General features: G+C 45.8%; 108 protein-coding genes, 2 pseudogenes and 2 riboswitches (1 of these 112 only partly in view). Of the genes and pseudogenes, 57 read left to right on the top strand and 53 right to left on the bottom strand.

Translation table 11 applies throughout. The features are described 5' to 3' along the window. Both ACN6NF_RS24885 and ACN6NF_RS24880 read left to right on the top strand, forming a co-directional pair. Positions 1-344, top strand: the end of a protein-coding gene (locus tag ACN6NF_RS24885) for an SDR family oxidoreductase (RefSeq protein ID WP_474320187.1). The gene continues 523 nt to the left of window position 1, outside the view; only the last 344 of its 867 coding nucleotides appear in the window; its start codon lies off the left edge, out of view; its stop codon occupies positions 342-344. A 154-nt stretch (positions 345-498) separates the two neighbouring features. Continuing rightward, positions 499-840 (top strand): zinc ribbon domain-containing protein YjdM, encoded by a 342-nt coding sequence (locus ACN6NF_RS24880; RefSeq protein ID WP_474320185.1) that lies wholly within the window; start codon positions 499-501, stop codon positions 838-840. Positions 841-960: 120 nt separating this feature from the next. Here ACN6NF_RS24880 and ACN6NF_RS24875 read toward each other — a convergent pair whose 3' ends face one another. Next, the gene (locus tag ACN6NF_RS24875; protein WP_016822536.1) at positions 961-1,716 is read right to left on the bottom strand and encodes an AIM24 family protein; all 756 of its coding nucleotides are present in this window, start codon (positions 1,714-1,716) and stop codon (positions 961-963) included. Between the two features lie 252 nt (positions 1,717-1,968). Between ACN6NF_RS24875 and ACN6NF_RS24870 the strand changes: the two genes are divergently transcribed. After that, on the top strand, positions 1,969-3,021 hold the full coding sequence (locus ACN6NF_RS24870) for an LLM class flavin-dependent oxidoreductase (RefSeq protein WP_474320183.1): 1,053 nt from the start codon (positions 1,969-1,971) through the stop codon (positions 3,019-3,021). 108 nt (positions 3,022-3,129) lie between these two features. Here the strand turns inward: ACN6NF_RS24870 and ACN6NF_RS24865 are convergent, their stop codons facing one another. From ACN6NF_RS24865 to ACN6NF_RS24850, 4 genes are all read right to left on the bottom strand, one after another. Continuing rightward, positions 3,130-3,639 carry a DUF1036 domain-containing protein gene (locus ACN6NF_RS24865; protein WP_474320181.1) on the bottom strand — a complete coding sequence of 170 codons (510 nt, stop codon included), beginning with the start codon at positions 3,637-3,639 and terminating at the stop codon, positions 3,130-3,132. Positions 3,640-3,720: 81 nt separating this feature from the next. Further along, complete coding sequence (locus ACN6NF_RS24860) at positions 3,721-5,229, bottom strand: aminotransferase class V-fold PLP-dependent enzyme (RefSeq protein ID WP_474320180.1); 1,509 nt, start codon at positions 5,227-5,229, stop codon at positions 3,721-3,723. A gap of 133 nt (positions 5,230-5,362) precedes the next feature. After that, complete coding sequence (locus tag ACN6NF_RS24855; RefSeq protein WP_474320178.1) at positions 5,363-5,839, bottom strand: DsrE/DsrF/DrsH-like family protein; 477 nt, start codon at positions 5,837-5,839, stop codon at positions 5,363-5,365. Positions 5,840-5,954: 115 nt separating this feature from the next. Beyond that, positions 5,955-6,818 (bottom strand): hypothetical protein, encoded by an 864-nt coding sequence (locus ACN6NF_RS24850; protein ID WP_474320176.1) that lies wholly within the window; start codon positions 6,816-6,818, stop codon positions 5,955-5,957. Between the two features lie 242 nt (positions 6,819-7,060). Here ACN6NF_RS24850 and ACN6NF_RS24845 point away from each other — a divergent pair, with 242 nt between their 5' ends. Both ACN6NF_RS24845 and ACN6NF_RS24840 read left to right on the top strand, forming a co-directional pair. Further along, positions 7,061-8,023 (top strand): radical SAM protein, encoded by a 963-nt coding sequence (locus tag ACN6NF_RS24845; protein WP_474320175.1) that lies wholly within the window; start codon positions 7,061-7,063, stop codon positions 8,021-8,023. Positions 8,024-8,187: 164 nt separating this feature from the next. After that, on the top strand, positions 8,188-9,162 hold the full coding sequence (locus tag ACN6NF_RS24840) for an aldo/keto reductase family protein (protein ID WP_474320174.1): 975 nt from the start codon (positions 8,188-8,190) through the stop codon (positions 9,160-9,162). Positions 9,163-9,246: 84 nt separating this feature from the next. On the opposite strand, the gene ACN6NF_RS24835 is transcribed toward ACN6NF_RS24840, so the two are convergent. From ACN6NF_RS24835 to ACN6NF_RS24815, 5 genes are all read right to left on the bottom strand, one after another. Then, on the bottom strand, positions 9,247-9,630 hold the full coding sequence (locus ACN6NF_RS24835) for a hypothetical protein (RefSeq protein ID WP_474320173.1): 384 nt from the start codon (positions 9,628-9,630) through the stop codon (positions 9,247-9,249). Between the two features lie 202 nt (positions 9,631-9,832). Further along, on the bottom strand, positions 9,833-11,773 hold the full coding sequence (locus ACN6NF_RS24830) for an ABC transporter permease (RefSeq protein ID WP_474320171.1): 1,941 nt from the start codon (positions 11,771-11,773) through the stop codon (positions 9,833-9,835). Continuing rightward, positions 11,763-12,524 (bottom strand): ABC transporter ATP-binding protein, encoded by a 762-nt coding sequence (locus tag ACN6NF_RS24825; RefSeq protein WP_474320170.1) that lies wholly within the window; start codon positions 12,522-12,524, stop codon positions 11,763-11,765. The genes ACN6NF_RS24830 and ACN6NF_RS24825 overlap by 11 nt, the downstream gene beginning before the upstream one ends. Before the next feature lie 102 nt (positions 12,525-12,626). Next, complete coding sequence (locus ACN6NF_RS24820) at positions 12,627-13,631, bottom strand: sensor histidine kinase (protein ID WP_474320168.1); 1,005 nt, start codon at positions 13,629-13,631, stop codon at positions 12,627-12,629. Continuing rightward, the gene (locus ACN6NF_RS24815) at positions 13,624-14,319 is read right to left on the bottom strand and encodes a response regulator (protein ID WP_474320166.1); all 696 of its coding nucleotides are present in this window, start codon (positions 14,317-14,319) and stop codon (positions 13,624-13,626) included. The genes ACN6NF_RS24820 and ACN6NF_RS24815 overlap by 8 nt, the downstream gene beginning before the upstream one ends. A gap of 164 nt (positions 14,320-14,483) precedes the next feature. Here ACN6NF_RS24815 and ACN6NF_RS24810 point away from each other — a divergent pair, with 164 nt between their 5' ends. Then, complete coding sequence (locus tag ACN6NF_RS24810) at positions 14,484-15,113, top strand: YfbR-like 5'-deoxynucleotidase (RefSeq protein WP_019689016.1); 630 nt, start codon at positions 14,484-14,486, stop codon at positions 15,111-15,113. 207 nt (positions 15,114-15,320) lie between these two features. On the opposite strand, the gene ACN6NF_RS24805 is transcribed toward ACN6NF_RS24810, so the two are convergent. Next, the gene (locus ACN6NF_RS24805) at positions 15,321-16,505 is read right to left on the bottom strand and encodes an RCC1 domain-containing protein (RefSeq protein WP_474320165.1); all 1,185 of its coding nucleotides are present in this window, start codon (positions 16,503-16,505) and stop codon (positions 15,321-15,323) included. Positions 16,506-16,622: 117 nt separating this feature from the next. Here ACN6NF_RS24805 and ACN6NF_RS24800 point away from each other — a divergent pair, with 117 nt between their 5' ends. Next, positions 16,623-17,114, top strand: coding sequence for a hypothetical protein (locus ACN6NF_RS24800; RefSeq protein ID WP_474320163.1), 492 nt, complete (start codon positions 16,623-16,625; stop codon positions 17,112-17,114). Positions 17,115-17,162: 48 nt separating this feature from the next. Here the strand turns inward: ACN6NF_RS24800 and ACN6NF_RS24795 are convergent, their stop codons facing one another. Continuing rightward, positions 17,163-17,870, bottom strand: a complete 708-nt coding sequence (locus tag ACN6NF_RS24795) for a phosphodiester glycosidase family protein (RefSeq protein ID WP_474320162.1) — start codon at positions 17,868-17,870, stop codon at positions 17,163-17,165. 237 nt (positions 17,871-18,107) lie between these two features. On the opposite strand from ACN6NF_RS24795, the gene ACN6NF_RS24790 reads away from it, so the two are divergent. Next, positions 18,108-19,094, top strand: coding sequence for an aldo/keto reductase (locus ACN6NF_RS24790; RefSeq protein WP_474320161.1), 987 nt, complete (start codon positions 18,108-18,110; stop codon positions 19,092-19,094). Between the two features lie 115 nt (positions 19,095-19,209). Here the strand turns inward: ACN6NF_RS24790 and ACN6NF_RS24785 are convergent, their stop codons facing one another. The 6 genes from ACN6NF_RS24785 to ACN6NF_RS24760 form a co-directional block, all read right to left on the bottom strand. Continuing rightward, positions 19,210-19,509, bottom strand: a complete 300-nt coding sequence (locus tag ACN6NF_RS24785) for a spore coat protein (RefSeq protein WP_277375994.1) — start codon at positions 19,507-19,509, stop codon at positions 19,210-19,212. Further along, positions 19,506-19,718 (bottom strand): hypothetical protein, encoded by a 213-nt coding sequence (locus tag ACN6NF_RS24780; RefSeq protein WP_016822559.1) that lies wholly within the window; start codon positions 19,716-19,718, stop codon positions 19,506-19,508. The genes ACN6NF_RS24785 and ACN6NF_RS24780 overlap by 4 nt, the downstream gene beginning before the upstream one ends. A 28-nt stretch (positions 19,719-19,746) precedes the next feature. Next, entirely contained in the window at positions 19,747-20,883 is a 1,137-nt protein-coding gene (locus tag ACN6NF_RS24775; RefSeq protein ID WP_474320159.1) for a zinc-dependent alcohol dehydrogenase, read from the bottom strand. Next, on the bottom strand, positions 20,880-21,290 hold the full coding sequence (locus tag ACN6NF_RS24770) for a spore coat protein (protein WP_474320157.1): 411 nt from the start codon (positions 21,288-21,290) through the stop codon (positions 20,880-20,882). Before ACN6NF_RS24770 ends, ACN6NF_RS24775 begins: the two co-directional genes overlap by 4 nt. 10 nt (positions 21,291-21,300) lie before the next feature. Continuing rightward, the gene (locus ACN6NF_RS24765) at positions 21,301-21,552 is read right to left on the bottom strand and encodes a spore gernimation protein GerQ (RefSeq protein WP_474320155.1); all 252 of its coding nucleotides are present in this window, start codon (positions 21,550-21,552) and stop codon (positions 21,301-21,303) included. Between the two features lie 73 nt (positions 21,553-21,625). Then, positions 21,626-23,164 carry an FAD-dependent oxidoreductase gene (locus tag ACN6NF_RS24760; protein ID WP_474320154.1) on the bottom strand — a complete coding sequence of 513 codons (1,539 nt, stop codon included), beginning with the start codon at positions 23,162-23,164 and terminating at the stop codon, positions 21,626-21,628. Positions 23,165-23,322: 158 nt separating this feature from the next. Between ACN6NF_RS24760 and ACN6NF_RS24755 the strand changes: the two genes are divergently transcribed. Next, complete coding sequence (locus ACN6NF_RS24755) at positions 23,323-23,991, top strand: hypothetical protein (protein WP_474320152.1); 669 nt, start codon at positions 23,323-23,325, stop codon at positions 23,989-23,991. 210 nt (positions 23,992-24,201) lie between these two features. Here the strand turns inward: ACN6NF_RS24755 and ACN6NF_RS24750 are convergent, their stop codons facing one another. The 3 genes and pseudogenes from ACN6NF_RS24750 to ACN6NF_RS24740 form a co-directional block, all read right to left on the bottom strand. After that, positions 24,202-24,495, bottom strand: coding sequence for a DUF1330 domain-containing protein (locus ACN6NF_RS24750; RefSeq protein ID WP_016822569.1), 294 nt, complete (start codon positions 24,493-24,495; stop codon positions 24,202-24,204). A gap of 145 nt (positions 24,496-24,640) precedes the next feature. Next, positions 24,641-25,014 (bottom strand): annotated as a pseudogene (locus tag ACN6NF_RS24745) (winged helix-turn-helix transcriptional regulator). Between the two features lie 199 nt (positions 25,015-25,213). Further along, positions 25,214-25,837, bottom strand: a complete 624-nt coding sequence (locus ACN6NF_RS24740; protein ID WP_474320150.1) for an acetate uptake transporter — start codon at positions 25,835-25,837, stop codon at positions 25,214-25,216. Between the two features lie 216 nt (positions 25,838-26,053). On the opposite strand from ACN6NF_RS24740, the gene ACN6NF_RS24735 reads away from it, so the two are divergent. The 3 genes from ACN6NF_RS24735 (at position 26,054) to ACN6NF_RS24725 (ending at position 28,050) form a co-directional block, all read left to right on the top strand. Beyond that, the gene (locus tag ACN6NF_RS24735; RefSeq protein ID WP_474320149.1) at positions 26,054-26,410 is read left to right on the top strand and encodes a nucleotide excision repair endonuclease; all 357 of its coding nucleotides are present in this window, start codon (positions 26,054-26,056) and stop codon (positions 26,408-26,410) included. Positions 26,411-26,519: 109 nt separating this feature from the next. Beyond that, positions 26,520-27,464: a helix-turn-helix transcriptional regulator gene (locus ACN6NF_RS24730; protein WP_474320147.1), complete on the top strand. Its 945-nt coding sequence runs from the start codon at positions 26,520-26,522 to the stop codon at positions 27,462-27,464. 64 nt (positions 27,465-27,528) lie between these two features. Continuing rightward, the gene (locus ACN6NF_RS24725) at positions 27,529-28,050 is read left to right on the top strand and encodes a DinB family protein (protein WP_474320145.1); all 522 of its coding nucleotides are present in this window, start codon (positions 27,529-27,531) and stop codon (positions 28,048-28,050) included. Here ACN6NF_RS24725 and ACN6NF_RS24720 read toward each other — a convergent pair. Genes ACN6NF_RS24720 through ACN6NF_RS24710 form a run of 3 tightly spaced genes read right to left on the bottom strand, consistent with a single transcriptional unit; the run spans position 27,983 to position 29,904 of the window. Further along, positions 27,983-28,519 (bottom strand): Crp/Fnr family transcriptional regulator, encoded by a 537-nt coding sequence (locus tag ACN6NF_RS24720; protein ID WP_474320143.1) that lies wholly within the window; start codon positions 28,517-28,519, stop codon positions 27,983-27,985. The genes ACN6NF_RS24725 and ACN6NF_RS24720 overlap by 68 nt on opposite strands. Positions 28,520-28,555: 36 nt before the next feature. Further along, the gene (locus ACN6NF_RS24715; RefSeq protein ID WP_474320142.1) at positions 28,556-29,296 is read right to left on the bottom strand and encodes an SDR family oxidoreductase; all 741 of its coding nucleotides are present in this window, start codon (positions 29,294-29,296) and stop codon (positions 28,556-28,558) included. Between the two features lie 29 nt (positions 29,297-29,325). After that, positions 29,326-29,904 (bottom strand): TetR/AcrR family transcriptional regulator, encoded by a 579-nt coding sequence (locus tag ACN6NF_RS24710; protein ID WP_474320141.1) that lies wholly within the window; start codon positions 29,902-29,904, stop codon positions 29,326-29,328. Between the two features lie 297 nt (positions 29,905-30,201). On the opposite strand from ACN6NF_RS24710, the gene ACN6NF_RS24705 reads away from it, so the two are divergent. Together ACN6NF_RS24705 and ACN6NF_RS24700 are read left to right on the top strand one after the other, a co-directional pair. Continuing rightward, positions 30,202-30,933 (top strand): YheC/YheD family protein, encoded by a 732-nt coding sequence (locus tag ACN6NF_RS24705; protein ID WP_474320139.1) that lies wholly within the window; start codon positions 30,202-30,204, stop codon positions 30,931-30,933. Between the two features lie 43 nt (positions 30,934-30,976). After that, positions 30,977-31,249: a DUF2798 domain-containing protein gene (locus ACN6NF_RS24700; RefSeq protein WP_474320311.1), complete on the top strand. Its 273-nt coding sequence runs from the start codon at positions 30,977-30,979 to the stop codon at positions 31,247-31,249. A gap of 154 nt (positions 31,250-31,403) precedes the next feature. Here ACN6NF_RS24700 and ACN6NF_RS24695 read toward each other — a convergent pair whose 3' ends face one another. Beyond that, the gene (locus ACN6NF_RS24695; protein ID WP_474320138.1) at positions 31,404-32,144 is read right to left on the bottom strand and encodes an SDR family NAD(P)-dependent oxidoreductase; all 741 of its coding nucleotides are present in this window, start codon (positions 32,142-32,144) and stop codon (positions 31,404-31,406) included. Between the two features lie 158 nt (positions 32,145-32,302). On the opposite strand from ACN6NF_RS24695, the gene ACN6NF_RS24690 reads away from it, so the two are divergent. Further along, positions 32,303-33,190, top strand: coding sequence for a LysR family transcriptional regulator (locus tag ACN6NF_RS24690; RefSeq protein ID WP_474320137.1), 888 nt, complete (start codon positions 32,303-32,305; stop codon positions 33,188-33,190). 44 nt (positions 33,191-33,234) lie between these two features. On the opposite strand, the gene ACN6NF_RS24685 is transcribed toward ACN6NF_RS24690, so the two are convergent. After that, entirely contained in the window at positions 33,235-34,104 is an 870-nt protein-coding gene (locus ACN6NF_RS24685) for an AraC family transcriptional regulator (protein ID WP_474320309.1), read from the bottom strand. Positions 34,105-34,353: 249 nt separating this feature from the next. Between ACN6NF_RS24685 and rlmN the strand changes: the two genes are divergently transcribed. From rlmN to ACN6NF_RS24670, 3 genes are all read left to right on the top strand, one after another. Then, on the top strand, positions 34,354-35,451 hold the full coding sequence (rlmN, locus tag ACN6NF_RS24680) for a dual-specificity RNA methyltransferase RlmN (protein ID WP_474320136.1): 1,098 nt from the start codon (positions 34,354-34,356) through the stop codon (positions 35,449-35,451). A 140-nt stretch (positions 35,452-35,591) separates the two neighbouring features. Beyond that, positions 35,592-36,293 carry a dihydroorotate dehydrogenase electron transfer subunit gene (locus ACN6NF_RS24675; protein ID WP_474320134.1) on the top strand — a complete coding sequence of 234 codons (702 nt, stop codon included), beginning with the start codon at positions 35,592-35,594 and terminating at the stop codon, positions 36,291-36,293. Beyond that, on the top strand, positions 36,274-37,206 hold the full coding sequence (locus tag ACN6NF_RS24670) for a dihydroorotate dehydrogenase (protein WP_474320133.1): 933 nt from the start codon (positions 36,274-36,276) through the stop codon (positions 37,204-37,206). The genes ACN6NF_RS24675 and ACN6NF_RS24670 overlap by 20 nt, the downstream gene beginning before the upstream one ends. A 649-nt stretch (positions 37,207-37,855) precedes the next feature. Here ACN6NF_RS24670 and ACN6NF_RS24665 read toward each other — a convergent pair. The 3 genes from ACN6NF_RS24665 to ACN6NF_RS24655 all read right to left on the bottom strand — a co-directional run bounded on the left by ACN6NF_RS24665 (position 37,856) and on the right by ACN6NF_RS24655 (position 39,799). Continuing rightward, complete coding sequence (locus ACN6NF_RS24665; RefSeq protein ID WP_474320132.1) at positions 37,856-38,599, bottom strand: SDR family oxidoreductase; 744 nt, start codon at positions 38,597-38,599, stop codon at positions 37,856-37,858. Between the two features lie 282 nt (positions 38,600-38,881). Beyond that, positions 38,882-39,259: a MerR family transcriptional regulator gene (locus ACN6NF_RS24660; RefSeq protein WP_474320131.1), complete on the bottom strand. Its 378-nt coding sequence runs from the start codon at positions 39,257-39,259 to the stop codon at positions 38,882-38,884. Positions 39,260-39,616: 357 nt separating this feature from the next. Beyond that, positions 39,617-39,799 carry a hypothetical protein gene (locus ACN6NF_RS24655; protein ID WP_016822587.1) on the bottom strand — a complete coding sequence of 61 codons (183 nt, stop codon included), beginning with the start codon at positions 39,797-39,799 and terminating at the stop codon, positions 39,617-39,619. A 288-nt stretch (positions 39,800-40,087) separates the two neighbouring features. Here ACN6NF_RS24655 and ACN6NF_RS24650 point away from each other — a divergent pair, with 288 nt between their 5' ends. Next, complete coding sequence (locus ACN6NF_RS24650) at positions 40,088-41,674, top strand: ATP-binding protein (RefSeq protein ID WP_474320129.1); 1,587 nt, start codon at positions 40,088-40,090, stop codon at positions 41,672-41,674. Beyond that, entirely contained in the window at positions 41,671-42,408 is a 738-nt protein-coding gene (locus tag ACN6NF_RS24645) for a response regulator (protein ID WP_474320128.1), read from the top strand. The genes ACN6NF_RS24650 and ACN6NF_RS24645 overlap by 4 nt, the downstream gene beginning before the upstream one ends. Positions 42,409-42,459: 51 nt before the next feature. Here the strand turns inward: ACN6NF_RS24645 and ACN6NF_RS24640 are convergent, their stop codons facing one another. Further along, entirely contained in the window at positions 42,460-43,479 is a 1,020-nt protein-coding gene (locus ACN6NF_RS24640; RefSeq protein ID WP_474320127.1) for a 2-hydroxyacid dehydrogenase, read from the bottom strand. 17 nt (positions 43,480-43,496) lie between these two features. Next, positions 43,497-44,552 (bottom strand): AEC family transporter, encoded by a 1,056-nt coding sequence (locus tag ACN6NF_RS24635; protein ID WP_123797811.1) that lies wholly within the window; start codon positions 44,550-44,552, stop codon positions 43,497-43,499. 292 nt (positions 44,553-44,844) lie between these two features. Between ACN6NF_RS24635 and mmuM the strand changes: the two genes are divergently transcribed. Then, positions 44,845-45,789 (top strand): homocysteine S-methyltransferase, encoded by a 945-nt coding sequence (mmuM, locus tag ACN6NF_RS24630; protein ID WP_474320126.1) that lies wholly within the window; start codon positions 44,845-44,847, stop codon positions 45,787-45,789. Positions 45,790-45,972: 183 nt separating this feature from the next. On the opposite strand, the gene ACN6NF_RS24625 is transcribed toward mmuM, so the two are convergent. The 5 genes from ACN6NF_RS24625 to rhaB form a co-directional block, all read right to left on the bottom strand. Further along, positions 45,973-48,261, bottom strand: a complete 2,289-nt coding sequence (locus ACN6NF_RS24625) for a GDYXXLXY domain-containing protein (protein ID WP_474320125.1) — start codon at positions 48,259-48,261, stop codon at positions 45,973-45,975. A 142-nt stretch (positions 48,262-48,403) separates the two neighbouring features. Continuing rightward, positions 48,404-49,300: a helix-turn-helix domain-containing protein gene (locus ACN6NF_RS24620; RefSeq protein WP_474320123.1), complete on the bottom strand. Its 897-nt coding sequence runs from the start codon at positions 49,298-49,300 to the stop codon at positions 48,404-48,406. A gap of 181 nt (positions 49,301-49,481) precedes the next feature. Continuing rightward, entirely contained in the window at positions 49,482-50,327 is an 846-nt protein-coding gene (gene rhaD, locus ACN6NF_RS24615; protein WP_474320122.1) for a rhamnulose-1-phosphate aldolase, read from the bottom strand. Positions 50,328-50,378: 51 nt separating this feature from the next. Further along, positions 50,379-51,635, bottom strand: a complete 1,257-nt coding sequence (rhaA, locus tag ACN6NF_RS24610) for an L-rhamnose isomerase (protein WP_474320120.1) — start codon at positions 51,633-51,635, stop codon at positions 50,379-50,381. 4 nt (positions 51,636-51,639) lie between these two features. Beyond that, entirely contained in the window at positions 51,640-53,130 is a 1,491-nt protein-coding gene (gene rhaB / locus ACN6NF_RS24605; protein WP_474320118.1) for a rhamnulokinase, read from the bottom strand. A gap of 328 nt (positions 53,131-53,458) precedes the next feature. After that, positions 53,459-53,562, top strand: a riboswitch (purine riboswitch). A 156-nt stretch (positions 53,563-53,718) separates the two neighbouring features. Between rhaB and ACN6NF_RS24600 the strand changes: the two genes are divergently transcribed. The 16 genes from ACN6NF_RS24600 to ACN6NF_RS24525 all read left to right on the top strand — a co-directional run bounded on the left by ACN6NF_RS24600 (position 53,719) and on the right by ACN6NF_RS24525 (position 69,753). Further along, complete coding sequence (locus ACN6NF_RS24600; protein WP_474320116.1) at positions 53,719-54,336, top strand: xanthine phosphoribosyltransferase; 618 nt, start codon at positions 53,719-53,721, stop codon at positions 54,334-54,336. After that, positions 54,330-55,637, top strand: coding sequence for a nucleobase:cation symporter-2 family protein (locus tag ACN6NF_RS24595; RefSeq protein WP_474320114.1), 1,308 nt, complete (start codon positions 54,330-54,332; stop codon positions 55,635-55,637). Before ACN6NF_RS24600 ends, ACN6NF_RS24595 begins: the two co-directional genes overlap by 7 nt. Before the next feature lie 765 nt (positions 55,638-56,402). Continuing rightward, a riboswitch (cobalamin riboswitch) is annotated at positions 56,403-56,607 on the top strand. A gap of 216 nt (positions 56,608-56,823) precedes the next feature. Then, positions 56,824-58,407, top strand: a complete 1,584-nt coding sequence (locus ACN6NF_RS24590; protein WP_474320112.1) for an ABC transporter substrate-binding protein — start codon at positions 56,824-56,826, stop codon at positions 58,405-58,407. Between the two features lie 15 nt (positions 58,408-58,422). Continuing rightward, positions 58,423-59,352 carry a nickel ABC transporter permease gene (gene nikB / locus ACN6NF_RS24585; RefSeq protein ID WP_474320110.1) on the top strand — a complete coding sequence of 310 codons (930 nt, stop codon included), beginning with the start codon at positions 58,423-58,425 and terminating at the stop codon, positions 59,350-59,352. Between the two features lie 14 nt (positions 59,353-59,366). Further along, positions 59,367-60,182, top strand: a complete 816-nt coding sequence (locus ACN6NF_RS24580; RefSeq protein WP_474320109.1) for an ABC transporter permease — start codon at positions 59,367-59,369, stop codon at positions 60,180-60,182. Beyond that, the gene (locus tag ACN6NF_RS24575) at positions 60,182-61,078 is read left to right on the top strand and encodes an ATP-binding cassette domain-containing protein (protein WP_474320108.1); all 897 of its coding nucleotides are present in this window, start codon (positions 60,182-60,184) and stop codon (positions 61,076-61,078) included. Before ACN6NF_RS24580 ends, ACN6NF_RS24575 begins: the two co-directional genes overlap by 1 nt. Further along, positions 61,075-61,851 carry an ABC transporter ATP-binding protein gene (locus ACN6NF_RS24570; protein WP_474320107.1) on the top strand — a complete coding sequence of 259 codons (777 nt, stop codon included), beginning with the start codon at positions 61,075-61,077 and terminating at the stop codon, positions 61,849-61,851. Before ACN6NF_RS24575 ends, ACN6NF_RS24570 begins: the two co-directional genes overlap by 4 nt. A 142-nt stretch (positions 61,852-61,993) precedes the next feature. Next, a complete protein-coding gene (nikA, locus tag ACN6NF_RS24565; protein ID WP_474320105.1) occupies positions 61,994-63,619 on the top strand; it encodes a nickel ABC transporter substrate-binding protein in 1,626 nt (541 codons plus the stop codon). Between the two features lie 46 nt (positions 63,620-63,665). Then, positions 63,666-64,616 carry a nickel ABC transporter permease subunit NikB gene (nikB, locus tag ACN6NF_RS24560; protein WP_474320104.1) on the top strand — a complete coding sequence of 317 codons (951 nt, stop codon included), beginning with the start codon at positions 63,666-63,668 and terminating at the stop codon, positions 64,614-64,616. Positions 64,617-64,627: 11 nt separating this feature from the next. Beyond that, entirely contained in the window at positions 64,628-65,440 is an 813-nt protein-coding gene (gene nikC, locus ACN6NF_RS24555) for a nickel ABC transporter permease subunit NikC (RefSeq protein WP_474320103.1), read from the top strand. Positions 65,441-65,456: 16 nt separating this feature from the next. Then, positions 65,457-66,278, top strand: coding sequence for an ABC transporter ATP-binding protein (locus ACN6NF_RS24550; RefSeq protein ID WP_474320102.1), 822 nt, complete (start codon positions 65,457-65,459; stop codon positions 66,276-66,278). 41 nt (positions 66,279-66,319) lie between these two features. Beyond that, complete coding sequence (gene nikE / locus ACN6NF_RS24545; protein ID WP_474320308.1) at positions 66,320-67,129, top strand: nickel import ATP-binding protein NikE; 810 nt, start codon at positions 66,320-66,322, stop codon at positions 67,127-67,129. A 140-nt stretch (positions 67,130-67,269) separates the two neighbouring features. Next, a complete protein-coding gene (locus tag ACN6NF_RS24540) occupies positions 67,270-68,079 on the top strand; it encodes a transporter substrate-binding domain-containing protein (protein WP_013373735.1) in 810 nt (269 codons plus the stop codon). A gap of 30 nt (positions 68,080-68,109) precedes the next feature. Further along, the gene (locus ACN6NF_RS24535) at positions 68,110-68,826 is read left to right on the top strand and encodes an amino acid ABC transporter permease (protein WP_016822612.1); all 717 of its coding nucleotides are present in this window, start codon (positions 68,110-68,112) and stop codon (positions 68,824-68,826) included. 4 nt (positions 68,827-68,830) lie between these two features. Continuing rightward, a complete protein-coding gene (locus ACN6NF_RS24530) occupies positions 68,831-69,589 on the top strand; it encodes an amino acid ABC transporter ATP-binding protein (protein WP_016822613.1) in 759 nt (252 codons plus the stop codon). A gap of 8 nt (positions 69,590-69,597) precedes the next feature. Further along, complete coding sequence (locus ACN6NF_RS24525; RefSeq protein WP_474320101.1) at positions 69,598-69,753, top strand: hypothetical protein; 156 nt, start codon at positions 69,598-69,600, stop codon at positions 69,751-69,753. A gap of 28 nt (positions 69,754-69,781) precedes the next feature. Here ACN6NF_RS24525 and ACN6NF_RS24520 read toward each other — a convergent pair. The 4 genes and pseudogenes from ACN6NF_RS24520 to ACN6NF_RS24505 form a co-directional block, all read right to left on the bottom strand. Continuing rightward, positions 69,782-70,764, bottom strand: a pseudogene (locus ACN6NF_RS24520) (FecCD family ABC transporter permease). Then, positions 70,761-71,783 (bottom strand): FecCD family ABC transporter permease, encoded by a 1,023-nt coding sequence (locus ACN6NF_RS24515; protein WP_474320100.1) that lies wholly within the window; start codon positions 71,781-71,783, stop codon positions 70,761-70,763. The pseudogene ACN6NF_RS24520 and the gene ACN6NF_RS24515 overlap by 4 nt, the downstream one beginning before the upstream one ends. A 1-nt stretch (position 71,784) precedes the next feature. Continuing rightward, the gene (locus tag ACN6NF_RS24510; RefSeq protein ID WP_474320098.1) at positions 71,785-72,762 is read right to left on the bottom strand and encodes an ABC transporter substrate-binding protein; all 978 of its coding nucleotides are present in this window, start codon (positions 72,760-72,762) and stop codon (positions 71,785-71,787) included. 99 nt (positions 72,763-72,861) lie between these two features. After that, on the bottom strand, positions 72,862-73,659 hold the full coding sequence (locus ACN6NF_RS24505) for a helix-turn-helix domain-containing protein (protein WP_474320097.1): 798 nt from the start codon (positions 73,657-73,659) through the stop codon (positions 72,862-72,864). Positions 73,660-73,773: 114 nt separating this feature from the next. Here ACN6NF_RS24505 and ACN6NF_RS24500 point away from each other — a divergent pair, with 114 nt between their 5' ends. Then, positions 73,774-74,787 (top strand): asparaginase, encoded by a 1,014-nt coding sequence (locus ACN6NF_RS24500; RefSeq protein ID WP_474320095.1) that lies wholly within the window; start codon positions 73,774-73,776, stop codon positions 74,785-74,787. A 38-nt stretch (positions 74,788-74,825) separates the two neighbouring features. Here ACN6NF_RS24500 and ACN6NF_RS24495 read toward each other — a convergent pair whose 3' ends face one another. Continuing rightward, positions 74,826-75,773, bottom strand: coding sequence for a Gfo/Idh/MocA family protein (locus ACN6NF_RS24495; RefSeq protein WP_474320306.1), 948 nt, complete (start codon positions 75,771-75,773; stop codon positions 74,826-74,828). 112 nt (positions 75,774-75,885) lie between these two features. Here ACN6NF_RS24495 and ACN6NF_RS24490 point away from each other — a divergent pair, with 112 nt between their 5' ends. Further along, complete coding sequence (locus tag ACN6NF_RS24490) at positions 75,886-76,845, top strand: helix-turn-helix transcriptional regulator (protein WP_474320094.1); 960 nt, start codon at positions 75,886-75,888, stop codon at positions 76,843-76,845. A 42-nt stretch (positions 76,846-76,887) separates the two neighbouring features. Here ACN6NF_RS24490 and ACN6NF_RS24485 read toward each other — a convergent pair whose 3' ends face one another. After that, positions 76,888-77,133, bottom strand: a complete 246-nt coding sequence (locus tag ACN6NF_RS24485) for a DUF6953 family protein (RefSeq protein WP_474320092.1) — start codon at positions 77,131-77,133, stop codon at positions 76,888-76,890. Positions 77,134-77,343: 210 nt separating this feature from the next. Between ACN6NF_RS24485 and ACN6NF_RS24480 the strand changes: the two genes are divergently transcribed. Further along, positions 77,344-78,744, top strand: coding sequence for a helix-turn-helix domain-containing protein (locus ACN6NF_RS24480; protein WP_474320091.1), 1,401 nt, complete (start codon positions 77,344-77,346; stop codon positions 78,742-78,744). A gap of 214 nt (positions 78,745-78,958) precedes the next feature. Here the strand turns inward: ACN6NF_RS24480 and ACN6NF_RS24475 are convergent, their stop codons facing one another. Continuing rightward, the gene (locus ACN6NF_RS24475; RefSeq protein ID WP_474320090.1) at positions 78,959-80,701 is read right to left on the bottom strand and encodes an ABC transporter substrate-binding protein; all 1,743 of its coding nucleotides are present in this window, start codon (positions 80,699-80,701) and stop codon (positions 78,959-78,961) included. Positions 80,702-80,848: 147 nt separating this feature from the next. Between ACN6NF_RS24475 and ACN6NF_RS24470 the strand changes: the two genes are divergently transcribed. The 4 genes from ACN6NF_RS24470 (at position 80,849) to ACN6NF_RS24455 (ending at position 83,783) form a co-directional block, all read left to right on the top strand. Continuing rightward, positions 80,849-82,360 carry a DUF4153 domain-containing protein gene (locus tag ACN6NF_RS24470; RefSeq protein ID WP_474320088.1) on the top strand — a complete coding sequence of 504 codons (1,512 nt, stop codon included), beginning with the start codon at positions 80,849-80,851 and terminating at the stop codon, positions 82,358-82,360. A 13-nt stretch (positions 82,361-82,373) separates the two neighbouring features. After that, complete coding sequence (locus ACN6NF_RS24465) at positions 82,374-82,940, top strand: hypothetical protein (RefSeq protein WP_474320087.1); 567 nt, start codon at positions 82,374-82,376, stop codon at positions 82,938-82,940. A gap of 12 nt (positions 82,941-82,952) precedes the next feature. Then, complete coding sequence (locus ACN6NF_RS24460; RefSeq protein WP_474320085.1) at positions 82,953-83,108, top strand: hypothetical protein; 156 nt, start codon at positions 82,953-82,955, stop codon at positions 83,106-83,108. Between the two features lie 237 nt (positions 83,109-83,345). Then, positions 83,346-83,783 (top strand): hypothetical protein, encoded by a 438-nt coding sequence (locus tag ACN6NF_RS24455; protein WP_474320083.1) that lies wholly within the window; start codon positions 83,346-83,348, stop codon positions 83,781-83,783. A gap of 73 nt (positions 83,784-83,856) precedes the next feature. Here the strand turns inward: ACN6NF_RS24455 and ACN6NF_RS24450 are convergent, their stop codons facing one another. After that, on the bottom strand, positions 83,857-84,972 hold the full coding sequence (locus ACN6NF_RS24450; protein ID WP_474320081.1) for a WG repeat-containing protein: 1,116 nt from the start codon (positions 84,970-84,972) through the stop codon (positions 83,857-83,859). A gap of 427 nt (positions 84,973-85,399) precedes the next feature. Between ACN6NF_RS24450 and ACN6NF_RS24445 the strand changes: the two genes are divergently transcribed. The 5 genes from ACN6NF_RS24445 to ACN6NF_RS24425 all read left to right on the top strand — a co-directional run bounded on the left by ACN6NF_RS24445 (position 85,400) and on the right by ACN6NF_RS24425 (position 89,862). Next, the gene (locus ACN6NF_RS24445) at positions 85,400-85,717 is read left to right on the top strand and encodes a PTS sugar transporter subunit IIB (RefSeq protein WP_013312603.1); all 318 of its coding nucleotides are present in this window, start codon (positions 85,400-85,402) and stop codon (positions 85,715-85,717) included. Then, complete coding sequence (locus ACN6NF_RS24440; protein ID WP_430184328.1) at positions 85,710-86,042, top strand: PTS sugar transporter subunit IIA; 333 nt, start codon at positions 85,710-85,712, stop codon at positions 86,040-86,042. Before ACN6NF_RS24445 ends, ACN6NF_RS24440 begins: the two co-directional genes overlap by 8 nt. A gap of 84 nt (positions 86,043-86,126) precedes the next feature. Beyond that, complete coding sequence (gene celB / locus ACN6NF_RS24435; protein ID WP_474320078.1) at positions 86,127-87,455, top strand: PTS cellobiose transporter subunit IIC; 1,329 nt, start codon at positions 86,127-86,129, stop codon at positions 87,453-87,455. Between the two features lie 74 nt (positions 87,456-87,529). Then, entirely contained in the window at positions 87,530-88,939 is a 1,410-nt protein-coding gene (locus ACN6NF_RS24430) for a glycoside hydrolase family 1 protein (RefSeq protein WP_474320305.1), read from the top strand. Positions 88,940-89,151: 212 nt separating this feature from the next. Next, positions 89,152-89,862 carry a GntR family transcriptional regulator gene (locus tag ACN6NF_RS24425; protein WP_016822631.1) on the top strand — a complete coding sequence of 237 codons (711 nt, stop codon included), beginning with the start codon at positions 89,152-89,154 and terminating at the stop codon, positions 89,860-89,862. A gap of 98 nt (positions 89,863-89,960) precedes the next feature. Here ACN6NF_RS24425 and ACN6NF_RS24420 read toward each other — a convergent pair whose 3' ends face one another. Next, positions 89,961-91,499 carry a family 43 glycosylhydrolase gene (locus tag ACN6NF_RS24420; protein WP_474320076.1) on the bottom strand — a complete coding sequence of 513 codons (1,539 nt, stop codon included), beginning with the start codon at positions 91,497-91,499 and terminating at the stop codon, positions 89,961-89,963. Positions 91,500-91,834: 335 nt separating this feature from the next. On the opposite strand from ACN6NF_RS24420, the gene hmpA reads away from it, so the two are divergent. Then, a complete protein-coding gene (gene hmpA / locus ACN6NF_RS24415; protein ID WP_474320074.1) occupies positions 91,835-93,064 on the top strand; it encodes an NO-inducible flavohemoprotein in 1,230 nt (409 codons plus the stop codon). A gap of 119 nt (positions 93,065-93,183) precedes the next feature. Here hmpA and serS read toward each other — a convergent pair whose 3' ends face one another. Together serS and ACN6NF_RS24405 are read right to left on the bottom strand one after the other, a co-directional pair. Then, complete coding sequence (serS, locus tag ACN6NF_RS24410; protein WP_474320073.1) at positions 93,184-94,473, bottom strand: serine--tRNA ligase; 1,290 nt, start codon at positions 94,471-94,473, stop codon at positions 93,184-93,186. Positions 94,474-95,054: 581 nt separating this feature from the next. Next, positions 95,055-95,273, bottom strand: a complete 219-nt coding sequence (locus tag ACN6NF_RS24405) for a hypothetical protein (protein ID WP_474320071.1) — start codon at positions 95,271-95,273, stop codon at positions 95,055-95,057. Between the two features lie 528 nt (positions 95,274-95,801). Here ACN6NF_RS24405 and ACN6NF_RS24400 point away from each other — a divergent pair. From ACN6NF_RS24400 to ACN6NF_RS24385, 4 genes are all read left to right on the top strand, one after another. Next, positions 95,802-98,354, top strand: a complete 2,553-nt coding sequence (locus tag ACN6NF_RS24400) for a DUF2339 domain-containing protein (protein ID WP_474320070.1) — start codon at positions 95,802-95,804, stop codon at positions 98,352-98,354. A 162-nt stretch (positions 98,355-98,516) separates the two neighbouring features. Next, positions 98,517-99,866, top strand: a complete 1,350-nt coding sequence (locus tag ACN6NF_RS24395; RefSeq protein ID WP_016822637.1) for a sodium-dependent transporter — start codon at positions 98,517-98,519, stop codon at positions 99,864-99,866. 272 nt (positions 99,867-100,138) lie between these two features. After that, positions 100,139-102,079, top strand: a complete 1,941-nt coding sequence (locus ACN6NF_RS24390; protein WP_474320304.1) for an acyltransferase family protein — start codon at positions 100,139-100,141, stop codon at positions 102,077-102,079. 200 nt (positions 102,080-102,279) lie between these two features. After that, the gene (locus ACN6NF_RS24385; protein WP_474320068.1) at positions 102,280-103,236 is read left to right on the top strand and encodes a polysaccharide deacetylase family protein; all 957 of its coding nucleotides are present in this window, start codon (positions 102,280-102,282) and stop codon (positions 103,234-103,236) included. Between the two features lie 74 nt (positions 103,237-103,310). On the opposite strand, the gene ACN6NF_RS24380 is transcribed toward ACN6NF_RS24385, so the two are convergent. The 3 genes from ACN6NF_RS24380 to ACN6NF_RS24370 all read right to left on the bottom strand — a co-directional run bounded on the left by ACN6NF_RS24380 (position 103,311) and on the right by ACN6NF_RS24370 (position 107,479). Further along, entirely contained in the window at positions 103,311-104,438 is a 1,128-nt protein-coding gene (locus tag ACN6NF_RS24380) for a glycoside hydrolase family 88/105 protein (protein WP_474320067.1), read from the bottom strand. 47 nt (positions 104,439-104,485) lie between these two features. Then, entirely contained in the window at positions 104,486-106,018 is a 1,533-nt protein-coding gene (locus tag ACN6NF_RS24375; RefSeq protein ID WP_474320066.1) for an MFS transporter, read from the bottom strand. A 111-nt stretch (positions 106,019-106,129) separates the two neighbouring features. Next, positions 106,130-107,479, bottom strand: a complete 1,350-nt coding sequence (locus ACN6NF_RS24370) for a right-handed parallel beta-helix repeat-containing protein (RefSeq protein ID WP_474320065.1) — start codon at positions 107,477-107,479, stop codon at positions 106,130-106,132. A 333-nt stretch (positions 107,480-107,812) separates the two neighbouring features. On the opposite strand from ACN6NF_RS24370, the gene lepB reads away from it, so the two are divergent. After that, on the top strand, positions 107,813-108,433 hold the full coding sequence (gene lepB, locus ACN6NF_RS24365; RefSeq protein WP_474320064.1) for a signal peptidase I: 621 nt from the start codon (positions 107,813-107,815) through the stop codon (positions 108,431-108,433). A 57-nt stretch (positions 108,434-108,490) separates the two neighbouring features. Here lepB and ACN6NF_RS24360 read toward each other — a convergent pair whose 3' ends face one another. The 3 genes from ACN6NF_RS24360 to ACN6NF_RS24350 form a co-directional block, all read right to left on the bottom strand. Beyond that, positions 108,491-109,681, bottom strand: a complete 1,191-nt coding sequence (locus ACN6NF_RS24360) for a GTP-binding protein (protein WP_474320063.1) — start codon at positions 109,679-109,681, stop codon at positions 108,491-108,493. 252 nt (positions 109,682-109,933) lie between these two features. Then, positions 109,934-110,764 carry a carbohydrate ABC transporter permease gene (locus tag ACN6NF_RS24355; RefSeq protein WP_013373701.1) on the bottom strand — a complete coding sequence of 277 codons (831 nt, stop codon included), beginning with the start codon at positions 110,762-110,764 and terminating at the stop codon, positions 109,934-109,936. Further along, positions 110,764-111,660 (bottom strand): carbohydrate ABC transporter permease, encoded by an 897-nt coding sequence (locus ACN6NF_RS24350; RefSeq protein WP_474320062.1) that lies wholly within the window; start codon positions 111,658-111,660, stop codon positions 110,764-110,766. Before ACN6NF_RS24350 ends, ACN6NF_RS24355 begins: the two co-directional genes overlap by 1 nt. A gap of 122 nt (positions 111,661-111,782) precedes the next feature. On the opposite strand from ACN6NF_RS24350, the gene ACN6NF_RS24345 reads away from it, so the two are divergent. Continuing rightward, complete coding sequence (locus tag ACN6NF_RS24345) at positions 111,783-113,642, top strand: cache domain-containing sensor histidine kinase (RefSeq protein ID WP_474320302.1); 1,860 nt, start codon at positions 111,783-111,785, stop codon at positions 113,640-113,642. Further along, entirely contained in the window at positions 113,635-115,281 is a 1,647-nt protein-coding gene (locus ACN6NF_RS24340; RefSeq protein WP_474320060.1) for a response regulator transcription factor, read from the top strand. The genes ACN6NF_RS24345 and ACN6NF_RS24340 overlap by 8 nt, the downstream gene beginning before the upstream one ends. Positions 115,282-115,343: the final 62 nt, after the last annotated feature.

Below are 115,343 nucleotides of genomic sequence, written 5' to 3'. Positions count from 1 at the left end.
ATTACGCGCAAGCGGCTGCAGCCGTGTTGTCTGGCGAAGGGCATGAGAATACCATATACGAGCTTTCCGGTAAGCCGATTACCCAAGAAGAGTTGGCAGCCATACTTGCTGAGGTCCTGGGTAAAGACGTTCCTGTACAGCAAGTGGACGATGCTGCGTATGCCGAGATTATGCTCGGTGCGGGAGTACCGGAAGGTGCCATCCCTATTGTGGTAGGCATTCAACAGGCGATTCGTGAAGGAGCCTTGGATGTCGTAAGTAACGATTTCGAGAAGCTGTTGAAGCGTCCCCTGACGCCGCTTAGCCAAGGAATGAGTGAACTGGTCAAGCATATCCAAGCATAATAACCGTACTGTCAAAAACGGATGCTGCCTAGGAAGGTTAGCATCCGTTTAGTTACATTTATAAGTGGAACCGCGACTGATTATCCAATATACTTGTAGGGAACCCCAAGGTAGGCTTGGAATAGAAATAAAAATGAATGGAGTACATAATACCATGTCTAATTTGCCAAATTGTCCGGAGTGTAATTCAGAGTACACTTATGAGGACCGCAGTCTGTTCATTTGCCCGGAATGCGCTCATGAGTGGTCTGCCGAGTCAGAATCCGTAAGCAGTGAAGACGTTAGAGTCGTCAAAGATGCGAATGGTAACATTCTAAAGGACGGTGACTCTGTCACTGTCATCAAAGACCTTAAAGTGAAGGGAAGCTCTTCCGTCTTGAAAATCGGCACTAAAGTAAAAAACATCCGTTTGGTAGAAGGCGATCACGATATTGATTGCAAAATCGATGGTTTTGGAGCAATGAAGCTAAAATCGGAGTTTGTCAAAAAGAATTAGAGTATATAGTAGAAAAACTGTTCAGTTCCAATGAGGATAAAAAAAGGAGAAGCCGAGGCTTCTCCCTTTTTATTAGCATTTGGCATCATGGGGCCTCCATTGCTCATGCCCACATAGATGTCATAGTGGTGCTAGCCATACCGTTCCTGTTCCCCTGTATACATTAACCAGCCCTTCGCCGGAAGCGGCCGAGCCCATTTTGGTTTTCCCCGATTTTTCGACGGTGAACTGCAGGGTGTTGGACCACATAAGGGCAAAGTTGCCATCCACCTTAAGCACATCATTTTGCAATTCTATAACGACCGCTTCATCAGAAGGGATCGGCGCTTGAAGTGCTAGCACTCCTTTTCCACGGGCGCTTAAATTAAATAACCCTTCTCCGCCCAGTGCAGCAGAGGAAAGATTACTGCGTGCAACGACGGATATGTCCAGCGTGGTGTCACAAGCTAAAAACAAGCCGTCTTCGATGGCGATGTCATCATTATCGACATCAATAAGCCAAATATATTGATAGGTAGGCTCCAGCATAATAGTACCCGTGCCTTTATAGTGCGGTTTAATGGCACCTGTCCCCGTTACAGCACCGGACACCAAGTTTCGCATTAGGCCTCCGACGCCTTTTACACCGGTAGTCATTTCCATACTGCCTACAGTGTATTGCATGGCACCTGCCCTCATCATAATCTCACTATTGTTGATTTCGATCATGAGTTGCTTGCGGCGCATGTTACTTTTGCTCATATAGTAATTGTCTTTCGCAGCCGCAACCGAGGTGCAGCTCAAATCTGTTATGTATTCCAGTACTGTAAATCCACCTAATTGGTCAGTGATGGCAACATTGCTGTTATCCTTTAAATTATTAATAACAAAAGCCATAAATGTATGCGCCTCCTTGTTGTTTTCATGGTGTGGGGATAGCAATTTTATTTATTCCATACCATAATTCGACAAAGAGACTGCTTTTCCTGCGCGGATCTCGGCACTTCTCTCGCCTAATTTTCAGACTCAAAAAAGGAGAGCTTGAAAAAGGATTAAAAAAAGTTCAATATAAAGATATCGGTTTTTAAAATGATTTTCTTTCGAAAGCAGCCGAATGAGAACGAAACATGAGAATAGGGGGTAGGACAAGTGGAGATAGGTATAAGCACGTTTGTAGAAACAACACCGGATCCCCAAACCGGTGAGGTCATCAGTCATGCACAACGAATACGTGAAGTGGTCGAGGAAATTGTGCTGGCTGATCAGGTAGGGCTGGATGTGTACGGCGTGGGGGAGCATCATCGTAAAGATTATGCGGCATCTGCTCCAGCGGTTATACTGGCTGCTGCGGCGGCACAGACCCAGCGAATTCGCCTAACTAGTGCGGTTACGGTGCTTTCATCGGATGATCCGGTGCGTGTGTTTCAGGATTTTGCTACGCTGGACGGTATTTCGAATGGACGAGCTGAGATTATGGCAGGCCGAGGTTCTTTTATCGAATCGTTCCCGTTGTTTGGATATGACCTGGATAACTACGATGAGTTGTTTGATGAAAAGCTGGAGCTGTTATTGAAAATACGTGAATCTGAGAAAGTGACCTGGAAAGGCGGACATCGGCCCGCAATCAACCATTTGGGCGTGTACCCGCGTCCGGTGCAAAATCCTTTGCCTGTATGGATTGGGAGTGGAGGCAATCAGGAATCTGTGGTTCGCGCGGGCTTGCTTGGATTACCTTTAGTGCTTGCTATTATTGGAGGCAGCCCTATGCAGTTTGCACCCTTGGTGGAGTTGTACAAAAAGGCAGCTAAGCACGCAGGACATGATGCATCGCTGCTTCCAGTTGCATCACACTCGCATGGTTTTATCGCGGAGACCACCGAGCTTGCTGCGGAAAAGTTTTTCCCTTCCACTCAGCAGAGCATGAATGTGCTTGGGCGTGAACGTGGTTGGGGTCCTTATACTCGTTCCAGCTTTGATGCCGCGCGCAGTTTTGAAGGAGCATTGTATGTAGGCGATCCCGATACAGTAGCCAAGAAAATCATTCATCTCCGTAAACAGGTAGGCATTACACGTTTTCTGTTGCACGTGCCTGTCGGCACGATGCCGCATGATGATGTCATGAGAGCTATTGAATTATTGGGAACAGAGGTAGCGCCACGGGTGCGTGAAGAGATATCCAAGTGGCAATCCGAGAGCAAATAAGTGGGTTGACCTCAGCATAGAGAAAAGACAAAGGAGCAGACCATGTAAGGAGGTCGCTCCTTTTTTGGTTCTAAATAATCTGTACAGGTGAGCCGATCAGATCATTGTTTATTTGGTCCGTTTTTTATGTGTGACGCGTTTCTGTAATTGAGGCTTTCCTTGTTTTAGTCTCTTAGGTTTTGCAGGAACTCTGCGCAAGATAGGTTTCTCTTGAGTTGCTTTGGAAGGCAGCGTCATACGAAGTGTGGTTGATGCAGGTTTTCTTTGACCGCTGCTCGTTATAAAGTCGATAGTATAGTTCAAGACGAACGGGCTAACCGCAATTCTCCGAAATCCCACGTTTCTACAAGTGGTACAGCCTGTATCCCAGCACCAATCGAAGGCATTCTCAGGAACTTGAGTGAAGTATGAACCTTGCCATGTACGTCCAAAATCATCCTCGGCGTAATAGAAAAACGTATTACCTCCAGCGAAACCGCTCCATACTTGAATAGTTTGACCGGGGTTCACGCGATACCAGCCTGCTTTAGAGTAGTTAACAGGAGTACAGCTAAAGTCCGGATAGGCAAAAACTACAAAGATAGCCGCATTGGTGCTGTTGCGAAAATTGAGACCCATTGTCGCCCCTTCTTTCCTCATATAGTAATCTTACAGTGTAGCTTATGAGTATTTTGAAAGAAGGAAACGGACAAGAGTCTCTTAATTGCTAAAGTTGAACCATTTGCTGATGTCTATTTTGTAATGTTCATTCATAGATCGCCATTCGTTTGATTCCGGCTGATAGGTATAATCTTTTTGCCAGGTTATGATGTTTTCCACGATAGCCCGTATGGAAGAGACAATATAGGAGACTTCCTGATTGGTCATCATGGGATGAAGCGACAGACGCACCCAGCCCGGCTTTCGAGATAAGTCTCCCGCATGAATTAGGTCTGTCATTTGCTTAGATGCTTGCTGGTCGATGCCCAGCAAATAATGTCCATAGGGGCCTGCACATGAACAGCCGCCTCGGACCTGAATGCCAAATCGATCATTTAGTAGTTTTACAAACAGGTTATAGTGAATATGACCGACAACGAAAGAAACGATTCCCAGCCGATCTTGACTGTTTCCTCCTAAAGTATGCAGGCCTGGTACGGTGCCCAAGCCTTTTAGCAATAAAGAGGTCAGCTCCCTTTTACGCTCCAACATGCGGCTGTGTCCCATCTGTTCCTTCAGCTGAATACAGAGCGCGGTTCGAACAGCCTGTAGAAAAGGAGGGGTTCCTCCATCCTCGCGAGCTTCAATACTATCTTTATACTTGTATCCACCCCAAGGATTAGTCCAACTTACCGTGCCGCCCCCGGGTTGATCGGGAGCACAATGGAAACACAGCCGCGAATCCATAATGAGCACGCCGCTTGTACCGGGGCCACCCAGAAATTTGTGAGGAGAAAATACGATCCCATCTAGTTTCTCAAGGGGATCAGTAGGGTGCATGTCGATCTCCGCATAAGGTGCGCTTGCCGAAAAATCAACGAAACATACGCCACCATGTTCATGCATTTTGCGGGATAGTTGGTGAATTGGCACTTCGAACCCTGTAACATTGGAGCAGGCGGTAAAAGCGCCAATCTTGATACGGCGATGCTGAAATTGAAGCAGCAGTTGTTCGAGATGAGCTGGATCGACCATTCCTCCAGGGCCCGGAGGGAGACACACAACGTCTCCAATAGTTTCTGCCCAGGAAATATGATTAGAATGATGCTCCATGTGTGTAACAAAAATAACGGGGCGGTCTTTTTCGGCGATAGGATAGAGGGGCTTTAACTTTTCGTGTATTTTTAATCCTAATAGTCGCTGAAGCTTATTCACCGCACCTGTCATCCCAGACCCGGCGAATAGAATGATATCATGTTCATTGGCATGAACGTGGTTCTTAATGATTTGTTTTGCTTTTTCATAGGCTTGGGTCATCAGAGTACCTGTCAAATTAGACTCCGTATGCGTGTTCGCCACAAATGGACCTAATTCATGAACTATTTTCGACTCGATGGGGCCATACAGACGACCGCTGGCTGCCCAATCCGCATAAATCAGCTTTTTAAGCCCATATGGAGATTCAAAGGTCTGGTGATAACCAATTGTATTTTCGCGATACTTTTGGAAATGAGCCTCATTAGAAGGCTGATACCTACAGTTACTACTTCCGATTCGAGCCATGAGCATACGGCGCCTCCCAAGTCGTTCTATTTTCTTAGGGTACGTAGGGAGGCTGGAATAGGTTAAAAAAAATAGGCGAATGTCATCATTTAGTCAAAATAAAAAGCCTCATCCAATAAGGATAAGGCATGAGTATATATTAGATAAAAAGCTGCATATCCGACTCAAGCGCATCCTTTAGATACGTTTTGGCCTCGATAATTTCCAGTTCAGGGATGAATTCTTCTGGTTTAAAACCCATAATATCCACTGATAGCTTGCAGGCATAAAATTTGACGTTTTTCTTCCGGGCTCCCTTCAGGAAATGGATCAGCTTCGGTGCCTCATGGTCTTCCAGCATTTCCGTCAGCATCAGTTTGCCCAGACCGCTAAAATTCATATGAGACAGCGGCATGGCTTCAGGCCCTTTGGGAGTCATCAAATCCATAAGTTTCTCGTAAATGGTCTTGTCCTCAAGAGTCATTTTATCGGGATCACGAACCAATGATAATCCCCAGAACGCAAAAAACATCGTAACCTCGACATCCAGCTCCCGAGCTGTATTGGCCAAAATCAGTCCGGCCATTGCTTTATCATAATCGCCGCTGAACATCAGCAGATTCATCCTTTTGTCCACGATCTTCCGCCTCCATTACCAACAGATATATTCAGTATGGATTTGGAAAGGAGAACTATGCCCAGTTCACATATTGATCACAATTTATGATCCGGCACTTATACTTAGTTAAGCATCAATATTCTACCTTAAGGGAGTAAAACTGACCTTTGGAATTAAAGTCTCCACTCAGCTCAGGTGAATGATCTTTTTCAAAAGTGACTCTGCCGTGCATTTGCGTATTCTTAATCACTTTATATCCGATCAGATCAACGTTTAGCAGTTCTTTAGCCTGTTTTTGGGCCAGTTCCAGAATTTGATCTTCTGAGAATGATTTCAGTTTTTGCTCTACTTTATCGACTTCTGCTTTGTCTTTTCCGAAAAGCTTGTCTGCGAGAATTCTGGTATTGATCGACATCACTTGATTGGAGCCCTTTTCGACCTGAATCCAAACAGGGCTTTCCTTATCACCGTTTTGGAACATAAATTCAAAAACCTTTTTATTTCCCTTCGCAATCAGGGAGATGTGCTTCAGGTTTCCTTTGGTTACTCCGTCAAGAGCTCCAAACACGCCTTCTGCCGCTTTCAGAGCTGTCTTGTCTGCCTTGCTCGTGTCAACGTCTTCTACGGTATGATCTAACTTGTTATTTTTAATCATGAATGTGCGATTACCTACTTCGACATGGGCATCCGTGATATTCCCATTTTTATCGGTAGAAACTTGATCAAATCCTTGCCCTTTAACACTTAATTCGATTTCATTTCCTGAAGCTTGCTTGTAAACGAGCTCTAGTTTCTTACCTGTAATCTCCTGTAATTTCTTTTGAGCATTTTTAATAACTGTACTGTCTGATGGTGTAGATGCCTTTACAGTAGATGAGCTTGTGGTAGTGCTCTTGACAGAAGAACTTGCTGCATAGACATGAGTCGGTATTACCGGAAGAGCGCCGATGATTCCTGCAAGTGCTGCTGTAGAGATTACTTTGTACAATTTTTTCATTTCTTTAAAAATCCTCCTCATTAGTACTATTATTTGCACATTATGGAGACGGAATAAGTTTCCTTTTTGTTGCACTAATTTGGATATTTTTTGGGGATATTCAATACCACATGTCAATATGTGATGAGAATAGACTCTAAAACTCCTGCCGTTACCAATGTCATATCTACAAACCCCTCCCATTCTGTATAATCTCAAGGGAATTCAAGACACAAGCCTGAGATCGGGAGGATTATAAGAAATTGAGTATAGAGAACAAATATAAAGCACTTGAACTGGAAAAGCCGGGCATCTACGAGCTGGAGGGACTGGAAGTCGGGGTCACCTCTAATTGCAACTTCAAGTGTGATTACTGCTGTGCGTATCAGCGGAACGACGGGCAATGCATCAGCAGTAAAGAGGTCAAAAGTATTATTGATGATATTCCAACGTTAAAACGTGTGCGACTTTCCGGGGGTGAAGTAACCCTGAAGTATGAGGATTGTCTGGACATCGTGGCTCACTGTACGAGCAAGGGAATCGCTACCCAGCTCAATACCAATGCCAGTTTGCTCAGCCCTGAACGAATTGAGAAGCTGCGTGACGCGGGACTTTCCAACATTCATATCTCCTTTAACTTTACGGATGCCGATAAATATGCACAGTATTATCATGTTCACCCTCGCATGTATGAGAAAATCGTTCAAAATATTCGGTTGTGTACCGAAGCCAAGCTGGAAACGGTGTTGGAAACTTTGCTATTTGCAGAGACACAGAACAACATGCCAGCGATCAGTGAAAAAGTATACGAACTCGGTGTGCGCATCCACGAAATCCAAAACAGCATTGTGATGGATCATACGAATTGGAACGCGATCTCCACCAAGGAAGCACTTATCCGTTCCGTTCATGACCTGATTGCACATAAAAAAGACGATACTGTGCTGTACTTTACCTGTATGGACCGTTTTGCTGAGGCGCTGGGCTTCAAGGAGCAGCCGGGAGTATATTTTTCCAACTGTGTTGATGGTAAGAAGCAGCTTCATCTTCACGGGAACGGGGATATCCTGATCTGTGAACTCTGTCATCCTGTGGTCATCGGTAATATTTATAACGGAACGTCCTTAAAGGATATCTACAAGAATAAGCCGAAGCAGCTTCAGGAATTTCTCGATAAACTGCCTTGTCCTGCATATGATGCGCTTTTCCCTAAAGGAAGCATGTAGGCGTGATTTGAGATAATGAGGCGATAAGCATCTACTATCCTAATTGTAGGGTGGTAGATGTCCTTCATGTAACTCCAAGAGTCCTTTATTATTTGTTTTAATGAAAGGGTTTTCATGTTAAAATATATAAAAAATGCGAGCTTTTTATGAAAGAAGGAGTAGGTGTGAGATATAGAAATGTAGGCAATAGCGGTCTTAAAATTAGTGAAATCGGACTGGGGAGCTGGTTAACGTACGGTACGGCCGCCGAACAGGAAGCAGCTCATACCTGTATTGCCAAAGCTTTTGAACTTGGAATCAATTTCTTTGATACCGCAAACGCGTACAACCGTGGAGAAGGCGAGAAGGCTATGGGAGCCGCTTTGAAGCCTTACCGAAGAGAGAGCTATGTACTTTCTACCAAGGTTTTCTTTCCTATGGATTCTGGTCCCAATGACAGAGGGCTGTCACGCAAGCACATTATGGAACAATGTGAGGCGAGTCTGAAACGCCTCGGCACAGATTATATCGACATGTACTTCTGCCATCGTTATGATCCAGACACTCCGTTGGAAGAGACACTGCGGGCGCTAGATGACCTTCAGGCTCAAGGCAAGATCCTGTATGCTGCGGTCAGTGAATGGAGTGCTGCCCAGCTCACGGATGCCTATGGCATTGGAAAAAGGCTGAATCTGCGCCCGCTGATTGCCAATCAGCCGATCTATAATATGTTCGAGCGTTATATCGAGCATGAAGTACTTCCCGTATCCGGCCAGGTAGGCATCGGCCAAATTGTATTTTCACCTCTGGCCCAAGGCATCCTCACAGGTAAATACAAGCCGGGGCAGCCTATACCGACGGGTAGTCGCGGGGCAGATGCCTCTGTCAATAATGTCATCAGCAGTTATATGAACGATACTGTTCTAAACTGCGTTCAGGAGCTGGATCAGCTGGCGAAGGACTTGGGTATCACCTTGTCACAACTCGCGCTTGCCTGGATTCTGAGAGAACCGGGGATCAGCGCTGCACTGATTGGGGCTACTAAACCGGCACAAATCGAAGAAAATGTGAAGGCAGTCGAGGTAACCTTGCAACCGGAGACCTGCGCGGAAATTGAGCAGATTCTGAAGCAAGCAGAGGGGTTTGAGCCTTTGCGCTAAGCATTCACACGAGTCTCCCTAGAGGGAAGCCATCAATAACAAAGTCTCGCTCTTCCTGTCCGTAACAGAGAAGGGCGAGACTTTTTAACTGGCATCAAGCATGGCATAGAGGCCTGAAACCACACTAAATGCAATTCCGCTCACTAAAACAAGGATTTGCTTCTTACTGAGATCCAGCGGATCAAAAAAGATGGGCAACAGCCATTTTAGGGTGATAACAGCCCATAAGCCCTCCAGTAACCCTAGAATCAATACCTTTTGCCCCCAATGAAGCTTCATTTGCGGTGTTAGCGGACCTTCCAGAATCAGGTCACCTGAAGTATGAATATTCCAAGAAACGATAACTACGAATATCACAAGCGTTAATAGTGTTGACATAATATAAGTGATGTCTTTTTTAGCCTTGTTCGTAAGCTTCGGTGATTTTTTAAACTCAGGCAAGCCAATCAGGAAAAAAACGATTCCCATAAAAATAGCCACGCCTATAAAGGAACCAAGTATAATATTCGCTATGATGCCGATGCCATTGATGATGAATAATAAAATAAGCTCCCCCCCTTGGGGTTACGATGATAGTTATTTTATTGTACACGCTGGAACGAAAATGCTCAAATATTTGGAAAAGCCCCCGGCACTTGTGCTGAGGGCATTTTTTTGATTTTTTTGCCAGTTATAATGCTGATTTAATGACCTTTTTATAATACAGAATGGATAGCACTCCAAAGATGGAATATAAGGCGGTGTATAGCACCATCACGATGATCATAGGCATCCAAATTTCGGTTCCAAACAAGAACCAGCCAGATTGGACGGCGAAATAGCTGTGTGATAGGCCGATCACTAACGGAATGCCGAAGTTAAAGAGTTGTTTTATTTTAATGCCTCGCAGCAGGTCACTCTGGGTGAACCCTAACTTTCTTAACACGGTATAATTGGCTTTTTCGTCTTCGCTCTCATCCATTTGCTTAAAATAAAGAATGCAGCCTGATGTAATGAGAAAGGTCAGTCCCAAAAAGCCAACGACAAACATGATCACTCCCATATTTCTCTTCTGATTACTGCTCATTTCAAGCTGTGATGTTTGTTGATCATTAAAATTCGCAGCTGCAAAGAGGCGATCGGCTTCTTCAACCTGCGCTGAATTTAGCATATCAATTCCAATATATAAGGATGACTTCTTTTGGATCTCTGGATTTACATCTTTCTTTAACCGCTCAAAAATGGTTTCGTCTACAATGACAGTGGGTACTCCCCCGGCTGCAAAATAATAGGGAATCACATAATCCTTTTTTAGACCCACATATTGTTGAGGTATGACTTCTGTTTTCCCCTTCAAATCCAAGGGTCCAAAGTCTTTTAAGGACATGAATTTCTGTAACATATCATTATAGCCCGTTAAAACCGTTTGGCCTGGAGATACATCCGTACCCTCCACAGATTGGTCGCTTACGACAGGCAGTGTCATGGAATCCGTACCATCATTTAATTGTTCCATAGGAGTCTCCATAATTTGCGCTGCCTTCACACTGACTTGAATCACTTCAATTTTCTTTTCACGATACTGTATATCATGCTCATGAAGTAACGCTTTGAATTTCTCCGCATCCGGCACATTCGTCATGGCAAAATGGGAAGGTACATTATCCTCAGCTGCTTGATCCGCAGAATAATAGGCGATATAGCTTAAGGATAGTAAACCGATAGCAAGTGCCGATACTGTTGTAATAATGGTTAACAACAAAGCATTAGATTTCATGCGGAACATAATGGATGAGAGGGACAGCACCTCATGGATGTTTAAGTAGCCGCCTTTGCTTTTTCTGATGATATTGGAAATAAAGCGGATGGACCCTTTGTAAAAAAGAAATGTTCCGATGATGACAGAGCCCAAAATAAACACCATCGCCATAAATAGTTCATTTAGGGATGTAAAGTCTCCACCAAATAATCTGGAGGAAACATAGTAACCTAATGCGATGAGTGAGACGCCAATGATCCCGATGATCATCTCAAAGATCGTTATTTTCTTGATTTTCCCTTCGGTGGTTGAGGTCACTCGAAACAAAGATAAAATACTTTGTCTTTTGATAAAAGAGTAATTCATGACCATAATCAGCAGGTAGATGACAACGAAAACGATGAGTGTTTGAATCAGTGCTTGGTTGGAGAAGTATAGAGTGGCAATAGCTTCGACGCCCGTCGTCTTAAATAAGATCATGATCACTAATTTAGAAAAGGAAAACCCAACTCCTATTCCAACGAAAAGGGAACCGAAGTATAAAATTAAGTTTTCAGCACTCAGAATGCGAAAAATTTTATTTTTAGTCATTCCGATCAATTGGAACAAGCCGATTTCTTTACTACGTCTTTTTATAAAAATATTATTAGCATACAAAAGGAAAATGCAGACAATAGCGACCAGTAAGACGGAGGCTGCCCGTATAGAAGCTGCACCTTTAACAGAGCCTTTCACTTCGTCCATGGAGGGATCGTATTGTAATGTGACAAAGGCGAAATAGAGCGCAACACTGAAAATGAGAGCAAAAACATAGAGATAATAATTTTTCAGGTTTTTTTTCAAATTCTTTAGAATGAGCAGATTAATGTTCATATTGGACCCCGCCTAAGACCGCTTGGGTTTTCATGATATCCTGGAAGAAGCTTTGTCTCTCCTGCTCACCTTTATGAAGCTGCGTATACATTTGCCCATCCTTCATAAAGATGACGCGGCTGCAATGGCTGGCTGCAACAGGATCGTGCGTGACCATAATAATCGTTGCCTTGCGCTTTTGGTTCAGCTGACCCAGCTTGTTTAATAGATCAGAAGCCGACTTCGAATCCAGCGCACCTGTAGGCTCATCGGCAAAAATAATCGTAGGTTCATGAATAAACGCTCTAGCCGCAGATGTACGCTGTTTTTGCCCACCCGAAATTTCATTTGGGTATTTGTCTTTGAGCTCATAAATCCCCAGTTCTGTAGCCACTTCCTGAAATCTCCGGTTGGCCTCTTTTTTAGGCGTTTTGGTGATAGATAGGGGCAAGAGGATGTTTTCCTTCACGGTGAGCGTATCCAGCAGATTGTACTCTTGAAAAATAAAGCCTAAATGCTTTTTGCGGAATTCAGCCAGTTGCTTCTCTTTCATTTTCGTCATTTCGATGTCATTGATTTTAATGGAACCGTGGCTCACTTTATCAATGGAGGAAAGGACATTTAGCAGTGTGGTTTTACCTGAACCGGAGGCTCCCATAATACTGACAAATTCACCTTCTTCAATAACGATATCTATTCCCTTCAAAACTTCCTGCATATTTAGCTTGTTACCATAGCTTTTATGAATCTTATGGGCTTCTAAAATATTCACTTCGATGCACTCCTTATTGTTCTTGTAGACTTATTATAAAAATCGTGCTGATGCTTTTCCTTTGATCGGGCGAACAATACATAAAAGCATGTGACATCTCTGTCACATGCTCATCATACGTACGAAATCATTTCGTTTGGGAAAAATTAAAGTGAAGGTAGTACCCATGTCCGGCTTGGAGTGCACATTTATATGTATGAGCAAGGACTGTGCTGCCTTTTTCGTTAAATATAAACCCATGCCTGTTGAAGTATGATCGGAATGTTGGGTTGTGGATGTAAAACCTTTCTCAAAAATACGAGGTATATCCTTCGGATCAATCCCGCGCCCAAAGTCTTGAACCTCAAGCTGTATTTGATCCTTATGTTCATAGCTGTGAATGATAATATCATTAGCATCGCTATATTTGATGGCATTGGTTAAGAGCTGTCTGATGATAAAAGCCAGCCATTTAGCATCACTTAGCACTTCCGTGTGCTCAAGTTGGATGTCAAAACCGATTCCCTTTTGGATGCACCATGACTGTAATGCTTTGATCTCTTTAAAAACCAGAGATTTTAAATCTACTTGCTCGACGTACAAATCGTTTTCAATAAAAGATATGCGCTTCTGATGCAACTGTTGGTCCAGCAGTAAATGAATTCGCAGCCATTCATAAGTTAGCTGAGCCTTAAGAGATTTGTCATCCAGTCGCTCAATCATCAAATGCATGGCGGTTAAAGGTGTTTTCACCTCATGAATCCAGGATAACAGCTCATCTTTTTCGTGTTCCAGGGTCAATTGATTTTGCGAGATCATCTGTTGTATTCGTTCGGTCTGATGAATTATTTTGTGTTCAATGATTCGCTCAAACGGACTCTCAGGTTCGCCCATTCCGGTTAATTGGAGAGGGCCTTCCCATTCTTCTAGGGACCTATAGAACTTGGTTTCCTTGGGATAGCGAACGATTAAAAAAACCAAGAAAACCAACATAGATAAGAAAACGACGTACAGGATCGGCATTAACGGAATGGCCGTATCCACATAAGCGATGAGAAGGATCAGCATTTGTTGGCATACAAAAAGTAGAATCCAGCTCAACCTTTCTTTCAAGTATGTTCTAATCATAGGCAGGTGCCTCTTCGATGGCCATGTAGCCTTGTCCCACCTTCGTTTCAATGAAACGGCCCAAATCCAGCTCATCCAGTTTTTTTCGCAGGCGATTCAAGTTGACGGTCAGGGTGTTGTCGCTGACAAAACGCTCATCATCCCATAAGCTTTTAATTAATTCCTCCCGAGAGACAATTTTGTTCTTTTGCTCAATCAGCAGCTTTAATATATAAATTTCGTTCTTGGTTAATTCAATGGAACCCGCCTCATTGGCTACTACATTTTTTTCATAATCGACTGTCGCTCCACGCCATGTTTTCAGGGAAACAGGTTCTGTATTGTAATTATACACGCGGCGGAGTGTCGCCTGTAATTTTGCAATCAGTACATCAAAATGAAACGGTTTCTGGATAAAATCATCCGCTCCAAGCTGCATCGACATCACCATATCCGTAGGATGATCCCGTGAAGATAAGAAGAGGATAGGAACGTTAGAGTGGGATCGAATCATTCGACACCAATGAAACCCATCAAATTTCGGCAATTGAATATCAATCAGGACCAGATCAGGCTTTATCGTTGTGAATTCTTGAATGACTTTACTAAAATCCTGGATGCCGTACACATCATAGGCCCATTGAGTTAACCTGTCCTTTATTTCATGGAACAAAGTTTCATCATCTTCAATCAGCAAGATTTTAAACAACGATTTCACCACTTTTACTTTTTTATATAAAGTGTATAGCAAAATTTGTTTATGTGCTATATATGGTGAAATCAACTTGATATTGCGATAATCTGCTGTTAATAGTTGAGGTTTATAGTTAGTTTATATCACAATCTCATACCGTTTAAAGGATGGATGCATGGATGGGAATTCACACCTATTTTCGATCGCTAAATGAGTTGGAAAGAATTATTCGTTGTCCAGGCAAGTTTAAATTCGAGGAACATAGTGTATCGGCTCATTCCTGGAAAGTAGTACAATATGCCAAAACCCTGGCTGATATCGAAGAGAGAAACGGCCTCAATATTGATTGGAAAAAGCTATACGAGATTACCAGCAGTCACGATTACGGCGAGATTTTTATTGGAGATATTAAAACGCCTGTTAAGCATTCCTCCAAGGAACTCCGGCTATTAATCCAGCAGGTTGAAGAAGGTATGATTGAGTATTTTATAGAAGAGAATATTCCCGAGGATTTTAAAGCCATTTTCCGCAAACAGCTAAGAGAAGGTAAAGATGATTCTGTTGAAGGCTTAATTTTAGAAGTAGCGGATAAAATGGATCAGGTGTATGAAGCATTTGCCGAGCTTCAGCGGGGAAATACCGAAAAGGAATTTATCGTGATGTATCGCAATGCGCTTGTAAAAATCAAAAATATTAATTTGAAATGCGTTGAATATTTTTTGGAAAATATCCTGCCGGATATGGTCAAGGAAGAGACGCCTTCATCCATTGATATCAAAAAGATTACGGAAGAGGCCTTAGCTCTGTAAATGAATTTCCTTACCGTCTTTCAGAAGCTGCGAAGCGCTTCTGTACATACATAACAATAGTTTGGATGTAATTAAGAAGCTCAAGCTCATAAATGTGAACATAAAAAGCAACAAGTAGAGTTGATGAACTGCTACTTGTTGCTCTTTTGGATTCGATAATCATAAGAGACTATGCGTATTTCTTGAACAATATACTAAAAATGTTATTTATTTTGAAAATGGATTAGGGAAATTGGTTTTAGTGGCTGCATTTTGTTGCTTGGTATTGCCAATGCCCAGTTCACCATTTCTGTTAAATCCCCAGGACCAGACTGTTCCATCGGCTGTCAAAGCATGCGAATGGTTGCCTGCTGCACTGAAAGCGACTACATCGGTTAGAGGCGTATTCATCTCATCTACAACCTGAGTCGGGACTTTAATCGAAAACACATCAGTCCCGTCACCTACTTGTCCTTCATTATTGGTTCCCCACCCCCAAAGGGTTCCGTCATTTTTCAGTGCGAAAGTTTGGGTTTTGCCTGCTTTCAGTCTATTTACATCGGAAATATTGATCAATACAGGTGATCTTCTAAAGGTAGAGGTTCCATCCCCCAGCTTACCAGAAGTATTGCTACCGGAAGCGTATACTTCTCCGCTATTCGTTAATACATAAATGCGGTCAGCTCCAGCGGTAAAGTTTTTGATATCATCAATTCGGTATTGAACAGGGGTGAGTTGGTTTTCTTTATCATCCTGCCCCAGAGCGCCGTCAAAACCACGTCCCCATACCCATAACTGATTGTTTTTGTCTAGAGCCGCGCCAAAGCTATCACCAGCGTCAATGGCTACAATATCTTCTAGGCCTTGTACCTGAACAGGTTTCACAGAAAAGGCGGAAGCCCCTTTTGTGCCAATACCCAGCTGTCCAAAGTTATTTTCTCCATAAGCCCACACGGTTCCGTCATTTTTGAGCGCAAGCGTAAACTGGCCTCCTGCTCTCACTTCCTTAACATTGTCAATATATTTGTTTTTAACAGGGACCCTTGCCGTATCCCGCTTGTTCCCTGTTCCTAGTTCGCCGTAACTTGCAAAACCCCAAGACCAGATCGTTCCGTCTTTTTTGAGCAAGGTTGAGTGCAAATCACCAGCATCAATCATAGCGATGTCAGATACATCTGCTTGCATCGGGCTTGTTTTGTTATTTCCACCACCATTGCCTACACCGAGCTTGCCATTGCCGTTACTTCCCGTTGCGTAAAATGAAGATCCATCTTCCATAGCCAGGTAAGCGTTAGTGGTCCCTGCTGAAAGCAAATGGTCGTAATTCACGTCAGAATCGGCGCTTGCTGTAATGGAGCTCCACACTAGAAGTGTTGATGCGGCAAGAGCTGTTAGACCGAGTTTTTTTAACATATAAACTACACACCTTTCAAAATGTAATGGGTAAATACAAACTAAAGCAACCAAATTGTTCCGGTCACGTCTTATTAATAAGTCACAAATGATAAACCAGATTAGGGAGGTTCACTGATGAAAAAAAGAGTTTCTGTCCTTGTCTTACTTGTGGCAGCATTATTATCGGCATGTTCTAAAACGGAATCGGCGCCGCCAGTTAAACAACCTCATACAAATGAAGTGGTGGCTCAATCCATTTTTGATTTAGAACGCCTGGAAAGCACAACGGTATACACGGGGCGTGCTAAAATTGAAAGCATCGAAAAAATGGATAAAGAGATCGAACAACCATTGGCAGCCCCCAGCATGGATTATTTGATCCGATTTGAACAGCCGGTTCAATTTGCTCAAGAACTACCTCAAAGTAAAGATCCAACGGAGAAGCCTATCCAATCGGTCTATATATCCGTTCCAGATACACATATTTATAAGCAGATGGATGGTCAGCGGAGGCAATTAATCCGTCCAGCAGAATTACAGGTGGGGCAATCCATTGAAATCTCCTATGTGTACCCTGCAACGCCTGTTTTCCTAGCATTGGAAATGGTCGTGCTGGATGATTTGTAGAGGAGGCCAGTAAGACCTCCTCACTCCTATGGAAGCACGTCCTAAGCCTTAGGTGATGTTAATAAGTTTTACCATGTTGTAGATATAACGTGTTTGCTCATATTTGACCATGGTGCCTGCAGAATTTTTGACCTGAATGCCGGACGAGCCTCCACCATCCAGAAGAATGGCTTCGAAGCAATCCTGCTTGATAAAATAGTTGCGAAGTTGTTTCAGCGTCGCATTTTCATGAACAACCAGGTAGACCTGCCAAATGTTATTGACGACTTTGAAGCCCAAGCCTGTCCGTCCGATGGATTCGGTGTATCGCAAGGTTCCGTTCAAGTCGAAATTTTCAATCTCTTTCAGCTCCTTGAGCCATACATCTTCCTCATTTTTCAGTGACAGACTACCGCCGCTAATAATCGATTTGTACTTAATTGCCGTTCCCATTTGTTTTTTGAGATCCGTCACACTTGAAGTACGAGTAATCCCTATTTTTGTTTTGTTGCTTTCCGTAAAAATAAATGCAGTACCCCGACTATTCTCTTTGGCATTTGCCTTAATATCGTGAGTGTTATTAGGTGTCACCGCAATGGATAAACCTTGAGTCGGTGGCTTTGTGGTGCTGATAGGGTAAAAGAAGCCCCCATTAATTCCGTAATCGGTTTGCTGTGTGATCCGGCTTCGAATATTTTTATTTTGAATATTCGAGGCTGGCGTAATGATCACATGGAAACCATCTGACGTTTTGGTGTAAGAGTAGTTTGCTGGCATGGGAAACCTCCAATTAATGATTTTGAAACCGAATCTCGCGCGATAATTCGTTTCTCATATATATAGGAAATTTACAGCGGCTTCTTACAACCAGAAGTCAACTTTTTATAAAAAAAATTAAAATAGCATATTCGAAATACCACTTGACTTAAAGTTAACTTTAAGTAGTAACATACGGGATGTAACGTGAAGATATTAAGAAATGCGTAACTATTCCGAAATTTAGGAGTGATAGAATTGAAAAAGAAACAACTGGGTAACAGCGACCTTCAAGTATCTGCTCTAGGGCTGGGCTGCATGGGAATGTCCGAGTTTTATGGTGAGTTAGATGATCAGGAATCGATCAAAACGCTTCATCGTGCGTTGGAGCTGGGGATCAACTTTTGGGATACTGCCGATACCTACGGTGTGGGGAAAAATGAAGAACTGATTAGCCAAGTTCTGCGCAGCCGACGTGATGAAGTAGTGTTAGCTACCAAGTTTTCGATTATGCGCGGGGAAGATGGTGCATTTATGGGGGTAAGCGGCCGTCCTGAATATGTAAAACAGGCATGTGATCGCAGCTTGCAAAGATTGGGTGTAGATGTGATTGATTTGTACTACCAGCACCGGGTCGATCCGAATGTGCCTATTGAAGAAACAGTAGGGGCGATGAGTGATCTGGTCCAAGCGGGAAAAGTCCGCTATCTGGGGCTATCCGAAGCGTCTCCTGCACTGATTAGACGTGCTCACAAGGTACACCCGATTACAGCGCTGCAAACAGAATACTCCTTATGGAGCAGGGAAGCGGAAGACGAGGTTATACCCACATGTAAGGAGCTGGGCATCGAATTTGTGGCCTACAGTCCACTGGGCCGTGGATTTTTGAGCGGACAAATTCAGAAGTTGGATGATTTCGCAGAAGATGATTACCGTCGCACGGCGCCACGTTTTCAGCCTGAGAATTTCCAAAAAAATCTCGATCTTGTGCAGCATGTTAAGGATCTTGCGGCTCAAAAAGGAGTCAAGCCTTCTCAGCTGGCTTTGGCCTGGCTGCTTGCGCAAGAGGGAATTGTACCGATTCCCGGCACCAAACGGGTCACGTACTTAGAGGAAAATGCAGGAGCAGTTGATGTGGAGTTGTCCGCAGAAGAAATGGAGACGATTAACGCAATCATCCCGAAAGGAATGGCAGCGGGCCTTCGTTACCCGGCAGAGCGGATGCCAAATTGGCAAGCGGAATAATAAGGATCACGAGATAACCCCTTGAGCCGTCTTTAACGCGAATTGGCGTGAAAGCTGGCTTAAGGGCTTTATATATAAGCAAGAATGTGCTTCGTATAATGCCGGAGGCATCCTTTTACAAGACAGGAGCTTGCAATGCAGTATTGATATTTTGCAGATCCATTGACAGCTGCTCATTTACGTTCCATGGGTGATACCAGCCGCGTTCAATCATGTACGTTGAAATTTGCTCATGCATATCAATAGCTTCATCCAGTTGTTTTGTAAGCATAGCTTTAATTTCTGGAGTTCCTGCTTCCGTTACGGCCATAGCATAATTTCTTACACCGCTTTTGGCGGTGTTTAAAAAATCAGCAGCAATCACTTGGTCGGTTAACGTATTGAGTCCGGTCAAATACTCCAAGAGTATATTCATTGCTCCACCTCCTGTGATGACGAGGCTTGATTTAGAACGTTACTCAGCTCTTGCAATTGTCGTGTTGTTAGGTCAACGTCCTTTTGCAAAATAGCTTTCAGAACCGGATCAGAGATCAATGCTTGCATTGTTTTAGACTTGGTAAGACACACTGTTTTGAATGCTGACAATTCATGGACTTCAAGTGTTTCGTGTAGGCCATACACCATATAACATTTGCCTCCAGTCAATATATAGTTAAGGTTTAAGTACAACTTTGATGCAATTGTCTTGTCTGGTATCGAAAATTTCATATCCACGTTTGGCATCGCTTAGCGGAATGACGTGTGTGACAACGTCACCAGGGTCAACCTTACCCGTATCTATCAGCTCATACATGTAAGGCATATAGTGAATAACGGGGGCCTGTCCAGTTCGTAAATTAACATTTCGCTGAAAAATGTCACCCATCGGAAAACCGTTATATCGACCGCCGTATACCCCGGTAACTTGAATGGTGCCGCCTTTGCGGACAGCCTGTGTAGCTATGACTAAGCCTCCCAAAGCTCCACCGTGAAGTTTAAGACCGGAAGCCAAGGATTCCAGCGGAGACATTTTGCCGCTCATGCCGGAGCAGTCAATAACTACGTCCGCGCCTCCTTTGGTCATTTCCTTGAGGTAGTTGCCGACGTTTTCTTGCGATTCCACATTAACGATCTCCACATGATTGGTGCGCTTCGCGTGTTGCAGTCGATAATCCAGATAGTCTGCTGCAATGACTCGCTTGGCCCCTTTGAACCAGGCGAACTTTTGCGCTAACAGACCTACCGGTCCACAGCCAATAACAATGACGGTATCCCCGTCCTTCACTCCGGCATTATCGACGCTCCAGAATGCAGTAGTCATGGCATCAGCAATTAGGCAAAGCTTCTCGTCAGGATGTTCGCAGCTCTCCGGAATTTTGAAGTGAGTGAAGTTGGCAAAAGGCACACGTAAATATTCAGCTTGTCCACCTGGATATCCACCAGTTGTTCCTGAGTAGCCGAAAAAACCGCCCATTTCTCCATGCTCATTAGAATGATCACATTGACTTTCCAATTGGTTTTTACAGTAAAAGCATTCACCGCACGCGATGTTGAACGGAATGATCACGCGGTCTCCCTTTTTCAATTTGGTTACGCCGCTGCCGACTTCTTCTACAACCCCCATCGGCTCATGCCCAATTACATAATTCTCTTGTAGATTCGGAATCATTCCATGAATGAGATGCAGATCTGAACCACAGATAGCGGTTGTTGTCAGTCTGACAATCGCATCATCGGCTTTTTGAATACGTGGGTCAGGAACGTCTTTAACGACAACGTTTTTAATTCCTTGGTAGGTCACTGCCTTCATGCCTGATTTCCCCCAATATGTTCGTCCGGTGTGCGATCAAACATACCTTTACGGGTGGTATCGTCCGGGAACAGCTTCATCTTGCTAATGTCCACCGTCTTGTTGGCTGACAGTTGATCCAATTGATATTGCTTTTGCAGATCATAGGGATGAAACCATTTTTTTCGTACCATCAGTTCAGTAATTTCCTGATGAAGCGCAATACCTTGATGCAGTTGATTGCGCAACAGAGTTCTGGCATCGGTAGAGACGGTTTCTGTCAAAGCTACTGCTGTGTTCCGAACCCCTTCCTTGACGCGAATCAGAAAATCCATTGCAAGTGTTGTGTCTGCCATTTCCGGCATATTTAATGAGTTTTTTGGGTCCACATAATCCATTTTAGCGGACTGGGTCTGGTTAGGTGTCATATCATTCACCTCAATTTAAAATTGGTGTTGGGCGGAAGTCAGGAACAGGCGTTTGAAACGGTGCTCTAGCATAGATTGCTTGCAAATCGGCAATAGCCTGAATGGATTGTTGAACATCTTTTTCCATTAGATCCTTTAGTTCTTGATCAAATACTAAGCCCTGCATTAATTTGGACTTGGCTAAACATAAGGTTTTGAAGTTAAGCACTTCGTGGATATCCAGGGACTCATGCGCTGCTAATGTAGGCTGTTGGCTTATCATAGGATCACCTTTCTTTTATGATTCTCGAAGGTATGTTGTCCAGCATAACTAGGTTTATTCCGAAAGCATCATGCTATTCGGCTTCAACCTTGCCAAGCGCTTTTTTAGCGGGTCCTTCAATTACTTCGCCTTGATAGGAAAAGCGTGAGCCATGACATGGGCAATCCCATGTTCTTTCCGCCTCGTTCCAGTCAACTTCGCAGCCCATATGGGTGCACGTTGTGTCCACTAGGTGCAGTGTGCCTTGTAAGTCTCGGTAAGCGCCTGCCCTTTTGCCATTCACCCGAATGACTGCCCCTTCGTCTTGCTGGAGTTCTTCAGCCTTTTTGTAGCTAATTTCCAGTTTTCCGGCAATCAAGTGTTTAGCCACATTCGCATTTTGAGTCACAAATGTTTTAATGTCGGGGTCTGCATGAAATCTTGAAGGGGAGAAAAGCTCCCGATACGGGCTTTCCTTTCTGATAATGAGATTCGTATTTAATAAAGCCGCCGCGACACTTGTGGTCATCCCCCATTTTCTATAGCCCGTAGCCACGAGGATGTTAGGAACATCGGATAATTCCTGCCCGATGTAAGGGAGCTTGTCTAACGAATACAGGTCCTGTGCCGACCAGCGATAGACGATTTCTTTTAACCCAAATGTTTGCTCTGCGAACTTTTCTAAAGCTTCATAGTATTGAAATGTGCAGATTCCTTGACCCGTTTTGTGGCCTTCGCCGCCGACGATGACCATCGGTTCACCGTTTATTAGTACAGAGCGAAGCGAACGTTTGGGGGTTTCCGCACTTAGGTACATGCCACCCGGATAGGTTTTGTCCGTCTTGACGGCTAGGACATAAGACCGCTCGGCATGCAATCGCGCAAAATAAAGACTGTTTGGATCATTGAACGGAAAATGAGAGGAGGATACGACATGGTTGCAGGTAATTTTATGTCCGTCGCTTGTTTTAATGATGGCAGGGTTTCCTTTATCCACACCCACAACGGTGGTTTGCTCATAAATTTTCCCGCCTTGCCGAATGACTTGATTTGCTAGATACCTTAAGAAAGGAACCGGATTAAACTGAGCCTGGTTCTCCATCATAATAGCTGCTTTAGTTGAGAAGGGCAGAGGTGTTTGTTCGACATAACTTCCCGGGATGCCCAGTTCCTTGTAAGCTTTATATTCGTCGGCTATTTTTTCTACATACGTATCTGTACTTGTATAAACGTAGGCATCTTCTTCTGTAAATTGACAATCGATATGATACTCTTCTACCGTTTGTCTGATAAATTGAAGAGCATCACGGTTGGCTTCGTAATAGAGCCGGGTTTTCTCCTTGCCAAAATGTGAGAGAAACTCGCTGTAGATCAAATCATGTTGTGCGGTAATTTTGGCGGTCGTATGGCCCGTTGTTCCATGAAGTATCCGCCCTGCGTCAACGACTGCGACGTTTAGTCCTTTTTTAGAAAGTAAATAAGCAGTGGTAATACCAGTGATCCCTGCACCTACAATGGCAACATCCACCTGAATATCTTCACTGAGCTTGGGAAAACTGGGGATGTCAGTTGAAGCTAACCAATACGATTCTGGAAATTGCGGAAAGGCGACATGATTTTCATCTTGTTTCATTTTCAAAAGCACCCCTTTGACTACAATTATTGTATACATTGTTATCATTGTATGATTTTATATACCCTAAAATAGGGATACTTTCAGCCAGTCTTTATCTTGTTTTCAGCTTGACCGGGTACAATCAAGGCAATTTTCCCGGGGAGGATGCATATCTAATGAAAACAAAGACGAAAAAGGCGGTTTGGATTCCGGCAATCATCGCAGTTACGGGAGCGGCTCTACTCGTAATCTACTATTACTACATGTCCTCGGTTTCCGGTGGCAAGCCTGGCATGCGACCTCCGGGAGGCGGCAATGTACCAGGGCACATGGGCGGAAGTCCCGGCGGAAAAGGTGGTGTGGGAAACGGAGAAATATTTAACACCTTGGGTACGATCTCCGTTTTTCTTGGGGCGGCCTCTTTCTGTTGGTTCTGGTTTAGGAAGAAACTGAGATCACCGTCAATGTTGGTTCAAAAGGCCGGAAAGTTGTTTCACTCCTTGCATAAACTGCTGGGTTGGGCGACCTTGATTCTTATTGCCGTTCATGGTGTCTATTTCCTGATTACCAAATTTCAAGATCACAAAACCTACTCCGGCGTAGCAGCCTTTGCTATTATACTGGCTATCTCCGGGTACGGCTTCTATATTAATAAAGTACGTAACAAGTGGATGCGAACCATCCATCGTATACTTGGACTGCTGTGGGTTCCCGTGCTGCTACTGCATGTCGGCGGAACAGCAATTATGGCGGTCATCGCCACTCTTGCCGTGGGGGGACTAGTCTGGACACTCGACAGAATGGCGGAGAAAACGATGAAGCCTGTCGCAGGGGACACTCTATAATTTTATGGAATGTTGTTACCTTCATTCCGGGGGAGAACAAGATGCTGGCGGAGGTGTACGGTTACATTTTTTACGTTGTACTAGAATAACTGCTGCGTCCTTAGTAGGACGTAGCAGTTCGTTTTATTTAATGACTATGAAATTAAATAAGCTAGTTACCTAATTCGAGTGCGAATTGTCCTAATATATGAAAAGTAGCAGAACAGGAGTTTATGCTCTTCCGTTAACCAGAATAACATTAGCTTGAGTTCCTGATTGGCGCAGCTTAATTAAGGGCGCGTAGTCATCAGAATAATAGAACTGCTTGGCAGCCTCGTAAGTCGGGAATTCGTGAACTACGACTATTGACGGCTTCCATGTGCCTTCCAGTGTCTCGGGCTGTGGATCTAGCGTAAGGTTGCGGAATCCCGGAACTTTCTGCAGCAGCGCATCTGCTAGCTCTGCGTATTGTTTGAAAACAGCTTCTTCCTCTACTTTTATATCTACGATAACATATGCGCTCATATTCATTCTCCTCTGTATGTCGGACGGTGATCATACGTCCTAGGATTTCGCCGGCGAGCATCTTTAGCTTAATCCGACACGCGGAGATTTGTAAATTAGGCACTTTTTTTATCCTCAGTTTCATTTATTACACCGGTTCGTGATTTCAGGTTTGAAAGTCGGAGAGATGATGTTCGGCCTGAAATCGTTCTCCCCAAGCCTTCATTTGGGTGAGTATTGACTCAAGCGAAGCCCCGAGCGGGGTTAGCGAGTATTCCACTTTTGGCGGAACAAGGTGATGAACTTCGCGGTGAATGAGACCGTCTGCTTATACTCTCGCAGTTGGAGGGTCAGCATTTTTTGGGTGGCCGTGGGAAGTGCTCGCCGCAGTTCTTGAAACCGCTTAGTTCCACCCAGCAATTCGTACAGAATGATTCCTTTCCACTTTCCGCCGATAATGCTTAAGGTTACTTCCACCGGACAGCCTTTAGTCGGCGTGCAATTAACTCCATTGTTCAGCCGTTTTCTCAACGATATCATCTCCTTTCACTTTGTTATTATACCAATATTGCACTTGGCAGTTTAGTTCAGATATAGCGACACAAGGCAGCACTTGACTTCAAGTTAACTTTAATAAGCAGCATCTAGTAGCAAGCCGAGTAATTCCAGCCTTATATCCCCAAAGCCATCCTTAACGCGGATCGGCGCGAAAGGCGGCTTAGGAGATATACGTATGCAACTAAGGACGTGGTTTGAAAATGCCGAAAGGTCGTCCTACGGGCAGGAATGTACGGCCAAAATGTGCATTCAGGACAGCAGCTGCTGTACCGTACAGCGAGAGTAGACCGATGCCCATTTCAGCATAAGCAGCGATGGTATGGAACACCTCTGGGGCGATGCCGAATGCATCGAAGCTAAGGCCGAGGAACAGAAAATCAATCAACACAAAAATAAAAAATAGAACCTTATGCGTCTCCATGGCTCCAATGGTCATGAAGAGCGTAAAGATGAGATAGCCGGCAAAGGCAAAGCCGAGCTGTCTGCCATCCACCGCTGATGCCAGCTCTGAGCCGAATACGCCCATTTTAATCATCCAGCTACTAGCTACGGCTAACCAGAAGAAGGCGTAAGCACCAAATGCCGTCATACCAAAGGTGTTGTTATGCTTTGCATCCTGAATGCAGGCAAACAGCTGTGCAAAGGCACCAAGGAAAATAGCCCAAGGAATAATAAAGCTCAAGCCTTCAGTGAGACCAAGCTTTTGGGATGAAGCTACAAGCGTTACAATGGCCAAGCCAAACAGGCCGATCGCGCTCGGATCGGCCGTTATGATTTTTACGTTAGAATGAGATTCATTTTGCATGAAAAAATAGAAGCCTCCAATAATATTCAAGTACGCGTCAATCTGCCGATGCCAGAATCACACTGACATATTGTAACGGAAACCAACCTACTCGCATAGTAGGTAATTCATAAAATTCCTACCGATCTGTTTAGTGACGGGCAAGGATTTATTAAATGGTGTTAGCGCAGGATTTATGATAGTATTTACACCTATATAGAATGAGGAAGTGACATAGTGATTAATATAACGATTCCAACTCCAGATATCACGATTACCAAACAGATTAACCCTGAACTCAGCCATATTTACGGATTTACAGATTTCCACCTGATCCCTAGAGATAAGGCTGGTATCTTTATGTTCTACAACGCACAGGAGGAATTGCTGTTCGTTGGGAAAGCAAGAAAGCTAAGACCAAGAATCAAAAAGCATTTTGAAGATAACGTATCGCCGATCAAGGCCAATCGGAACGAAGTGGCGATTATTGAGGTCTGTATTGTGGAAGATGCGGTGGAACGAGAAATTTATGAGACCTATATCATCAATTCGCAAAAGGCTAAATATAACGTTGAAAAAGTGTTTTTTAAGTAAAGAAGCAACTGCTTTATGATAAAAGAGCAATAAGCCGCAGTCGTGCACTGCCCTTATTGCTCTTTTAAATTCGTGCATTTAGATCCTCTCAAGGACGGGGCGATATAGGATGAACAAAACCGACCGGCTGCTGGCCATCTTGCTAGAGTTACAACGTAACGATATTTTACGGGCCGAGGATTTAGCGGCGATTTTCGAAATAAGTGTGAGAACCATCTATCGGGATATTCAGGCTTTAAGCGAATCGGGTGTGCCAATTGTAGGAGCACCGGGCATTGGATATTCCTTGATGAAGGGTTACTTTCTGCCTCCTGTAAGTTTTACCGCAGAAGAGGCTGTGGCGCTGCTAATTGGGGCAGATTTTGTTGAACAAAAATTTGATACAGACTATGGCAAGAAGGCCCAAGCTTCACGCAGAAAAATTGAAGCCATTTTACCAGAGAGCGTTCGCAGGGAAGTTACTCGGGTGCGGACGACCATCAGACTGCTGGCGGTGGGTAAAGGGACAAACCATACAGAGAAAGCCTATTTGGAGATGCTGCGTATCGCTGTATTGGATAAACGGAAGGTTCGGTTTGGCTACTCCAAAAAAATGCCAGAGGCTGACGGAAATCGCCAAAGTGTGCGTGTGGTCGCCCCTTATGGTCTTGTACTACTTCATGGTTCGTGGGTTTTGATTGGACAATGCGAATTGCGGCAGCAGATGCGTCATTTCCGTTTGTCGCGTATGAACGATCTGATCATGCTAGAGGACAGTTATCAGTTGCCTATTGATTTTAATTTGCAGGATTATAAGCAAGTCGATGACCGTCACATCAATGTTCACATAAAGGCCCGTTCGGATATTGTAGATAAATTGAAGGAAGCGAACCATTTTTACATGGAGTCCATAGAGGAGTGTGAGGATGGAATCCATGTATTTTTCCGTGTTAGGCACCCAGAGGAATTACTATCATGGATACTTAGTTGGGGCGCAGATATGGTGGTGCTGGAGCCTGAATCGCTTCGCGAGCGTGTCCGAACAGAAGTGGAAAAAATGTTGAAATGCTACTGACATAATGCTGTCAGTAGCGTTCTTGTATAGTAAAGCTACTTTGATAGAGAGGGGCATTTACTATATGAATACAAGCGAAACATTACAGAGTTTTGAAAAAACGGCACAGCACTATCTTCTTGAATTGGACAGCTTTACCCTGGAGCAATTGCAGTACACACCGCAGGAGGGACAATGGTCGCTTGGGCAAATGTATCTTCATTTGGTGAACTCTGCTCTTTATATGCATCTTAGGAACATAGAGCTTTGTCTACAGTCTAATGGGGAAAAAGGGACTAAAACGGAGGCGGGCACAACCGCATTTAACTTGGGAAGCTATCCACCCATACGTATTCAAGTCCCACCATCTCCGCAGTATACTCCCCCCCAACCGACGAGCAAAGAAGAGATTGCAGAAGGATTGAACGTGGTGATCCGTAAAATGAGGGAGATTGAGCCAACCGTTGAGAAATCAACAGGGTCATCTACTTCCCCTCATCCTGGATTTGGCGCGTTGAATGCGGGAGAGTGGTTTAGACTCATCGAGATGCATTATCGTCACCATCTTTCGCAGATGGAGCGCCTGAAGCACGCAATAGCCGGTTAATCGTCTCCCGGCGTAACCCGATGAACTGTCCGATTTCCTCTTGCGTCAGCACGTCTGTTAACGTAGCGGGTGCGATGTAGGAGTGGAACCAGCGTTGAAGCTTCCGAAGCTTCTCGGCAGGCGATACCTCCGTGAGCTGGTCAATTCGTTGCTGCATCATGCGCAGCTTATCCTGTAGCTGCAAAGCGATGGCTCGGCATTGAGCCGGGTCTTGCTCCAGCTTCAGGTACCATTCCTTTTGCGACAGAACCTCAATCTCTGAGGTGACCAGCGCCATCGCGGTACCATAATAAGGATTGGGACTGATGAGAGAGTGATGAGGGATGATCTCATCGGGCACAATTACATTAACTAAAATTTGCGAGCCGTCTTCATGGACTCGGACAATTTTTAACAAGCCGCTCTTTAAGTGATATAAAGGGCCTGATTCCCCTTGTCGAAATAAGGTCTCGCCTTTGTGTAATATCATGAACGTGTATAGCCTCCATTTCATGTATTCCAGCTTTTAGATGAACCCGCCATTGACGCGGATGGTCTGTCCGGTAACCCACTGCGATTTGGCGCTGACCAGAAACTCAATCACATCAGCGATATCTTCTGGTTCACCGAGACGACCCATAGCATTCATTTTCTTCATGCCTTCGATCTGCTGCTCTGTTTTTCCTGCTTGAAAAAGCTCTGTGTTGACCGGACCGGGAGCCACGGCGTTGATCGTAATTTGTCTGCTTCCGAACTCCTTGGCTAGCTGACGGGTAAATTGCTCCACCGCGCCTTTCGTACCCGCGTATACACTGTAGGCTGGAAACATTTGTCCGATCACGGACGTGGACAGATTCACGATTCTTCCGTAGTTCTCCATGTACTTCATCGCTTGCTGACAGGCAAAGAAGGTACCCTTTACATTCAGTGTGAATTGTTGGTCAAAATCAGCTTCGGTCACCTCAGCCAGAGGTTTGGTAATCATCAGCCCGGCGTTGTTAACCAGAATATCCACTTTGCCGAATTCAGCAATCGTATTGGTAAATAGTGCCTCAATATCGCTCATCTTGCCCAGATCAGCATGGAGAGCGATGGCTTTTCCGCCTTTTTGAGTAATGCCCTCCACAACTTCTTTGGCTTTGTCTGGACGGCTGGCATAATTTACGACTACATTAGCACCCAGCTCAGCCAGTTGCTCGGCAATCGCACGTCCAATTCCTCTGGAGGAGCCAGTGATAATCGCTATTTTCCCATCCAAATGCTTCATATGTGCTTAGCCTTCTTTCCAAATGTTTTTTATGAGATTCCCTTTTCTAAAAGCATCCACACTTCTGCAAACTCCTGATCAATCGCCGGACTCTTCCATTCGTAAGCATGTGCGGGATGATGAAAACGGGCTGTGGCATAGAAAAGCGTACGCGCCAGTTGGGCCGGCTGATCTGCTGTGATGCCTCCGCGCACAATAATGTCAGCAAGCTGACCCACAATGTGGGCGATATGCTGGTCGATTAAATCCGCGGCCTGCTCGGTGACCCGGGTATACATCTCGAACATTTCCTCGTCATCGCGGGCATAATACTGTTTAAGCTCGATCAAGGTCTGTATATATCGTTTTAAATGAGGCGTTCCCAATACAGATGAATCCTGACATATCTCTGTTAACGGCTTAATAATCTTTTCATTTAGCCACTTTTCGGTCACGCCTTCAAGAAGCTCGGCCTTACTTTTAAAGTGTCGGTAAATAGTGCCGTGACTTACTCCTAATACTTTGGCAACATCGGTCACGGAGCTTTTGGCTACACCAAAACGCCTAAGTGTGTCTTCCGTAGCAATGAGAATCTGTTCCTTGGTCAGAATATCTGAGGATTTTTCCATAGAGACACGGTTAGCTTACCGTGTGAGTCACCTCCTTGAGGTCAGAATAACACAAAGAGTATCAAATGACAAATATGAGTTTTTGTCATTTGATACTCTTTTTTTTAAAAGAATCCAAAGAAGTGGCCAGGAAAACTACAATAGCGATTCGATGACAGGATCAATAGCACAGGGCGCTATTGTTACTTCAAATCTGCCTCTTACATAGCATACTGTGGCATTCGCCGTTACCAAGATAGAATATAGATGCATATTCATGTAGTGTGTGCAAAAACCCAACAGAATTGAGGGATATTCGTGCCCATAGGAAAGATGATTCAATACAAGGAAATGCGACAACATCCCATTTTAAGCTCGCACTTGCCCGAAACCCGCTGGATTACAAATGCAAGGATTTTACGGATGCTGGATACCTATCGCACAGTCTTTATCAAGCCTAATTATGGCAGTGGAGGAACCGGCATCATACGCGCGAAAAAGGTAGGGAGGAGATATGAGGTTCGTTGTGGCTCCAGTCGCAGAGTCGTTAGATCCCACGCCGTAAGAAGAGCAATTAGAAGCTATCGGAGACCTCACCGTCGTTATTTGGTACAGCAAGGACTTAAGTTAGCCAAGTACAAAGGTTCGATTTTTGATGCCAGGGTGTACATGCAGAAGCCGGAATCGGAATGGGTCATTTCAGGGATAACCGGCCGTGTCGCTGCACCTCGAAAAGTCGTTACCAACTATCGGAAGGGAGGACATGCGGCGCCGTTGTCCAAAGTGCTTTTAAAAGTTTTTAAAAATGACAGAGCGAAAATGAAAGAGATTTTGGACCAGGTCATTGAGCTTTCTAGAATCATTGCCGACACGATTGACAAAAATCATCCGGTTCGCGAGCTGGGCATCGATCTTGCTATTGAGAAGAGCGGTCAAATCTGGATTATTGAGGCCAATCCGCATCCAGGGCATATGTTATTCAGGCAGCTCCCTAATCATAAGATGATTCGCAACATTTTGAGAAACAAACGCCGTATTCATCATCATTAGGATAAACTGTTTTAAAGCAGCACTCTAACATCAAAACTGCTACATTCCAAGGTATCGTCGAGATGAACGATACCTTTTTTATTTTGGTTTAATGATGTGCTTGGGGATGGTCGTTTTCATGACATTGTATAATCTATATACAAATGGCTTGATTGGCACCATATCTCTAAAAGCAATGCTTCTTCAATTTATTTTATGTTTTATCACTGCTTTCGTATTGGAGATATTTATTGTCGGTGTAATTCTATCCCTTTCATGTTGTATGGTCATGGGGATGGTTCTCTGTATGTCACTGTATGGACTGGCGATGGCTTAACTTTCTAATAGTCTTTCGGGAGGCTCATTATTTAAAAATTACTTATCTTTAGTTACCAATAGGCAAAAATGTAGCTAATTACGGGATACGATAGCTCGACAGCCGCCTTCTGTCTAGGAAGGCGGCTTGTTTTTTAGCTAGAAGCTCAGCATCTTTATAGCGTTTGTCCGCTGTCTACCGTAATGATCTGGCCTGTCATGGCCTCCTGCTCCAGGGCAGAGCAGACCATGCTGGCAATATCTTCAGGTGTAGAAATGCGCTGTAGCAGCAGATGGGGAGCTAATTGTTTCATTTGTTCTTCCCTACCTGCCCACCATCTGGTCGCCACCGCCCCTGGCACGATGCAATTGACTCGAATATCAGGTGCCAGTGATCGTGCTAACGATTTGGTTAGCCCGTGGACAGCTGCTTTGGATACCGCATACGGTAGCGAGGAACCTAGCCCGGTTTGTCCTGCTATACTTCCCAGATTGACGATAGCTCCTTGTTGACGATGCTTCATACAAGAAGCCACGGCTCTGGCACAGTAAAACATGCCTTTTACATTGACATCCAGGAGGTCATTCCACACCTCTTCCGTAACAGCTTCTAAATCTTCCATGGGAATATGATGTGTAATGCTGGCGTTATTCACCAGTACATCAACCGTGCCGTATTGCTGAACAATCTGCTCGACCATCGCTCGAACTTCCCGATCTTGGGAAACATCTGCCTGTAATGCAATTGCACTTCCTCCCTGTTCAAGTATCATACGGACGGTTTCCTCTGCATCGTCTTTAGAACGAGAATAGTTGACGACGACTGTAGCCTTCCGGAACGCCAACTGCATGCATATCGCTCTTCCAATTCCTGTCCCGCCACCTGTAACCAGGGCTACTTTTTGGTGTAAATCCATGTATACCCGCTCCTATCCAACTCATTAGTATTATGTGAGAGAAAATAATATGGTTTGATATGGATCATTGTAGACGATGTATTATATTTTGTATAATTGAATTAAATGAACTTGAAATTCAATAAAATTGAATTAAGCAAGTAACATGGGAGTCGAGAATGGATATTAAAGCACTCAAAACATTTCAGATGATTGTAAATTACGGTAGTTTTATGCGTGCAGCGGAAGCGTTGAATTATGCACAATCCACCGTGACGATGCAAATACAGAAGCTGGAATCCGATCTAGGAGTTCAGCTGATTGAACGGGGCAAGAAAATAAAGTTAACTGAAGCGGGCAGGATGTTGTACGAGCAAAGTCTGCATATTGTTAAAGATATGGAGCAATTGCAGGAAAATATGGAGAACCTGCAAAGGGGAGCCGCAGGGGACATTCGTATAGGAGTGACTGAACCAACCGCCAGTTACCGACTACCTAAAATTTTAAAACGATTCTTGAACGATCATCCCCACATTCGGGTTTCTGTTGAGTTTGGGAATACCCCTACATTAATTGAGCGTATGCTCAAAGGAGATGTGGACATCGCGTTATGCTCTGCCCCGGATTTGAGTTCTGAGCTATATTTTGAACCTTTATTTAAAGAGAATTTTGTGATTTTGATGCCTGAACATCACCCTCTTGCAGAAAAGGAGTGCATTAGACCCGCAGATTTGCAAGGGCATCGCCTGCTTATTACCTCGTCTATCTGTCCTTATCGGCGCAAACTTGAAATGGTCCTGAGGGAATATGGAATAACCACGTTAGACACGATGGAGATTGGCAGCATGACGGCTCTGAAATCTTATGTGGAATGTGAATTAGGGATTGCCCTGGTTCCACAAATTCTAGTCGATCCTGTCCCGGGAGGAACAGCAGTGAGGCAATTAAGCGGCAGCTTGATTGATATGACCTTTGGTCTTCTGTGTAAAGCAACCGAGGCACCGCTGAAGCTGGCAAGCTCAAGGCTATATTCCGTATTAAAGCAGGAACTTGGGCAATTGTCCTGAGCATACGATATCAAACCGACTGCAGTAGGCAGCCGGTTCGTTTGTTATTTTTTCGTAATCGGAATCCATACTTCACTTCGGTAGTCTTCAGCATGAGCATCCCCCATGGTATACACTTCCAGTTCAGGACCGCCTGAATGCTCATAATTGCTGGCAGGGAACCATTCCTGGTAAATTCTTTGCCATACCTTCTGGATCGAGTGAGGCATAGGGCCGGTGGATGTAAACACGGCCCAGGTTGCAGCCGGGATGGTTCTGGCTTCTAATCCGTTCGAGGCTGCTACATCTTCACTGCCCTCTGCGGCGATGAGATAGCTAAATGTTTCCTCACCGTGCTTCATGTCCAGACATATACCGAGTATATCGTCGCCTGTCCCCAAGGCATGAATGCGATCTGATGTGCCATCTGCGTTAAGCTGATCCCAGAATTTTGGGATTTCCCGCAGATTTCCCCCGTTCTTAGTCGTGACTTGAATGGACTTTCCAATGACCGTAAAGGCCGCCTTCTCTACAATTTTATAATCCATTTCCTGGTCTCCCTTCAGCGATAGATGGAAGGTGATGCGCGGAAAGGCTTTCAGGTTCACCCCCGGGTTTCTGGCCTCAGAGGGAGAAATACCGTGTACCTTTCGGAACGCTTTAGAAAAAGATTCGGGGGAATCATATCCGTATTTGAACGCAACATCCAGTACTTTGGTAGTAGAAAGACTTAATTCCTGAGCAGCCAGGGTCAACCGACGTTTGCGCACATATTCTGCTACCGTAACGCCAGTCAGCATATAAAACATCCGTTGAAAATGAAAGGGCGACGAGTAAGCTGCCTTTGCAATTTCATCGATATCGAGGGGCTGCTGCATTCTTTCTTCCATTAGATCGAGTGCGTTCTTGATCCGAACCAACCATTCCAACCACATCACCTTCCTTAGTTGTCATCATATCATTCACGGTGTTCTTCATCCTGTCTTTGCGTGCTGTTGTTGAACAGGATTTCATCAGCCTGCCCCCTTGTGTTCATAATTAAAATTTGGGACAATAAAAGGAGTGTTTGAATAGCGTAGAGCGCTCAAACATGCTATGATGCAATGATAGTTGAGACGAGTCGTGATGGCTAGGGTTTATATATAGAAATACGAATTTTAACGTTTGTGAAAAGAGGATCGAACATGAAAAAGGAATCCATTTATGGATTAACGCTAGACCAATTGACAGCATGGCTCATCGAGCATGGACATAAAAAGTCTCGGGCATTACAGGTATGGGACGCATTGTACCGGAAACGGATTACTGATTTTGCGGCGATGACAGAGGTCCATGAGAGTTGTACTCGCCTGTTGGCAGAGCACTTCTCTATTGAGACATTGGAAGAACACGTGAAGCAACAGTCAGCAGACGGGACGGTCAAATTTTTGTTCCGCTTGCAGGATGGTAATTTAATAGAGACGGTTCTGATGCGGCATAAGTTTGGACTATCCGTATGTGTGACGACCCAGGTGGGCTGCAACATTGGATGCAGCTTCTGTGCGAGCGGATTGTTGAAGAAGAGCCGTGACCTTTCCAGTGGTGAAATCGTAGGACAAATCATGAAGGTGCAGCTGTATCTGGACCAGGAACGTCCGGGCGACCGGGTCAGTCACGTTGTGGTGATGGGGATTGGCGAACCGTTTGATAACTTTGTGAATCTGTCCGATTTCATTCGGGTCATTAAGGATCATAAAGGGCTGGCGATTGGGCCGCGGCATATCACCGTGTCCACCAGTGGCCTTGCCGATAAAATCATTGAATTTGCAGATTCCGATCTGCACGTCAATCTTGCGATCTCCCTTCATGCTCCGAATAATGAGATTCGTACCCGCATTATGAAGATCAATCGGGCGATTCCGATTGAGAAGCTCATGCAGGCGATTGATTATTATTTGGACAAAACTAATCGTCGTATTACGCTAGAGTACATCTTGCTGAAGGATGTTAATGACGGTAAGGAGCATGCGCTCGAACTGGCTGAGCTGGTGGGCCATCGTCGCAATCTGGCGAACGTGAACCTGATTCCGTACAATCCGGTGGATGAGCATAGCCAATACCAGCGGAGTGAGTCGGAGTCGATTACTGGCTTTTACGATGTTCTGAAAAAACAAGGCATTAGCTGTAGTGTTCGGCTGGAGCATGGAGTGGACATTGATGCGGCCTGCGGACAGCTGCGCAGCAAGCAAATCCGCAAGGATGCGAGCGGCAGCCGCAATGCGGAGCGCGAAGCTATTAGTTAAAATGTAAAAGCGTACTCTCTAACAGGACTACGCTTTTTTTATATACGAGCCATCGAGCAAAACATCCTCTGTAAATGTGAAAATAGTCACGTAATAGTTGCTGCTTTTACGTTATAGTGAGTGGTTAGTGGAGGGGTTATATGGCTAACGTAATTTCAAATGTGGCGCTCGTTCCGGGCATTTATGTAATGAAGATAGAGGGGAAATTTAAAGGAAAGATGGGTCAGTTCTACATGTTGCGTAGCGGGACAGGTTACCCACTGCTGCCCAGACCCATCAGCATTTATGATATCGGGGAAGAGAGCATTTCCTTTCTATACCGGGTTGTTGGAGAGGGAACCAATTTATTTTCCCAGTTACAGCCTGGTCAGGAGATTCAGTTGGAAGGACCTTTCGGAAACGGGTTTCCGCAGGTTGAGGGCAGTCTAGCTTTAATCGGCGGTGGCATGGGTACAGCACCTTTGTTGTTGGCTGCAAAATATTACCCGCAAGCGCACGTTTATCTGGGGTTTGCACAGCAAGCCTTCGGGGTTGAAGCGTTCGAGGCTGTGGCGGCATCTGTGCAGGTTAAGGTAGGGGGAAGCATCGTCGAAGAGGTCGATCCGGCTCGTTATGCGAATATGTTTTCCTGCGGGCCAACTCCGATGTTGCAAGCACTTGCGTTGAAAACGGCGGGTACAGCGTCCCGTTTATATATTTCAACAGAAAGACACATGGCTTGCGGTATTGGCGCATGTTTGGGCTGTACTATGCGTACCCGTGAAGGCAATCGGAGGGTATGTAAGGAAGGGCCTGTATTCCCGGTGGAGGAGGTGGAGTTCGATGATCTCCATGGCGTGTAATATAGCAGGTGTACCGTTCAAAAATCCAATTATCATGGCATCGGGTACGTTTGGATTTGGGCGTGAGTTTGCGGAGTTCTATTCTCCTGAACTTCTCGGCGGCATCGTCGGCAAGGGACTAACCCTTCATCCGAAGGCGGGGAATACGGGGCAACGAATACATGAGACAGCATCAGGCATGCTGAATAGTGTAGGATTAGAAAATCCGGGTGTGGCGGCCTTTTTAAAGGATGAACTGGATGACATGACTCGCTGGAACACGGCTGTTATTGCTAATGTGGGTGGCTCCAATCTGGAGGAATACGTACAGGCCGTAGCCATGATTACGGAAAACGCGCAAAAACGCCGTACAATGAACCGCAGGGGCGTTGATATGCTGGAATTGAACATTTCATGTCCCAATGTGAAGCAGGGTGGAATGCAATTTGGTATCCAGACAGAGGTAGCGCGGGAGGTTGTGCGTCAGGTGCGCAATGTGACGGCACTTCCGCTAGTTGTTAAGCTGTCTCCAAATGCAGAGAACATCACGCAAATGGCAGTGATGTGCGAGGAAGAAGGCGCGGACGGCGTTTCGCTGATCAATACATTTTCTGCAATGAAAATAGATATACGTCGGCGTCGCAGTGTCTTTGCCAATACGTATGCAGGCCTTTCCGGCCCGGCAATCAAGCCAATTGCCTTGCGTATGGTTCACCAGGTGGCGCAGGCGGTATCGATTCCTGTGATCGGGATGGGCGGGATCAGCTCGGTGGAGGACATTATTGAATTCACGATGGCAGGGGCCGCCGCCATTCAGGTGGGAACGTATAATTTTGTCCATTTACATGCAGGGGCTGAGTTGGTATACGGACTAGAACAATGGATGCAGCAGGAAAAAGTGCAGTCGTTGGATGAAATACGAGGAATTTTGTAATTTGGTACCTTTTTATGTATAAACAAAAGCATACAAAACTAGTATTATCCCCTTTAAGTAGACAAGAGAAAAAAGACATCTGGTAAGATAGATGGATTTAATCTTGTTGAACGGAGGGTTTTTTTCATGACCCAAAAAGGACAAACATTTCGCCAGTACTCTGAGATTTTAGAAGCAAATCGTCGCTTGGAGTCCTTCACAACGAGACAATCTTCCTCGTTAACGAAACACTAGACACACTAAGTAAGGATGTAAATCTGGAGGGGGAAAAGCTCGGAATCCTTAATGCCATTCCAGGTGAGGAAACTGTCCGGACAATGCCTGCACAGATAATTAAACCTGAAACCTTAGCCGAGGCAGAACAACAGGTATATGAATATATCTCATTTTATAACCAAAATTCCAGGACAATGAAACAACCGTTCCCCGGTTGAATACCGAGAAACGGATGCTGCTTAAAAGTGTCTTTTTAGCCCTTTCTACTTTACTGGAAAAGACCTAAATAGCGACTTTCAACGGTACCATGTTCTTGTCCTCGAAAAGTGTCGGGACAACATCAGTCAACTGGTCTTCCTTAGAGGAATTACTCGTAAATTTTCTCTATCTTTTGGAGGAGAAGATTGAAGCCGCTGCGGCTGTAGCGAAAACTTTATAAGCTTTGAGACGTAGGACGGACAATCAGTTCGTTAATCGTTACGTTAGTCGGCTGCTGGATCGCAAACAGTACGGTTCTCGCAATGTCGCTAGGGTCAAGCTGACTCCATTCCTGGCTGCCCAATTTCTCCAATGCCGGATAAATCGAGTTGTCAGTGATGGTATCGTACAGCTCGGTCTCCACCGCGCCTGGGGAGATGAGAGTCGTCCGAATATTTTGCATGGGTCCCAATTCGGTTCGCATACCTTCTGTTAAAATCCGTACGGCATGTTTGGTCGCACTATAAATAGAGCTTGAAGGGAAGATGATATGTCCCGCAATGGACGAGAAATTAATGATATGTCCCTCATTACGTTCTTCCATATGTTTGTACACTGCTGCCATCCCATAGAGCACGCCCTTAATGTTCACATCGATCATTCTCTCCCATTCGTCAACTTTCAAATTTTTGAAGAACGAAAGTGGCATTATCCCAGCATTATTGATCAAAATGTCGATTTGTCCATAGACTTTAATGGTTTCATCTGCCAATGCTTCCACGTCGGCAAACGAGGTGACGTCAGTCACCTTGTAGCTGGCTTCACCTCCAGCGTTACGGATTTCTTCTTGGAGTTGCTGTAATCGGTTTTCCCGGCGAGCAGCAAGCATGACTTTAATGTTGTGTTGAGCGAGAAGTTTGGCCGTTGCCGCTCCCATTCCGCTGCTTGCACCTGTGATGATTGCTACTTTTGTATTCATGTGTACTTCCCCTTTGTTCTTATATTAGCCAGTAATTGCTGGCTTGATCCCAGGTTATCAATTAGAGTTTAATATAAGTCAAGCTTCAATGATTTAATAATTCGTACTGGCAAAAATCCCACCAATCCGTGGTGTTTTAGATAATAAAGAATAATAAATAGAAAAAAACGGAAAATAAATACATGAAATATATTAGAGTTTACTCTAAGGAATGCATTAAAAAGACGCGTTCTCCATCCGGGGAACGCGCTCCACTTAGAGTGAATGTTGCAAGACGACGATCTAGGGCAGCATCTTGGCCAATCCTTTTTCCTGCATGTCATATAATGCCAGCTTGTAATTGATTTGCTCCAAATATTTAATAGTTTCCGAGAGGTCCTTTTCCACTTTTTCCTTGTGCATAAGCATCATTTGTTTACGCATTTTAAGCGTGTTCTCGCCTTCTTGGTATAAATCTACATATTTCCTGATCTCGACAAGTGGCATGCCTGTCGCTCGCAGCGCCAAAATAAAATTCAACCAGTCCATACTCTCTTCGTCATACAATCGATTGCCACTCGAATCGCGTTTGACGCATGGTAGAATTCCTTCCCGTTCATAAAACCGAAGAGTATATGGGGTAATTCCGGTTTTTTCCGAAATTTCTTTAATCGTGGACATCGCTTTCTCCTCCAGTCATCAAAGTAAACTCTAATCTTTATCTTTTGTTCATTTCCATATTACTGGCGTTAAAAGCTGATTATTAAGGGGATATCCTAGTTTAACGGCGGATTCAACAAGCTTTTAACTTAGAGTTTACTGTATGGATTAATATGTATTCAATACATAATTCAACAGAAAGAAGATATTGTTTATATCAGATCAATTTTAAACTGGACACTTGATGACAATCTTGCAGTTTACTGTTTAACCAGCAGCGATTCCTGAAAAAATTAAACGACCTTTTCTCGGCAGAGTACCTGGAAAAGGTCGTAGCTTAAAGTTATCTTTTTTATTTGACCAAACAGCCAGATTCAACTAATGGTTAATATCGCATTTGTTCAAGATGAACGAAATTTGATTTTCCAGCCGATGAATGGCTTCCTTGGATGCCTGGTCGTTGGCACCTTGTGCCTGAAGCGTAGCGAGCTCCTGCTTGAGCTGGTGAAGGTCTTGTCCTGCATGGGAGCAGTCGTAATTGCTTTCGAGATTGTCAATCATCCGTTATCCTCCCTTTCGTTAGGTATACGTCCTTATTATGGAGGATTGATCTTTCCTTATTCAGCATATTGTTCTATTTCAGGTACAGACTACGTTAATTCCCAATGAGGCGCGTAAAGCTTGCAGAATAAGAAGGGAATTTGTCAAACAATGTCGAATAAAAAGGGATTATAGGGGCAAGATAGGCTCTTCTTCTCATGGAGAGCTTGATAAAGAAGCTGGGTGATAGGGTTGCGGTTAAAAGGCAAGTTGAAACCGAGAAGACAATTCAAAGTTTCGCTACAATTCATGATTATTATTTTGGTTGTTTTAGTTATTATTATTTCCTTGATTATATCCTTGCTTCTCATTCGTAATTTCGTGATTAACAAGCATTTTGATAATACGAAGGAAAAACTTTCGGGTATTGCCAAGGTGGTTGCCAGTGACAACGATGTGATTCGTAATGTTGAGCGGGGAGTTCCTGTGAGACAGATCCAGGATTACTCGCTTGGAGTCATGCATAACGTTAATGTGGATTTTGTAGTTATACTGAATCACGATTTAATTCGGTTATCCCATCCGAATGCAACCATGGTTGGCAAGCCGTTCTCTGATTTGAATGATGCGAGAAGAGCGCTATCTGGTCAGGGACATTTTTCTGAGAATATCGGTATTTTAGGCCAAGGCTACCGTTATTTTACGCCGATATTTAATCAACAGAATGAGGTCATTGGCATTGTATGTGTAGGACTGACCATGAGAACGCTAAATCATGATTTGATGCAGGCGCAGTATACCATTTTTGGAGGACTGATGCTGGGGCTCTTTAGTGGAGTTCTGGGGGCGATCATTCTGGCGCAAAAAATCAAAACGATTTTGTTTGGGCTGGAACCACAAGAAATAGCAACACGATTACGAGAAAAAGTAATTATTGAAAATGAGGTCGCTGAAGGCATTATAGCCATTTCGGCTGACAAGAAAATTATGCTCATGAACAAGGAAGCTCAGGCCAAGTACCAACTGACTAATCAAGACAGGAAAGCCCCGATTGGAGAGCAAATTGATACCAACTTTTATAACGCGCTCTTCAAGAAAGTGTTTGATGATAAGAAGAAGATCAAGGATCGCTCGTTTTATGTGAATGGTATAGAAGTCATTGCGACAGTAACCCCTATACATGTTGAAAATGAGTTTTTTGGGGCAGTTGCCACGCTGCGCGATCAATCCGAAATGATTCATCTTAGTAATCAGTTGAGTGGCACCAAATATTATATTAACTCTCTTCGCGGACAGACGCATGAGTTTATGAACAAAATGCACGTGATCTCGGGACTGATTGAGATGAGGAAATATGAAGAAGTCAGTCAGTATATTCAGCAGCTAAATCACCGATATCAAAATGAAGTAGGCTTTCTAACAGAGAGAATTAAGGTTCCGGCGTTAGCAGGTTTTATTATGGGGAAAATCAACGAAGCACGCGAGCAGAATATTTCGGTGTTACTGGAAGAAAGCTCGAATGTCTCCAATCTAGAGATGCAGGACATTGTTCATGATGTCATACACATATTGGGCAATTTTTTTGACAACGCGATAGACTCCATTTTACAAAAAAAACAACCCGGCAAAATTGAATTAAAATTGAATTATGAGTGCGAGGGAAATGTGTTCATTTTGAAAGTGAAGGATAATGGTATGGGGATTGATTCCGAAATGCAACAAAGAATATTCGAGCATGGCTTCTCAACCAAAGGAGAGGACAGGGGTTACGGCTTGAATCTGGTTAAAACCATGGTGGATAATCACCAGGGCATCATTGAAATTGACAGCCAACCTGGCCTGGGAACAAGTATCTATGTAGAGTTGCCCTGTACATTGGAGGTGACGAGTGAATGAAGGTACTCATTGTTGAGGATGATCCCATGGTTGCTGAGCTCAACCAACAGTTTATTGAGCGTATGGACAACTTGGATGTGGTAGGTAAAGCAGATACCGTCCAGAAAGCGCAGGATTATCTTCAGACACACACACCGGATTTGGTATTGCTGGACGTGTATTTACCCGGAAAAAGCGGATTAACCTTGCTATCCCATATGCAGGAGCATCAGTACCATGCTTCGGTTATTTTAATTACGGCTGCAAAGGATATCCAAACGGTGAAGGAAGCTGTTTTTTATGGAGTGGCGGACTATCTAATTAAGCCTTTTACATTCGAACGTTTTAAGCTGGCTGTGGAGAAAATCCAGCGTCTGGCCATGGTAATGGAGGAAGGGAACGGAATTAATCAGGCTGTCATTGATCAATATTTTAATAAAGAAGAGCCTATGGGTGTGGAAAAGAAAAAAACTGTTGAACATCTATTCCTAAATCTGTCAAAAAATCTCTCTAAAAACTTGTCCAAACTGACCATGACTACCATACTGAAGAGTATCCAAGAGCTGGACGGACCCTTTTCGGTTGAAACCTTAGCTAGAGAAGTGGACTTGTCCCGCATTACAGTCAAAAAATATATTCAGTTTCTGGTAGATGATGGATTCCTGATTGAATCGATAGAATATCATAAGGTTGGAAGGCCGCTAATGCTCTATCAGATCAATCCTAATATAAAAGAACCGCCATTTCCATTGTAATCTGGAGATAGCGGTTCTTTACTTTCCAATGAGTGTGCCAGGCTTCCTGCATTATTTCATAGCGAGAACAGGAAGTGGAACTAGATTGTCTGAAGAATGAGTTGTAATGATATCATGGAAGTTTTCATAGCTGGTTTCAATCATGTTGGACAACGCAGTAACCGTATTCGAGCCGGCATGAGGTGTGACCAAAACTCTTGGATACAGCTCTACAAGCTTCTGGATCGTTGGGTCCGGGAGCATTTGCCATGGGTCAAATGCTTTGAAAAATAGCTCTTCCTCTTTAGGGAAAACATCTGTTCCGAACCCCTCCAAATGATTGCTGAGCAAAGCATCCAGAATGGCTTGGTTATCTTGCAATTCCCCACGTGAGGTGTTAATAAGAATAGATCCTTTTTTCATTTTTGCTAAAAAGCTGGCATTAATCATCTGGTCATTCTGTCCCGGCAAGTATGGAACGTGCACACTGACGATGTCACTCTCTTCCAGTAATTCATCCAAGGTTGTGAATGGAATGAGTGCCTTGGCTGCATTCGATTGGTACACATCATAGCCGATAACAGAAGCGCCTAATCCTTTAAACAATTTGGCTTCCGTCAGACCAATGCGACCGACCCCGATAATCCCGACTTTGCAATTGTGGATCTCTTTGCTGAACGTATGCTCGTCCACAATAAAATTTTTGAAAGAGCTTTTGGTAGTCATATAAGCAGTGTGACGGAGCAGCATCATAGCCAGCGTTAAGGATAACTCTGCAATAGCATTCGGAGAGTAGGATGGGACGCGTGCGACCTTCATTCCGAATTCGCTGCAAGCATCCAAATCAATGTGATTGATTCCGACGGTTCTGGTGAAAACATATTGAATGCCGTACTTATTGAATTTTGTGAGGTTTTCTCGATTGGCAGCACAGTTTCCTCTTAACAAAACAGCATCGTGATGCTGCGCCAGTTCTGCATTGCTGGAGGTTAGTAGCTCTTCTACCAGCGTCAGTTGAAAGTTATATTTATTAAGCTCATGGAAATAGGGCTTCTCATATGAACGGGCACCATAGCAGATGATTTTTAACATGTTGTTTTCCCCCTGATTTAGAAAATTCCAATTTTATCGATGACATTGAGCGTAATGATCCACACTGGAATCATGACGACGGAAGTAATAGTTGATAGAAGCGAAGCGTTGGAAGTCAGTACAGCTTCCTTATCAAAACTGATAGCATAGGCTGCGGCTACGGTAGCTGTAGGAGTAGCCATCATAATGACAATAGTAGATAAAGCGACAGTATCGACCGACAGAATATGAGATACAGTCAACAAAGCCAGCAAAACGATATTCACAATAGGTACTAGCCAAACTTTAACAAGGCTGTAATACCATGATGTCTTGTCTGTAGCTGCCGATTTGAAGCTGATCTCACCCAAAGTCGAGCCAATCGATAGCCAGGCCAATGGAGAAGCTAGTCCGGCAAGGTAAGTCATGGGCTTGAACAGCCAGACAGCGGTTTGATCAATTCTTAGAAAAGCAAACTGCTGAATGGTCCCATCCTCTGTAGCCACACTCATTTGTGGTAAGTAACCCTGGAACAACCAAACAAACAAGCCTATAAAAGTCGCAATAACGATCGGATTCAAAAACATAGTTTTGAGATTTTTAAGCTCCATTTTTAAGCCGCTCATTTTGATATAGCCATAAGAATATAAGAAAATGCGGTAGCCTATATTAAAAATGGAACTGTACATCACTCCGGTAGGACCGTAAATGGCACCGACAATGGGAATTCCGAAAAAAGTAGTAGAACCGAAAATAGTTAGTACCCGCAAAACATCCTGTTTATCCTTGTTGTAGCTCAGGAAGAACGGTTTGGAGATAAAGATGAGAATGATATAAATGAGAATTCCCCAGATTAAAACATTCATGCCTTGTTTTAATATGGTAGGATTGATATCCTGCATGAAAGAATTAAAGGCTAGTGCTGGTAGAGCCACGGTGAGAACAACCTTAGATAGCATCTTTCCTACGGCTGCGGTAAAAATCCCCTTCTTGCGGCAAAAGAAGCCGAGCAGGATAATAAAAACAGTAGAAGCGATAGAACTGACAATACTGTTATCTGTTAAGGTCGCTTTAATCATTTCTAGTAAAGACATAGATAAAACCCTCTCTTGTACCTTTTTTCACATAATTGACGATGCAAAATGTGACTATGCAATTCCCTGATCTTTTGGCCAAAGTGTTTGGTTTGCACCTTTATAGTAAAAAAACTTTGTGAAAAAAAGAACAATATCTAATTAATTTAACTTATGAAACTAATTTAAAAAATTTATACGTTACATCAGAATGTAAATGTGAGGTGCCCATCAATATACATGCTATAATATAAAAAATTAATTCCAACCTAGTCAGTGGGTTAAATAGAATTAGACAAGCAGGAGGGGCCGCATGAATCCGATACAACGTATACTGAACAAATTTCAGCTGATCGTGCTGGACGGCGCAATGGCTACTGAACTAGAACGTCACGGGCATGATCTGAACGATAGCTTATGGTCGGCCAAAATCCTCTATGAACATCCAGATTCGATCAAGCGTGTACATCGAGATTATTTTGAGGCTGGGGCAGACTGTGCGATTACGGCGAGCTATCAGGCCACCGTGAAAGGCTATGTTCAACGCGGGCTGAGCGAAAATGAGGCATTGAAGCTTATTCAGTCATCGGTGCAGATTGCTGTACAGGCACGAGATGAGTTTTGGGCCGATGTGACGGCTACTGCAAGTAAGCAACGTCCCAAGCCGCTAGTCGCGGCCTCTGTCGGACCCTATGGGGCGTTTCTCGCTGATGGTTCAGAGTATCGCGGCGATTATAGGCTGAGCGAGGAGCAGCTTATGGAGTTTCACAGGCCGCGCATGAAAGCTTTGATTGAGGCGGGAGCAGACATTTTAGCTTGTGAAACGATACCTTGTCTGGTTGAGGCTAAGGCTATCACACGATTGCTGAAGGAATTCCCCGGCACGTATGCCTGGATCAGCTTTAGTGCAAAGGATGAGCAGCATATCAGTAACGGCGAGTCTGTCGCCGCATGTGCAAAGTGGCTGAATGAGCACGAGCAGGTGGCTGCGGTAGGGATCAATTGCACGTTGCCCAGATTCATTCCATCCCTTATTCACGAAATACACAGCCATACGGATAAGCCGGTAGTGGTATATCCCAATTTGGGGGAGGAATATGACCCAGTCACCAAGACATGGCATGGCCATACTTGTACAGAAACGTTCGGACAGAGTGCCCGTCAATGGTATGAAGCGGGAGCGCGTATGATTGGCGGCTGTTGTCGGACTCAGCCACAGGATATTAAAGAAATCGTGGCATGGTCGAGAGAGGTATAAACGAGGATAAGCTTTTAGGGGAAGGTTATCCATAAGGAGTTTTCCTCCATATTGCAAAAGAAAAAGCAGGCTGAACCGAGTTATGCTCCAGCCATGGAGCGGCCTGGTTTAGCCTGCTTTTTGTACAAATATATTTTTAAAGCCCCGCTTCGTTCAATGCCTCTACCTCATTGCCAATCCAGATCAGCTTTCCACCAAACGTTCCAGCAGCGCGTCTCCATTGCGGCTGACCCGAATATAGGCGTAATGAGCGTTCTGTTCAACAGTACGTCCGGTTCCTTCGGGAATGAAATAATTCTCAATACCGTACAGAATACGAGAACCATTCCATTGTCCGTTAAGAATGATTTCATGATGGGCAAGCACTTCACCATCTTGATACAGACGATCAGCAATATATACTCCTCGGCTATCTGGTATGAGAACGACTTTAACTTTGCCTCGGTTCCAATCCTTCTCCTGAAGAGGGTCCTTGGAAGGAGGGGTAGAAATATCGTAATTCAGTGCCACATAATCGCCCTGCAGCAGGGAACGCGGGTCTATAGGAGCCAGCTTGAGCTTAACGGAGGCACCTGTGGCGAGCAGGGTTTCACTTCTCGCCGTCTGGTAGCCGATAGTCCCCAGCTGTAGTACGATGACGATGGCAATGAGTAACGGGCTTAAGCGCATAAAGCTAAAGCTGCGGTGGTCGGCATCGAATGCTGCTTTGCCGCTATGAGCCATTCGTCGATCGAACCACCAGGTAATTCCGAGTGTAATGATCCCCAGCAGCGCCAGTGTAAAAGATTTATACAGCAGCGTCCACAATAAATCATAGTATTTGAAGCCGATAAAAATAAACCAGAATACGACGCTCGTAATGGCCTGCGATTTGTGTTTATGACGGATAAAGGCGAAGACCATCCCTGTAACGATAACAAAATAAAAAATGTTAATGAACATATAAGAGTGTGGAATGACATCCTCAAAAAACGTCGTCCAGAACAGGAACAATAAGCTAAAGAATAATGAACTATCCCGAAGATGTTCTTTTAAATCTGTCTTGAGCACAAAGTAGCTTACCCCATATAACACGGCATTAAGCACGAATAGGGCGAAGATGATGAATTCATAGGTCCAGTTCCAACCATACCATTCTTGATACTGCTTTAATAAAACAGTCGCCATATTCAGGTTTACAAAAGTATAGGCAAAAAATTGCTGCCTTTTCCCCTTGGAGCGAAACCATCCGGCGATGGAAACGATCAGAAATAATACTGAAAGTAACGTCTGGTCTGACCATAAAATGGCCGCCAGACCGGTAATATAGCTGATGGTCAGCAGTGTATAACGGACTACAGAATCCAGCTTGGACTCCGGTATGACAATCATCGTAATCATTAGCAGCAAAGACACACTCAGCAGTACATATTCGGTGTGATTTACGTTCGTGCTAATCATAATCAGTCCAATGAGGGATATACTGCCAATCAATACTCCAACCACTTTGATTACACGGGATACGGTTTTGCTGATCCATTCACTACTGCGGTCTTCGGAAACAGTTGTCTGCGCATCGGATTTTGCGATATCTTCTTTGTTCTCATTGGGTATTTCTCCAGCCTCCGGAGACGGTTTTCCCAAACGATTTAAATAACGGAAAAACCATACGTTACCCGTCAGTAGCAGTGCCACAAAAATCAAACCGAAAACAAAGAATAGAGATGAAGAGTACGCCTCTGCCAGCTCTATAAATTTAAAGACAGCAAAAGCCGAGAGAGCCAATGCATTTAAAGTCAGTAACGTTTTATTCAGCCGAACCTTGATAAATATATAAAATCCTAAAGCAATCACAGCGATATGCGGTATATTCATGATCAGGCCATACCCATCGAACGCAAAGGAGTTGGTCATCGCCAACATAGCTATCTGGAGAACAGTAAAGCTTATATATTGTAGTGGAGCAGAATGTATACGATGAAGGAACGTCAATAGAAATAGCACCAGATTGAATATTGCGAACACTCCAGCAATGGACAACGATTCCAGTTGGCTATAAGACGCGCTTTGCATCGTTGGATAAAAATAAAGCCATACACCCAAATGAATCAATACATAAGACAGCATATAAAAAGGATTGTAGCGGGTGATCCAGCTAAGCAGTAAAGCCGGCACCGACCAAATGAAAAACAATCCATAGCTGTCTGCATGGGAGTTGTAAATTTGACCGAGCAACGCCACGGAAACGCCGAAGGCTACACAGCCAGCCAGCAGAAATATATTGGACAGAAAAGCTTGTTGCCCGGGAACAGCACGAACACGTGCAAATACAAAAGACAAGCCATAGAACAAAACAATAAGCGCAACAGCTAGCACAATTTTGGCTGTCCGATCCAGTCCGCCCCAATTGGAGGCGAAAAAATAAATAATCGCAGCCAGTATCAGTGAGATGCCCAGCAGATAACCTGTACGTATAGCATTAAATCGCAGCATGGAATTCACGTACCTTTCCTGTTGGTATGATGCCTATTATAGCGTTGATAGGGCTCAGAACCAAGTACAAATTAGGATCAGGTCATAAAAAAGGGAGAGCCGCCGTATGATGGTGGTTCTCCTGATCATTACTGGATTCCGACTAAGCGTTGGCAGTGCGGATCTCTTGCCGGGATTGATGCCGAAAGCGATACTCTCGGGGTGGAATTCCTGCTGTTTTCTTAAATGCCTTGGAAAAGGTGGACATATCGGTATAGCCGATGGATTGGGCGATAATCGACAAATTGTAAGTAGTCTGTTCCAGCAACCTTTTGGCTTCGTTAATCTTGAGGGTTTGTAAATACTTGGCGGGGGAGATGAGGAAGGTGGAATGGAATTTACGTGAAAAATGCGCACGATCCACCCCTACATGCTCGGCAATTTGCTCAATTGTAACACGGTCACAATAATGCATTTCGATGTAATCCTTCCCCTGCTGGAGCCAATAATCAGAGCATGCAGAGTTGCGCAGCGCGTCAGATGTGTTGCGGGACAACTCCTCGAAGATCTGATGTAGTGTAATTAAGCGGGCCAGATCGGTGGCCTGTCTGTTGTGGTCGTTGACGATGGAAAATAGGTTGGAGATCAGTTCGAGGATGTCCTCGCTCACTGCGTTAGCTAAAAATGGCTTAGAAGGGTTAATCCCGATCCGCTCCAGCAGCGCCAGAGATTTTGGTCCCTCAAAGGCGATCCATACCTTTTGTAATGGGTGCTCTTGGTCGGTGTAATATTCATAGGCAAGATGGGGGAAAAAACAGAACAAATCAGACTTTTGGACACGATACTTCTTTTCCTTATAAATGAACTCAGCCTGACCTTCAAGTACAAAAATAAAATAAAAATAAGGGACAGCCTTGGGGCCGACATGACAGCTTGTCTTCGAAATATCCACACCCAGTCTGACTGGCCAAATGGCACTGGATTTTTCCAGTTCGGTTGTTGTGAAATAATGGTCTTCCACGATGTCGAAGTGATCTTCATTCTTTGTTCTTCTCATCATTGTCACCTCTCCTTTGGTGGAGATAAGGAATTTTGATTTTATTGTATATAAAGGAAAGTACAATTACAAGTTAATTCATTGGAATTTAGGGTTATAGAATTAAAACGGTAAAGGCTCCATGGCTGGTTTGAGACGAGCCGTGGAGCCTTATAGAGTTCTATGCTATACGATTAGCCCGTATTTATACGTTCAGGATTCCTTCTTTTGGAGTAACATTAAAGGCTTTAGCCAGATCCGACAGCTCCTGATCTGTAATTCGTTGCTGGATATCATGCTGAGCAATCAGCATATAAATTTGCGCTGCTTTTTCAATCGTTTCAATCAGGCCAAACGCTTCATCAATGGAGCTACCTGTTCCGAAAATGCCGTGATGAGGCCATAATACAGCGTGATGATCCTTCATTTTTTGCGCTGTTTCACGGCCGATTTCGCTGGAGCCTGGCACCATCCAAGGGATTACACCGATACCGTCTGGAAAGACTACGATACATTCGGTACACATTTCCCACAGCGTTTTGGTGAATTGGTTTTCGTCCAGACTATGAATGAAGGTCATAGCAATGACATGGGTGGCATGATTATGGATTACAACCCGATGGTTGGGATCGACCTTCAAGCGCTCAATATGGCTCATAAAATGAGACGGCAATTCGCTGGTAGGAACCGCGTCATGCTTGAGGCCCCACAAAATTTCTAGCTGCTCACCATCTTGGGATACACGCAGGACTCCTAAATTGGCTTCCGGATCGGCAATAACGTTTTTGAAGTACTTGCCTGATCCAGTGACGATAAAATATTTACCTGCCAGTTCATTCACTGGGAAAGCAGGTCTAATCGTTCGAATAACTTTATGAATATCAATATATTTGGCAACCTCGGCTTCATCCAAAATATAGCTTACATTTCCTCCGTTGCGTTCATCCCAGCCGAATTTCCACATGTTTTGCGTAATTTCCGCCATCTCGCGAACAAATGGGATATCCAGTCCTGATTTTCGTTCTTTTTGATTCTCCAGCACAGTAGTCATGGATGATCTCTCCCTTTGGATGATATTAATATAAAATGATCAGTGCAGTAGTTACCGTTTCAGCAGGACCTGTTGTTCATAGTTTTTAGCTTCGGTTAGCCATTCCTCACGAACGGGAACGCCGTTTTGAGCGCAATAGTAATCCCATACAGCCCCAAACGGATAGGATTTAAACTCTTCCACCAGGGCAAGTCGCGTAGTGAAGTCTTTTTTCTCTTCGGCTTTTCTCAGTTCCTCAATCGGCTCCAGCATGGCGCGAAGCAACGCTTTAATGGTGTTGCGTGTTCCGATGACCCAAGCAGCCACGTGGTTGATACTGCCATCAAAGAAATCAAGGCCGATATGAGTGCGGGAAAGCAGCTCACCGCGAACGAGCTCACGGGCAATGTCCAGCAATTCGTCGTCCATCGTCACGACATGATCGCTATCCCAACGAACGGGTCTGCTGACATGGAGTAATAATTGATCGGTGAACATCAGCACAGAGGACAGTTTGTTCGAAATGACTTCTGTCGGGTGGAAGTGACCGGAATCGAGACAGATAGATTTCCCCCGTGTCAGGGCGTAACCCATATAGAACTCATGAGAGCCGACGACATAGCTTTCCGAACCGATGCCGAACAGTTTACTTTCAACTGCATCGATGTTGTAATCTGCACTAATTTCCTCGCTGAAAATCTCGTCCAGAGCGTCCCGCAGACGTTCTCTTGGAGCCAAGCGATCCACCGGGGTATCCTTGTAACCATCCGGCATCCAGTGATTTGTGACACAAGGCTGACCGAGTTCCTTACCAAAATATTCTGCAATTCTGCGTGATTTCTTACAGTGTGTGATCCAGAAATCGCGAATTTCCGGGTCCTTGTGGCTTAGGGTGAAGCCGTCTTCCGCTTTGGGGTGGGAGAATAGGGTCGGATTAAAATCAAGTCCAAGCCCTTGCTGTTTGGCCCAGTCTACCCAGTTCTGAAAATGGCGTGGCTCCAGTTGATCCAGATCTACTTGTTCTGTAGTATCCGCATAGATCGCATGCAGGTTAACCTTGTGTTTACCGGGAATGAGCGATAAAGCCTTTTCTAAGTCCTGACGCAGCTCATCTGGCGTGCCTGCTCTGCCCGGGTAGCTGCCTGTTACGGCAATTCCTCCGCTAAGCTGTTTATCGTTGAATAGGAATCCTTGCACATCGTCTCCCTGCCAGCAGTGTAGTGATATTTTGATTTGTGAGAGTTTACGTAAAACGTCATCCACCTGAATACCGTGGCGGGCATACAGCTTTTTCGCTTCGTTATAACTCGCTTCAATGGCTTCGTTCATGGTTTTACTCCTTTACTGAGATATGTGAATAAGGGGATGTTGCTTGTATCTTGAGGCGTTCCCAGCGATCCAGAAGCTCTCCCATGCTTTCCACCGATTGCGGCTCATATAGCCGAGTCGGAAAGGAATTGGCTATGGTTCGGCCAGCAGCTTTCAGATCTTCAAAAGCACCAGAACTGATTAATTGTACGATAATGTTGCCGATGGCCGTCGATTCGGAAGGCCCTGCCTGTACCTCAATTTCTAAAAGGTCGGATGTTAGCTGACATAGTAATTCGTTGTTAGCACCTCCGCCGACAATGTGCAATCTGGTAATCGTTTCTCCTGTTAAACGTTGTAACTCATGTAAAGCATCCCGGTAGCTTAAAGCCAGACTGTCAAAAATACAGCGGGCAAGTGCGCCAGGTGTGTGTGGGACAGGCTGCCCGGTTTCTTCACAGAACCTCTGAATCTCAAGAGTCATACTATCCGGATTTAAGAATGAGGATTGGTTACAGAGGACAAGACTGACAAATGGTGTCTCTGCTGAAGCCAATTGGGCCAATTCGGCAAAGCTATGTGCAGAACCACCTTCTCTTCTAACCTCCTGAATCATCCATAAGCCCATGATATTTCTCAAAAAACGGTATGTGCCGTAAGCGCCCCACTCATTGGTGTAGTTCGCCTGCATAGCTGGTTTGGTATTCAAGGGTTGGGATCGTTCCATACCCAGTAGCGACCATGTTCCGCTACTAATATAAGCCCAAGACTCTTCTCGCGGTGATGGAACACCTGCAACCGCCGAGGCGGTATCGTGTGTAGGCACAAGGATGAGCTGGCAGTCTGGAAGATCGTATTTCTGAACAAGCTCCGGCAGGATGGGGCCCAGAACGCGTCCAGGCTCAGCCAGCTCTGAAAACTGATTGCGCCGAAGTTGGAGCAGGGAGAGCAGGTCCTCATCAAACTCACGAGTGTTCACGTTGAGAAGCTGCATCGTGGATGCATTGGTCATTTCATTGACCATAATGCCTGTCAGGCGATAGTACAGATAATCGGGTACCATCAATATTTTATCTGCTTGGGCGAGTTGTTCCCGATCATGGACGAACAGTTGATATAGGGTATTAAAGTTTAGTTCCTGGATGCCCGTTTTCTCATATACATCTTCTCGGCTGATGAGCTGGTGCAGCTTATCAGGCGCATGTAGAGTGCGTGCATCGCGGTATGCGTACATCTCATGGATGCGATGACCTTCCTTATTAAGTAACACGTAATCTACAGCCCATGTATCAATGCCGAGCGTACAGGAATCGATTCCATTTTGTTTGGCTTTTTGCAGTCCCTGGATGATCTCATCAAATAAATTGTCTATATTCCAGTAATCGTGCCCGTTCCTTTCAGTAAAGGAGTTGTTGAAACGATGAAGCTCTTGCAAGTGAATTTGTTCACCTTGTAGAGTTGCACTCACGAGTCTTCCGCTTGAAGCTCCAATATCAACAGCAAGATAGTTGTTCATATCTAATCTCCTTGCATGGATGAAATCCCGGCAGCCTGAAAGACTGCCTTTTGTTTCTTAACTAACTCCATACTACTTCCGTTTGTCTGTGCAGTCAACATAAACGGAAACCTTATTATTGGTTTTATTTTTGAATTTAAAAATAAAAGTAAAATTAAATGTTGTTTTGTATTGTTTTCCGTTTTTTAATATCTGCTTTCTACTATATATATACTTCAAACATGGATCGGTGTATGGCTGCGATATTCAAATTGTGGAAGGTTCTCCAAATGCCGCTGTTTGTATGAAAAATAGTCTTGAAACCGCCCGCCAGAGGGTGTAGTATACAAGATATCAATTTCATATGACTCGTATAATATTGGGGATATGGCCCAAAAGTTTCTACCGGATGACCACTGTAATCGTCCGACTATGAGTGATAGCGCATCAGCTTCGGATGAATGCGGGCATTTTATTTGTGCGCCAATCCGTCAGGGATTACGACCCCAAGGACAGGCTTCACTTGAGAAACGACTCAAGGGAGCTTGTCCTTTTTTGGTTTTGGCAGGTTTTATTCTATTTTAAGTACAGAGGAGCGATATTCGCATAATGAAAGCTTTGGAAGAACGTATTCGTCAAGAGGGACAAATTTTATCCGATACGGTGTTAAAGGTAGATTCATTTTTGAACCATCAGGTGGATACAGCATTAGCATTGGAGATTGGTCAGGAGTTTGCACGTCTGTTTGGCAGTGCTCCAATTACCAAGGTGCTTACTATTGAAGCTAGTGGTATTCAATTTGCTATGGCTACTGCTATTGCTTTGGGAGTACCGTTCATTTATGCGAAGAAAAAGAAGGCGATCACGCTGAATGAACAGGTATACTTCGCAGAGGTTCACTCGTTCACTCGGCAGGAAACCTATCAGGTGAGCATTTCCCAAAAATATCTCGATGCTAGCGACCATGTGCTGATCGTGGATGATTTTTTGGCAACTGGTGCAGCTTTGGTCGGACTTACCGATATTGTGAAGGAAGCAGGAGCAGAGCTGGCCGGAGTTGGCTGCGTAATTGAAAAGAGCTTTCAGGAAGGACGCGGACTGTTGGAGCAAAGAGGCATTGCCGTACGTTCTCTGGCGCGTATCGCTTCCATGACACCGGGCGAAGTTCATTTTATAGAGGAAGCTGGCAAGGTGATTCCTCCCGTTAAGGAGAATGTGGGATGTTAAGTAAACAAAAATTATTTGCGCTGGGCTTCCAGCATGTCATGGCGATGTACGCCGGAGCCATTGCCGTTCCTCTGATTGTAGGGGGAGCGCTGCACCTGACGCCAGCCCAGATGGCCTATCTAGTGGCTGCTGATCTATTCACTTGTGGGATTGCTACATTATTACAAATTATGGGGACACGCTTTTTCGGTAGCAGACTTCCTGTCATTTTAGGCTGTACGTTTACGGCAGTAGGACCCATTATCGCAATTGCTTCGACCTCAAATCTGGCGACAGCGTACGGTGCCATCATTTTGTCCGGTATATTTGTGGTGCTTGCGGCACCGCTATATGGTAAGCTGTTACGCTTTTTCCCAACGGTGGTTACTGGCTCGGTCGTTACGATTATCGGTTTGTCCCTTATTCCGGTGGCGATGAACAATGTAGCGGGTGGTCAAGGCAGCGCGGATTTTGGACAGCCGCGTAATTTGCTGCTGGCGCTGGTTACACTACTGGTTATTCTGCTTGTCAATCGAGTGGCTAAAGGCTTTTTACGCTCGATTTCCGTTCTTATTGGTCTGTTCGCGGGTACTGTAGTCGCCTATGCGATGGGAATGGTGCATTTTGCCCCCGTAGCGGATGCTTCATGGGTGAGTATTGCGCAGCCGTTTTATTTTGGCAAGCCGGAGTTTAGCATTATGGCAATATGTACGATGATTATCGTCAATATTGTGAGCATGGTCGAGTCTACGGGGGTTTATCTGGCAGTAGGCAAGGCGATTGATCAGAAAGTGGAGCAAAAGCAAATCGTCAATGGACTGCGTTCGGAAGGACTTGCGATTATGCTAGGGGGTATTTTTAATGCGTTCCCTTACACGGCTTTCTCGCAAAATGTGGGTCTGATCTCGCTGACTCGCGTCAAATCACGTAACGTTATTTTTGCTGCGGGCGGCATCATGGTCGTCCTCGGTTTGCTGCCTAAGCTGGCTGCCTTGACGACAGTGATTCCTAACGCTGTGCTGGGCGGGGCGATGATCGTCATGTTTGGCTCGGTTGCTGCATCAGGCATGTCTATTTTGTCAGAAGTGGATCTGCGGAAAGAAAGCAATCTGCTGATTGCAGCATGCAGTATTGCCGTGGGCCTAGGCTCAGCTGTTCTGCCGCAAATGTTCGACCAACTGCCGAGCTTTGCCAAAATGCTGCTGCAAAACGGCATCGTATCTGGCTCGATTACGGCAATTGTCTTGAACATTGTTTTGGCAAGAAAACAGGGTGAATCGGTCAAAAGCGTTAATGTCTCAGAAGTTCCACAGAAGGTTTGATGAATAGGAAATAAACAAAAACAGCCGGAGAGAGGACGTAGCCTCTTTTCCGGCTGTTTGGCATGGCGGTAATCAGAATGATTATTTGTTCAGTAGCATGAAGTTATTGATAACCCTCTTCTTGTATGAAAATGGGGGATTGAGAACCTAGTAGAAAAGTTTGCTAGAGTAGTAGATGAGGGAATGGTATAATCTACCTTATGGACTTTGAATAGTGGTGGATGTTTTCGGACCACGGCGCAGCTTCCCGAAAGGGGGTGAAGCCGATGGTCAACCTTGTGTCGTGCTACGATGTGCTACGTTGGATGGTTACGTTACTAAGCCTGGTGTTTAGTATTCGTAAACTTTATCGCTGGCTGCGTCGGAAATTTCGGAACAAGCGAAAACCCACCGCTTGATTAGGTTAGGCGCCTAACGGTGGGTTTAGCTAAGCATTTAGCGCGCCGTGGTGATCCACAGCCCTTCAAGTCCTAAGAGTCTTTGCCGTTGGCGCGGCGAAGGCTCTTTTTAGTATACGGATACGGTGGTTATCTCTATACCTAATTTTAGCACGTGAATTTCGTGCACGCAACGTTAAGACATACCTTCAATTGCGCGCAAGCAATGAATAGCCTTGGTCTTGATTCACACTATATCATTCAAATTTAAAATATTACGCTACACTTGTTGACAAGCCAGTAGCAACAAAATAAGATAATCCTAATTCGTAATAAAAAGGAATAAAGGAAGAAAACAGGTGTGAGCCGGACAACTCTATGTACGAAGTTTCGTAGAGACGATGTAGATAGTTGTTGAGCGTGTTCACTTAAAAGGGAAGTTCGGTAGATTCCGACACGGACCCGCCACTGTATACAGGCATCAGCAGGGTAATGCTGGAGCTTTCAGAACAAGCCACTGGAACTGTGAGGAACCGGGAAGGCCTGAAAGATACGCTTGGAGTCAGGAGACCTGCCTGTTTTGACATCACTGTCAGACCCACGGGATGCTGGGGAGGTGGTTAGGCGTGCTGCATACGGAATGTCTGAAACCAATCTGATTCCTTCTATGTTTTGGAGTTGACTTTGAGGTGAGTTTTGACATTTTATAATGAAAGCATTTCTGACTGCTGATCAGGTGGTCGGGAATGCTTTTTTCGCGTTTTGCGTTAGGTTTATACGATTTTACAAGATAGAGAGGGAAATGTGGGATGATAGGCAATCGTAATAGGCGTTCATGGTTCATATGTACAGGATGGCTACTGCTGATGGCAGTCATGGCTCTTTCGGGATGTGGCACAGCCACAAAGACGGAGGATAGCTCGGGCAAGGGTGAGAACAGGTCTGCACAACAGACTCAAGCAGATAAAAAGCTGGTGATGGCGTATACGTGGAAACCGTCAGGCGTCGATCCGCATGGAGACAATAGCTGGGACGTGATGCGTTCCGGTGCCGGTGAGACACTCATTCGTTTGAATGAAAAGCTGGAGCCTGTGGCTTGGCTAGCCAAGGAGTGGGAACATGACAGTCCTAACGTGTGGACGTTCAGCTTGCAGGATAAGGTCACGTTTCATAATGGAAAGAGCATGGATGCAGAAAGTGTAAAAGCATCTTTGCTGCGCTCAATCGAGAAAAGCCATCTGGCGAAGGATTTACTGGATGTGAAGTCCATTGATGTAACTGGTCCGCTGACGTTAGAAATTACGACAAACCAACCGAATGCAGCGCTGGTATCCAATCTGGCTGATCCGTCAACGATCGTGCTGGATGTGGCATCCATGAAAGATGAGCAGAGCTACCCTGCGATGACAGGTGCTTTCAAAATTAAAGCCTTCAACAAGGATCAATCCTTGGTCGTCGAGCGTTATGACGGATACTGGGGCGAAAAGGCACGACTGGCTGAAGCGACGATGAAATTCATTACAGACGGTAATTCGCGCCTGATGGCGTTGCAGTCTGGTGAAGTGGATGTAGCGACGGATATTCCGGTAGATAACGCAGAGGTATTAAAAAAGAACGACAAGCTACAAGTGCTGTCGGCTCCATCCTTGCGCACCCATATGATTGTGTACAACATGGAATCGCCTGTGTTCAAGGATGCAACCAACCGTAAGGTGGTGGACAGTCTGATTCCGCGCGCATCCATTGTGAGCGCCGTCATGAGGGGATTTGGTACGGAAGCAAGCAGCCCGTTTCCGAGTATTCTTCCCTTCGGTAAGATTGAGCGCAAAGCATTGGACGGAACGACGGAGCAGTTGTTGACGAAGGATGGCTGGCAGAAGGATGCCCAAGGTACGTGGACCAAGCAGGGTAAGCCATTCGAGGTTACACTGCTGACCTTCCCTCAGCGTCCGGAGCTATCCGTCATGGCTGAGGTGATTCAGAGCCAATTGCTAAATGAGGGAATCCAGGTCAAGATTCGCAAGGTGGAAAATATCGACGAGGCGTTGACCAAAAACGATTGGGATTTTGCTATGTACAGCATGCTCACGGCCCATACAGGGGAGCCGCAATATTTTATGGACATGTTCTACTCCTCTACAAGTGCAGCGAATGTAAGCCGTTATGCTTCCAAACCGCTGGAGAATATTCTTCACAGCCTGAAGTTGGCAAAGGATACCGCACAGCGTAATGCGGTAACACTGCAAGCGCTGGATATCATCAATACAGATTTGCCGCAGTCGTTCATTGTGCATCCTGACAATGTGTTTGGTGTAAAAAAAGGAGTGAAGGGCTTTACGCCGCATCCGATCGAGTATTACTACATTACAGCGCAATCCGATATTGCGGAATAACGAGCAACGTATCCTATGATTCGTTTTATACTGGAACGTGTGGCGCAGCTGCCCATCATTGTATTCGTTGTATCTACGCTGACTTTTGTACTGATGAGGTTGGCCCCTGGTGATCCTGCTCTCATTTTACTCACCGCACATAATGTTCCTGCTTCTGGGGAGGCGCTGACCGCGCTGCGAAACGAACTGGGCTTGAATGAGCCGCTTCATATTCAATATGTGAACTGGTTGAGGGATGTGTTCACAGGGCATTGGGGAACCTCGTATGTGTCCAAGGAGTCGGTGCTAAACGAACTATGGAGCAGACTGCCCGCCACGGTGGAGCTAGCTTTGGCGGGCTTTGCCGTCATGACGGTGCTTACGCTTGGGATGGGACTGGCTGCCTCGCTAAAAGTCAGCGGTCCACTAGATCGTCTGGGCAGGCTGTTTGCTTTGCTGGGATCGTCGGTCCCTTCTTTTTGGCTTGGTTTTCTGCTGATCTATCTATTTTCCGTTCGCTTGGGCTGGCTCCCATCCATGGGAAGGGAGGACTGGACACATTTAGTACTCCCAGCGTTGACACTTGGTGCAGGATTAGGAACGGTGCAGGCTCGTGTATTGCGGGCTCAAATGCTGGAGCTGAGTGACCGAAATTTTGTGAAAGCGGCGAGGGCTCGCGGTTTTTCACGTATGCATATTCTCTTTTTTGAGATATTTAAACATGCCGTTCTGCCTATGATCACGCTGTTAGGTACGAATCTATCATTTATGCTGGCAGGTAACGTCATCGTAGAAACCATTTTTTCATGGCCAGGGTTGGGCAAGTATTTTATAGATGCAATTACGCAGCGGGATTACCCGGTGATTCAGGGATATGTTATGTTTGCCGCGTTTTTAATTGTAGGTGTTCAGTGTTTGGTGGATGTGGTTCAGACGGTGATAGATCCAAGGCTGCGTTTGCGTTAAGGGGGAAGCTGAGAATGAAAAAGATACGGCTTTCCTTTAGAGGAAGCTTGCTGGCAGGGGGCGCACTGTTTGGCCTGATCGTGCTGCTTGGGTTGCTGGCTCCATGGGCCGCTCCTCATGATCCTCTGCATGTGGACCTTCTGAACCGTTTGGCACCACCCAGCCGTAAATATCTTTTCGGTACGGATCATCTGGGTCGGGATGTGCTGTCACGGCTCATTTATGGAATTCGGACAAGCGTGCTAATCGCTTGTGCGATTACGGTAGCTACGCTGTGTATTAGTCTGCCCACAGGCTTGCTCATTGGTTATGTGCGAGGACGCGTGGATCAGCTGATTATGCGGGGAATCGATGGCGTACTGGCTTTTCCCGATATTATCTTAACGGTGGCGATTGTGGGTATTTTGGGGCCGGGTTTCGTCAACATGACCTTAGCGATTATTGCGGTACGGTGGGCGGGCTATGTCCGCTATATCCGTAGTTTGGTTCAAAAAGCCTGCCAGGAGGACTATGTACGGTATGCCCGTTTGTCCGGCAATTCACACGTGCGCATACTAAGAAGTTATGTATTGCCACAAGTATGGCCGCAATTATTGGTATATGCGGTATGGGATATTGGACACGTGGTGTTGATGATCGCGGGGCTATCCTTTCTTGGGCTGGGTGTACAGCCGCCCAAGCCAGAGTGGGGTGTGATGCTGCATGATGCAACCTCGTATTTTCAGGTGGCTCCGCATGTTATGATCTTTCCGGGTTTGGCGATGATGCTGTTTGTGCTTGCCTGTCAGCTTCTGGGTGATCATTTTTCAGAAAAGGGGGCGGCGAAATAGTGGGAAAACGAACAGTCATAGGGTGGAAGGATACAATAGAGCAAGCTTACGTACGAAAACCGTTGTTACACGTGGAACATTTGGAGATTAGTCGTACAGGTGCAGGAGCAGGCGGAAGCGGGAACGGGAGCAATCCGCTACTGCGAGATGTGAACTTTTCCGTTTACCCAGGGGAAATTGTGGCTCTGACTGGACCAAGTGGATGTGGCAAGAGCCTGACCGCACACGCAATCGCGGGTATGCTGGACCCAAGTGTTGGTGTTACGCAAGGGTGCATCTACTATAACGGGGAAGACATTATCCCATTCCATGAACAGCGCTGGCAAAGACTGCGCCGTGAGGATATTGCCCTGCTCATTCAACAATCGCTGAGCGGGCTGAACCCGATCCGTACCGTCCGCGCCCAGCTGACGGATACGCTTAGACTGCACGGACGGCGCCAGATGCATGCCCAGAAGAGGCAGGCTGATCTTGTCCCGTCCCACACTGCATCACAGCAGACCTCACGGATGCGACAGATACTGAACCGTGTCACGGAGCTGGCTGGAGGCCGCACTACTCCAGGGCAGGAAGCTTATTTGTGTTCTCTGCTCCGCAAGGTCGGTTTTGCCGATCCTGAGTATATTCTGTCATCATATCCTTTTGAACTAAGCGGAGGTATGTGCCAAAGGGTGCTGCTGGCTGCAATGTTAAGCTCCGGCCCACGTCTCTTTATTGCCGACGAGCCCACTACAGCGCTGGATGTGATCAACCGTGACAAGGTTCTGGCATTGCTTTTACAGTTGAGAGAGGATTTCGAGCTCACTATTTTGTTGATTTCACATGATCGCCAGGGTATGAGTCGCGTAGCAGATCGAGTATTGGAGATGACCCCGGAAGGAAGGATGCAACCGTGATATTGGAATTGAAGAACGTCACCAAAGCTTATCCTGTCCGCAGACGGAGAAAAGGCTGGTTCAATACGAAACAAAGTGAGCAGGTAATAAAGAAAGTGAGTTTGGAATTACGACAGGGAGAATGCCTTGGACTGGTTGGAGAAAGCGGAAGTGGCAAAAGTACGCTGGCGCAGTGTATCCTGGGGCTGAAGTCCTTGACCTCGGGGGAAATCTGGCTGGATCAGCAGCCCATACATACTGGAAGGATGAAAGATATTCATCTGTACAAACGAATCCAGTTAGTCGCGCAGGACTCGGCCTCCTCACTGCATCCCCGTATGACCATTCGAGATATTCTGATGGAGCCGATTCGTAACTATTTTCCTGAGCGAAAAGTAAGGGCACTGGATATCTGCCTTTCCCTACTGAATTCGGTAGGGTTGAAGGCTGACAATCTCAAAAAATACCCTACGCAGCTAAGCGGTGGACAAAAACAGCGGGTGTGCATTGCTCGGGCGTTGGCGGTTGAACCAGAAATCATCCTGTTCGATGAATCCGTCGCCAATCTGGATACGACAGCCCAGTCCTCCGTGCTGAACATGCTCAAAAGAATGCAGCTCGAACGTCAGTTGTCCTATCTTTTCATCACCCATGATCTTCAATCCACCCGTACGTTCTGTGATCGTGTTGCCGTCATGGTTCAGGGAGAGATCGTGGAAATATTTGAGGATTGGGATGAAGAACTAGTGAAGCATGAATACACGCGTACTCTATTTCAAACGTTGGCGGATTAATCCATAAATTTAATATTATGCAAATTCAAAATAAATAAGAGCTTTGCTTGTCGAATATTGTTGACAAAATATAATGTGGTACCTATTCTAAATATGATTATGATAATCATTATCACATATATAGAAAAGGGGAAATACATTGATGTCCGTTCGACACCGCAAGACTGCCACCTTTATGTTGGTAACGCTCCTCTTATTATCCGTTATTCTGGGCTGCGCGAAGCAGGAGAACACACCTGCATCCACCTCTGCTAACGGAGCTGCCAATGAAAAGTCGATCACGCTATCGTGGCCACGGGACATTGGTACAATGAATCCTCACGTATACAACCCTTCCCAGCTTTTTGCACAATCCATGATTTATGAGCCGTTAGTCAGCTACAAGCAAGGAGGTAAGCTGGAGCCTGCTTTGGCTGAATCTTGGACCATATCCAAGGACGGCAAGACATATACGTTTAAGCTGCGTAAAGGTGTGAAATTTTCCGATGGAACGCTATTTAATGCAGCGATTGTCAAAAAGAACTTTGACGCTATTATGAAAAATGAGAAAACGCATAGCTGGCTTGGTATAGTAGGCGTTCTCGACAAAACTGAAGCTGTAGATGACAGTACGTTTCGAATGACGCTCAAAGAGCCATACTACCCAGTTATTCAGGATCTGTCTGTCGTTCGCCCGTTCCGTTTTCTGGGTGAAGCCGGTTTCCCGGATGATGGAGATACGTCCAAAGGAATTAAGAAACCTGTAGGTACAGGACCTTGGATGCTGGATGAATACAAGCAGGATGAGTATGCAACTTTTAAGCGTAATCCGAATTATTGGGGTACTGCACCGAAGGTGGACAAAATCACGGTCAAAATTATTCCCGATGGTGAAACACGTGTAATGGCCTTTGAAAAAGGCGACCTGGATCTGATCTATGGAGAGGGTGTCATTAGTCTGGATGCTTTCAAACAGCTTCGCGACACGAATCAATATGTTACCACGTTGTCCGAGCCTGTCGGCACAAGAAGTCTGTTGCTCAACTCGTCCAATCCCAAGTTGGCAGACCTTCGGGTGCGTCTGGCACTCCAGCATGGATTTAACAAGCAGGCGATGGTGGAAGGCGTAACCTCGGGGCTGGAGGAAACAGCAGATACGGTTTTATCTAAAAACTATCCGTATACGAATGTCGACTTACAGCCAATAGGCTATGATGTGGAAAAATCCAAAGCATTGTTGGATGAGGCTGGCTGGAAGCTGCCCGCAGGCGGCACAGTTCGGGAGAAAGATGGACAACAGCTGGATTTTGAGCTGATTTTCGATAAGACCGATCCGATTCAAAAGGCGATGGCTGAAACCATTCAGGCTGAATGGGGAGAGCTGGGTGTCAAAGTGAATCTGACCGGACTGGAGCTGACGGTTCAAATCAAGCGGCTTAGATCCAACCAGTTTGATCTATATTTCTGGTACAACTATGGTGCGCCTTATGATCCGCATTCCTTTATTAATGTTATTGCCAAGAAGAGCTTCGGAATTTCTGAGGTGCTGAGCGCCCTTCCGATGAAGAAGGATCTGGATCAGCAAGTACACAAAGCACTTTCATCGACAGACGAAACCAAGCGTCAGGAGCTGTACGCCTCAATCTTGAAGACACTTCAGGAGCAATCTGCAATTGTGCCTATTTCGTATATTAAGAAAACGGCAGTGTATCAGAAAAAGATTACCAACTTTGTATTCCCAGCTAATCGGGATGAAAATCCATTTGAGGGAATTGAAATTGGAAAGTAGCTGAAACGGGAAGGTAACGTTAATTTACAGGATAGGAGGACAACTTATGATTAGCTATATCGGGAAGCGAATGGTAGCGGTCATCCCTATTGTTCTCTTTGCCACCCTCGTTACCTTTGCACTCATTCATATTTCACCGGTTGATCCGGCTGAGGCTTACTTGACGGCTGCCCATATTTATCCTACCCCGGAAATTCTGGAGCAGAAGAGGCATGAGTTCGGGCTGGATCAGCCATTGCTGACACAGTATATGCATACACTTGAAAGAATCAGCCGGTTGGACTTTGGTACTTCGTATCTGACCAACAAGCCAGTGTGGGATGAGGTGAAGGCTCGATTGCCTGCCACTGTTGAGCTGGCCTTAAGCAGCATGGCATTATCCATCGTGGTGAGCATCCCGCTGGGTGTATTGGCGGCGATGCGTAAAAATGGCTGGATCGACATACTGAGTCGAGGGATTTCGTATTTCGGGGCATCTATTCCCCAGTTCTGGCTGGGATATTTGTTAATCTTCTTTTTCTCTGTACGATTGGACTGGCTACCTGTAGAGGGTCGGGGAACGTGGCAGCATCTGGTGTTGCCGACGTTGACTCTGTCGCTGGTTCTGATTGCTTTATATACGCGCCTGTTGCGCTCCAGTGTGCTGGAACAGCTTCAGGAAACGTATGTCCAGTATGCCAGAACCAGAGGAATACGCGAGCGTGTGATTATGCTCAGGCACATACTCAAAATGGCCATTACTCCGCTAATAACAAGTATGGGCATGAACCTGGGCAAGTTGCTGACTGGAACGATTATTGTGGAGCAGGTGTTTTCATGGCCTGGGTTTGGCCGTTATTTCGTGGAAGCCATTTTTAACCGGGATATTCCCGTCATACAATGCTATGTGTTTTTGGCGGCATGCCTGTTCATCGTATGCAATTTGCTCGTTGATCTGGTGCATTTGTATATGGACCCCCGAATTTCTTCGAAGGGACGAGCAGAGCAGTGCAGATAAGGTTGCGTAAAATGTTCAAAGGTCAAAAGGTAATCGTGGTTTGCTCTGTCGTGCTGGTAGCCCTTTTTATCATAATGGCGCTGGCTCCATGGCTGGCTCCACATGATCCGGTTAAAGTCAATTTACTGCATAAGCTGGAAGGCCCCTCAAAAGAGTATTGGCTGGGGACGGACCATCTGGGTCGGTGTAATCTATCCCGGCTACTGTATGGAGCGCGAATTTCGCTCGGCTTTGCGACATTAATTTTCTTGTCCTCGCTTAGTATCGGTGTTGTGATCGGATCAGTTGCAGGTTATTTGGGCGGTTGGGTCGATAGTGTACTGATGCGGTTTTGCGAAGGCATTATGGCGTTTCCCAACTTGGTGCTTGTGCTCGGCATTGTCGGTATTTTTGGGCCGGGTCTCATGCAGGTGTTGTTTGCCTTGATGCTGGTGCAGTGGGTGTACTATGCCCGAATGTGCCGCAATATGGTCGTCAGTCTGAAAGAGCAGAATTTTATAGCGGCCGCGAGGATCAGCGGCTCTTCCTCAGGGGCCATTATCCGGCGCCACATCATTCCGAATGTGCTGAGGCCGATTGTGGTCATTGGTACGCTAGAGATGGGCTGGGCGATCATGGATATCTCCGCGTTGTCATTCCTGGGTCTAGGCATCCAGCCGCCGACTCCTGAATGGGGAGCCATGATCCATGAGGGAACGGGATACATCCGCAGTCATCCGGAATTAATGATTTATCCAGGTATCATGATTCTGGCGGTGGTAATGGCCTTCAATATATTGGGAGAGGCGTTGTCCGACCGATACGGAATTGCCAAACGTCAGTAAAACAGGAGTGACAACGATGGAGGACACGGCGAAGATGCAGGTGCTGAAGGTCAGTGGCTTGCAGGTAAAGCTCAAAACTGATGCAGGGGCGATATCTCTGCTAGAGCCTATCCATTTTAAACTGAAAAAGGGGCGGGTTCTGGGTCTTGTCGGCGAGAGTGGTAGCGGCAAAACAGTAACCTGTAACGCGCTTCTCCAGCTACTGGATCGCCAGACGATGGATGTGGAAGGCAGTGTCCGTCTGAATGGACGTGAGTTGAATGGAATGCCAGCCGAGGAGATGCGCCGCATTCGGGGCAAGGAAATTGCTTTCATTATGCAAAATCCGATGAGGGCTTTTACGCCAGTATATACGATTGGGGCTCAATTTATGGAGACGATCCGCACGCATACCGGATTAAGTAAACGACAGGCCCGTGATCTTGCTGTAGCGGCTCTGGAAAATATGAATCTGCCCGATCCAGCCAAGCTAATGAAGCGTTATTCGTTTCAGTTGAGTGGCGGGATGTTGCAACGGGTCATGCTCGCCATTTCCATGTGCCTGCGGCCAGCAGTGGTTATTGCGGATGAACCGACGACGGCACTTGATGTGGTCAATCAGCTACAGGTGCTGAGAGAGCTGGATCGCTTGCGTACGGAATATGACACGTCTATTTTGCTGATCTCGCATGATCTGGGTGTCATCTCCCAAATGGCGGATGAAGTGGCAGTGATGCAGCGGGGACGTATTGTTGAGCAGGCAGGGGTGTTTCAGTTGTTCGACCAGCCACAGCATGAATATACGAAGATGCTGCTGCAGGCCAGACCCAAGTTAACCTTTCAGAGCATAAATCAGTAGGGTGGCTAGTCGCCTGTTGGATACTTTCAAAAGGGGAGCGAATACGTGTGCTGCAAGTGAAGGAAGTAACTCATAGCTATAGAAAGCGCAAATGGCTGGGCCGCTCCGAATCACGTCTCCCTGTGCTCACTGATGTGTCGCTTACCATAGAGAGCGGATTTTGTCTGGGACTGCTGGGAACCAGCGGAGCGGGGAAGAGCACGCTGGGCAAGGTTATTCTGGGGCTGGAGAAGCCGCAGGAGGGTCAGGTACTGTTTCAGGGGCAGGACATCTATAATGGGAGTCCTCAAGTACGCAGGGGATTGCGACGGGATATGCAGGTTGTATTCCAGGACTGCTATTCTGCTGTAAACCCTCGCATGACCGCCGGACAGATTGTCGGAGAGCCTTTAGATAATTACGAGCGGTTATCAGTGCAGGAACAAAAAAGAACGATAGAAGGCCTTCTGGAGCGGGTGGGTCTCAAGCCGGAGGATCGGAATAAATATCCGCATCAATTCAGCGGCGGACAATTACAGCGGATCAATATTGCACGGGCGATTGCGCTCAGACCCAAGCTGATCGTGCTGGATGAGTCCGTCAGCAGTCTAGATATGGTTCATCAGATGCGCATTTTATCCCTGCTAGGAGAACTGAAAACTTCATTTGGATTGTCATATCTGTTTATCACGCATGATATTCGGGCGGCTTACGCCGTCTGTGATGGCATTGCTGTGATGGAGCAGGGGAGATTAATCGAGTGCTGTGATAAGAAAGATCAGATTTTTGAATCTGCTCATCCGGCTGTGCAACGTTTGATTTCGTCCATTTTACCGGAGCACCCTGCAGACCGTCTTCCACTTTATGAATAACAACCGACCCGCAAGGGTCTTTTTTTGTGCAATATCTGGTTAGATAATCGAAATGAAATTTGCTAGTTGTATTATTTGAATAACTCGTTATAATATAAAATCATAGTAAATTACTTGGATTTCAAAAGGGGATATCACTTATGAAGAAATCTGCTTTAGTAGCAGCGATTGGCCTATCTCTTGTGTTATTAACGGGTGCTTTGAGTGGATGTTCCTCGAAGGAAGCGGCATCAGGGGATAAGGTACTCTATGTGGGGACACAAAATGACTACCCGCCGTTTGCTTTTACGAATGATAAAAATGAGCTGACCGGATACGATGTGGAAGTAGTTAAGGAGATCGATAAGAAGCTGGACGGCTATAAGATTGAATTTGTACCTTCGGGCTGGGATGCGATATTCCTTGCGCTGGATGCGAATAAAGTTCAGATCATCGCAGATGAAGTGGCCAAAAATCCTGAGCGTGAAAAGAAGTATTTGTTTTCGGATGAGTCCTATTTCTCGGCTCAGTCGGTTATTATTGTGAAAAAGGGTAGAACGGATATCCATTCTCTCAAGGATTTGGAGGGCAAGAAGGTAGCCGCCTCGGTAGGCGATTCCTATACGCAGTTGCTAGAGCAGTATAATGCGAAGAACGGGAACAAAATTATTTTAAAATATAATGATACAGGCACTTCGTCCGATAACCTTCAAGATGTGCAAAATGGCCGAGTGGACGCTTATGTGAATGATCCAGTGATGGCGGCAGCAACGATAAAGAAGGAAGGCTTACAGGTGGAAGCTGTGGGCGAGCCTGTGCAAAGCGATAACATCAATTTAGTGTTCAAAAAGGATAAGCAGGGTGAAGAACTGAAAGCTAAAATCGACCCGATTATTAAAGAGCTTAAAGCGGACGGAACACTGAAAAAATTGTCTGAACAGTGGACAGGCGGAGAATTTATTCCTCAGTAATCACAATGTAAAGAGTAGAGTGGGGTTCCTATGGAAAAGCTGTTTGATTTAGATTATATGCTGAAAAGCCTTCCCCAGATCGTGGAGTATCTCCCCGTTACCTTATGGATTGCGTTTGTCTCCATGCTGCTGGGTGCGATCATCGGGTTAGCTACGGCCTTAATCCGGATATACAAGGTGCCTGTCTTGGCACCCTTGTCTACATTGTATGTCTCGTACATCCGGGGAACACCGCTCATTGTGCAGCTGTTTCTCGTATATTACGGAATACCCAAGTTTTTGTATTATTTTCAGAGCGAATATGGCTTCTTGCAGCAATTCAATGTCTACGTCATTCCACCCGAGCTGTTTGCGTTACTCTCATTTTCATTGAACCTTGGGGGATATTTGTCGGAGACGTTCCGGGCAGCGATTCATTCGGTCGATCGGGGACAATTTGAGGCTGCCAATTCCATCGGTATGAGCCAAACACAGATTATGCTCAAAATTGTATTGCCACAGGCGCTAACGGTGGCTTTGCCCAATTTGGGAAACACACTGATCAGTACAGTGAAGGATACGTCTTTTATCTTTATGATTGGTGTCGTCGATATGATGGGACAGGCCAAAATTATGGGCGCGCGGGCGTTGGCTTTTTTTGAGGTCTATGTTGCGGTGTCTTTGATCTACTGGCTGGTGTGCATCATTATTGAGCGCGGGCTTGTTGTGCTGGAGAAGCGTATCCGAATATACGAAAGAAGTGAGTAAGGGCATGATTCAACTTCATCAAATTCATAAGCATTTTGGGCAGCATCATGTGTTAAAGGGCATAGACCTGACGGTAGGCAAGGGAGAAGTCGTGGTCATTCTCGGCCCAAGCGGATCGGGGAAGTCTACACTGCTGCGCAGCATTAATTTTTTGGAACAGCCGACCAGCGGTAGCATTGAAATTGATGGTCTGAAGGTAGATGCGGCCAAGGCCGGAAAAAAGGACATTCTCGGACTGCGGATGGCGACGGCAATGGTATTTCAGCAATATCAGCTATTTAAAAATTTGAATGCACTCCACAACGTGATGATTGGTCTGACCAGTGTGAAAAAGATGGATCGCAAGCAGGCAAGGGAGATCAGTGAAGGCATTTTGGAAAAGGTCGGGTTAAAGGATCGTATGACCTATTATCCTGCCCAGCTTTCGGGTGGACAGCAGCAGCGTGTTGCGATTGCCCGCGCTTTGGCGCTGAATCCGCAGGTGCTGTTGTTCGATGAGCCGACATCCTCGCTTGATCCTGAGCTGGTGGATGAAGTGCTGTCCGTGATTCAAAAGGTGGCGAGTGAAGGCAATACGATGATTATTGTAACGCATGAGCTTGGTTTTGCGAGGGATGTAGCGGATCGGGTCGTGCTGATGGAGCATGGTGCGATCGTAGAACAGGGACCGGTGGAGCAGTTTTTCAATCATCCGAAAGAAGAGCGGACACGGCAATTCCTGGGCAAAGCTTTGGGACAAAGAACGTTACAGGAGCAACCGTAATCCGTAAAGTGACGTGGAAAGGGGTAGAACTTAGAGTAAAAAGCACGTTAGACTTATCGCAGGAGAAGGGAAACCTGCGTATGTCTGACGTGCTTTTTGACGTGCTATATATAGATGCATCAGGCTACTGGTGGATGTACCCGGAGAATCCCCGGGTAGAATGAAAGGTCTTTTCCCGTGGGTATCGGGGAATCAGAATGATCTTCTGCTGCGTTCCCTCCGCAGTAAATATACAAAATAAGGAGCACCCACAAGTGCTGTCATGATCCCGACGGGTATTTCACGTGGAACAATGAGCATTCTGCCCAAAATGTCGCCCAGCAGCATCAGATTCGCTCCCAGCAGGGCAGCCAGCGGAATCAGCCACTGATTGTGGCTGCCAACAAATCTTCGAGCCATGTGGGGTGCCATCAGTCCGATGAAGCCGATGGCGCCGACCGCTGAGACTGAAATTCCCGCCAGTGTAACGGCAAGCAATAGAAGCAGCAGGCGCTGGCGAGTCATATGTACCCCGAGGGAAGTGATGGTCTCATCGCCCAGTTGGTAAATATTCAGCTTTCGGTAGCTGCCCCAGGCCAAGGGCAGCAAGACAATGATCCAGGGCAGCAGTGAGATGACCTCCCGCCAGCTCCGGCCCCATAGGCTGCCTGACATCCAGAGCAAAGCCGTGTTCACATTGGTCGGATGCATTATGATGAGATACTGCGTGGCTGCCATGAGGATGGCCCCCATAGCGACCCCGACCAGGGCTAGAGCTGCTGGAGCCAGCGTAAGTCTGCGGCTGAGCAGCAGCAGAATCAGGAATGTTCCCACGGCTCCGCCAAACGCCGCCAAGGGCAGGATATAGGCTGGAGACTGGGGGAACAGGAAAATCACAGCCGCCGCTGCGAATCCGGCTCCTTTGGAAATGCCGATCACGTCAGGACTGGCTAGCGGATTGCGAATCAGGCTTTGCAGAATAGCTCCTGCCACGGCTAGTCCCATGCCTGCCAGCAGTCCAACCAACGTCCGGGGTAAGCGAACCTCGTATACGATAAAATGAAAACGGTGTGCGTATCCAGCAGAGCCGAGCCGACATCACGCAAGGGAATAGGAAGTGCTCCCACACTGACCGAAACAATACCGAGCAGGAGCAGCAAAAGCAAGGCCGCCGCAAGATAGAAAGGTCTGGTCATCGTGTCCCCCTCCTTTTTTTACGGGCCAGATAGATGAAAAACGGCCCTCCGATAGCAGAGGTTACAATTCCTACGGGCGATTCGAACGGAAAAGAAATGATACGGCTGAGCAGATCCGCATACACCAGCAGCAATCCCCCGCCAAGCGCCGTCATCGGAACGAGCAGCGAGAGACGTGTTCCGACCAGCGCCCGGGCGATGTGGGGCACGATCAGACAGACAAAGCCGATCGGTCCACATACAGCCACGGCTGAGCCTGCCATTATGATAACCAGCAGCAGAGCCAGCGCTCGAACAAGAGGGACGCGCTGCCCCAGCCCGGCTGCGATCTCGTCCTCCAACAGCAGCAGTCGCAGGGCTGGCAACAGCATAACGAGCAGCGCAAGACTCACGATGAAAAAGGGAAGAATCATTCGTACCTCCGTCCAGCCCGCCTGGCTGACAGAGCCAGCCAGCCAGAAAATCATGGACTCCGTAGAGTACTGATTTAATATAATGAAGCCCTCTGTTAGTGACGACAGCATGAAATGAATGGTGATGCCCGCCAGCGCCAAGCGAACAGGCTGCTTGTCTGCGGATCCAGCCAGCGACCAGACCAGCCATGCACCTGCCGCCGCTCCGGCAAAGGCCATCAGCATCGTGGATGTTGCCGATAGCTGTGCGGATAAGACGAGTCCCAGCACCACGGCGAGAGAAGCCCCAGCGTTAATGCCAAATACATGTGGTGAAGCCAGCGGATTTCGTGTGGTGAGCTGGGTCAACAGCCCCGCCAGAGCCAGCAGGATACCGACCATGCAGGCGGTCAGGGTGCGCGGCAGGCGCAGCGTCTGAATGTACAGATGTACCTTGTCGCTGTGCTGATAGGTCAATGCTTGATACAGTTCAGCCCACGATATAGAGGCGGGGCCCCATTTGAGGCTGAATAACAAACCTAGGATTAGCAAAACGAAAGATACTAAAAACAGGAAGAGCAGAAACCGCGAACGGCTCTGCTTCTTTGAGGATATGGAATGGATCATTTTATTTCTCTCCCAGGCTGTTTACGATATCCTCGGCTATTTTTTCACTTCCCAGCATCCCACGGGACAAGGACCAATTGCGCCGTTCTACCGTAAATACACGGTTGTTTTTAACTGCGTCTATTTTTTTCCACAAGGGATTGCTTTCCCACTGGTTCACGATCGTTGCAGGGTCTGTCGGCATCAGGAACAGCACCTGTGGATTGGCTTCAACCAACTGCTCCAGTGTCAGCTCGGGGTATGCCTTGTCGCTGTGCACCGGATCGGTAAAGCCTAACAGCTTCACAATGGAGCCAGTATACGCATGGTCCGAATGGGCGAAGAAGCCTTTGGGATTGACGACAGCAGGCAGTACGGTCAGAGAGGTGTTCTTCAGCTTCTTTTTGGCTGCATCCATTTTGACCTGATGTTCTTTTAGGCGTTTTTGAGCCTCTTCACTTTTACCTACGGCCGTAGCGAGGATCGTGTAGTTTTTTAGCATATGCTCATAGTCTGCCTGAAAATCGTCCAGTGCCAGCACTGGGGCAATGCCTTTCAATTGAGTTAGGGCGTTTTTGTGCTTATTAATATCCACAATAATCAGATCAGGCTGCAATGAGCTGATCAGTTCAATGTTGGGTTCATAACGGGAGCCTACGGAAGTGTAGTCCTTCAGCTTGCTTTTCACGGAATCCATGAACAACTCAGGCGTACCGTCATCGGCAATTCCGATAGGCTGCACACCCAGAGTCACCAGCATGTCCGTAAAGCTGAAATCCATTGAAATAATACGTGCAGGCTTGCCTGGTAAAGTGACAGTTCCGAGTGCGTCCTGAACGGTGATACGGTCTCCATCAGATGAACTGTCCGCTGGTTGGGAACCCGTCGAATTGCCGTTTGCCGCAGTCTGATTCGTGGAGGATGAACTACAAGCTGCCAAGCTAATAGCGAGCAGTAAGGTGAAGGTGAGGCCGAATATACGTGTAAACCAATGATGCATCCTGTTTCCTCCTGATAATAATAATTATTCTCATTTGAATTTTAGCGGCAACCTCTCCTTTATACCATGTCTGATTTGTAGACGTCACATGTTATATTATTAGATTCTTTGAAACTGGGTGGGGGAGCAGCCGACTTCTTTTTTAAAAATACGACTAAAATGAAAATAATCCGTAAATCCGACCCGTTGAGCGACTTCCTTGGCTGGAAGTCGGGTCTGCTGGAACATTTGCTTCGCTTTTTGGATACGGAGATGACGTAAATACTGGGTCATGGTCATGCCAGTGGCTTTTTTGAACAACACCGTGTAATGTCCTTCGCTCATGCCCGCCCGATCAGCCAGAAGCGGCAAGGTCAGCTTGAGCATATAATGCTCATGGATATAAGACAGGGATTGTTCAATAGATACCGATGAGTTGTGGTTGTCCTGCACCATATGCGTCTCATAGATATAAATGGATAGCAAGCGCTCCAGAAGCAGTCTTTTTCGAAATTGCCGGGCCGCCTTTTCCACGCCAGCTTCATCCTGAATGCTTGGGGGTGTTGTTCGTAGCAGCTCGTCCAGCATATATTTGATTTTGTATTCACTCAAGGTACGCAACGGACCATGCAGCGTCCAATCCGTGGTTTCGCCTTGCAGCACGCGATACGTAAGCACGATATATTCGGCTTCCCGGGTTTTGGGGACCTGAATGCTGCAAGCGCCATATTGATTATGAAAGGCAAAGCCCTGCGTGAAAATAACCGGCTCTTGGTCTTGAGCTGAGAGAGTGACATGTCCGTGCAGCGCAACAATCAGGAGATGGCTGTCGGAGCCAGGATGCAGGGTCTGAGAGGTGTTGCCGTATTCGATATGCTCCAGCAACGGGATGACGTTTGCTAGCTGCTCCAGATTCATGAATGCACCATCCTTCATTATTTCTTTTCTTTAGCAAAGTAGCTAATCACCCTTATTCATGATAAATTCTAAGAACAATAAAGTGAAGTTGTAATCGGGAAGGAACATTGGCAAATGAAAAAGGTTTTGTTCATTAATACCGGAGGAACCATTTCCTCCTCCTATCAGGAAAACGGTCTGACTCCAACCCAATCGGCTGAAAATATTTTGGCTGAAATTCCGGAGCTCCAGGAGATTTGCGAGATTGATGCCTACAATCTGATGAGCATTGATAGCACCAATACACAACCAGAGGATTGGGCTTCCATTGCCCGAATGGTACATCGTTCGCTCGATCAATACGACGGTATTGTTATTGCCCATGGCACGGATACGATGGCTTATACGGCTTCAGCTCTGAGCTTTATGTTGGGGACTGTAGACAAACCCGTTGTTGTGACAGGTTCACAGGTTTCCATTTTGGCGGAGCACAGTGATTCCAAAAAAAATGTAATCGATTCATTCCTGACCGCATGTGGCGAGGTGGCAGGGGTTTTTGTCGTGTTTAATGGCAAGATTATCAACGGTAGCCGCAGCTCGAAGATCAGAACACGCAGCTATAACGCCTTTGAGAGTATTAACTATCCGTACATAGGTCTCGTGGAAAACGGTAAGGTGGTCTATACGGAGGGTGTGTTTGCAAATCGTGCTACCGTTCGTCACCCATACAATGACAGGTATGCTTCTGAAGTATTTCTGCTCAGGCTGATTCCGGGTACGAACCCGGCGATTTTTGATGCGATTCAGAGCTTGGGCTATAAAGGTATCGTCATTGAGGGCTTTGGCATGGGCGGCGTGCCTTTTAAAGAAAGGAGTCTCATCAGTAAAATTGAGGAGCTGATGAAGGACGGTATGAGTATTGTTGTAACCACTCAATGTCCTTATGAGGGCGGGGATCTGACGATTTATGAGGTAGGACAGAAGGTGTTGGAGAAGGGTGTCATTCCCGGGTATGACATGACAACAGAAGCGCTGGTAACGAAAATGATGTGGGCGTTGGGCCAGACGACTGACCCGGCTGAGGTAGCCAATATTATGGCAACGAACTACGCAGACGAAGTATCCCTGCCTGCGGATACAGCTTCCTGATAGGAAGCTAATTTCCGAAAGTACGGGCTAACTACCGGCTAACGCCGAGCTTGCTCCAGTCTGTTTTTAATCTCAATGGCCATTTCCAGTGCTTGTACGGCCGACTCCAATGGAATCAGACATTCCGCATGTCCGCCAAAGCAATCAAGTGCATGATCCCAACTTTTTTCGTATGGATTGGCGGATTCGAGGTTGATTTTTTGCTGTCCTGATGCGGTATACTCAAATAATGCGGTGGGTATGGGATCGTTTTCGTCACTCTCATGAAATACCAGCTTGGCTTTTTCAAAATAAGCTTCATAGGCCACCGTGAAAGGATAGCTTTTCGGCATATGGGAAGAAGCGATGACTTCTGTGAATGTATCCCGATGCTGAAAATAAGCCCGAACTTGTGCCTGTTCGGGATGGACTACCTCTGTACCCCACACTGTATATGGATCACAGGGACCCCATAGCCAGGTGAATAAATCCAGTTCATGAATCATGAACTGCGTAGGGATGGAACTTAGTCCAAGGTCTCCCCACAGGGGAGGGGTTTCTCTTTTCAAGGACAAGGAAATGAGTTTTCCGTATTTTTGTTGGCGATAAGCCTCGTACAGATAGGTATAGGCAGGATCAAACTTAATGAACTGGTTGACCAGAATTTTTTTGCCATATTGCTTCTCAGCTTGTTGCATAAGAAGAGCGTCTTCGAGATGAAAGCAAACCGGTGTTTCACAAAATACATGCTTCCCGTGCTTTAGCGCATCAATGGCATGTGACCTATGCAGGTGGGAGGGCAGGCATAGATCGACGATATCCACGTCCTGATCCAGCAGAATATCCTCTATATTTTGTGTGACTTCTACGTTTAGCTCCTCTTTCAATTGTTGTAGCTTGGTTTCGTTCCTTCCAAATACAATGATTCTGTTTACCTTGGGATGGTTGTTTAACAATGAGGCATGATACGCGCCGAATCCCGTCCCCAAAATTCCAATATTCATTATCCATTTACACCCCTTTACTTCTATGATACACACCTATTGCTGCCAACAGGGTGTCAACAATCTTTGCATCATCTTTTCATTTCGGGTTAACCATCTATTTGGAGGTATGATTGTGAGACTGCATCGTTTAATCGCGATTTTATTATGTATCGAATCTAGAGGGAGAATGAAGGCCAAGGAATTGGCGTTGGCACTGGAAACCTCTGTACGCTCTATTTACAGGGATATCGACCTTCTGGCTGAATCCGGAGTTCCGATTGTTACTGCATCCGGCCCGAAGGGCGGAATTTATTTAATGGAGGGTTATACGGCGAATCTGAAGCAGTTGAATGGCGGGGATGTCATTCAGTTGTATTTAACGGGGATGGGCATTTATACGGGCGGGTCCACGGAATCAGGTTTGAAGTTAAAGAATACTTTGCTCAAACTGGAACAGACGATGCCGGCCCCATATCAATCTGATATTCGGAAAGCCAAAGCGCGGTTTTATTTTGATGATACACCGTGGTGGACGGAACGTGTAGTGATTCCTTGCCTGGAAGCCGTGAGGGCCGCAGTGTGGGGGTCCTATAAAGTAACGATTCAATATGAGAAAGCTGATGGCTCTTGCACTTCTCGCCATGTACATCCCTATGGGCTTGTGGTGAAAAAAGGAGATTGGTATCTTGTTGCTTTTTGTGAAGTCGGGCAGGAGATTCGGACCTTTAAGTGTGAGCGAATTATGGAGATTCAGCCGTTTGCCGAGGTCTTTGAGGTTCCTGAGGATTTTTCGCTGGAACATTATTGGACTAATCGAGAAAGCGCATTCAAGCGGCTTTGTAGTGAGAAGGAATATTATCCTGTGCTAATCCGAACGACTAAGAAGCAAGCTGGAATCCTAGCGAAAAGGATGGAAATCATCCAGTCTGTGCAGGAAGGCACTCACTTCATTGTAACTGTTAACATGTATAGCTATGAAGCGGCCTGCCGCGATGCTATGGAATGGATCGGCCGGGGTGAAATCGTGGAGCCTGCAACACTCCGACAGTTTGTGAAGGAGGAAATTAGCCGACTCCAGAGGATATACGGTTAAATCATCAAAAAAACATCTGCCTATGGCAGATGCTTTTGCTTGCTAAGTCCAGGCCCAGAGGAATGCATCACGATCCCAGGCAATTCGGCCACCATGCAGCTTGCGAAATGCCTTTTTTACTTCTTTTTCCAAAGATACATGACCATGCTCGCTTATAAACACATACTGCTCTCCGTATTCAGAGCGTACATATGCAATGGCATCTTCCTGTTTTAGAGTGCCCACTTCACGGATCTGAGCAACCATCCATTGTGCAATTTGTTGTTCTATAGTTGGGGTGTTGTCCATTGTCGTATCCTTTCTTGCGACTGATTGGGTGTAGCTATTCAGCTTACCTCCTGTAGTATACGGTAATTCGGAGAATTATTGAATTTTTTGATATAAATGTACTTGGGCGGTTGGCTAAGTGGGCTTTCTTTTGTATAATTAAGGGAATATTCACGGGAATTTTCTTTTTTTGTATTGTAATCATGCAAGTAATCCCTGGGGGTGCCTGGTTTGAAGGAAACAACCACAATTCGTGCAGAGCTGGAACAGTACATTCGACGAGAAGGAATTACGATTAGTAAGTTTGGGGAGAGCACAGGTATTAATGCGGGTACGATCAGTGCCATTATTAACGGTAACCGGCCGATTGCAATGCTGCTGCTGGATCGGATTGCTGCAGGCATGGGGCTTGAAGAAGGGAGCCTCTATGAGCTTTACATTGATGAGTTTATACGGAATACGGCACCGAATTGGCGACGGGTTCGTCCCTTTTTGCATCGCTGTGCAGAGCTGAACAAACTGGATTGTATTAAGCAAGTCGTGGAGTTTATGATGGACTATCTCATATACGCCCCGGCTTTATTTGAGACAGCGGAAGAATTATTCAACGAAGGCAGGCACGAGGCTGCGGCCATTATCTATAAAAATGTCGCGGAAAGCGAAAAGTATCAACATTCCGAGCGGCTGGCACTCTGCCAATACCGTTTATTTACGATTGCCATTGGCGATGACCAGGATGAAAATTTATGGGCAGCCACACATTTTGAAAGCTTTGTGGAGCGGTTGGGTGAGGCAGACCAATTGGATGCCTTAAGAGACTTGGCTAATACGTATGCCTCCTTGCGGCGTTGGGATAAAGTAGAATGGTTTGCTGAAAAAATGGCTCAAAAAGCCAAAGTACAATATGAGCAAAAATACGGAAATAACAGAAAATCAGAGCGTGGCAAGGAACCTAAGGGACCTTTGTTTATGTATATTGTATATTCTTACGTGCTGCGTGCCGGGGTGTGGGATGAGCGCGGGGATTATCAGAAGGCGCTGGAATATGTATCCCTGTACTCTGATTTGAGCTGGGTGCAAGAGGATACGGAAGAGGCGCGGCGTTTGAAGGCCCTTTGTAGCAACTGGGCTGAGGCCAACAGGTATTTGTATCAATTGATGTCCGGTAGCCTGGATGTGATTCCACAGTATGTAAATTATTTGGAAAAAAATGAGGGCGAAATTCTGGTTGGGTTACATAAGATAATGGTAGCGGCCAACCGTTATGATTTTAATGTAGATCATGTACTGCAGCACTTTGAAAAACAAATTGAGGCATTTGCAGATCAGCATGCCAAGGTAGGCACCTATACCGAGCAAATGTCAGCAGATCTCTATGCACGATTTTTGGCAGAGTTGGCTTGTTACGATCTCAACAAACATCGTTATTCCAAAGGTATGAAATTCCTGCTCGAGAGCCTTTCCTATTCTGTCGTGCTGAATGGTAATCCTGTCACCATCAAGTGTGTAGGACTATTTGAAAAGTATCGGCATACTGCCACTTCTCAGGACAAAGAGGAATATAAAAACTTACTTGGAGAGGTAGAGTACATCCATGATAAAAAAGATCGTTTTTTCTCTGCTCGCATTTAATGTTTTTATCCTATTGAATCTTCCACCCGTTCCCCCTCCTGTGGAAGATCCTAGCGATGTCCACAGCCATGGGCTCGGGGGATGGGCAACGTCATGTCATGAACCATCGGCATAGAGAGTCTAGATAACACTTAAAAAAGGTATTCTCTTATGAAGAAGAGGATACCTTTTTTATTTGGAGGTGCATGTGAAGGTTGAAGGAGCGCTCTTGTTGTCAAGAGTGGGGAGCTGGAGGTTGGGCAGGTGGAAACCAGACATGACGCAAATCCACCCAGCCCTGACTGTTAAAGGATACACCGCGTACAGAAGGGAGATAGGCTGTCTGGACGGGCTTTTCATATAAGATATGCAGCTGGTGCTCATCCATGAGCCGAGTTTCGATCTGTTCAAATTGCTGTGCCCTGATGATATGATCGGCTTCCCGTGCAATTTCGCGCAGCAGTCTTTCGATATCCACACGGCTATGCGGCTCCACATGCCCGGATACATTGAGATACAGATCAAACAGGCGCAATTGCTCATCACGGTCACGAAACAGAGAAAAGATGATTAAGTCTGACTCCATACGAATGGATGAACTTTTGAATTCATTCATGGATGCGGCCACAATGTTACACGTATATCCACAGGATTCGAGCTGAGCTGCGACCCGTTCTGCATCCGCTCTATACTCGGGAATGGTGGCAATTTGTAACGCCGCCAGTGGTTCGCATGAATCGTTAACGTTAGATGAATCCACTGCTGAAGGAAGGGGGCGATGATCCAGACATGCTACAATGCGAGCACGTATTATCGGGTTGCGCAGCGGTCCATCCTTGTGTGTGTTACATGTGATAAATTTGCGTACCGAAGCTGCTGAGTGAATCTGGCTCCATGCGGTTTCCGTGTCTCTTGCCAGTATAGGATTATGGATAATGTGAAAAGAAGAAGCGGTGTCTTCCATATCCGACGACTCCAGCTTAGTCGCCCACGGGAGTTGGACGATTTCCACCCGATCTAGATGAGCACGGCCCTGAAAATAAGGGGCAAAAGCCTCAAGTGTGCACAGGCTTTCGTTCATTTCCGTGACCTTGAAAGCTCCCGTACCGATAGGACGGACGCCAAAGGCGGCTTCACCCACCTGATTAAGCTCACGTGGTACAATTGCAGCCCGGCTGGTACACAGAAAGGATAGAAATAGCTCGTTCGGCTCCTTTAGAACAAAGCGTACCATCGTCGGACTCAGCGCCTGAACGTGCTGAATTTGCCGGACAATAAAATGGTAAAGTCTCCTTCCCGGCGCCCGACTCAGTCGCTCAAAGGTATAGACGACGTCTTCCGCGGTCAGTATTTTGCCGTTATGAAACAGCACTTCTTTACGCAGGAAAAAGGTCCACTGCGTACGAGTGCTGTCCACCTCCCAAGCGTGCGCCAGTCCCGGCAAAATCTCGCCGCTCTCGTTCGCCCGGCGGGCCAGCCCGTCAAAGACATGGCTGGATACGAAGGACTCGGCGAGCCAGTTCAAGTACAACGGGTCCAGCGTATAGAGCTGCTGGCGAATGGGCAGACGCAGCGTGTCGATCTGCTGCTGATCACTGCGCACCTCCGCATGATGCCCGAAATAATTCAGCAGCCAGCCCTGTAAATGCTCCTGCATGGTGGAGGAGCGTGAATGAACTCGGATTTCATCCAGCGCGCGTTTGATATCATGGCGGTCTATGGCTTGCATCATGGATTGTACGGCAATGTCTTCCGGCTGAATGAGGAAGCGCAGACTGGAGCGGCGGCCTCTGCCTCGGCGAGGGGTCCATTGTACCCAGTCGTGCTGCTCCATTTTCTGAATGATCATCAAGGCGTTGCGGTGGGTGCAGTCAAAAATAGCCGCCAGCTCATCCAGCGTAGTCTCTATGGTATGGTTCTCGTCCCTGTCGTCAGCTGCGTGGGAGTGAAGCCGTAAAAATTGGGCGTGAAGTTTCATTTAGGAATGCTCCGTTTCCCCTATGCTTGAGTAAAAGCGAAACTGCTTTTATAAAATAGGAAATTTTATTTCGATTAATTTCTCTTTATCTTCTTATTTTATCATCTACAATAAGGCTTATAAAGCATAGTTGTGGAGGTATTTACCATGCATGACAAGATGAGTGGATCGTCTTTGCCGAAAACGTCGTTGTTGTCCGCCTTTGCTGGCGCCATTGTGTTGGCGCTGGTCCATCAATATCTGTTCTTCGGACATGGGCTGGGCGTGTCTATGCCTATTTTCGTTTTTTTATTTTACGTGTATATGTATTCCTTTAATCGAGATCGTTGCCAGCCCATTACATGGATAGAACGTCTGCTGTTTGTGGTCATTATGATGCTGGCACTGACATATGTGCTGTTCGATAACCCGATCTTTTATGTGTTAAATGCCCTGGCTATATCTGCTCTGATTAGCGTACATATGGTGTTGCTGTTCGGGGAAAAAAGGCATAGCTGGTCAGAAATCGGTATTATCGTCCAAGCGCTAAGCCATTGGTTTTATCAAAATTTTCGTCATATCGTGACTCCGTTTCGAATGTTTAAGACGGCAGTCTTTCGGAATGTAAAGGATGAGCGTAAGCGTGTATTGGGTAAAGTGATAATCGGTCTACTTATTGCCTTGCCGCTGCTACTCATTATTATATCTCTGCTGGCTTCAGCAGATGGGGTGTTCGAAGAGTTGTTATCTGGCATACCCGCATGGATTGGCACATTGACCTTTGGGAGTGGTTTGCCGCGGCTGATCTGGGCCTGCTTTTTTACCTTCTGTTTTTTCTGTTACTTGTGGGGATTTGTACAGCCTGCTCCGCGGAATACGGAGAGAGAGGCTCAGTCAGCAGCAGTACCTTACCACGAGCCGGTCGCAATCAAGTTTGATCCTGTCATTACCGCTACAGTGCTGATTGTCATGAATCTGGTGTATGTTGTGTTCGTCGTGCTTCAGTTCGGATATTTGTTTGGTGCATGGGAAGGTGCTCTGCCGGAAGGAACCTCGTATGCCGAATATGCGAGAAGAGGATTCGGGGAGCTGGTTATGGTAACAGGTATCAACTTTGTGCTGATGATCAGTGTATTGAAGTGGACTGAATTCGGCTCAGGTATAGTGCAAACACTGAACAGCGGCCTGCTGTACATACTCGTTGGTTGTTCGGGTGTGATGCTGTACTCGGGATATACCCGGCTGGTCATGTACGAAGAAGCATACGGCTATACGTATATCCGCTATCTGGTACACGCATTTATGATTTTTCTGGGCTTGCTGTTGCTCGTTGCGGCCGTGCGTATTCATGTCCGCCAGCTTCCGCTGGCGAAATATTATATTGTACTCGCTCTAATCGCCTATGTCGTCGTGAACTATGTGGGTATTGATGTACGGATAGCTGAAAATAATCTCGAACGGTATCGTACAACATCGGTGATAGACAAGGAATATTTGAGTGAGCTATCAGCGGACGCGATTCCACTACTGATTGATTTTAGCCGTAAGGAACATGGAGCGCTGGATGAGTTTTTACAAGCCCGCTTGATGAGCATGACGAGAGAAGAATCGAGTTGGCCCGAATTCAATGGGGCTAAGTATCGAGCGCAACGGGAATTGCACGACTATATTTTGGAATGAGAGGTGTTTGGGAATGATCGGAACAGATACGTTACAAAGTATGGTGCTGGAGCTACAGGATGAAATGTCACAGTACCAGCATCAGTTTGATGTAAGACGGAGCGATTTTCTTGTGGAGGCTATGTCCTGCGGAATGAGTAAGGAGGAAGCCCGTGCTTATGCTATCCAGCGTATTGGCCCGGTCGTTCCCGTCACCTGTATGCCTACGTTGGCTCTAGGGAAAGTGCGACCGCTCAGTCCAATGTTGGCAGCGAGGTACCAATACGCAGGGGATTGGAAGGACATCCATGAGCATCTGCTCCTTCCTGATGAAGTGCTGCGGATTGCAGGTACACAGCATTTTCGCAACTGGATCAGCGATATGCGAAATTACTGGGTGGAGTCGGCCCCTTACCGATTCGGGGATGATCGTCTTTCGCTCCTGTCGGTTGCAAGCGAGAAAGAAGGTCACTTTTCCATGCTCGTCTGGAAGGAACCTGGTGAAGAGCCGGAGGTATGGACGTATGCTTCCCAGCATGAATACCGATTCAGTCATTTGCTCCACTGGTTCAAGTGGTTGAATGGGCGCAGTGAAGAATGAGAGGTACAGATGATGAATAAGAATCGTAATTGGATCGTGCTATTTATTGGCATTGCTATAATGGTGGGGGTTGCAGACTATTTTACACCCGCTAAGCCTGCGACTACTCCCGAGCTTATCGTTCCAACCGTAATCAGTGAAGAAAGCCTTCGGCTAAGTGATGACTAAACAATAAGAGTCACATTATGGATGCCGTAAGCTGATCGTGGGAAAAGTCTCTCGCTTCGATTGGAATTATAAAAAAATAAAGTTCACTTTCTGTGGTATTGCGTTGTTAAAGTAAGCCAGAAATCACCCTAATAGTTGAGAGGGAATAGAAGCCAACATCAATTGAATGTGGAGCCATTCAGATGTTCAAGCGACTCCGTCATTTCCTCTACAACTTATATTCAGGGGGAATTTTCAATGGCTAGAAGTGCAAGCACATACGCATCTGTAATTGACGGTTTTAAGGTGGAGACGAACAAAAAGTATTCACCGGTAGGTGGAACGAAATGCAATATTTTTGCGCAAGATGTAATGTCTGCGATGTTGGCACCCTTGCCAAGTGGCTTAGCTAATAAAATGGCTGATGATTTACTGAATAAAAAGGCGCCGGGCTGGTCGCTTGTATCCTTTCAGGATGCTCAAAAAAGAGCAAATCTCGGGTATCCTACGATCGGGATTAAAAAAGCAGATGGACATGGTCATGTCGTCGTCGTCAGACCGAAGGGTTCATCGATCACGATCTTGAAGGAAGTACAGATCGCTCAGGCGGGGACCAAAAATTACAATAGTAATACTATTAATTATTCTTGGGTGGCAGCTGATCTGCCTGGCGTAAAATTCTATACACACGACTAAGTGGTTTTGAGATATTAGCAATCTAAATAACCCTGGAAGCAGGTCCATTCGATCTGCCTCCAGGGTTATTTTTTTATTTGAAAGCAGAATGTTTAGATACAATGAAGGCTTTGCCTGGCTTGATAAAAGCAACAGCATAACCATTAGAGAAGGAAGAAGATTCCGATCTGTATTCAAGCTTGGTCAGAAGTTGGCCTTGGCGATTGATGTAACCGAATTTTCCGTCCGAGACAGATGAGTTTGCTTGTTTACCGACTAAAGCAATGCCTTCCTTGAATGGAGACGTAACGTCATATTTTTGTTGATATTTAATGACCAATGTTCCGGTTTTATCAATAAATCCAACCTCATTTTTCGCATTTTTTACACTGGCCAAGCCCTCGCTAAAATCCTGTGCATCCGTAAATTTAAAGGGAATCACGACTTTTCCCTGTTTATTGATGAATCCCCATTTATCCTTGGTATTTTGTACTGGAGCCAATCCTTCCGAAAAGTCTCCGCCGGATTTATATTGAGGTGGGATAACTTCTTTCCCTGCCGTATTGATATAACCATATAGACCCTTGCTATTTTGAACAATAGCCAAGCCATCCGAGAAACTACGGCTGTATTTATATTGATAAGGAATCGCTAGTTTACCGGAAGCATTCACAAAACCAATCTTCCCAGTGTTAGGAGCATAGGCAAGAGCCAGACCTTCTGTAAATACATATTCTGAATCCACATTTTCTTTAAAATGAGAAAGGATTTTTCCCGTTCGATCTATAATTGCATTTTCTTTGGTGTCTGCTATGGTGACCTTGGCTTTGCCTTCAGAAAAGACATTAGCTTCGGTATATTGGCAAGGAATGACCAGTGTCCCTTTGGTGTTAATGTACCCAAAGAGATTGGTTTTTGTATTTTTGACTACAGCCCGCTGCTCTTGAAAATCACCAACAGGTTTAAGCTCGGCGGGAAGAGAGAAAGCCTTTTGTCCCTTGGTATTGTAATACACAAGGTTTCCGGCAGATGTTTCGGCAGCCAGTAAGCCATCATGAAAAGCACCATCGCTTGAAGGACGAGCAATGTTAAAATCCACAGCAGTTTTAGAGACTTCAATGGTTGTTGTGCTGGGTGCGGCCCAGCCTGTTCCAATAACAGAGATGCCAGTAATCAAAATTAATGCAGCTAATCCTAATTTTTTCAACATGCATAAGCTCCTTTGTGAGTTGATTTTTAACTTCGGGCTTCAAAGAATCCTGCCCTCATACGTAAGACCTTCCATAATATAGACGATAAAAATGTAGGAATGTTTCTTGATATTCAAAATTTTTCTAATTTTCAGCACATGAAGGTACTGCTTCCAAGTATAATGCTTGCTCTTCTCATCTCATCTCAAAAACCAGAAAGGGAGCAAGCTAATCGCTTGCTCCCTCTACACTTATCGAGTATTCCTCAAATGTACGGTAATAAACACATTGATTTTCTCAAAAAAAAGAAGAAAATGTGTCATTTTAAAAAAAGTCTATACATATATGTTAAATGTATAGACAAATTTAGAAAGCGGATTTATAATTACGCTGTAAACGTTTTCTAGTAGTTATCATCCAATCAGACCTTGAAGGGAAGGAACAATCATGAAGAAAATTTTACTGGCTTGCAGCTCAGGTATGTCTACAAGTTTGCTGGTTACTAAGATGCAGGATTATGCTAAGTCCATCGGAGACGAGGCTGAAATTTGGGCAGTGGGTCAAGATCAAGCTGCAGAAGACATGGCTAAGGCTGACGCTGTATTGATCGGCCCGCAAATGAGTTTTCTTAAAGGACAGTTGGAAAAGGAAGCAGCCCAATATGGTATTCATGTAGAAGTAATTGACATGATGGCATACGGAATGGTTGACGGTAAAAAAGCCTACGAACAGGCTGTAAAACTGGTGGAACGTAAAAATGGATAAAGTTAATATAGCTGATCTGACGGAAGAACAAATTAGTTTCCAACTTATTTTGCATAGTGGAAGCGCTCGCAGCAAAGTGATTCAGGCGCTGACTGAATACAGAAATGAAAATGTAGAAGGTGCAGACGAACTGCTCAAAGAAGCCAAGCAGGATTTACGTGCCGCGCATGATATCCATTTTCAAATGGTTAAGAAGGAAGCGGGAGGAACCCAAACTCCCTTCTCGCTCCTTCTGATGCATGCCGAGGATCATCTGATGTCCACGGCTACCATGAAGGACTTGGTTCAAGAGCTGCTGGAGCTGTTCAAATCCAGAAGTTTATAGCTGGACCTGTAAATTTGTGAATTTTGGGACATGAAATGCTTGCAACCCTATTGATGCAAGTCACTTCGCGGGGAGGAATAGGCTTTGTTTGAAAAATTAAGCCGGATACTGATACCTATTGCCGGTAAACTGAACAACAACCGCTATCTTAGTGTACTGCGTGATGCATTCATGCTGTCATTTCCATTAACAGTTTTTGGCTCCATCATCGTCGTTATTATCAATCTGCCGTTTTTAAAAGGCTGGATGGGCGACGGAAATTATGCAACTTTTAGCAGTCTACTGAACATTGCGCCTAATGCCACACTGAATATTATGACCTTATTTGTCATCGTCGGGATTGGTTATTATCTATCTCGAAGTTATAAGGTCGAGCCCATATTCGGCGGCATGATCGCGTTGGCCAGCTTCTTGATGCTCACCCCTTTTGTACTGACACAAGAAAGCGGTGCAACAATTGCTGGCGTCATTCCGGTGGATCGGATTGGTGCCAAAGGCATGTTCCTTGGTATGATCGTCGCCTTTATCGCGGCTGAGATATATCGGAGGGTGACACAGCGGAATTTTGTCATCAAAATGCCTCCAGGCGTTCCGCCAGCAGTAGCCAAATCGTTTGCTGCGTTGCTTCCGGCATGTATTACATTGGGCATATTTTTGATCATTAATGTTGTAGTTACACTGACCCTTCATAATAACTTGCATGATCTGATTTATCATGCTGTACAGGCACCGCTGGTGCATTTGGGCAGTGGTATTGTTCCTACATTGATTGCTATTTTCTTTGTTCAGCTTTTATGGTTCTTTGGGCTTCATGGTCAAATTATTATCAACTCGGTTATGGACCCAATCTGGAATACACTGGCACTTGAAAATTATGAGGCGTACTCCAAAGGAGCAGAACTGCCGCATATCATCACCAAGCAGTTTGTGGATATTTACACAGTAGGTATCGGTGGTACAGGTATGACATTGGCTGTCGTGCTTTCGATTCTGATCTTCCTGAAGAGTAAGCAATTGAAGCAGGTCAGTAAGCTGGCCCTTGGACCGGGTCTGTTCAATGTCAATGAACCCGTCATATTCGGTCTTCCGATTGTGATGAATCCGCTTATTTTTGTTCCGTGGGTCATTTCTCCAATGATCGTTACGCTGATTACTTACTTTGCCATGACTACGGGGATTGTACCGCCGCCCAACGGGATACAGGTTCCTTGGACGATGCCGTTGTTCTTTAGTGGAATGATGGCTACGGGATCTCTAATGGGAGGCATACTGCAGTTGTTTAATATGGCTGTCGTCTTTGTCATCTGGTTCCCGTTCCTGAAAATTATTGATCGGATAAACGTTCGTAAAGAGCAGGAAGAGGAGCTTAACCAAGCAGCCATTGCAGGTAAGGATCAAACTGTTGGAATGTAGTGTGAACGAGCTGCTATTTTAACAGACTTGTTCGTTGCAAAAGAGAGAGGAGTAGAGCTGTGAATCATACCGAAATGAAAGATACAGAGCAGCAAGCCATTCAATACCGTTTTCCGACCGACTTCTGGTGGGGTTCCTCAGCTTCGGCTACCCAGACAGAAGGAACTGTGGAGGGAGACGGCAAAGGACCGAACATTTGGGATTATTGGTTTGAGCAGGAGCCGAACCGTTTCTACGACGGGGTCGGTCCTGCCGATACGTCCCGTTTCTATACCCGTTACAATGAGGATATTGCACTCATGAAAGAGCTTGGCCACAACTCTTTCCGGTTCTCTATCTCCTGGTCACGCCTGTTTCCGGCAGGGAAAGGTGAAATAAACCAGCAGGCGATCCAATTTTATAATTCCGTCATTGAAGAGTTGCACCAGGCGGGTATTGAGCCGTTTGTGAATCTGTATCACTTTGATTTGCCGATGGCTTTACAGGAAAAAGGAGGTTGGGTCAACCGAGAGACGGTCGAAGCTTACGTGGATTACGCCAACACTTGCTTTGAGTTGTTCGGGGATCGTGTAGCCAAATGGTTTACGCATAACGAGCCAATTGTCCCGGTGGAAGGCGGCTATCTATACGATTTCCACTATCCGAATGAAGTGGATTTCGGTAAAGCTGTACAGGTGGGATATCATACCCTGTTATCGAGCGCCAGTGCCATTAAGGCTTACAGAGAAGGCGGCTATAAGGGCAAAATCGGTATTATTTTGAACCTGACGCCGAGCTATCCGCGTAGTCAGCATCCGGCAGACGTGCAGGCTGCTGAAATATGTGACGCGTTCTTTAACCGTTCCTTTTTAGACCCATCTGTGACGGGAGAATTTAACCCTTTGCTCGTGGAGCTGTTACGCCAAGAGGGATTTGTACCAAGCATGGAAGACGGAGATCGGGAGATTATACGCCAGGGTACTGTGGACCTGCTGGGGATTAACTATTATCAGCCGCGCAGAGTCAAGGCCCGTGAAAGTCTGCCGAATCCAGACGCGCCTTTTGTGCCGGAACGATTCTTCGATTATTACGCTATGCCTGGTCGCAAGATGAATGAGATGCGAGGCTGGGAGATTTATGAGAAGGGCATTTACGACATTCTGACTAATGTCAGGGAAAATTATGGCAACATTGAATGCTTCATTTCAGAAAACGGGATGGGTGTTCAAGGTGAGGAAAAATTCAGAGATGAACAGGGTATGATCCGCGATGACTATCGTATTGATTTTATCCGTGAGCATCTCAAATGGGTCCAACGAGCCATCTCAGAAGGGTCCAATGTGAAAGGCTATCACTTATGGACGTTTATGGACAACTGGTCCTGGACGAACGCTTATAAGAATCGCTACGGCTTTGTGTCTGTGGATCTTCAGAACGAAGGTAAAAGATCCGTTAAGCAGAGTGGGTATTGGTTCAAACAGGTGATCGAAAATAACGGATTCTAAGGCAAGGTGGTGGGTGGTCCTTTGGACCGCCTTTTTTTCTTCATTGCTGAAGGGAAGCTGTGCTGTATACCGCTGGTGAGAAAGTATAATGTTCGGTATACTTATTATACCGTCATACCTTAACGTCCCGCCTGCAGAACAGAAAAACCAGCGCTACCGATATTTTGGTAAAATGCTGACATAAAACAATTTTTAGTACAGGTGGTAGACCAATGAACAAATACGAGCGGATTGCACAAGAGGTCAAAGAGCGTATTATGAATAAGACCTACTGCAGTGATGATCCGATCCCTGATGAGATCTCACTGGCCAAAGAGTTTCGTGTAAGTCGAATGACGATTAAGAGGGCATTGGACACATTGGTGATGGACGGGCTGCTGAATCGTAAAAGAGGACACGGAACCTTTATCGTCAAATCGGTCTACAATGGCCCGGTTAATGTTGTTGTGAATGAAATGCTGGGGCTGACCAACGTACTGCGCGGGAAAGAAATCAAAAGTAAAATCATAGCCTTTGATGTTCAATTTCCATCCGAGGAAGTAGCGACTCATCTGTTTATTGACGTCAATTCTCCTGTATATCATGTGATCCGTCTGCGTGTTGTGGAGGGCGAACCCTATGTTATCGAGCGCACGTACATGCCAACGAAGCTGATTAGCGGTATTACCGAGGAAGTGCTATATGGCTCGGTGTACAAACATATTAAGGAGGAGCTGGGCCTTAATATTGTCGGTTCACATCGTACCATCCGGGCATCCAAGTCGACGGAACTGGATCGGGAGCACCTGGATTGTGCAGCAGATGACCCAATCCTGGAAATTGAGCAGGTGGGTTATCTGGATACGGGTATACCATTTGAATACTCATTTTCGCGCCATCGGTACGACAAATTTGTGTTTACCACAGTGAATCGGATGCGTTGAGCCAATGAGTAAGAAGCGGATGGCAAAGCACAAGCATGGCAGAAGAAGCCTATCTGATGTGGGCGTTCTCCTGCCATGTTCTTTTTTAATGAAGCGAGTTAATTGCCAAGCAACCTGACTTCATGCACTGTTGGGGTATACCAGTTGTTTGGATTATTAAATAACACCGCATTTACAAGATTGATGCGCACGTAACGGGCTTGAAAATTAACTTTGTCACTGGTAAAGCCATATGCGGTATTGTTCGTACGGTCAATGGTGGAATAATGAACGCCATCCGTACTATATTCGATTTTATACTTGTAATATGCTTCAGACCCTTTGTACATAAACCATGAAATATCCACTTCGCTAATCGTCTTGGTACTGCCCAAATCGACCTGCCACCATGCAGGCCAGGATGCAGATGTAGCCTTCCATGAGGTTTGGGGATTGCCATCGTTCGCCAGTGAAGCCGGAGAAGCGGATGCGGCTGAACTGGCAGTCGCTGCTTTGCCTTGCGCGTGATTCACAAGAGATGGCAGGATGACTGTGCCTGTGGCAGCATCCAAATCCCAGCTACTGTACCAGTTCAGGGTAGCCGTTTTATTGGAGTCATTCAGGGTCAGTGGCAGCCAGATGAATTTGTGATCGCTCAGATTGAGCGGGTTCCAACGGTCACCCATATAGATGTAGCTGGTTCCTGCGCTACCTGTAATTGTGGCGATGGAGTGGATTTGCGAGCCGTAAGCCGCCGGATCACCGAAAGGAGACAAAGCGGACCAGCTTCCAGTCATAGAGCTGGCGGTTGCATAAGCGCCCTGATTGGGATACCAGCCGGATGCCTGCGAGGTGAACAGGTAGTAGGTGTTGTTCTTTTTCACAACAGCAGGCGCTTCACGATAACCATTTTCAAAAATCCAGCCAACGAACGACTGCACGCCTGTATAATCAGCTGTTAGCTTGAAAATCGCCATTGTATCGTTGGCGCCGCCATTTTTACGTGAAGCTGTAATGAGGTAACCGCTGCCGTCGGTATCTGTGAACACCGTCATATCACGAGATTCATAATTCAGCGGGCGGAAGCTGCCTCGGTAGGTGAAGTTCCCGTCGGGTGTATCGCTGGTAGCAACAGCTACGCGACCGAGTGAATAGTCTGTGCCATTTTCATAGTGTGCCCATAGTACATATTTTCCGGTGGATTTGTTGTAAATAACTTTGGGACGCTCAATTTTGCTCGAATTCAGCTCAGGGGCAGAATCTTTGGTGAGGATACTACTGCGGAAGGACCAATTTTTCAAATCGGTTGAGGTATATACGTTCACTTTTTCAAACTTCCAGTTTTCGGCATGCTCGCCGTACCAATAATAAGTGGAGCCTACTTTTAGGATATTACCGCTATTCGCCTGAATCGGGTTGCCTGCAGTATCTTTCCAATCCGTTCCATTCGAAATGGCTGTGCTTGTTTTTGCACTCAAGGACAGTTCTGCATTAGCGGCGTCCAAACCATTCAGCGATGGGTTCATCTCGCTCCCATAGGTTGCTTGCGTAACGTCTGTTGTATTGGCATGTGCTGCATTAGGGTGAAGCCCAGTACCCACAGACGTGAGAATAAGGCATACCCATATACCTAGCCATTTGCTATACATCCACTTCACGATATCATCTGCCTCCCTAATATAGATAGGATGGCCCCGAACAGCTTGTCCGGTACCTCATCTACGATTCTATCTTAATTGGAAGCGTTTACAAGTGGAATAAATTGAAGTCTTTCGAATCATAAATTGGAATCGGTACTGAATGAAAATGGGAATGTATATAATTGTGCGTTTTGTCATTGACACGTTCACATTATTTCAAATTTAAAGTGACTGGAATCACATAAACGGTTACTTTATGTGGGTATACTTGCTTTAATTGAAGGTTAACAAAAGGGAGCTATGTTGTAACGCCTTTTGTTCATCATTATTTTGGAGAAAAGAGGGATACAACAATGCTAAGTGAGCAAACCATTGCAACGATCAAATCGACTGTGCCTGTTTTGGAGGTACACGGAACTACAATCACCAAGCGTTTTTACCAGATGATGTTTGAGGCTCATCCCGAGCTTCTCAATATATTTAATCACGCGAATCAAAAGCAAGGACGTCAACAGGGTGCACTGGCCAATGCTGTATATGCGGCTGCACAGCACATTGACCGTCTGGAGGAAATCCTTCCCGTGGTTCGTCAGATTGCACATAAGCATCGCAGTTTGGGAATTAAGCCAGAGCATTATCCGATCGTCGGAAAATATCTGCTAGCTGCGATCAAAGACGTGCTGGGGGATGCGGCAACGGATGAGATCATTAATGCATGGGCCGAGGCCTATGGAGTGATCGCGAATGTATTTATAGATGTGGAAGCTGAAATGTACAAGGAGGCTGAACAGCAGCAGGGAGGTTGGTCAGACTTTAAGAACTTTGTTATACAGAAAAAGGTTAAGGAAAGCGCGCGAATTACGTCCTTTTACCTGGTGCCGCAGGATGGACAGGTGCTGCCTGCATTCGAGCCTGGGCAATATATCAGCTTGAAGATGGAGATTCCGGGTGAACATAATACTCATATCCGTCAATATAGCCTTTCTAGTGCACCAGGAAAACCTTACTACCGGATATCCGTAAAACGAGAGGATGCTGTAGGGTCTCGTCCAGCGGGCAAAGTATCTGTGTATCTGCATGAGCACGTGCAGGAGGGCGATGTACTATTGGTATCTGCACCGGCGGGTGACTTTACCCTGGATCGGACAGATCGCAGACCTGTTGTATTGATCAGTGGTGGAGTCGGGCTCACCCCGATGGTCAGCATGCTGGCTTCCCTGGTGGAGACTGCTCCGAATCGGCCCGTCACTTTTGTCCACGCAGCAGTCAGCGGAGATAACCATGCTCTGCGTAATGAGGTGGAAGAACTAGTCGCTACACATGCACAGGCCGCAGTTCGGTGGTGCTACAGCAGACCAACGGAGCAGGATCGGCTAGCTCAGGCCTTTCATAAGGAAGGACATCTGGATCTGGCCTGGCTGCAATCCGTGATACCGGAACGTAACGCTCAGTATTATTTTTGTGGTCCTCAGGGATTCATGCAGTCCGTATATGGGCTGTTGAAGGAGTGGAATATCCCTGCATCGGATATCCACTATGAGTTTTTTGGCCCTGCAACTGTGTGGGAAGCAGATGCACAATGAAATATTTAAAAAGACGAAGGATAGCTATCCTTCGTCTTTTTTTCAATGAATACAATGGGAAATCCTATTCATTGGACACTGCTCACTGGTTACTAATTCTTCTTAGTGTACTCATATTTTCATAAAGTAGGCGGACGCAAAAATTCTATATGCTGCGGCATATACTGGCGTAAAGCCTCTGGAATGCGGATCGAACCGTCCTCCTGTTGGTGATGCTCTAGCAACGGGATCAAGATCCGAGGCGAAGCGACCGCTGTATTGTTAAGTGTGTAACAATATTGTAGCTTGCCGTCCGCATTACGGTACCGGATGTTAGAACGACGCGCCTGAAAATCAAGTAGCTGGGACGACGAATGCGTCTCCCCATAAGCCTGTCGGCTAGGCATCCATGTCTCAATGTCTATCTGCTTGTAGGTTTTTTGCGACATGTCGCCTGTACAGACAGCCATCTTGCGGTAGGGCAGCTCCAGCAGTTGAAGCAGATCCTCCGCATTGCGCGTGATCTCCTGAAACATCTGTTCTGAAACGTCCAGACTCGCTTCACAGATGATGACCTGCTCCACCTTGGCAAACTGGTGCACACGATACAGTCCGTGCACGTCCCTTCCGGCCGAGCCAACCTCGTTGCGGAAGCATACGGATACGGCTGCCAGCCGAATTGGGTCCGTAACGTCTACAATCTCACCGCTGTAATACGAGACCAGCGGAACTTCCGAGGTGCCTACAAGCCATTGATCCTCTCCTGCGATACGGTACGTCTGATCCAGTCCAAGCGGGAAAAAGCCAGTGCTGCGCATTGCCTCCGAGCGTACCATTAATGGAACGTCCAGCAGCTGAAATCCTCGTTCGCTCAGCAGATCAACAGCAAGCTGCTGTACAGCCCGGTGCAACGCGACCCCAGCTCCCGTCAGATAGTAGTTACGGGTACCGGCTGTTTTGACACCGCGAGGCACATCGATCAGGTTGTGAAGCTGGCCGAGCGTCATATGATCCTTGGGTTCAAATCCAAAGTCAGGTATCGTTCCGACCCGTTCCAGTTCTACATTATCTTGATCCGACTGGCCTCGCGGCGTATCTGGCGATACGATATTAGGCATTAGAAGCAAGAGTTGTTGAAACTGTTGCTCTACCTCCTGTTGCGGGGCTTCCAGAAGATCTAGCCGTCCGTTAATTTCTTTGACCTGCCGCTTAGCCTCATCCGCCTGTTCATTTTTCCCGGCCTGAATTAGCGCCCCAATATCCTGACTACACTGATTGCGCGTCTGACGAAGCTGTTCCACTTCCTGAAGCAGCTGCTTTCTCCGATCATCAAGGGTCAACAGTTCTGCGACCGATACTTGTATTCTTTTGTCGTCTGCCGCTGTCTGAACCTGCTCTTGATGCTCTCTAATCCACTTGATATCTAACATGACACCGCACTCCTTTTCGGATAAAAATACAAAAAGCGCCCCATCCACATGGGACGAGGAGCGCTTTGATCTCGCGGTGCCACCCAAATTGACCGGACAGCATGACAGATGTCATGACTCTCCAATCCACTTTGCTCCGCTTTAACGGGCGGGTCCGGTTTACTTAGGAACATATCGCCATATCGTACACTAACGTATAATCCTTGGCGTAAACGCCTCCGAGTTGGATGCTCTTCACAGGCACAATGTCATTTGCTTTTTTGTTAGTATACGGATTTTTGGCAGGTTAATCAAGCTACAACAATTTTTTAAGCTGCTTGTGTGAGCTTCTGAGATACCTAACATACCAGCATATTGCTGTTGTCTAGCATGTGGATGGTTTCATACAGATCTAAAATAAGTTGGGCCATGATCTCTTTAGGTTGAAAGACTTGTACACGCATAAATACGATCTCGAGCATATAGTTGCAATCTTTACCTATCAGAAAGCCTTTAAAATCACTTAATTCTTCGGCAGATAGACAAAAATGACAAGACTGCTAAAAGAGGCTGTCAAGACTTTCTCGACAGCCTGAGAAGGACTAGCCCTTCTTCTTTTTTTTCAAATATCCATATTCACTTATAATTAAGTAAGCTACTCCAATAATTAAAGCAATTACGGAAAAAACTTTTAAAGAACCAAACGGAGCATAAAAAGGATTTAACTGCCCGGCTCCTATAATTGCTGCACAAAGATAATAAGAAGAATACAACATAGCAGATATAAAACAAAATATTGTTCCTATGGCAGCCCTATTCATTGTTTGTTTACTCTCCTTTGAAATATTTTGGAATCTGTCCAAAATATATAAACACTTATTATAATCCAAAGGGTTACACACATCAACTTTTGGAGATTATCAATAGCCTCACACCTATTTATGGTCAGTCAACGGATGGGGAAACGCAAGAGAGGATTATAGATAAATCTGAAATATACACTCAGATAAATGGAAACAAGTAAAAAGCATCATTATAACCTACAGAATGGCTGACTCTTAAAACGTATAAAAACCAAAACATGGACATGCTTGCGATCAAAGCTATAGTGCCACTTACTGAATACATGTATATTTCTCCTTTCGATTCGGATTTCATGTTTGCGAAGGGGAAAGGTAGGCTTTATTTCTTATGTATATCCATTCTACTTCATCTGTGATGATGAAACTGGAAGAATATTTAAGTAATAGCCTTAAATCAGCGTCCAAAATGGGCTATAGTCTCTATAATGATATTTTAATTTCATGTAAAATGTAATGATTACCAAAACGACAGCGATGGAGGGGAACATGGAGGATTTTAAAGATCGTTTACATACGATCCGCCAAGAACAGAACAAGCTGCTCAAGGAGTATCAAACATTAATCGCAGATTACGAAGCTTCAGATATCATTTTGGAAAACGAGGTTCTGCGAAAAAAGTTCGAGGATTATCAGGCTCGCTGCATCCACTTGGAAGAGCGGGTACGACATATTGAGCAGGAAAATGGAAAGCTGCGTACTGCGCTGACGGAGCAAATGCTGAGCGAAAAGGCGAATATGATTCGTATTTCGCGGGAAAAGCTGGAGACCTATTTTGCTTCCAGAACCGCAGAAGGGGAAAACCGGCTGACTTCCATTGAATATGGGGCTAAAAACCGGGTGGACCAGCTTATTCAGCAAACCACTCATGAGCTTAAAGAGGATCAGGATGAGATCATCGCTAGACTGAGACTGTTCTCGGAGGAGATTCGTGACCGGATCATGGAGCAACGCAGGCGGTTTCAGGAGGCAGAGCGCAAATTGCTTCATCAGACGGAAAATGAGCTCCATCAGCTCGGGGAAGAAGAGATCAACGAAGAAACGATGCAGAAGCGCATGAAGCAGAATCAGTTTGAAATGATGCTGGGATTGAACTGGATCAACAAGCTGGGGATTTTGCTCATTATCTTGGGTGTGGGAGCCGCTTTTAAATACTCATACTCGAACTGGTTTACAGGGAATATGAAGGGCGTTGCGTTCTTTTTGCTAGGAGCGCTGATGCTGGGCGGCGGCGAGTGGTTGTATCGCAAGCAGAAGCAGACCTTTGCGCTCGGTATTTTGGGCGGCGGTATTTCTGTACTGTACGGGTCCATTTTTTATAGCTACTTTTTGCTAGAAATCATAGGAATGTATACAGGCATAGGCTTGTCCGTACTAGTTACGGTGACCGCTGTGCTGTTGTCCTTAAGATATGAATCTCGAACGATATGTTCCTTCGGTTTAGTAGGGGGATATCTTCCGTTATTCTCCTATATGGCAGCAAACGGGCTGGAAGGAAACGCCGTGTATATCGCGATGGGCTATCTATTCCTGCTGAACCTGCTAATCCTGCTTGTATCCTTCCGCAAACGGTGGGTCATCGTGCAATATATCAGCTTTCTGCTCAATACCCCATTAATGGTTGTACTCGCGTGGTTATCAGAAAGCAATATAGCCAGCATGCTATATGCAATCATTACATTTGCGATGTATCTCGGGATGACACTGTGGGTGCCGTTCCGACTCAAAACAAAACTATCATGGCTGGATTTCTCCTTGCTGGCCCTGAATACAGTTGTGAGCTGTTCCGTTCTGTATTCCCTGTTCGGCGATGCAGGTCTGGATGATTACAAAGGATTACTGGCACTCGTCTTTTGCTTGGTGTATGGGGGCTTGGGCCAATGGGTTCGGCGATATATTCCAGAGGAGAAGCAAACCAAAATACTGTTTTATGCGACATCATTGACCTTTGCCATTCTCATGATTCCGTTCCAGTTTGGAGTCAGATGGTTGTCGATGGGCTGGTTAATCGAAGCTGTGCTTCTTACATTGTATGGACATCGCTACCGCTTGAAAGAATTGGAGCGTGCAGGATGGGGCATTCTAGGATTGTGTCTGGGCGCATTCTTTTTCATTGATTTCCCTATATATCTGTTGTCAGGATTTGAGACAGATTATTTTGGGCTTAAATATACGCTCATTACACTGGGAATGTTGATCGTTACTGTCTTCTATGCGATTGAATTTAGGCGTCCAAATGCTTTCAAAAACAATCGTTTGTACGAAATGCATATCATGCAAGGATTTAAGTATGTAGCTTTGGTGAATGTGTACTTTTATCTTTTGTATGAAGCTAGGCATTGGTATAACATTGTCGTATCCGATGAGTTTGCGCATTACTCTTTGTACAAGGTATTGTTGTTTACCTGCGTATCGCTGGTATTGGCTTATTTCCTGCCTAAAGTGAAACTGCTGTACGATCGGGTGATTAAATACTACAGTCTGGCGTTGTACGTCATAGGCTACGCGCTGGCACTGGTGGTTACCGTAGCGATTCCAACCTTGCATGAAGACTATGTGCAAAATACGGCTGCTGATTATGTGGCGTTAATTGTACTGGCAGCCTTTAATGTACTGGTATTCTTCAGCAGCAAGGACTTCCTAAACGCACTGATGACGCGGCATTATAGAAGTAATGAGCTATATCCGGTCATTATGGGTGTATATTTGTTGGGCATCATTACTGCCTTTCTCGGAGTTCAGTTCCGTCTGGGAGACGCAGGTCTTGTATTCAGTCTGGTGTATCTCCTGCTGGCCATTTTGTATATTGTATATGGCTTCCTCAAGCGAGTGGTCTACATTCGTCGATTTGGATTGGGCTTGACCTTGCTATCTACAGGTAAGCTGCTATTGTACGATCTACACCAGTTAACGTCGGGAAGTACGATTGTAGCCTATTTCTCATTTGGGGTTGTCTTGCTAGCTATTTCATACATTTACCAAAAAGTATCCAATCGTATGGGAGAGACCATAATAAAGAAGGATGCTGAAGAAAAAATGTAGTTTTTTGTTGTATTGTGTAGATCCCGAACATTATGAAAATAAATCCGGTAATAGTGAAAAATTATGCATGACCTTACATCCTACTTACGCTATAATGAGAAAAAATTATTTATGTACGCATGCTCAAGTTTATGCGTAAGTAGAGAGAATGAGGGGGATACCATGAATTTGGGCAAGGGGCAGAATAACCTGTCTGATAAGAATGAACGCTTCTCGTCGGCTGGATTCATTTTGGCAGCGATCGGGAGTGCGGCAGGACTAGGTAACATCTGGAAATTTCCGTATATTACCGGACAATATGGCGGAGCTGCATTTTTCTTGTTGTTTATTGTCTGCTTGTTGCTTGTTGGTTTGCCTGTGCTTTTAGCAGAGCTTGCGCTTGGTCGTGCAGGTCGAGGAAGTGCTGCCTCTGCAATGGTGAAAGTAGGCGGACATCCAATTTGGGGCAAGATGAGCATTATGTTTGTTATCGTGCCGTTTGTTATTTTGTCGTTCTATGCCATTGTAGGAGGCTGGACACTACATTATGCCGTAGAGGCATTTAGCGGAAGTCTGTTTTCGAATAATGATTTTGCTGGCCAGTTTGCTTCATTTTCCTCTGGCTATGCACCGTTGGTGTGGTTGTTAATTGTTTTTGCATTTACAGCAGTCGTGGTTACCCTTGGGGTATCGAACGGAATTGAAAAGTTCAATAAAATTTTGATTCCTGCTAAGGTCATCCTGTTGCTCGTGCTGATGATTAACGCTCTCATGCTGCCAGGTTCTGGTGCGGGTGTATCCTTCTTTTTGAATCCTGACTTTTCTAAGTTAAGTATAGAATCTGCATTGGTTGCTTTGGGACATGCCTTCTTCTCCCTCTCACTGGGGATGGGGATCATGGTCACATATGGTGCTTATGTAGATCGTCGACAATCGCTGGGTGGAGCCATGTTGGCAGTTGGTGGCGGGGATTTAATCTATGCGTTTATCGCAGGTATGATCATTTTCCCTACAACCTTCTCCTTTGGTATTAATCCTGCCCAAGGACCGTCTTTGGTCTTTATTGCTTTACCGGCTGCATTCTCTGCCATGCCTTTCGGAGCTTTCTTCGGCGGTTTGTTCTTCGTATTGCTGGCGGTTGCAGCATTAGGCTCTATGGTATCCCTGCTGGAGGTACCCGTAGCTTATGTTATGGAGCGGTTCCGCTGGGGCCGGGTTCGCTCGGTTGTCATCGTATCGATCCTGTGTCTGTTGCTGGGTGTCCCTTCTGCATTGTCTATGGGGTTGGTTCCAGAGTTAAAGGTGGGCGACAAATCCTTCTTTGACTTTGTTGACTTCACAGCGTCCAATATCTTCCTGCCATTGGGCGGCTTACTGATAGTTATATTCACAGGGTACTACTGGAAAACTGCTGGCGAACATGCCAATCTCAAGCCTTTCTGGTTCCGTGTATGGTTGTTCGGCCTTCGGTATGTTGCACCGATCCTGATGTTGTTGGTCTTCCTTCATACTTCAGGGATCATCAAATTTTAATAGCTACGAACCAAAAAAGGTATTTTCTCCCTAAGGGAAGAGATGCCTTTTTTTGTATATCTATCAGTGGTTACCTAAGTGTGGAAAGGAATGATATAATAAAAACATTGTCATTAATTTTAACTTCAATGAAATCATTACGATTATGAAGTTTTATATAATGAATGAAAAGGCTACAGGGCATCGCACAGACGGTGTGCAGGAGAGGGAAAGGGCAGAAGAGCATTGAAACAGACAGAGAGTTCGAATTTGCAAGAAGGACGGCGGCTGAAATGAAGTTTAATCGGTTGTCGTCGCAACGTCGTTATATGCCAGGTTTGGATGGATTAAGAGCGCTGGCGGTCATCGCAGTCATTGTGTATCATCTGAATCCGGATTGGTTGCCGGGTGGTTTGTTGGGTGTAGGCGTTTTTTTTACTTTGTCGGGGTATCTGATTACAGATATTCTAGTCAGTCAGTGGGATACATATCATAGTTTTAAAATGAAAGATTTCTGGGTGCGTCGTGCCAGAAGGCTGCTGCCTGCCATGCTGACGGTTGTGGCTGTCATTGTCCTGTGCTCGTTGCTCTTCGATCCGTCACGGCTTACGGCCTTGCGCGGAGATGTACCTGCCGCATTGGTGTATATGAGCAATTGGTGGTTTGTTTTCCATCAGGTTTCGTATTTTGAAAGTTTCGGCCCTCCTTCTCCGCTTGGGCATCTGTGGTCGCTAGCGGTGGAGGAGCAGTTTTATATCCTGTGGCCTTTACTGCTGGCGCTGGGGCTGAAGTACATGCCCAAGCGTATTGTCCTGGCCGGCTGGGTGATTTGTCTGGCGTTAATATCGGCGCTCCTGATGGCCGTGATTTACGTACCGGGAAGCGATCCGAGCCGGGTGTATTATGGCACGGATACACGCGGCTTCGCTCTACTGATTGGTGCGGCGCTGGCCTTGGTATGGCCAAGCGGCAAGCTGAAAGAGCATGCTTCTGCAAAGGCGCGCTTGCTTCTGGATAGCATCGGTGCAATCAGCTTGCTGCTGCTTTGCCACTGGGCGTGGGCCTCGAATGAATATGACCCAGCTCTGTACCGCGGCGGCTTGCTGGGCATTGCTGTGGTTACTGCTATTGTGGTTGCAGCGTTGGCGCACCCGGTGAGCCATCTCGGTCGCCTGCTTGGACGCAAGCCGCTGCGCTGGATCGGCGCCCGTTCCTACGGACTGTATCTATGGCATTTTCCGGTTATCACGTTAACTACACCTCAGGTGGACACCGATGGTGTGCATGTGGTGCGTATCGTTATACAATTGCTAGCTACCATCCTGTTGGCGTCTCTCTCGTTTAAATATATCGAGGAACCGATTCGACACGATGGATTCCGGCACTGGCTTGCAGGAATTCGTGCAGCGGTTCGTCGACAGATGCGGTGGAGATGGGTCTCTACAACCGCAACAGCAATGCTTTGTGTAGGTATTGGTGTGGGTACCGTTCACCTGTACGTGGCATCTCCTGACGCAACGTTGCAGGCGGCATCTAGTGATGAGCAGCCAATTGCAAAGGCGATGCCGCCGCTTCACGGAACGGTGTCTGTAGCTTCCATGGAGTCTACAGACACCAAGCCGCAAGGAGCCAAGGACAGTAAGGCTCCATCCCAAGCCCAGACGCCTAAAGACACGGCAGTCAAGGCTGGTACTACGGATGGCGTTACGACGCAGACGGAACCTTCGACCACATCCAAACAAGCTAAGCCTATGACAGGCGATGGATCGAGCGTGACCGCTATTGGAGACTCTGTCATGCTCGATGTACAGTCGTACATTCAGGAATACTTCCCGGGGGCTGTTGTAGATGGGCGGATCGGCCGTCAGATGGCGGAAGCGCCCGCCGTACTGGAGCAACTGAGACAGAACGGACAGCTGGGCAAGACGGTTATTATTGAGCTGGGTACGAACGGCGCTTTTACCAAGGAACAGTTATCCGATCTGCTCGCCAGTCTGAAGGATACAAAGCATATTATACTTGTGAATACCCGTGTACCTCGGCCGTGGGAGAGTATTGTAAACAAGCATCTTGCTGAAGCTGCATCCCAAGACCCACGAATTACAATGATTGACTGGTATGCAGCAAGCTCCGGTAAAAACTCATATTTTGAGCATGATGGAGTACATTTAAAACCTAAAGGTGCTAAAGCCTATGCGTCTTTGCTGGCTCAGGCCCTAACGAAGCAATCTTAATGAACAGAACCGCAATAATATTCATAAATTATGCAAATGCAAGATAAGAAGCCACCGGGAGTAGGTTGTCCGTCCCCTGGTTGAAGTGCCCCCCTAAACTTTCATCGGCCAAACCTCACGGGTTTGCAATGTTCGTTGTAAGGTGCGCTTTCACCCTGCTCCGGTGGTTTTTTTATTTTAGGGTGGAGGTACATAATCTAATGGAAAAGGGTTATTCACATAGTAGAACAAGAGAGCACCGCTTGAAGAGGAACAGAAGAAGGCTAATGCTGATTGCTATTGTATTATTTGTGGCAGGCTGCATTACTTTTATTGCGATAAAGGTCTCAGATAGCAAACCACATGCGCCGACCCAGGAGCTTGCTAAAAAAACAGATTCTGTATCCAAGGACTCATCCAAAGTTAAAGCCAGCGCAGGGGCAAAGGATAAAGTGGTCCCTCCAAAAAATGATCCCGGTGTAGAAGACGGTGCCTTTGTTGAAAAATATTTAAATCAGCAAATGCTAGGACAAATGCCCGATGGAGCCGATGGTAAAAAAGTGGCCTACTTATCCTTTGATGACGGTCCATCCGTGACGGTCACCACCCAAATATTGGACATTCTGAAAAAGCAGAAGGTCAAGGCCACCTTTTTTATTGTAGGTAAAGAAGCCAATGAAAATGAGCATACCCGGAACCTTATCAAAAGAATTGTCAAAGAGGGTCACGCGATAGGAAACCATACGTACTCACATAACTATAAGTATTTATATCCGAATAGACGAGTAAATACGGATCATGTTATGCAGGAGATCGAGAAGAACAATCAGGTTCTAAAAAGCATTCTGGGACCAGAATTCTCCACCAGAATGATCCGATTCCCCGGGGGGCACATGACATGGAACAGAAGAGATCCACAGGGAATGGCTGCTCTGGATAAGATTTTGCTTCAAAAGGACTATCATCAGGTGGACTGGAATGTATTAACGAAGGATGCAGAGGGAAAATCCAAGAAAGCACCCGCACTAATTAATCAGTTTATGAGGTCAGTCAAAGGCCGAGAAAAAGCGATCATACTCATGCATGACACTTATGGTAAAGAAGAAACAGCCAAAGCATTGCCGCAAATTATAGAATATCTGAAGAAACAGGGATATGAATTTAAGGTTATGAAGTAAAATAGATATGGGAAAAGGACGGGGCTTATCGCCACCGTCCTTTGTGCTATTTAAAAGTACATAGACCTCATCATTTAGATGCGCTCTGCTTCACCCATCGCTTGAATGAAAGCTCCGATCCCTTTGGGATCGTTAGTTATAATCGGCTCACTGATATAGTAAGCGAAGGTACCATCCCGGCGATCTTTACCACCCAGACCGCTTACTTGTACTGTTTTGTTCAGATTCACAAGTCCTTCTTCAGTAATCGTGATAAACTCATCGATAATGCCTTTACGGATGATTTCTGCTTCTTGACGATAATGCTCTGGCAGATAACCTTTGCGAACACCTTTGGCAATAGCGTACAAAATCATGCAGGAAGCAGATGCTTCCAGATAGTTGCCTTTCACATGGCCCAGATTGAGCACCTGATAAAAGACGCCGCTTTCTTTATCACGCACTTTCAGCAAGGCTTCCAGTGTTTCTCTCAGCATATCAATCAAGACGGGACGATCTGCATGATCTTCTGGAATGTAGTCCAGCACGTCGACGAGTGCCATGACAAACCAGCCCATTGAGCGGCCCCAGAAATTTTTGGAACAGCCGGTTTCCGGGTTGCACCAATGTTGTTCCCGCTTCTCATCCCAAGCGTGATAGAGCAGACCCGTTTCAGGATCACGCGTATGCTTGTAGCATAGCTTGAATTGCAGAGTCACATCGTCAAATTCTGACGGATCTCCGAATTCACGAATAAACTCAGCATAGAACGGAGCACCCATGTACAAGCCGTCAAGCCAAATTTGATACGGGTAAATTTGTTTGTGCCAGAATGCACCCTCGCTTGTGCGTGGGTGTTTTTCCAGCTGACTGCGTAATTGGTAGGCTGCCTTTTTATAGCGTTCATCGCCTGTGGCACGATACAGAGTGAAGAGCAGCTTGCCGTTATTCACATGGTCAATATTATACTCATCTACTTTATAGCGCTGAATCACGCCATTTTCATCAACAAAGTGGTCCATATGTTTTTTTATATATTCCATATACTTGGGATCGCCTGTCAGTTCGCCAACCCATTCCAAACCTCTGTAAATCACGCCATGGTCATATTCCCATTTTTCATAAAATTCCGGACTCCGTTTAAGCACGGAATCGCTCATACGTACAGCCCAGGAATCTGTTTTAGTAGGATTTGTTGTTGGTTGCGATGTTGAATTTGCCATGATACAGTCACCTCTTCAGTAAAGTTTAATCTGTAATGTTATTGTTGTTACATAGACGGAGTGTGTGTCTTAGGATCAACGGGTTTGTTCTTAAAGCCCACATTATTATTGCCCCAGCACCGGTCGTAGTTGAAGCCTGTCAGTTGTTCGAACACTTTTCGAGCTTCTGGCTTGGCTGATTTCATGGAGCCACCGTTTTTGAGGCGGTCAATCTCGGCGATAAGCTTCTTGTGGCTGTCAATATCCAGCTTCATTACGACAGAAGCAATCATCCCGATGATCGCAAGAACGATGGTACCAACCACGAGCACATAAAAGATAGCGTGCTGAGCAGAGACTGGCTGACTATCAGCTCCAGATACAAAGCCAAAGTGCTGTAACACCCAGCCGAGAATGAAAACGACAACAGCCCGCACCATTTTCCCGGCAAAAGTCATCATCCCCGCATAAATACCTTCCCGGCGACGACCGGTCAACGCTTCATCCACATCGGCAAGGAACGTGTATTGATTCCAAGGGATGTAGTAGACGCCACCTGTACCAAGCCCCATGAACAGCGTGATGACATATAGCCACATCATCGTATTAGAGGCTCCTGTGATATAGAGCAGACCATAACCTGCTACGCTAAAGCAAACGACGACGAGTGCGGCGATGAAAGGCATGCGAAACCCTTTACGCACACAGAATTGGATGAAGAAATAGGTAGAAATCAATTGAATGACAGAGTTAAAGCTGTTCAGATTGGATACCATTTCCGAGCTTTGGAATAAGGAAAAAACAATAAAGTACGTAAAAGCTGAAGTAAACAGCCACTCAGCGGAAAAGCCGCCCAGGTACATCCCGAGATGATGACGGAACGTCTTTACCCGAAAAGTAGAGGAAATATCGATGAACAATTTTTTCATGGAATCTATAAAGGAAAGCGGAGCTTCACCTTCCAGTTCCTTTTGCAGTTCCTCACTTGGACGTTCCCAGGAGTTTTTGTACAAAAATGCCATGGCAATCAGCAGGATTGCTGCAAAAACGAGACCGGTATACAAGAAAGGCAATGGAGAGTCTTTGCCATAAGCAGCAATAAAGCGACCAGGGATAAAAGCGGCGGCGAAATTGGCGATTTTACCGAACATGGCCTTCCATCCGGTCAATCTGGAGCGTGCGCCAAAGTCCCGGGTCATCTCGGATGCTAGTGCTTCATAAGGCACCATGACAGAGGTGTACACCAGTTCAAACAGCACGTACGTACTCAGGTAATACCAGAAGCCCAACCCATCTATCCAAAGCATCGGATACACGAGCATCAGCGGAATACCCATCATGATGAAAAAACGGCGTCTGCCGAATTTACGACCTAAGCGGGTTCGGTGAAAGTTATCGCTGATAAAGCCCATGATCGGATTGCTGACCGCATCTATCATGCTGGCAACAGAGAAAATGGCTGCGGCCTGAACAGGGGACAGTCCGCAAAAGGTTGTATAAAAGTACATTAACCATGCACCGCTAATAGCAAGTGCACCACTTCCCAGCATGTTACCGCTTCCATAGGCAAGTGTATGTTTCAGTGTGATTTTTCGTTCCATGATCTGTTCACCTCATATTTTGTCTGGTTATGAGGACAATCACCGGTCGCTATATTATGCAGAATGGTCTAGGTTGGTAGATGGGCCAGGCGTCCTGATTAGGTGGGGCTTTTACCGTGCCCCTATATTTCCGCTCGGAGTACCCGAGCCAATCAGATCGCTTCCTTTGGCCAGCTTAAGGAAATCACCCAGCTGGATGGAACCGTCTGTACTTCGAGTGATGGAAGGCACGAGACTAACAAAGTCGTCTGCACTGGCTGCGAGACCTTTGGCATTCGTCGTTTTTTTGTTTTTCCACCAGACGTTTGAGTTATCTTGATCCGTACCACTTGTTTTATCACTTGCTGTTCCCTCGAAGGAAAGATTATTAATGAACACGTGTTCACCCTTATCAAAGGCGAAATTGCTTTGTCCATTGTCCCATGAAGTATTGTTGGTCAAAGTAATGGTGCCAGGGTTGCTATTGTAGGTGAATCCGTGTTTTTTGTTTTGGAAAGCAATACTGTTTTTTACAATATGGTTGACCTTGATTTTGTCTCCACCCAGCTTAAAGCCGTTGCCGTCACTGTTCGCAGTAGACGTTCCATCAGCGGTTTGCCCGTTGTGATGGGCCACACTGTTCAAAATGGTTACGGCACCGATAGGGCCTGTTTCCGTTTTGCTGTACAGATCCCAGCCATCGTCTACGTTGTATGCTGCCAAGCAGTTATCGAACACATTGCCTGATCCTACAGTCAGTTTAGCCGCGAAGCCATCGGCATCCTCGCCATTATCGGGATCGGCGTTATCGTGAGAGTAGGAATTCAAAATCAAATTGTTCGCAGGCCACTCACTGGTAGAAGCGTTAGGGGAGTAGCGTCCGAGTTGGAGCCCGGTATCCCGATTGTGGTGGGTCTCGACGTTTTCAATCCGGTTATTGCTGCCGCCGATATAGATACCGTTATCACCGGCACCTTTGACTTCAAGACCTTTTACCAGCCAGAAGTCCCCGTTAAGCTGAAGTCCACGATTAGCTGAACCAAAGGCCTGAGCAGAGAAATCAAGTACGGGCTTTTCACTACCGTAAGCGACCAATCCTTTGAGTGAGCCGTTACTGCCGTTATTTCCACGCTGAATTGTAATCGTTGAGGAGTAGGCGTATTTACCACCGCGCAGGTAGATGGTTTTGCCAGGAGCAATTTGTGTCAGTGCTGCTTCGAGTGTTGTAGGACTAGATATGGTGCCTGGATTGGACACGTTACCATTTGGAGCCACATACAAATCGCCTGCCGCTAACGTGGTGGAAACAGTTGTTGAATCGGTTGCACTGACTGCCTCCTCTGTAAGTGTGGTAGAGGGGAGGTTGTTGGATGGAATATCCGCGTAAGCGGTTCCAATAAGGCAAGAAGAAGCAAAAACAAAAGAAACACCGAGTCTTAGAGCGTTAAAGCCGTTTTTTGGACGATCATTCCGTTTAAACATGTAAATTCCTCCTTATCTGAGCTCATATTTTAAAAGAAGATAGCACATATAAAAGTCGCTCATGCTGTCTTTCCATTAAAAAATCAGGACACCTCCTGGGGGGACAGATTGATCTATCATAAGTCCAAAACGCTCTAAGAAGTATATGCACAGTGTAATATATGTTAACGTTTGCATCAACAGTTTTTTATTGTGTTTTTGATATTGTGAAAAAAAGTTCACACTTTTGTTTCAACTAAAAATACAATTTTGCTAGACTGGGAAAATTTGATTATACTTAAACATTATACATATAATAGAAATGAAAACTGTGAGAAAAGGGGGGTTTAGCGCATGGAGAGCGGGAAGCATTTAACAAGTTCAACTTCCGAACCATTGCAGGAAAAGCGGCCGCGAATGAACAATGAGATGATCGATTGGCTTAAGGCAATTATTGTTGCCATTGTGCTCGTGTTCATTATACGTTGGCTGTTATTTGCGCCGTTTATTGTTGAGGGAGCATCCATGGAACCGAATTTCAAAACAGATGAACGAGTGGTCGTGAATAAGGTAATTTACGATTTTCGTGACCCCAAGGCAAGTGAGGTTGTTGTATTTCATGTAAAAAAGGAACAAAAGGACTTTATTAAGCGTGTGATTGGAGTGGCTGGAGATACGATTCAGTATCAAGGTGATCATCTTTATGTGAATGGTAAGAAAGTAGAGGAGCCATACATTCAAGAGGCTATCCAAGATGCTCACGCCAAGGGAGAATTATATAACAATGTGGACTTTCCAAACGGTACCATAACCGATTCCAAGGTTCCTGATGGGTATATTTTTGTGATGGGTGACCACCGCAATAATAGTAGGGATAGTCGTGCAATTGGTTTTGTTTCCATCAAGGATATTGTCGGACGTGCGGATGTGATCTTTTGGCCGATCGATAGCGCGCAATGGGTTAAGCATAAATAAGGCCCGAGCGCCTAAGATGGGAGGTAGTTGCTCACTTTAGGCGCTTTTTCAAACTCATTATATGTTTTTCGTAAACGGGTCAGGCAACTTGCGCCAGTCCTGTTCCATTTCTTCAGGGGTTAGCAGTGTCTCATCCAAGCTACGCTCGATTTTTTCCCGGTTCATATCGATACCAATAAATACGAGTTTGGTAACCCGGTCGCCATATTTCTCATCCCAATCGGGTGTTTTTTCAAAATCATCCCCGAGATAGTATTGTCGTTCTTCTTCAGTCAAAGCAGACACCCATAGTCCTGCGCGTGCGAATTGTTTGGAGCTACCCGCCTGACTGAATGTAAAGGCAGTACGGTTTTGCGTGGCGAGCCACACTAATCCCTTGGAACGTACAACCTCAGTAGGCCATTGAGCCAGCCATTTTAACAAACGTTCGGGATGAAATGGGATTTTACGCTTGTACACAAACGAAGCAATGCCATATTCCTCTGTCTCCGGTACGTGCTCATCCTTGTTCATTTCCTGTATCCAGCCCGCAGCCTGACTAGCTGTTTCAAAATCAAAGCGATGCGTGTTTAAAATCTCTTTTGGGTCCACTCTACCGTATTCGGAACGGATGATTTTGGCGTTCGGTTGAATGCCGCGTAATGCCTTTTCCAGTCGTTCGAGTTCCTCTGGCGATACCAGATCGCATTTATTAATGATTAGCACGTCACAAAATTCCACCTGCTCTATGAGCAGATCAACGATGCCGCGTGCATCCTCTGCCGCCATTTCCTGTCCACGATCCTTAAGAGAGTCCCTAGAATAAAAGTCTTTCCAAAACTCTGGTGCGTTCACGACGGTGACCATTGTGTCCAATCGGGTCAGCTTGGTCAAATCAATTCCATTTTGCTCATCTACATAACTAAAGGTTTGGGCCACTGGAATGGGCTCACCTATACCTGTGGATTCAATAAGAATATAGTCAAATTTTTTTTCAAGCGCCAGTCGCTCTACCTCTTTTAATAAATCTTCGCGCAAGGTACAACAGATGCAACCGTTGGACATTTCCACCAGCTTCTCATCCACACGAGATAATCCTCCACCGTCACGAACGAGATCAGCATCCACATTAACCTCGCTCATATCATTGACGATGACAGCTACCCGTAAGCCTTCCCGGTTGTTCAGTACATGGTTCAGCAGTGTGGTTTTGCCGGAACCGAGGTACCCACTTAGTACCGTAACCGGTATTTTCTCATCTCTTTCCATAGCGTTTGCCAACGTAATCACTCATCCCTTCGAAAGTTTCATAAAATGTTGACTGTCAGTGGTGGCTGTCATGCGAGATAGGATAGCAGCAGCACTTTCTGTTCGGTTATTTAATCGTAATAATTACGAATAATGAGACTAGTAAATCATTTATATGGAGAAATGTCAAGGAAGGTGGAGCCAATCAGACAAGAGGACTTGCGTAAAGTTTACGCAAGTCCTCTGTGGGTCATCTGTAGGGGTGTAGTTGCCTCAGCCTTTGACGGCCCCGGCAACTACGCCTTTAACAATGTATTTTTGCAGAAAGATAAATACGATAATGGAGGGCAGCACAGCCATTACCATCGCGGTCATGGCATACTGCCAGTCTGATGTATATTGGCCAACGAAGGTATAGGCAGCCAGCGTAAGCGTTTTGGTGCTGGGTGAGCCGTTAACCATGAGCAGCGGAAGCAGGAAATCGTTCCATATCCACATCACGTCGATAATAACAATAGTAGCGGTGACCGATTTCAGCAAGGGAAAGATGACGGAAAAGAAAAGCCGAAATCCTGATGCTCCGTCGATCTTGGCGCTTTCGTCAATTTCGACCGGAATGCCTTTCACAAAGCCGTGATAGATAAACACTGCCAATGGGGCTCCAAAACCCCAGTACAGCAGGCCAAGTCCCCAAGTGCTATCTGCCAAATTCAAGTCTTTCGCCAGGCGCAAGACGGTCAGCATAATAGACTGAAATGGAATCAGCATCGGCATAATGCACAGCATGTAAATGGCAGAGCTCCACTTGCTTTTCGTCCGTGCCAGCTTATAGGCAGCGATGGAGGATATTAGCACAATGCCTGCCAGCCCGAGCACAGTAATAATCGTGTTATTCAGAAATAAGCGTGGATAGTCAATGAACTTCCATACATATACGTAGTTATCCAGCGAAAGCTGCTTGGGCAGCGCAATGACGTCGGTCATGACCTCAGCGAAGCTTTTGAACGAATTGTTAATGGCGAGAAACAGCGGGTACAAAAATAACAGCGATAATACAATCATGCCCGCTTCCAGCAAAATACGTCCCGTACGGCTGCGTTGCATCAGGCTTCAACCTCCCTGCGTTTGAAAATAGACAATTGAATAATCGTAATGACCAGCACTGCAACGAATAAAATCAAGGCTTTGGCTGTTCCGTAGCCATACAGATTGTTCTGGAACGTATCTCGGTAAATATCATACGCAATGCTGTATGTCGTACCTCCTGGCCCACCGCCAGTCAGAGATAAAATGACGTCAAACACCTTGATCGAGTTGGTCAGTGCCATGAAGACTGAGATCGTAATCGAGGGCGCAAGCATCGGTAAAATAATACTGAAAAATCTCCGAATCGGTCCTGCCCCATCCACGATGGCAGCCTCTTTTAGATCTTCAGGTACAGATTGCAGGCCTGCGATATAAATGACCATGTAAAAGCCAATGGATTGCCAGATGGATACTGCCAGAATGGAAATAAACGCGAGCCCTTCCTCGCCTAGCCAACTGAGCTGGAAGATGCCCCAGCCTGTACTGTGTCCCAGTGACTCAAAGCCTTGCATAAAGATGAATTTCCATATAAAGCCGACAATGACGAGGCTGAGGATATAAGGAATGAAGAAAGCCGCGCGCAACCAGGCCGAGCTTTTGAGCTTCATGTCGAGGACGAGCGCCAGCAAAATGGCCAGCACGTTTACCAATACAATGTACAGAATGGCATATTTGATCGTAAACCAGGCTGCATGTGCAAAGTTAGCGTCTCCGAGCAGGATTTGCTTGAAGTTATCTAGACCTACGAATTTCGGATGTTTGGATATGCCGTTCCACTTGGTCAGGGAATAGCGTATCGTCATCAAAAACGGAATATAAAATGCAATTGTAATGCACAAAATTACGGGCAGTGTGAATAAACCAAATTCCACCTTACTGCCCTTGTCGCCCCATGTTCCCCTTTTTTTCAGCATAACGCACCTCTTTTTCTCAGCATTTTCCGGTCTTTCGCTCCAAGCTGTTTAAGATATAATGAAAGTATAGGATAGCCCCTAGGGCCGGACCAATGGATTTAAGAAAACAGTTGAGGGTAAAAATGTGTACGCTTTCAAAAGGGGCGGTAATCATGATGTCAGGGCATGTAGGAACAATTCTTCGATCCATGTGGAAGCGGATTACACAAAAATTAGTGAACAAGCTCATTCTGCTTTTTACCTCGGTGATTATTCTGGTGGTGGGCTCACTCACGATTATTTCCTATCAGATGATTGAAAAGGAGTCGGTCAATCATAGCATCGCCAGCACGACGAATAATCTGCTGCTGGTCAATCAGAATTTGGAGGATTACTTGGAGGGAATGCAGCAGTTGGCCCTTCCACAGCTTCGCTATAACGATATCATGAACGCGATTGCCAATGAGAACCGGGACTACGCTGCACGAATGGTCATTGAAAATTACTTGCGCAACATGTTCTATTCCCGCAATGATCTGGAAGCGATTTATCTGTATGTGGCGGATCGGCATCAATACTACGTGGTGACTAGGGAAACGTACAATATTACAGTACGCAAAGGAATAAACACGGATATTCCCAAGCTTCCCTGGTATAAAGAGGCGATGGCCAGTACCGCTAACGAATCTTTTCAATCCTTTGTGGAGTCCCGCTCTGATATGGGCTATGTGGCGCCACAAGCCAGCTTTATGGCTTACCATCGAGTGCTGAGATCGATTGCATCCCGTCACCCGCAGGCAGTGTTGTCCTTTTATTACAACACGAGTGCCGTAGATGAAATCATGCGGAATATTCCACTGGGTAAAGGGGATCAACTGATGCTAATCAGCCCCGAACGGGTTCCCTTTTATGTGAACAGCCTTCCGCTGTATGAACGAATGCGTGATTCTGGCGTATTGGCCCAGATCGGAGAGGGAGGAAGCGGGCGAGTAACGTGGTCAGACAGCAACAGCAACCAGGAGTATTTGGTCGTGTATGATGCAGGTGAAAAGGATGGGTGGCAGCTCATCAAGCCGATTCCATATCGCCAAATTTATGAGGCAGCTACGACCACACGGAATTGGAGTTATGTCATCGGGGCTTTATTTTTAGGGGTGTCTATTATTTTGGTGACCCTGACCTCGAACGCCATTACCCGACCTTTACATAAGCTATCTACCCAGATGAAACGGTTCAGCACCGGAGATTTTGAGGCAAGGGCTCCTGTGAAGGGGCAGGACGAGATTGCGTATTTGTCGCTGCACTTTAACGAAATGGTCCAAAGAACCGAAGAACTTATTAATGAGCGCTATCGCATGAAGCTGGTCGAAAAGAATGCCATACTCAAGGCACTGGAGGCTGAGATTAATCCCCATTTTCTGTACAATGCCTTACAAGCCATATCTACACAGGCATTAAAGCGGAAGATGTTCGATATGGCGGATATGGTGGATGCATTGGCCCAAACCTTGCGGTATTCCATCAACGGCAAGGATATCGTAGCTGCCCGCGAGGAGCTCAGGCATATTGAACGGTATATAGGTCTGCAAAAGGCAAGATTCGGGACGAGACTTCAGGTCGAAGTGGTATGGGAGGACACGCTGATGGAGCTGCCAATTCCGAGATTATCCGTGCAAACGTTGGTAGAAAACTCTATCAAGCATGCACTGGAGAAAGTATCAAGTGACATTCTGATCGTCATTTCAGCCGAATTGGGTGCTACAGACGCTACAATTGCAGTCAGGGACAACGGACCTGGAATTTCAGAGGACAAGCTGAAAATAGTGCTGGATTCGTTCCATGAAAAATGGGAAGAGCGGGAGAGCGAGCATATTGGCTTGAAGAATTTGAACACACGGTTGAAGCTTTTGTATGGAGATCAGGCAGGATTATTCATACTTACGGATGAAACGGGAACGGAAATAAGAATGCAAATTCCCCGGGAAGGAGTCGACCATGTATAACGTATTGATTATTGACGATGAAGAACCGTTGCGAGAAGCCATTCGTATTGTTGGAGACTGGGATCGTCTGGGCATCGAACATATTTATGAGGCGACAAATGGAAGGTTGGGGATGGAACTGCTCGGTCAGCACCCTATCGATGTGGTGATGGTGGATATGAAAATGCCGGAAATGAACGGCATTGAATTTCTTCGTGTGATCGAAAAGGCATATCCCCATCTGCTGACCATTGTCATTAGTGGCTACAACGACTTTGAGTTCACGCGACAAGCGATTCAATCACGGGTGGTAGATTATCTGCTCAAACCTATCAATCGCCAGGATCTGAATCAGGCACTGCGCAAGGCGGTGGACATTCTGGAAAGCCGCAAGCAAAGCAAGGACGAGTTCATTAACCAAAACATTACGCTAAATATGTCGCTGCCGAAGCTGAAAGAGAAGCTGTATGTATCCATTTTGGATGGCAGCTTTAAAAGGCAGGCCAATACGGCGTTGCTTCCACTAATCGGAGCGGATCGACCAGGGAACCGCTTTGGGGTGATTGTGCTGCGGCTGCTGAACAGGGATGAGATTCGTAGGACTCGTTTTCATGGCGATGTCGATCTGATGGATTTTGCCGTAACTAATGTATTAGCGCAGACATCAGATGAACGGTTGCGTTGTTTTAGCTTCCCCCATCCGCGAAGAGAGCGTGAGGTCGTTTCGATCTGTACCCTGGCCCCAGGACAAGAAGAACATATGTCCCTCCTATTGGCACAAGTGGCACAGAAGGCGGTTGCGAACCTGCATGGGCTGTTCAGTATGGTGGTAGCAGCCGGAGTGGGCAAGCTCTGTTCAGACGTAGTGGAGCTGGCTTCTGCGTATAGGGATGCTAAGAGGTTCATTCACAATACAGATGTGTTGAAGCTGGAAGGGGAATCTATTCTCCATACGGTACCCCGGCAAATGGGGACGTCAGAGGAAATGCCATGGACGGATCGGCTGTTGTCGATCCAAAAGGATGCTCAGACCGGTCAGGCCAACCGAGCAAAGGTACTCCTGGGCGATTTACTGAAACAATTGGCAACAGGTCCTGTTTTCCGTTTACAGGATGCGGATCGATTGCTGCGGGAGTTCCATTTTTTACTGAGAGAAGCAGCGATTGAGCTGGGTACGCCTATGTCTGCGTCTAATCAGGAGGGAACTTTGGGGGAATTGGGTCGTGTGATTGAAGGCGAGCTATCTGCTGATTTTGTGAGCTTTGCCGACTACAGCCAGAGACTATACCAGATACTGGAGCTCTACATTGCCGGGGTCCAACATGCACAGGCGGGTAACCAACCCTTTGATATTACAGAGATCAAAAAATACATCGAGCGATACTATTTTGAAGATATCAAAATCTCGTTTTTTGCCGAAACCTATTTTTTGAGCCGGGAATATCTGATGAAGTTGTTCAAGCAGCAATTTGGTTACGGCATTCACGAATATGTACAGAAGGTCAGAATGGACAAGGCGAAGGAGCTACTGGGTGATTCCAGCCTGAAAATTCAGGAAATTTCCGATATGCTCGGTTACAAGGATAAAAACTATTTCAGCAAGGCTTTTCGCAATTATTATCAGGTGTCACCTTCGGAGTATCGCGTGAGCCTGCAATAAACCACTTTTTTACCCTTAATGCTTCACTAATCTGCCTTTTTAAATGAGGCTATATTTTTTAG

The organism is Paenibacillus sp. TSM33, from assembly GCF_056099025.1.
Note: the sequence above shows the minus strand (reverse complement) of the source record. Positions and strands in the feature narration are given on the sequence as shown.

Coding starts and splice junctions, on each gene's coding strand:
- ACN6NF_RS24880 (WP_474320185.1), top strand. CDS start 499: ATGTCTAATTTGCCAAATTGTCCGGAGTGTAATTCAGAGTACACTTAT.
- ACN6NF_RS24875 (WP_016822536.1), bottom strand. CDS start 1,716: ATGGCTTTTGTTATTAATAATTTAAAGGATAACAGCAATGTTGCCATC.
- ACN6NF_RS24865 (WP_474320181.1), bottom strand. CDS start 3,639: ATGGGTCTCAATTTTCGCAACAGCACCAATGCGGCTATCTTTGTAGTT.
- ACN6NF_RS24860 (WP_474320180.1), bottom strand. CDS start 5,229: ATGCTCATGGCTCGAATCGGAAGTAGTAACTGTAGGTATCAGCCTTCT.
- ACN6NF_RS24850 (WP_474320176.1), bottom strand. CDS start 6,818: ATGAAAAAATTGTACAAAGTAATCTCTACAGCAGCACTTGCAGGAATC.
- ACN6NF_RS24835 (WP_474320173.1), bottom strand. CDS start 9,630: ATGGGAATCGTTTTTTTCCTGATTGGCTTGCCTGAGTTTAAAAAATCA.
- ACN6NF_RS24830 (WP_474320171.1), bottom strand. CDS start 11,773: ATGAACATTAATCTGCTCATTCTAAAGAATTTGAAAAAAAACCTGAAA.
- ACN6NF_RS24820 (WP_474320168.1), bottom strand. CDS start 13,631: ATGATTAGAACATACTTGAAAGAAAGGTTGAGCTGGATTCTACTTTTT.
- ACN6NF_RS24810 (WP_019689016.1), top strand. CDS start 14,484: ATGGGAATTCACACCTATTTTCGATCGCTAAATGAGTTGGAAAGAATT.
- ACN6NF_RS24805 (WP_474320165.1), bottom strand. CDS start 16,505: ATGTTAAAAAAACTCGGTCTAACAGCTCTTGCCGCATCAACACTTCTA.
- ACN6NF_RS24800 (WP_474320163.1), top strand. CDS start 16,623: ATGAAAAAAAGAGTTTCTGTCCTTGTCTTACTTGTGGCAGCATTATTA.
- ACN6NF_RS24795 (WP_474320162.1), bottom strand. CDS start 17,870: ATGCCAGCAAACTACTCTTACACCAAAACGTCAGATGGTTTCCATGTG.
- ACN6NF_RS24785 (WP_277375994.1), bottom strand. CDS start 19,509: ATGAATATACTCTTGGAGTATTTGACCGGACTCAATACGTTAACCGAC.
- ACN6NF_RS24780 (WP_016822559.1), bottom strand. CDS start 19,718: ATGGTGTATGGCCTACACGAAACACTTGAAGTCCATGAATTGTCAGCA.
- ACN6NF_RS24775 (WP_474320159.1), bottom strand. CDS start 20,883: ATGAAGGCAGTGACCTACCAAGGAATTAAAAACGTTGTCGTTAAAGAC.
- ACN6NF_RS24770 (WP_474320157.1), bottom strand. CDS start 21,290: ATGACACCTAACCAGACCCAGTCCGCTAAAATGGATTATGTGGACCCA.
- ACN6NF_RS24765 (WP_474320155.1), bottom strand. CDS start 21,552: ATGATAAGCCAACAGCCTACATTAGCAGCGCATGAGTCCCTGGATATC.
- ACN6NF_RS24760 (WP_474320154.1), bottom strand. CDS start 23,164: ATGAAACAAGATGAAAATCATGTCGCCTTTCCGCAATTTCCAGAATCG.
- ACN6NF_RS24755 (WP_474320152.1), top strand. CDS start 23,323: ATGAAAACAAAGACGAAAAAGGCGGTTTGGATTCCGGCAATCATCGCA.
- ACN6NF_RS24750 (WP_016822569.1), bottom strand. CDS start 24,495: ATGAGCGCATATGTTATCGTAGATATAAAAGTAGAGGAAGAAGCTGTT.
- ACN6NF_RS24740 (WP_474320150.1), bottom strand. CDS start 25,837: ATGCAAAATGAATCTCATTCTAACGTAAAAATCATAACGGCCGATCCG.
- ACN6NF_RS24730 (WP_474320147.1), top strand. CDS start 26,520: ATGAACAAAACCGACCGGCTGCTGGCCATCTTGCTAGAGTTACAACGT.
- ACN6NF_RS24725 (WP_474320145.1), top strand. CDS start 27,529: ATGAATACAAGCGAAACATTACAGAGTTTTGAAAAAACGGCACAGCAC.
- ACN6NF_RS24720 (WP_474320143.1), bottom strand. CDS start 28,519: ATGATATTACACAAAGGCGAGACCTTATTTCGACAAGGGGAATCAGGC.
- ACN6NF_RS24715 (WP_474320142.1), bottom strand. CDS start 29,296: ATGAAGCATTTGGATGGGAAAATAGCGATTATCACTGGCTCCTCCAGA.
- ACN6NF_RS24710 (WP_474320141.1), bottom strand. CDS start 29,904: ATGGAAAAATCCTCAGATATTCTGACCAAGGAACAGATTCTCATTGCT.
- ACN6NF_RS24695 (WP_474320138.1), bottom strand. CDS start 32,144: ATGGATTTACACCAAAAAGTAGCCCTGGTTACAGGTGGCGGGACAGGA.
- ACN6NF_RS24690 (WP_474320137.1), top strand. CDS start 32,303: ATGGATATTAAAGCACTCAAAACATTTCAGATGATTGTAAATTACGGT.
- ACN6NF_RS24685 (WP_474320309.1), bottom strand. CDS start 34,104: ATGTGGTTGGAATGGTTGGTTCGGATCAAGAACGCACTCGATCTAATG.
- rlmN (WP_474320136.1), top strand. CDS start 34,354: ATGAAAAAGGAATCCATTTATGGATTAACGCTAGACCAATTGACAGCA.
- ACN6NF_RS24675 (WP_474320134.1), top strand. CDS start 35,592: ATGGCTAACGTAATTTCAAATGTGGCGCTCGTTCCGGGCATTTATGTA.
- ACN6NF_RS24670 (WP_474320133.1), top strand. CDS start 36,274: ATGATCTCCATGGCGTGTAATATAGCAGGTGTACCGTTCAAAAATCCA.
- ACN6NF_RS24665 (WP_474320132.1), bottom strand. CDS start 38,599: ATGAATACAAAAGTAGCAATCATCACAGGTGCAAGCAGCGGAATGGGA.
- ACN6NF_RS24660 (WP_474320131.1), bottom strand. CDS start 39,259: ATGTCCACGATTAAAGAAATTTCGGAAAAAACCGGAATTACCCCATAT.
- ACN6NF_RS24655 (WP_016822587.1), bottom strand. CDS start 39,799: ATGATTGACAATCTCGAAAGCAATTACGACTGCTCCCATGCAGGACAA.
- ACN6NF_RS24650 (WP_474320129.1), top strand. CDS start 40,088: ATGATTATTATTTTGGTTGTTTTAGTTATTATTATTTCCTTGATTATA.
- ACN6NF_RS24645 (WP_474320128.1), top strand. CDS start 41,671: ATGAAGGTACTCATTGTTGAGGATGATCCCATGGTTGCTGAGCTCAAC.
- ACN6NF_RS24640 (WP_474320127.1), bottom strand. CDS start 43,479: ATGTTAAAAATCATCTGCTATGGTGCCCGTTCATATGAGAAGCCCTAT.
- ACN6NF_RS24635 (WP_123797811.1), bottom strand. CDS start 44,552: ATGTCTTTACTAGAAATGATTAAAGCGACCTTAACAGATAACAGTATT.
- mmuM (WP_474320126.1), top strand. CDS start 44,845: ATGAATCCGATACAACGTATACTGAACAAATTTCAGCTGATCGTGCTG.
- ACN6NF_RS24625 (WP_474320125.1), bottom strand. CDS start 48,261: ATGCTGCGATTTAATGCTATACGTACAGGTTATCTGCTGGGCATCTCA.
- ACN6NF_RS24620 (WP_474320123.1), bottom strand. CDS start 49,300: ATGATGAGAAGAACAAAGAATGAAGATCACTTCGACATCGTGGAAGAC.
- rhaD (WP_474320122.1), bottom strand. CDS start 50,327: ATGACTACTGTGCTGGAGAATCAAAAAGAACGAAAATCAGGACTGGAT.
- rhaA (WP_474320120.1), bottom strand. CDS start 51,635: ATGAACGAAGCCATTGAAGCGAGTTATAACGAAGCGAAAAAGCTGTAT.
- rhaB (WP_474320118.1), bottom strand. CDS start 53,130: ATGAACAACTATCTTGCTGTTGATATTGGAGCTTCAAGCGGAAGACTC.
- ACN6NF_RS24600 (WP_474320116.1), top strand. CDS start 53,719: ATGAAAGCTTTGGAAGAACGTATTCGTCAAGAGGGACAAATTTTATCC.
- ACN6NF_RS24595 (WP_474320114.1), top strand. CDS start 54,330: ATGTTAAGTAAACAAAAATTATTTGCGCTGGGCTTCCAGCATGTCATG.
- ACN6NF_RS24590 (WP_474320112.1), top strand. CDS start 56,824: ATGATAGGCAATCGTAATAGGCGTTCATGGTTCATATGTACAGGATGG.
- nikB (WP_474320110.1), top strand. CDS start 58,423: ATGATTCGTTTTATACTGGAACGTGTGGCGCAGCTGCCCATCATTGTA.
- ACN6NF_RS24580 (WP_474320109.1), top strand. CDS start 59,367: ATGAAAAAGATACGGCTTTCCTTTAGAGGAAGCTTGCTGGCAGGGGGC.
- nikA (WP_474320105.1), top strand. CDS start 61,994: ATGTCCGTTCGACACCGCAAGACTGCCACCTTTATGTTGGTAACGCTC.
- nikB (WP_474320104.1), top strand. CDS start 63,666: ATGATTAGCTATATCGGGAAGCGAATGGTAGCGGTCATCCCTATTGTT.
- nikC (WP_474320103.1), top strand. CDS start 64,628: ATGTTCAAAGGTCAAAAGGTAATCGTGGTTTGCTCTGTCGTGCTGGTA.
- ACN6NF_RS24550 (WP_474320102.1), top strand. CDS start 65,457: ATGGAGGACACGGCGAAGATGCAGGTGCTGAAGGTCAGTGGCTTGCAG.
- ACN6NF_RS24540 (WP_013373735.1), top strand. CDS start 67,270: ATGAAGAAATCTGCTTTAGTAGCAGCGATTGGCCTATCTCTTGTGTTA.
- ACN6NF_RS24535 (WP_016822612.1), top strand. CDS start 68,110: ATGGAAAAGCTGTTTGATTTAGATTATATGCTGAAAAGCCTTCCCCAG.
- ACN6NF_RS24530 (WP_016822613.1), top strand. CDS start 68,831: ATGATTCAACTTCATCAAATTCATAAGCATTTTGGGCAGCATCATGTG.
- ACN6NF_RS24515 (WP_474320100.1), bottom strand. CDS start 71,783: ATGATCCATTCCATATCCTCAAAGAAGCAGAGCCGTTCGCGGTTTCTG.
- ACN6NF_RS24510 (WP_474320098.1), bottom strand. CDS start 72,762: ATGCATCATTGGTTTACACGTATATTCGGCCTCACCTTCACCTTACTG.
- ACN6NF_RS24505 (WP_474320097.1), bottom strand. CDS start 73,659: ATGAATCTGGAGCAGCTAGCAAACGTCATCCCGTTGCTGGAGCATATC.
- ACN6NF_RS24500 (WP_474320095.1), top strand. CDS start 73,774: ATGAAAAAGGTTTTGTTCATTAATACCGGAGGAACCATTTCCTCCTCC.
- ACN6NF_RS24485 (WP_474320092.1), bottom strand. CDS start 77,133: ATGGACAACACCCCAACTATAGAACAACAAATTGCACAATGGATGGTT.
- ACN6NF_RS24475 (WP_474320090.1), bottom strand. CDS start 80,701: ATGAAACTTCACGCCCAATTTTTACGGCTTCACTCCCACGCAGCTGAC.
- ACN6NF_RS24470 (WP_474320088.1), top strand. CDS start 80,849: ATGCATGACAAGATGAGTGGATCGTCTTTGCCGAAAACGTCGTTGTTG.
- ACN6NF_RS24465 (WP_474320087.1), top strand. CDS start 82,374: ATGATCGGAACAGATACGTTACAAAGTATGGTGCTGGAGCTACAGGAT.
- ACN6NF_RS24460 (WP_474320085.1), top strand. CDS start 82,953: ATGAATAAGAATCGTAATTGGATCGTGCTATTTATTGGCATTGCTATA.
- ACN6NF_RS24455 (WP_474320083.1), top strand. CDS start 83,346: ATGGCTAGAAGTGCAAGCACATACGCATCTGTAATTGACGGTTTTAAG.
- ACN6NF_RS24450 (WP_474320081.1), bottom strand. CDS start 84,972: ATGTTGAAAAAATTAGGATTAGCTGCATTAATTTTGATTACTGGCATC.
- ACN6NF_RS24445 (WP_013312603.1), top strand. CDS start 85,400: ATGAAGAAAATTTTACTGGCTTGCAGCTCAGGTATGTCTACAAGTTTG.
- ACN6NF_RS24440 (WP_430184328.1), top strand. CDS start 85,710: ATGGATAAAGTTAATATAGCTGATCTGACGGAAGAACAAATTAGTTTC.
- ACN6NF_RS24430 (WP_474320305.1), top strand. CDS start 87,530: ATGAAAGATACAGAGCAGCAAGCCATTCAATACCGTTTTCCGACCGAC.
- ACN6NF_RS24425 (WP_016822631.1), top strand. CDS start 89,152: ATGAACAAATACGAGCGGATTGCACAAGAGGTCAAAGAGCGTATTATG.
- hmpA (WP_474320074.1), top strand. CDS start 91,835: ATGCTAAGTGAGCAAACCATTGCAACGATCAAATCGACTGTGCCTGTT.
- serS (WP_474320073.1), bottom strand. CDS start 94,473: ATGTTAGATATCAAGTGGATTAGAGAGCATCAAGAGCAGGTTCAGACA.
- ACN6NF_RS24405 (WP_474320071.1), bottom strand. CDS start 95,273: ATGAATAGGGCTGCCATAGGAACAATATTTTGTTTTATATCTGCTATG.
- ACN6NF_RS24400 (WP_474320070.1), top strand. CDS start 95,802: ATGGAGGATTTTAAAGATCGTTTACATACGATCCGCCAAGAACAGAAC.
- ACN6NF_RS24395 (WP_016822637.1), top strand. CDS start 98,517: ATGAATTTGGGCAAGGGGCAGAATAACCTGTCTGATAAGAATGAACGC.
- ACN6NF_RS24390 (WP_474320304.1), top strand. CDS start 100,139: ATGAAGTTTAATCGGTTGTCGTCGCAACGTCGTTATATGCCAGGTTTG.
- ACN6NF_RS24385 (WP_474320068.1), top strand. CDS start 102,280: ATGGAAAAGGGTTATTCACATAGTAGAACAAGAGAGCACCGCTTGAAG.
- ACN6NF_RS24380 (WP_474320067.1), bottom strand. CDS start 104,438: ATGGCAAATTCAACATCGCAACCAACAACAAATCCTACTAAAACAGAT.
- ACN6NF_RS24375 (WP_474320066.1), bottom strand. CDS start 106,018: ATGGAACGAAAAATCACACTGAAACATACACTTGCCTATGGAAGCGGT.
- ACN6NF_RS24370 (WP_474320065.1), bottom strand. CDS start 107,479: ATGTTTAAACGGAATGATCGTCCAAAAAACGGCTTTAACGCTCTAAGA.
- lepB (WP_474320064.1), top strand. CDS start 107,813: ATGGAGAGCGGGAAGCATTTAACAAGTTCAACTTCCGAACCATTGCAG.
- ACN6NF_RS24360 (WP_474320063.1), bottom strand. CDS start 109,681: ATGGAAAGAGATGAGAAAATACCGGTTACGGTACTAAGTGGGTACCTC.
- ACN6NF_RS24355 (WP_013373701.1), bottom strand. CDS start 110,764: ATGCAACGCAGCCGTACGGGACGTATTTTGCTGGAAGCGGGCATGATT.
- ACN6NF_RS24350 (WP_474320062.1), bottom strand. CDS start 111,660: ATGCTGAAAAAAAGGGGAACATGGGGCGACAAGGGCAGTAAGGTGGAA.
- ACN6NF_RS24345 (WP_474320302.1), top strand. CDS start 111,783: ATGTGTACGCTTTCAAAAGGGGCGGTAATCATGATGTCAGGGCATGTA.
- ACN6NF_RS24340 (WP_474320060.1), top strand. CDS start 113,635: ATGTATAACGTATTGATTATTGACGATGAAGAACCGTTGCGAGAAGCC.